General features: G+C 61.5%; 125 protein-coding genes and 1 other RNA gene (2 of these 126 cut by a window edge). 78 read left to right on the plus strand and 48 right to left on the minus strand.

Annotated elements, in window-relative coordinates:
- Positions 1 to 30, plus strand: the end of a protein-coding gene (locus GO499_RS04560; protein ID WP_161861080.1) for a M10 family metallopeptidase. Its footprint begins 1,491 nt before the window's first position; 30 of the gene's 1,521 nt are visible here — the last part of the coding sequence; its start codon lies beyond the left edge, outside the window; it ends in the stop codon at positions 28 to 30.
- A 21-nt stretch (positions 31 to 51) separates the two neighbouring features.
- Here GO499_RS04560 and GO499_RS04565 read toward each other — a convergent pair whose 3' ends face one another.
- A complete protein-coding gene (locus tag GO499_RS04565) occupies positions 52 to 498 on the minus strand; it encodes an iron-sulfur cluster assembly scaffold protein (protein ID WP_161861081.1) in 447 nt (148 codons plus the stop codon).
- A gap of 76 nt (positions 499 to 574) precedes the next feature.
- Here GO499_RS04565 and hisI point away from each other — a divergent pair, with 76 nt between their 5' ends.
- Positions 575 to 934: a phosphoribosyl-AMP cyclohydrolase gene (hisI, locus tag GO499_RS04570; RefSeq protein WP_161861082.1), complete on the plus strand. Its 360-nt coding sequence runs from the start codon at positions 575 to 577 to the stop codon at positions 932 to 934.
- On the opposite strand, the gene gluQRS is transcribed toward hisI, so the two are convergent.
- From gluQRS to ssb, 5 genes are all read right to left on the minus strand, one after another.
- Complete coding sequence (gluQRS, locus tag GO499_RS04575) at positions 929 to 1,828, minus strand: tRNA glutamyl-Q(34) synthetase GluQRS (RefSeq protein ID WP_161861083.1); 900 nt, start codon at positions 1,826 to 1,828, stop codon at positions 929 to 931. The genes hisI and gluQRS overlap by 6 nt on opposite strands.
- Positions 1,806 to 2,426: a class I SAM-dependent DNA methyltransferase gene (locus tag GO499_RS04580; RefSeq protein ID WP_348520799.1), complete on the minus strand. Its 621-nt coding sequence runs from the start codon at positions 2,424 to 2,426 to the stop codon at positions 1,806 to 1,808. The genes gluQRS and GO499_RS04580 overlap by 23 nt, the downstream gene beginning before the upstream one ends.
- A gap of 46 nt (positions 2,427 to 2,472) precedes the next feature.
- Complete coding sequence (trmFO, locus tag GO499_RS04585; protein ID WP_161861084.1) at positions 2,473 to 3,831, minus strand: methylenetetrahydrofolate--tRNA-(uracil(54)-C(5))-methyltransferase (FADH(2)-oxidizing) TrmFO; 1,359 nt, start codon at positions 3,829 to 3,831, stop codon at positions 2,473 to 2,475.
- Positions 3,832 to 3,947: 116 nt separating this feature from the next.
- On the minus strand, positions 3,948 to 6,671 hold the full coding sequence (gyrA, locus tag GO499_RS04590; protein WP_161861085.1) for a DNA gyrase subunit A: 2,724 nt from the start codon (positions 6,669 to 6,671) through the stop codon (positions 3,948 to 3,950).
- 152 nt (positions 6,672 to 6,823) lie between these two features.
- Complete coding sequence (ssb, locus tag GO499_RS04595) at positions 6,824 to 7,309, minus strand: single-stranded DNA-binding protein (protein WP_161861086.1); 486 nt, start codon at positions 7,307 to 7,309, stop codon at positions 6,824 to 6,826.
- 172 nt (positions 7,310 to 7,481) lie between these two features.
- Between ssb and GO499_RS04600 the strand changes: the two genes are divergently transcribed.
- Positions 7,482 to 8,087 (plus strand): lytic transglycosylase domain-containing protein, encoded by a 606-nt coding sequence (locus tag GO499_RS04600; protein ID WP_161861087.1) that lies wholly within the window; start codon positions 7,482 to 7,484, stop codon positions 8,085 to 8,087.
- Positions 8,088 to 8,535: 448 nt separating this feature from the next.
- Here the strand turns inward: GO499_RS04600 and GO499_RS04605 are convergent, their stop codons facing one another.
- Both GO499_RS04605 and GO499_RS04610 read right to left on the minus strand, forming a co-directional pair.
- Positions 8,536 to 9,477: a reverse transcriptase family protein gene (locus GO499_RS04605; protein WP_161861088.1), complete on the minus strand. Its 942-nt coding sequence runs from the start codon at positions 9,475 to 9,477 to the stop codon at positions 8,536 to 8,538.
- On the minus strand, positions 9,458 to 9,763 hold the full coding sequence (locus GO499_RS04610; RefSeq protein ID WP_161861089.1) for a helix-turn-helix transcriptional regulator: 306 nt from the start codon (positions 9,761 to 9,763) through the stop codon (positions 9,458 to 9,460). The genes GO499_RS04605 and GO499_RS04610 overlap by 20 nt, the downstream gene beginning before the upstream one ends.
- Positions 9,764 to 10,882: 1,119 nt before the next feature.
- On the opposite strand from GO499_RS04610, the gene uvrA reads away from it, so the two are divergent.
- Positions 10,883 to 13,735 (plus strand): excinuclease ABC subunit UvrA, encoded by a 2,853-nt coding sequence (gene uvrA / locus GO499_RS04615; protein WP_161861090.1) that lies wholly within the window; start codon positions 10,883 to 10,885, stop codon positions 13,733 to 13,735.
- Between the two features lie 266 nt (positions 13,736 to 14,001).
- A complete protein-coding gene (locus tag GO499_RS19635) occupies positions 14,002 to 14,127 on the plus strand; it encodes a hypothetical protein (protein ID WP_284154896.1) in 126 nt (41 codons plus the stop codon).
- A gap of 95 nt (positions 14,128 to 14,222) precedes the next feature.
- Here GO499_RS19635 and GO499_RS04620 read toward each other — a convergent pair whose 3' ends face one another.
- The 4 genes from GO499_RS04620 to GO499_RS04635 form a co-directional block, all read right to left on the minus strand.
- Entirely contained in the window at positions 14,223 to 14,570 is a 348-nt protein-coding gene (locus GO499_RS04620) for an excinuclease ABC subunit A (RefSeq protein ID WP_161861091.1), read from the minus strand.
- A gap of 87 nt (positions 14,571 to 14,657) precedes the next feature.
- Positions 14,658 to 15,521, minus strand: a complete 864-nt coding sequence (mmsB, locus tag GO499_RS04625; protein WP_161861092.1) for a 3-hydroxyisobutyrate dehydrogenase — start codon at positions 15,519 to 15,521, stop codon at positions 14,658 to 14,660.
- Between the two features lie 62 nt (positions 15,522 to 15,583).
- Complete coding sequence (locus GO499_RS04630; protein WP_161861093.1) at positions 15,584 to 16,612, minus strand: enoyl-CoA hydratase/isomerase family protein; 1,029 nt, start codon at positions 16,610 to 16,612, stop codon at positions 15,584 to 15,586.
- A complete protein-coding gene (locus GO499_RS04635) occupies positions 16,609 to 17,754 on the minus strand; it encodes an acyl-CoA dehydrogenase family protein (protein ID WP_161861094.1) in 1,146 nt (381 codons plus the stop codon). Before GO499_RS04635 ends, GO499_RS04630 begins: the two co-directional genes overlap by 4 nt.
- A 97-nt stretch (positions 17,755 to 17,851) precedes the next feature.
- Here GO499_RS04635 and GO499_RS04640 point away from each other — a divergent pair, with 97 nt between their 5' ends.
- A complete protein-coding gene (locus GO499_RS04640; protein ID WP_161861095.1) occupies positions 17,852 to 18,715 on the plus strand; it encodes a CE1 family esterase in 864 nt (287 codons plus the stop codon).
- Between the two features lie 56 nt (positions 18,716 to 18,771).
- Here the strand turns inward: GO499_RS04640 and GO499_RS04645 are convergent, their stop codons facing one another.
- Positions 18,772 to 19,281, minus strand: a complete 510-nt coding sequence (locus tag GO499_RS04645) for a hypothetical protein (protein ID WP_161861096.1) — start codon at positions 19,279 to 19,281, stop codon at positions 18,772 to 18,774.
- Positions 19,282 to 19,392: 111 nt separating this feature from the next.
- On the minus strand, positions 19,393 to 20,892 hold the full coding sequence (locus tag GO499_RS04650; RefSeq protein ID WP_161861097.1) for a CoA-acylating methylmalonate-semialdehyde dehydrogenase: 1,500 nt from the start codon (positions 20,890 to 20,892) through the stop codon (positions 19,393 to 19,395).
- Positions 20,893 to 20,991: 99 nt separating this feature from the next.
- Here GO499_RS04650 and GO499_RS04655 point away from each other — a divergent pair, with 99 nt between their 5' ends.
- The 6 genes from GO499_RS04655 (at position 20,992) to GO499_RS04680 (ending at position 25,250) form a co-directional block, all read left to right on the plus strand.
- Positions 20,992 to 21,951, plus strand: a complete 960-nt coding sequence (locus GO499_RS04655) for a LysR family transcriptional regulator (protein WP_161861098.1) — start codon at positions 20,992 to 20,994, stop codon at positions 21,949 to 21,951.
- Between the two features lie 10 nt (positions 21,952 to 21,961).
- A complete protein-coding gene (locus GO499_RS04660; protein WP_161861099.1) occupies positions 21,962 to 22,399 on the plus strand; it encodes a CBS domain-containing protein in 438 nt (145 codons plus the stop codon).
- A 231-nt stretch (positions 22,400 to 22,630) separates the two neighbouring features.
- The gene (gene coaD, locus GO499_RS04665) at positions 22,631 to 23,125 is read left to right on the plus strand and encodes a pantetheine-phosphate adenylyltransferase (protein WP_161861100.1); all 495 of its coding nucleotides are present in this window, start codon (positions 22,631 to 22,633) and stop codon (positions 23,123 to 23,125) included.
- A gap of 54 nt (positions 23,126 to 23,179) precedes the next feature.
- Entirely contained in the window at positions 23,180 to 24,112 is a 933-nt protein-coding gene (locus tag GO499_RS04670; RefSeq protein ID WP_161861101.1) for a patatin-like phospholipase family protein, read from the plus strand.
- A 68-nt stretch (positions 24,113 to 24,180) separates the two neighbouring features.
- Positions 24,181 to 24,693: a peptidylprolyl isomerase gene (locus GO499_RS04675; RefSeq protein WP_161861102.1), complete on the plus strand. Its 513-nt coding sequence runs from the start codon at positions 24,181 to 24,183 to the stop codon at positions 24,691 to 24,693.
- Positions 24,690 to 25,250, plus strand: a complete 561-nt coding sequence (locus tag GO499_RS04680) for a peptidylprolyl isomerase (RefSeq protein WP_161861103.1) — start codon at positions 24,690 to 24,692, stop codon at positions 25,248 to 25,250. The genes GO499_RS04675 and GO499_RS04680 overlap by 4 nt, the downstream gene beginning before the upstream one ends.
- Positions 25,251 to 25,356: 106 nt before the next feature.
- Here GO499_RS04680 and GO499_RS04685 read toward each other — a convergent pair whose 3' ends face one another.
- Positions 25,357 to 25,764: a RidA family protein gene (locus GO499_RS04685; RefSeq protein ID WP_161861104.1), complete on the minus strand. Its 408-nt coding sequence runs from the start codon at positions 25,762 to 25,764 to the stop codon at positions 25,357 to 25,359.
- 73 nt (positions 25,765 to 25,837) lie between these two features.
- Here GO499_RS04685 and GO499_RS04690 point away from each other — a divergent pair, with 73 nt between their 5' ends.
- Positions 25,838 to 26,404 (plus strand): TetR/AcrR family transcriptional regulator, encoded by a 567-nt coding sequence (locus GO499_RS04690; protein WP_161861105.1) that lies wholly within the window; start codon positions 25,838 to 25,840, stop codon positions 26,402 to 26,404.
- A 9-nt stretch (positions 26,405 to 26,413) separates the two neighbouring features.
- Here the strand turns inward: GO499_RS04690 and GO499_RS04695 are convergent, their stop codons facing one another.
- From GO499_RS04695 to rpsF, 4 genes are all read right to left on the minus strand, one after another.
- Positions 26,414 to 27,679, minus strand: coding sequence for a TAXI family TRAP transporter solute-binding subunit (locus GO499_RS04695; RefSeq protein WP_161861106.1), 1,266 nt, complete (start codon positions 27,677 to 27,679; stop codon positions 26,414 to 26,416).
- A 169-nt stretch (positions 27,680 to 27,848) separates the two neighbouring features.
- Positions 27,849 to 28,481 carry a 50S ribosomal protein L9 gene (gene rplI, locus GO499_RS04700; RefSeq protein WP_161861107.1) on the minus strand — a complete coding sequence of 211 codons (633 nt, stop codon included), beginning with the start codon at positions 28,479 to 28,481 and terminating at the stop codon, positions 27,849 to 27,851.
- Positions 28,482 to 28,491: 10 nt separating this feature from the next.
- Positions 28,492 to 28,719: a 30S ribosomal protein S18 gene (gene rpsR, locus GO499_RS04705; RefSeq protein ID WP_161861108.1), complete on the minus strand. Its 228-nt coding sequence runs from the start codon at positions 28,717 to 28,719 to the stop codon at positions 28,492 to 28,494.
- A gap of 17 nt (positions 28,720 to 28,736) precedes the next feature.
- Entirely contained in the window at positions 28,737 to 29,117 is a 381-nt protein-coding gene (gene rpsF / locus GO499_RS04710; protein WP_161861109.1) for a 30S ribosomal protein S6, read from the minus strand.
- A gap of 371 nt (positions 29,118 to 29,488) precedes the next feature.
- Between rpsF and fabD the strand changes: the two genes are divergently transcribed.
- The 28 genes from fabD (at position 29,489) to GO499_RS04850 (ending at position 53,960) form a co-directional block, all read left to right on the plus strand.
- On the plus strand, positions 29,489 to 30,427 hold the full coding sequence (gene fabD / locus GO499_RS04715; protein WP_161861110.1) for an ACP S-malonyltransferase: 939 nt from the start codon (positions 29,489 to 29,491) through the stop codon (positions 30,425 to 30,427).
- Positions 30,424 to 31,158, plus strand: coding sequence for a 3-oxoacyl-[acyl-carrier-protein] reductase (gene fabG / locus GO499_RS04720; protein ID WP_161861111.1), 735 nt, complete (start codon positions 30,424 to 30,426; stop codon positions 31,156 to 31,158). The genes fabD and fabG overlap by 4 nt, the downstream gene beginning before the upstream one ends.
- Positions 31,159 to 31,428: 270 nt before the next feature.
- Positions 31,429 to 31,662: an acyl carrier protein gene (locus GO499_RS04725; RefSeq protein ID WP_161861112.1), complete on the plus strand. Its 234-nt coding sequence runs from the start codon at positions 31,429 to 31,431 to the stop codon at positions 31,660 to 31,662.
- Between the two features lie 93 nt (positions 31,663 to 31,755).
- Positions 31,756 to 32,532: a hypothetical protein gene (locus tag GO499_RS04730; RefSeq protein ID WP_161861113.1), complete on the plus strand. Its 777-nt coding sequence runs from the start codon at positions 31,756 to 31,758 to the stop codon at positions 32,530 to 32,532.
- A 15-nt stretch (positions 32,533 to 32,547) separates the two neighbouring features.
- Positions 32,548 to 33,405, plus strand: coding sequence for a hypothetical protein (locus GO499_RS04735; RefSeq protein ID WP_161861114.1), 858 nt, complete (start codon positions 32,548 to 32,550; stop codon positions 33,403 to 33,405).
- Positions 33,406 to 33,486: 81 nt separating this feature from the next.
- The gene (fabF, locus tag GO499_RS04740) at positions 33,487 to 34,755 is read left to right on the plus strand and encodes a beta-ketoacyl-ACP synthase II (protein WP_161861115.1); all 1,269 of its coding nucleotides are present in this window, start codon (positions 33,487 to 33,489) and stop codon (positions 34,753 to 34,755) included.
- Positions 34,752 to 35,888, plus strand: a complete 1,137-nt coding sequence (gene mltG / locus GO499_RS04745; RefSeq protein WP_161861116.1) for an endolytic transglycosylase MltG — start codon at positions 34,752 to 34,754, stop codon at positions 35,886 to 35,888. Before fabF ends, mltG begins: the two co-directional genes overlap by 4 nt.
- A gap of 103 nt (positions 35,889 to 35,991) precedes the next feature.
- Entirely contained in the window at positions 35,992 to 36,381 is a 390-nt protein-coding gene (locus GO499_RS04750) for a hypothetical protein (RefSeq protein ID WP_161861117.1), read from the plus strand.
- Entirely contained in the window at positions 36,320 to 37,678 is a 1,359-nt protein-coding gene (locus tag GO499_RS04755; RefSeq protein ID WP_161861118.1) for a DNA-packaging protein, read from the plus strand. The genes GO499_RS04750 and GO499_RS04755 overlap by 62 nt, the downstream gene beginning before the upstream one ends.
- A 171-nt stretch (positions 37,679 to 37,849) precedes the next feature.
- On the plus strand, positions 37,850 to 39,028 hold the full coding sequence (locus GO499_RS04760) for a phage portal protein (protein ID WP_161861119.1): 1,179 nt from the start codon (positions 37,850 to 37,852) through the stop codon (positions 39,026 to 39,028).
- The gene (locus tag GO499_RS04765) at positions 39,025 to 39,270 is read left to right on the plus strand and encodes a GTA head formation protein, RCAP_rcc01685 family (RefSeq protein ID WP_161861120.1); all 246 of its coding nucleotides are present in this window, start codon (positions 39,025 to 39,027) and stop codon (positions 39,268 to 39,270) included. The genes GO499_RS04760 and GO499_RS04765 overlap by 4 nt, the downstream gene beginning before the upstream one ends.
- A gap of 11 nt (positions 39,271 to 39,281) precedes the next feature.
- Positions 39,282 to 39,836 (plus strand): HK97 family phage prohead protease, encoded by a 555-nt coding sequence (locus GO499_RS04770; RefSeq protein WP_161861121.1) that lies wholly within the window; start codon positions 39,282 to 39,284, stop codon positions 39,834 to 39,836.
- 74 nt (positions 39,837 to 39,910) lie between these two features.
- A complete protein-coding gene (locus GO499_RS04775; protein WP_161861122.1) occupies positions 39,911 to 41,107 on the plus strand; it encodes a phage major capsid protein in 1,197 nt (398 codons plus the stop codon).
- Between the two features lie 80 nt (positions 41,108 to 41,187).
- Entirely contained in the window at positions 41,188 to 41,496 is a 309-nt protein-coding gene (locus tag GO499_RS04780; RefSeq protein WP_161861123.1) for a phage fiber-tail adaptor protein, read from the plus strand.
- Between the two features lie 10 nt (positions 41,497 to 41,506).
- Complete coding sequence (locus GO499_RS04785) at positions 41,507 to 42,094, plus strand: head-tail connector protein (protein ID WP_161861124.1); 588 nt, start codon at positions 41,507 to 41,509, stop codon at positions 42,092 to 42,094.
- Positions 42,091 to 42,429 (plus strand): head-tail adaptor protein, encoded by a 339-nt coding sequence (locus tag GO499_RS04790; RefSeq protein WP_161861125.1) that lies wholly within the window; start codon positions 42,091 to 42,093, stop codon positions 42,427 to 42,429. The genes GO499_RS04785 and GO499_RS04790 overlap by 4 nt, the downstream gene beginning before the upstream one ends.
- Positions 42,426 to 42,848, plus strand: a complete 423-nt coding sequence (locus GO499_RS04795) for a DUF3168 domain-containing protein (protein ID WP_161861126.1) — start codon at positions 42,426 to 42,428, stop codon at positions 42,846 to 42,848. The genes GO499_RS04790 and GO499_RS04795 overlap by 4 nt, the downstream gene beginning before the upstream one ends.
- A gap of 145 nt (positions 42,849 to 42,993) precedes the next feature.
- Entirely contained in the window at positions 42,994 to 43,410 is a 417-nt protein-coding gene (locus GO499_RS04800) for a phage major tail protein, TP901-1 family (protein WP_161861127.1), read from the plus strand.
- Positions 43,407 to 43,733 (plus strand): gene transfer agent family protein, encoded by a 327-nt coding sequence (locus tag GO499_RS04805; protein ID WP_348520800.1) that lies wholly within the window; start codon positions 43,407 to 43,409, stop codon positions 43,731 to 43,733. Before GO499_RS04800 ends, GO499_RS04805 begins: the two co-directional genes overlap by 4 nt.
- On the plus strand, positions 43,730 to 43,930 hold the full coding sequence (locus GO499_RS04810; protein WP_161861128.1) for a rcc01693 family protein: 201 nt from the start codon (positions 43,730 to 43,732) through the stop codon (positions 43,928 to 43,930). Before GO499_RS04805 ends, GO499_RS04810 begins: the two co-directional genes overlap by 4 nt.
- Positions 43,923 to 44,585 carry a phage tail tape measure protein gene (locus tag GO499_RS04815; protein ID WP_161861129.1) on the plus strand — a complete coding sequence of 221 codons (663 nt, stop codon included), beginning with the start codon at positions 43,923 to 43,925 and terminating at the stop codon, positions 44,583 to 44,585. The genes GO499_RS04810 and GO499_RS04815 overlap by 8 nt, the downstream gene beginning before the upstream one ends.
- Positions 44,586 to 44,609: 24 nt before the next feature.
- Positions 44,610 to 45,242 (plus strand): DUF2460 domain-containing protein, encoded by a 633-nt coding sequence (locus tag GO499_RS04820; protein ID WP_161861130.1) that lies wholly within the window; start codon positions 44,610 to 44,612, stop codon positions 45,240 to 45,242.
- Positions 45,242 to 46,147 carry a DUF2163 domain-containing protein gene (locus GO499_RS04825; protein WP_348520801.1) on the plus strand — a complete coding sequence of 302 codons (906 nt, stop codon included), beginning with the start codon at positions 45,242 to 45,244 and terminating at the stop codon, positions 46,145 to 46,147. The genes GO499_RS04820 and GO499_RS04825 overlap by 1 nt, the downstream gene beginning before the upstream one ends.
- Positions 46,137 to 46,580, plus strand: coding sequence for an NlpC/P60 family protein (locus tag GO499_RS04830; RefSeq protein ID WP_161861131.1), 444 nt, complete (start codon positions 46,137 to 46,139; stop codon positions 46,578 to 46,580). The genes GO499_RS04825 and GO499_RS04830 overlap by 11 nt, the downstream gene beginning before the upstream one ends.
- Positions 46,580 to 50,491 carry a baseplate multidomain protein megatron gene (locus tag GO499_RS04835; RefSeq protein ID WP_161861132.1) on the plus strand — a complete coding sequence of 1,304 codons (3,912 nt, stop codon included), beginning with the start codon at positions 46,580 to 46,582 and terminating at the stop codon, positions 50,489 to 50,491. The genes GO499_RS04830 and GO499_RS04835 overlap by 1 nt, the downstream gene beginning before the upstream one ends.
- Positions 50,484 to 51,197, plus strand: coding sequence for a DUF2793 domain-containing protein (locus GO499_RS04840; protein WP_161861133.1), 714 nt, complete (start codon positions 50,484 to 50,486; stop codon positions 51,195 to 51,197). The genes GO499_RS04835 and GO499_RS04840 overlap by 8 nt, the downstream gene beginning before the upstream one ends.
- 401 nt (positions 51,198 to 51,598) lie before the next feature.
- On the plus strand, positions 51,599 to 52,417 hold the full coding sequence (cysE, locus tag GO499_RS04845) for a serine O-acetyltransferase (protein ID WP_161861134.1): 819 nt from the start codon (positions 51,599 to 51,601) through the stop codon (positions 52,415 to 52,417).
- Positions 52,418 to 52,499: 82 nt separating this feature from the next.
- Positions 52,500 to 53,960 carry a DUF2125 domain-containing protein gene (locus GO499_RS04850; protein ID WP_161861135.1) on the plus strand — a complete coding sequence of 487 codons (1,461 nt, stop codon included), beginning with the start codon at positions 52,500 to 52,502 and terminating at the stop codon, positions 53,958 to 53,960.
- 40 nt (positions 53,961 to 54,000) lie between these two features.
- On the opposite strand, the gene GO499_RS04855 is transcribed toward GO499_RS04850, so the two are convergent.
- From GO499_RS04855 to tkt, 10 genes are all read right to left on the minus strand, one after another.
- Positions 54,001 to 54,909 (minus strand): cation diffusion facilitator family transporter, encoded by a 909-nt coding sequence (locus GO499_RS04855; protein ID WP_161861136.1) that lies wholly within the window; start codon positions 54,907 to 54,909, stop codon positions 54,001 to 54,003.
- Between the two features lie 110 nt (positions 54,910 to 55,019).
- Positions 55,020 to 56,333 (minus strand): pyruvate dehydrogenase complex dihydrolipoamide acetyltransferase, encoded by a 1,314-nt coding sequence (locus GO499_RS04860; protein ID WP_161861137.1) that lies wholly within the window; start codon positions 56,331 to 56,333, stop codon positions 55,020 to 55,022.
- Between the two features lie 12 nt (positions 56,334 to 56,345).
- On the minus strand, positions 56,346 to 57,716 hold the full coding sequence (locus tag GO499_RS04865; protein ID WP_161861138.1) for a pyruvate dehydrogenase complex E1 component subunit beta: 1,371 nt from the start codon (positions 57,714 to 57,716) through the stop codon (positions 56,346 to 56,348).
- Between the two features lie 12 nt (positions 57,717 to 57,728).
- Positions 57,729 to 58,745, minus strand: a complete 1,017-nt coding sequence (gene pdhA, locus GO499_RS04870; protein ID WP_161861139.1) for a pyruvate dehydrogenase (acetyl-transferring) E1 component subunit alpha — start codon at positions 58,743 to 58,745, stop codon at positions 57,729 to 57,731.
- 128 nt (positions 58,746 to 58,873) lie between these two features.
- Complete coding sequence (locus tag GO499_RS19835; RefSeq protein WP_431309884.1) at positions 58,874 to 59,200, minus strand: FtsB family cell division protein; 327 nt, start codon at positions 59,198 to 59,200, stop codon at positions 58,874 to 58,876.
- Positions 59,201 to 59,437: 237 nt separating this feature from the next.
- Complete coding sequence (locus GO499_RS04880) at positions 59,438 to 60,154, minus strand: GNAT family N-acetyltransferase (RefSeq protein WP_348520802.1); 717 nt, start codon at positions 60,152 to 60,154, stop codon at positions 59,438 to 59,440.
- 2 nt (positions 60,155 to 60,156) lie between these two features.
- Positions 60,157 to 61,086, minus strand: a complete 930-nt coding sequence (locus GO499_RS04885) for a class I fructose-bisphosphate aldolase (protein ID WP_161861140.1) — start codon at positions 61,084 to 61,086, stop codon at positions 60,157 to 60,159.
- A gap of 82 nt (positions 61,087 to 61,168) precedes the next feature.
- The gene (locus GO499_RS04890) at positions 61,169 to 62,359 is read right to left on the minus strand and encodes a phosphoglycerate kinase (protein WP_161861141.1); all 1,191 of its coding nucleotides are present in this window, start codon (positions 62,357 to 62,359) and stop codon (positions 61,169 to 61,171) included.
- 12 nt (positions 62,360 to 62,371) lie between these two features.
- On the minus strand, positions 62,372 to 62,515 hold the full coding sequence (locus GO499_RS04895) for a hypothetical protein (RefSeq protein ID WP_161861142.1): 144 nt from the start codon (positions 62,513 to 62,515) through the stop codon (positions 62,372 to 62,374).
- Positions 62,516 to 62,527: 12 nt separating this feature from the next.
- Positions 62,528 to 64,546 (minus strand): transketolase, encoded by a 2,019-nt coding sequence (tkt, locus tag GO499_RS04900; RefSeq protein WP_161861143.1) that lies wholly within the window; start codon positions 64,544 to 64,546, stop codon positions 62,528 to 62,530.
- Between the two features lie 227 nt (positions 64,547 to 64,773).
- On the opposite strand from tkt, the gene GO499_RS04905 reads away from it, so the two are divergent.
- From GO499_RS04905 to GO499_RS04915, 3 genes are all read left to right on the plus strand, one after another.
- Complete coding sequence (locus tag GO499_RS04905) at positions 64,774 to 65,031, plus strand: hypothetical protein (protein ID WP_161861144.1); 258 nt, start codon at positions 64,774 to 64,776, stop codon at positions 65,029 to 65,031.
- 3 nt (positions 65,032 to 65,034) lie between these two features.
- Positions 65,035 to 65,463 carry a cell division protein ZapA gene (gene zapA, locus GO499_RS04910; protein ID WP_161861145.1) on the plus strand — a complete coding sequence of 143 codons (429 nt, stop codon included), beginning with the start codon at positions 65,035 to 65,037 and terminating at the stop codon, positions 65,461 to 65,463.
- A gap of 107 nt (positions 65,464 to 65,570) precedes the next feature.
- The gene (locus tag GO499_RS04915) at positions 65,571 to 66,212 is read left to right on the plus strand and encodes a hypothetical protein (protein ID WP_161861146.1); all 642 of its coding nucleotides are present in this window, start codon (positions 65,571 to 65,573) and stop codon (positions 66,210 to 66,212) included.
- A gap of 113 nt (positions 66,213 to 66,325) precedes the next feature.
- Here GO499_RS04915 and grxD read toward each other — a convergent pair whose 3' ends face one another.
- The 5 genes from grxD to GO499_RS19645 all read right to left on the minus strand — a co-directional run bounded on the left by grxD (position 66,326) and on the right by GO499_RS19645 (position 69,647).
- A complete protein-coding gene (grxD, locus tag GO499_RS04920; RefSeq protein ID WP_161861147.1) occupies positions 66,326 to 66,697 on the minus strand; it encodes a Grx4 family monothiol glutaredoxin in 372 nt (123 codons plus the stop codon).
- Between the two features lie 67 nt (positions 66,698 to 66,764).
- Positions 66,765 to 66,947, minus strand: coding sequence for a hypothetical protein (locus tag GO499_RS04925; RefSeq protein WP_161861148.1), 183 nt, complete (start codon positions 66,945 to 66,947; stop codon positions 66,765 to 66,767).
- Positions 66,948 to 66,949: 2 nt separating this feature from the next.
- A complete protein-coding gene (locus GO499_RS04930) occupies positions 66,950 to 67,210 on the minus strand; it encodes a BolA family protein (protein ID WP_161861149.1) in 261 nt (86 codons plus the stop codon).
- A 62-nt stretch (positions 67,211 to 67,272) separates the two neighbouring features.
- Entirely contained in the window at positions 67,273 to 69,444 is a 2,172-nt protein-coding gene (gene purL / locus GO499_RS04935; RefSeq protein WP_161861150.1) for a phosphoribosylformylglycinamidine synthase subunit PurL, read from the minus strand.
- 74 nt (positions 69,445 to 69,518) lie between these two features.
- Entirely contained in the window at positions 69,519 to 69,647 is a 129-nt protein-coding gene (locus GO499_RS19645) for a hypothetical protein (protein ID WP_284154897.1), read from the minus strand.
- A gap of 96 nt (positions 69,648 to 69,743) precedes the next feature.
- On the opposite strand from GO499_RS19645, the gene GO499_RS04940 reads away from it, so the two are divergent.
- Complete coding sequence (locus tag GO499_RS04940) at positions 69,744 to 70,628, plus strand: LysR family transcriptional regulator (RefSeq protein ID WP_161861151.1); 885 nt, start codon at positions 69,744 to 69,746, stop codon at positions 70,626 to 70,628.
- A 285-nt stretch (positions 70,629 to 70,913) separates the two neighbouring features.
- Here GO499_RS04940 and GO499_RS04945 read toward each other — a convergent pair whose 3' ends face one another.
- Positions 70,914 to 71,846, minus strand: a complete 933-nt coding sequence (locus GO499_RS04945; protein ID WP_161861152.1) for a LysR family transcriptional regulator — start codon at positions 71,844 to 71,846, stop codon at positions 70,914 to 70,916.
- Between GO499_RS04945 and GO499_RS04950 the strand changes: the two genes are divergently transcribed.
- The gene (locus tag GO499_RS04950) at positions 71,769 to 75,446 is read left to right on the plus strand and encodes an indolepyruvate ferredoxin oxidoreductase family protein (protein ID WP_161861153.1); all 3,678 of its coding nucleotides are present in this window, start codon (positions 71,769 to 71,771) and stop codon (positions 75,444 to 75,446) included. The two genes, GO499_RS04945 and GO499_RS04950, sit on opposite strands and share 78 nt — an antisense overlap.
- Before the next feature lie 89 nt (positions 75,447 to 75,535).
- Positions 75,536 to 76,192 (plus strand): PAQR family membrane homeostasis protein TrhA, encoded by a 657-nt coding sequence (trhA, locus tag GO499_RS04955; RefSeq protein WP_161861154.1) that lies wholly within the window; start codon positions 75,536 to 75,538, stop codon positions 76,190 to 76,192.
- 111 nt (positions 76,193 to 76,303) lie between these two features.
- On the opposite strand, the gene GO499_RS04960 is transcribed toward trhA, so the two are convergent.
- Positions 76,304 to 76,534 carry a sulfurtransferase TusA family protein gene (locus GO499_RS04960; RefSeq protein WP_161861155.1) on the minus strand — a complete coding sequence of 77 codons (231 nt, stop codon included), beginning with the start codon at positions 76,532 to 76,534 and terminating at the stop codon, positions 76,304 to 76,306.
- A 164-nt stretch (positions 76,535 to 76,698) separates the two neighbouring features.
- On the opposite strand from GO499_RS04960, the gene GO499_RS04965 reads away from it, so the two are divergent.
- The 4 genes from GO499_RS04965 to GO499_RS04980 all read left to right on the plus strand — a co-directional run bounded on the left by GO499_RS04965 (position 76,699) and on the right by GO499_RS04980 (position 81,531).
- Positions 76,699 to 77,445, plus strand: a complete 747-nt coding sequence (locus GO499_RS04965) for a cytochrome c biogenesis CcdA family protein (RefSeq protein WP_161861156.1) — start codon at positions 76,699 to 76,701, stop codon at positions 77,443 to 77,445.
- An 84-nt stretch (positions 77,446 to 77,529) separates the two neighbouring features.
- Positions 77,530 to 78,885, plus strand: a complete 1,356-nt coding sequence (locus GO499_RS04970) for a cytochrome P450 (RefSeq protein WP_161861157.1) — start codon at positions 77,530 to 77,532, stop codon at positions 78,883 to 78,885.
- A gap of 1 nt (position 78,886) precedes the next feature.
- Complete coding sequence (locus GO499_RS04975) at positions 78,887 to 80,158, plus strand: hypothetical protein (protein WP_161861158.1); 1,272 nt, start codon at positions 78,887 to 78,889, stop codon at positions 80,156 to 80,158.
- Positions 80,155 to 81,531 (plus strand): cytochrome P450, encoded by a 1,377-nt coding sequence (locus GO499_RS04980; protein ID WP_161861159.1) that lies wholly within the window; start codon positions 80,155 to 80,157, stop codon positions 81,529 to 81,531. Before GO499_RS04975 ends, GO499_RS04980 begins: the two co-directional genes overlap by 4 nt.
- 56 nt (positions 81,532 to 81,587) lie before the next feature.
- On the opposite strand, the gene GO499_RS04985 is transcribed toward GO499_RS04980, so the two are convergent.
- The 11 genes from GO499_RS04985 to pseB form a co-directional block, all read right to left on the minus strand.
- Positions 81,588 to 81,839 (minus strand): ribbon-helix-helix domain-containing protein, encoded by a 252-nt coding sequence (locus GO499_RS04985; RefSeq protein WP_161861160.1) that lies wholly within the window; start codon positions 81,837 to 81,839, stop codon positions 81,588 to 81,590.
- A 43-nt stretch (positions 81,840 to 81,882) separates the two neighbouring features.
- Positions 81,883 to 82,065, minus strand: coding sequence for a DUF4169 domain-containing protein (locus GO499_RS04990; protein WP_161861161.1), 183 nt, complete (start codon positions 82,063 to 82,065; stop codon positions 81,883 to 81,885).
- A gap of 74 nt (positions 82,066 to 82,139) precedes the next feature.
- Positions 82,140 to 82,706: a Hint domain-containing protein gene (locus GO499_RS04995; protein ID WP_161861162.1), complete on the minus strand. Its 567-nt coding sequence runs from the start codon at positions 82,704 to 82,706 to the stop codon at positions 82,140 to 82,142.
- A 328-nt stretch (positions 82,707 to 83,034) separates the two neighbouring features.
- Positions 83,035 to 84,429: a class II fumarate hydratase gene (gene fumC, locus GO499_RS05000; RefSeq protein WP_161861163.1), complete on the minus strand. Its 1,395-nt coding sequence runs from the start codon at positions 84,427 to 84,429 to the stop codon at positions 83,035 to 83,037.
- Between the two features lie 65 nt (positions 84,430 to 84,494).
- Entirely contained in the window at positions 84,495 to 84,956 is a 462-nt protein-coding gene (locus GO499_RS05005) for an SspB family protein (protein WP_161861164.1), read from the minus strand.
- Between the two features lie 90 nt (positions 84,957 to 85,046).
- Positions 85,047 to 85,398, minus strand: a transfer-messenger RNA (tmRNA) gene (gene ssrA, locus GO499_RS05010).
- A 70-nt stretch (positions 85,399 to 85,468) separates the two neighbouring features.
- Positions 85,469 to 86,230, minus strand: a complete 762-nt coding sequence (locus GO499_RS05015; RefSeq protein WP_161861165.1) for an ABC transporter permease — start codon at positions 86,228 to 86,230, stop codon at positions 85,469 to 85,471.
- Positions 86,227 to 87,153, minus strand: a complete 927-nt coding sequence (locus GO499_RS05020; RefSeq protein ID WP_161861166.1) for an ABC transporter ATP-binding protein — start codon at positions 87,151 to 87,153, stop codon at positions 86,227 to 86,229. The genes GO499_RS05015 and GO499_RS05020 overlap by 4 nt, the downstream gene beginning before the upstream one ends.
- A gap of 67 nt (positions 87,154 to 87,220) precedes the next feature.
- Entirely contained in the window at positions 87,221 to 88,276 is a 1,056-nt protein-coding gene (pseI, locus tag GO499_RS05025) for a pseudaminic acid synthase (RefSeq protein ID WP_161861167.1), read from the minus strand.
- A 91-nt stretch (positions 88,277 to 88,367) separates the two neighbouring features.
- Positions 88,368 to 89,513: a UDP-4-amino-4,6-dideoxy-N-acetyl-beta-L-altrosamine transaminase gene (gene pseC, locus GO499_RS05030; protein ID WP_161861168.1), complete on the minus strand. Its 1,146-nt coding sequence runs from the start codon at positions 89,511 to 89,513 to the stop codon at positions 88,368 to 88,370.
- Positions 89,513 to 90,517, minus strand: a complete 1,005-nt coding sequence (gene pseB / locus GO499_RS05035) for a UDP-N-acetylglucosamine 4,6-dehydratase (inverting) (RefSeq protein WP_284154898.1) — start codon at positions 90,515 to 90,517, stop codon at positions 89,513 to 89,515. Before pseB ends, pseC begins: the two co-directional genes overlap by 1 nt.
- A 151-nt stretch (positions 90,518 to 90,668) precedes the next feature.
- On the opposite strand from pseB, the gene pseF reads away from it, so the two are divergent.
- Positions 90,669 to 91,364 (plus strand): pseudaminic acid cytidylyltransferase, encoded by a 696-nt coding sequence (gene pseF / locus GO499_RS05040; RefSeq protein WP_161861169.1) that lies wholly within the window; start codon positions 90,669 to 90,671, stop codon positions 91,362 to 91,364.
- Positions 91,365 to 91,367: 3 nt separating this feature from the next.
- Here the strand turns inward: pseF and GO499_RS05045 are convergent, their stop codons facing one another.
- A complete protein-coding gene (locus tag GO499_RS05045; RefSeq protein ID WP_161861170.1) occupies positions 91,368 to 92,591 on the minus strand; it encodes a hypothetical protein in 1,224 nt (407 codons plus the stop codon).
- Positions 92,592 to 93,255: 664 nt separating this feature from the next.
- Between GO499_RS05045 and GO499_RS05050 the strand changes: the two genes are divergently transcribed.
- The 26 genes from GO499_RS05050 to GO499_RS05175 form a co-directional block, all read left to right on the plus strand.
- The gene (locus GO499_RS05050) at positions 93,256 to 93,621 is read left to right on the plus strand and encodes an NADH-quinone oxidoreductase subunit A (protein WP_161861171.1); all 366 of its coding nucleotides are present in this window, start codon (positions 93,256 to 93,258) and stop codon (positions 93,619 to 93,621) included.
- Entirely contained in the window at positions 93,612 to 94,145 is a 534-nt protein-coding gene (locus GO499_RS05055; protein ID WP_161861172.1) for a NuoB/complex I 20 kDa subunit family protein, read from the plus strand. Before GO499_RS05050 ends, GO499_RS05055 begins: the two co-directional genes overlap by 10 nt.
- Positions 94,146 to 94,169: 24 nt before the next feature.
- The gene (locus GO499_RS05060) at positions 94,170 to 94,775 is read left to right on the plus strand and encodes an NADH-quinone oxidoreductase subunit C (RefSeq protein WP_161861173.1); all 606 of its coding nucleotides are present in this window, start codon (positions 94,170 to 94,172) and stop codon (positions 94,773 to 94,775) included.
- A gap of 5 nt (positions 94,776 to 94,780) precedes the next feature.
- Positions 94,781 to 95,797, plus strand: a complete 1,017-nt coding sequence (locus GO499_RS05065; protein ID WP_161861174.1) for a sulfotransferase — start codon at positions 94,781 to 94,783, stop codon at positions 95,795 to 95,797.
- Complete coding sequence (locus tag GO499_RS05070) at positions 95,797 to 97,017, plus strand: NADH-quinone oxidoreductase subunit D (RefSeq protein ID WP_161863841.1); 1,221 nt, start codon at positions 95,797 to 95,799, stop codon at positions 97,015 to 97,017. Before GO499_RS05065 ends, GO499_RS05070 begins: the two co-directional genes overlap by 1 nt.
- 232 nt (positions 97,018 to 97,249) lie before the next feature.
- Complete coding sequence (locus GO499_RS05075; protein WP_161861175.1) at positions 97,250 to 97,405, plus strand: hypothetical protein; 156 nt, start codon at positions 97,250 to 97,252, stop codon at positions 97,403 to 97,405.
- Complete coding sequence (locus GO499_RS05080; protein ID WP_161861176.1) at positions 97,405 to 97,758, plus strand: hypothetical protein; 354 nt, start codon at positions 97,405 to 97,407, stop codon at positions 97,756 to 97,758. The genes GO499_RS05075 and GO499_RS05080 overlap by 1 nt, the downstream gene beginning before the upstream one ends.
- Entirely contained in the window at positions 97,748 to 98,839 is a 1,092-nt protein-coding gene (locus GO499_RS05085; protein ID WP_161861177.1) for an NADH-quinone oxidoreductase subunit E, read from the plus strand. Before GO499_RS05080 ends, GO499_RS05085 begins: the two co-directional genes overlap by 11 nt.
- A 57-nt stretch (positions 98,840 to 98,896) precedes the next feature.
- Entirely contained in the window at positions 98,897 to 99,679 is a 783-nt protein-coding gene (locus GO499_RS19650) for a hypothetical protein (protein WP_284154899.1), read from the plus strand.
- 31 nt (positions 99,680 to 99,710) lie between these two features.
- Positions 99,711 to 99,929: a DUF5337 family protein gene (locus GO499_RS05095; RefSeq protein ID WP_161861178.1), complete on the plus strand. Its 219-nt coding sequence runs from the start codon at positions 99,711 to 99,713 to the stop codon at positions 99,927 to 99,929.
- Positions 99,926 to 100,228 (plus strand): hypothetical protein, encoded by a 303-nt coding sequence (locus GO499_RS05100; protein ID WP_161861179.1) that lies wholly within the window; start codon positions 99,926 to 99,928, stop codon positions 100,226 to 100,228. The genes GO499_RS05095 and GO499_RS05100 overlap by 4 nt, the downstream gene beginning before the upstream one ends.
- Positions 100,215 to 101,510 carry an NADH-quinone oxidoreductase subunit NuoF gene (gene nuoF / locus GO499_RS05105; protein WP_161861180.1) on the plus strand — a complete coding sequence of 432 codons (1,296 nt, stop codon included), beginning with the start codon at positions 100,215 to 100,217 and terminating at the stop codon, positions 101,508 to 101,510. The genes GO499_RS05100 and nuoF overlap by 14 nt, the downstream gene beginning before the upstream one ends.
- Positions 101,511 to 101,514: 4 nt before the next feature.
- Positions 101,515 to 101,829, plus strand: a complete 315-nt coding sequence (locus tag GO499_RS05110) for a hypothetical protein (RefSeq protein ID WP_161861181.1) — start codon at positions 101,515 to 101,517, stop codon at positions 101,827 to 101,829.
- The gene (locus GO499_RS05115) at positions 101,826 to 102,260 is read left to right on the plus strand and encodes a hypothetical protein (protein WP_161861182.1); all 435 of its coding nucleotides are present in this window, start codon (positions 101,826 to 101,828) and stop codon (positions 102,258 to 102,260) included. The genes GO499_RS05110 and GO499_RS05115 overlap by 4 nt, the downstream gene beginning before the upstream one ends.
- On the plus strand, positions 102,257 to 102,649 hold the full coding sequence (locus GO499_RS05120; protein WP_161861183.1) for a hypothetical protein: 393 nt from the start codon (positions 102,257 to 102,259) through the stop codon (positions 102,647 to 102,649). Before GO499_RS05115 ends, GO499_RS05120 begins: the two co-directional genes overlap by 4 nt.
- Positions 102,649 to 103,134: a DUF3291 domain-containing protein gene (locus GO499_RS05125; protein WP_161861184.1), complete on the plus strand. Its 486-nt coding sequence runs from the start codon at positions 102,649 to 102,651 to the stop codon at positions 103,132 to 103,134. Before GO499_RS05120 ends, GO499_RS05125 begins: the two co-directional genes overlap by 1 nt.
- A 3-nt stretch (positions 103,135 to 103,137) precedes the next feature.
- Positions 103,138 to 103,359 (plus strand): DUF805 domain-containing protein, encoded by a 222-nt coding sequence (locus GO499_RS05130; protein ID WP_161861185.1) that lies wholly within the window; start codon positions 103,138 to 103,140, stop codon positions 103,357 to 103,359.
- On the plus strand, positions 103,356 to 103,559 hold the full coding sequence (locus GO499_RS05135) for a DUF805 domain-containing protein (protein ID WP_161861186.1): 204 nt from the start codon (positions 103,356 to 103,358) through the stop codon (positions 103,557 to 103,559). Before GO499_RS05130 ends, GO499_RS05135 begins: the two co-directional genes overlap by 4 nt.
- On the plus strand, positions 103,556 to 105,571 hold the full coding sequence (gene nuoG / locus GO499_RS05140; protein WP_161861187.1) for an NADH-quinone oxidoreductase subunit NuoG: 2,016 nt from the start codon (positions 103,556 to 103,558) through the stop codon (positions 105,569 to 105,571). Before GO499_RS05135 ends, nuoG begins: the two co-directional genes overlap by 4 nt.
- Positions 105,572 to 105,587: 16 nt before the next feature.
- A complete protein-coding gene (locus tag GO499_RS05145; protein ID WP_161861188.1) occupies positions 105,588 to 105,992 on the plus strand; it encodes a hypothetical protein in 405 nt (134 codons plus the stop codon).
- An 8-nt stretch (positions 105,993 to 106,000) separates the two neighbouring features.
- The gene (gene nuoH, locus GO499_RS05150; RefSeq protein WP_161861189.1) at positions 106,001 to 107,050 is read left to right on the plus strand and encodes an NADH-quinone oxidoreductase subunit NuoH; all 1,050 of its coding nucleotides are present in this window, start codon (positions 106,001 to 106,003) and stop codon (positions 107,048 to 107,050) included.
- The gene (locus tag GO499_RS05155; protein WP_161861190.1) at positions 107,050 to 107,499 is read left to right on the plus strand and encodes a hypothetical protein; all 450 of its coding nucleotides are present in this window, start codon (positions 107,050 to 107,052) and stop codon (positions 107,497 to 107,499) included. Before nuoH ends, GO499_RS05155 begins: the two co-directional genes overlap by 1 nt.
- Positions 107,500 to 107,519: 20 nt before the next feature.
- Complete coding sequence (locus GO499_RS05160; protein ID WP_161861191.1) at positions 107,520 to 108,347, plus strand: hypothetical protein; 828 nt, start codon at positions 107,520 to 107,522, stop codon at positions 108,345 to 108,347.
- Positions 108,348 to 108,842, plus strand: coding sequence for an NADH-quinone oxidoreductase subunit NuoI (gene nuoI, locus GO499_RS05165; RefSeq protein WP_161861192.1), 495 nt, complete (start codon positions 108,348 to 108,350; stop codon positions 108,840 to 108,842).
- A 110-nt stretch (positions 108,843 to 108,952) separates the two neighbouring features.
- Positions 108,953 to 109,375 (plus strand): DUF4259 domain-containing protein, encoded by a 423-nt coding sequence (locus tag GO499_RS05170; RefSeq protein ID WP_161861193.1) that lies wholly within the window; start codon positions 108,953 to 108,955, stop codon positions 109,373 to 109,375.
- 27 nt (positions 109,376 to 109,402) lie between these two features.
- Positions 109,403 to 109,798: the 5' portion of an NADH-quinone oxidoreductase subunit J gene (locus GO499_RS05175; protein WP_161861194.1), read on the plus strand. Its footprint extends 219 nt past the window's final position; the window shows 396 of its 615 coding nt (coding positions 1-396); the start codon lies at positions 109,403 to 109,405; its stop codon lies off the right edge, out of view.

The following is a 109,798-nucleotide window of genomic DNA, read 5'->3' on the forward strand; positions in this document are numbered from 1 at the left end:
TTCGCAGCCGACGTCTTCATCTTCATTTGAAACCGATGCAGGCGTGCGCCGTCAGGCGCAGTTCGCCTTCACCTCTTCCATAGCGGCCAGCGTCGCTTCCAGCGTGAGCATTATGGAGGCGTGACGGTTCTTGTAATCCTTCGCCGGTTCAAGCACGTCGAAGCCATCGAATGGTGCGGACGGGACAGGGCCGCCTTCCTTGAGCATGGCGCGGAGTTCATCGCGGGCGCGGGTAACTTCTTCCTGCGTGCGGCCGATCATGTTGGCGCCTGAAACGGCAGCGGAAGCCTGACCGAGGGCACAGGCCTTGACGTCCTGCCCGTACTCAACGATCCGACCGTCCTTCACGGTAAGGTCCACGGTTACGGTCGAGCCGCAGAGTGGTGATCGCTTCATCGCTGTTGCCTGCGGAGCTGTCAGGCGACTTGTGTGTGGAATGTCAGCCGCCAGCGCCAGAATGCGCTTGGAGTAGAGCTTGATCATATCGCCGTCGGGCATCGGTATTCCTTGCGCTTTTCATCGCTGGGTTAACCCCATAGATAGGGGCAAAACCATTGTCTGGGAAGGGTATGCGATGGCCAAGTTCGATCCTGAAACATTGCGGTGGACGCAGGACGGGCTGGTTCCCGCCATTGCGCAGGATGCCGAGGGCGGGCAGGTGCTGATGATGGCGTGGATGAACCGGGAGAGCCTCGACGCGACGCTGGCTACCGGGAATGTCACCTATTGGAGCCGCAGCCGGCAGGAATTGTGGCGCAAGGGGGCGACCTCCGGGCATGTTCAGAAACTGGTGTCGCTGGCGATCGACTGTGATCGTGACTGCATCCTGATGCAGGTGACACAGGTCGGCGCGGCGTGCCACACGGGACGGCGGCATTGCTTCTACACTGAAATCCGAGACGGACAGGAAGTTGTGACGGAAGATCCGCTATAGCTTGGCATGTCCCGCGGAGGTTTCGAGGCCGATCATGCGACGGATATCTCCGGGGGTTGCACCTTCGGCGCGGTAGTGCGCGATGGCGCGGGCATCGTCGCGTTTGGCGAGACGTTTTCCGGCCTCGTCCCGGATCAGCCGGTGGTGATGAAAGACCGGTACTGGCAGGCCGAGCAGGTGCTGGAGCAGAACATGGATGTAGGTCGCCTCGAACAGATCCTGCCCGCGCGTGACGTGGGTAATCTGCTGATATGCATCATCCACAACGACGGCGAGATGATAGGAAGTGCCCAGATCGCGGCGGGCGAGGACGATATCACCGGCTGATGAGACGAGGTTGGTCGGCGCAAACGAGATGTCGCCGGTTACGCCCCTGGGGCTCTGTCCGGTTTCCGTAAAATCGAGTAGTCCGGTGGCGCTGGTGGCGGCGGCCATGTCGAGCCTGAGCGTGATATCGCCCTCAGGCAGTGGGCCGGTGCGGCTGTGGCGGTGTCGGCACGTGCCGGGATAGACAGGGCCGTCCGGGCCTGTGGTCCATACACCTTCCTGTGGTGCCGAAAGCGCTGCCTGAATGTCGCGGCGGCGGCAGGTGCAAGGGTAAATTATCCTTCGTTTCCAAAGGTTTTCCAGTGCTTCCTGATGGGCTGGGAGGCGCTCTGACTGGCGCAGGACCGGTTGCGGCCAGTCCAGTCCCAGCCATTTGAGATCTTCGAAGATCTGGCTTTCCCATTCCGGGCGGGCGCGGGACCTGTCGATATCCTCGATCCGCAGCAGAAAGGTGCCACCGTCCACCTGGGCGTTCTGCCAGCCAGTGAGGGCGGAGAACGCATGGCCTAGGTGCAGGGGGCCGGTGGGCGACGGGGCGAAACGCTCAGAATGCCTTGCGGAGGACATAGACGGTGGATTTCAGGCCGATCTTCGGCAGGTGGGGTCCGTGTTCCTTGAACTCGATGATCGCGTGGCCGCAATCTGTATTTTCCCGCAGGCGGCCAGCGTAGCTGCGATCCTGCAGCGCGTGATCGTTCAGCGAGAAGACGAGGCGTCCGGCTCTGGGCAGAAGTGCGAGGAGATCGTCCATAACGTCGGCTGGTGCATGACCGGGTGTCAGCACGCCTATGGCGGCGATGCTCGTGTAATCGCCGGCGGCAAAAGGCAGGGGATCCGTGAGGTCGGTTTGAACGAGGTTGCGATAAACCCCCTTGGCTCTGGCCTTCGCCAGCATCTCCGGGGAGAAATCGGTGCCGTCGATGGTGGTGAAGCCGGCGGCATGCATGGCCTCGCCGCTCATCCCCGTGCCGCAGCCGATGTCGAGCAAGGGCGCATTCAGATCGGGGGTAAGTGACCTGAGGGCGGCGGCTGCGCGGGCGGGCGTGGCATAGCCATTTTCACGCACTTCATCGTCGTAGCTCGCCGACCAGTCGTCGTAGAAGCTTCGGGTCTCGTCCTTTCCCTGAAGATCATAGACCGTTTCGAGGTATTTCTTGTTCATCATACCATCCCTCATGACAGTCTAGCGTCACTTGGGATGGTGTCCAGCTTCAGGCGGCGGCGTGCTGCCCTAGCCAAGCTGTGAAATCCTGCTTGGCACGGTCTGTGTAGGCCTTGTAGCGATCCTTGCGGCCGCGGCGGCCGCCCTTCAGGCCTTCGACGGCAGGGAAGAGGCCGAAATTGACATTCATGGGTTGAAAGGTCTTCGCTTCCGCACCGCCGGTGATGTGCGTGACAAGTGCGCCCATGGCGGTGGTGGGCGGCGGTGGCCGCAGCGCGTTGCCGAGCGCTTCTGCCGCAGCGAGACGCCCGGCGAGCAGGCCCATGGCGGCACTTTCGACATAGCCTTCGACGCCGGTGATCTGGCCGGCGAAGCGGAGATCGGGACGGGACTTCATGCGCAACTGCTCGTCCAGCAGGCGCGGCGAATTGATGAAGGTATTGCGGTGGATGCCGCCGAGACGGGCAAACTCCGCGTTCTCCAGCCCAGGGATCATGCGCAGCACTTGCGTTTGTGCAGCGTATTTCATCTTCGTCTGGAAACCGACGATGTTGAACAGCGTGCCGAGCGCATTGTCCCGCCGAAGCTGGACGATGGCATGGGCTTTTACGGTCGGGTTGTGCGGGTTGGTGAGACCGACGGGTTTCATCGGACCATAGCGCAGGGTTTCACGGCCGCGTTCGGCCATGACCTCCACCGGCAGGCAGCCCTCGAAGTAGGGGGTGTCCTGCTCCCAATCCTTGAATTCCGTTTTCTCGGCGGCGAGGAGCGCGTCGAGGAAGGCTTCATACTGTTGCCTGTCTATGGGACAGTTGAGATAGGCGGTACGATCCTCCTCCGTCTCGCCCTTGTCGTAGCGGGATTGGAACCATGCCTTTTCCATATCGACGCTGTCAGCGTAGACGATGGGCGCAATGGCGTCGAAGAAGGCGAGTGCATCTTCGCCGGTGGCGGCCAAGATTTCCTGCGCCAGGGCCTGCGACGTGAGAGGGCCGGTTGCGATGATGGTGCTGCCCCAGCTTTCGGGCGGCAGGCCGGTGATCTCGCCCCGTTCGATGGTAACATTGGGGTGGGCGTTGAGCCTTTCGGTGACTTCCTCAGAAAAGGCCTCCCGGTCGACGGCGAGAGCGCCGCCGGCAGGCAGGCTGTGGCGATCGGCTGTGTGCATGATGAGGCCACCGGCAGCACGCATTTCCCAATGTAGGAGGCCGACGGCATTCTGCTCACTGTCGTCGGAGCGGAAGGAGTTGGAACAGACGAGTTCGGCGAGGCCGTCGGTCTGATGGGCGAATGTGCCAGTGACAGGACGCATTTCATGAAGAACAACGGGCTGGCCGGCCTCGGCGATCTGCCAGGCGGCCTCGGACCCGGCCATGCCGCCGCCGACGATGTGGATTGGGGTGCTCATGGGCGGGATTTAGGCGCTAACAGCGGAAAAGGGAAGGGGCGGGTAGGGACTGCAAGCTTACGGCGCGAAGATATGCTCCGCGCCGGACGGCCCGCATTTCTGTCCGGTGCGTCCGTTCAGGACTCGTCGTCTGCCGGATCTTCAGAATTTTCCGCGATCCAAGCAACGGAGACGACTTCCTCACCCGGGCCGGTGTTGAACACACGCACGCCCCCTGCGCTGCGCGAGCGGTAGGAGATACCGTTGACGGGGCAGCGGATTGACTGCCCTGTCGAAGTGACGAGCATGATCTGATCGTCGAGATCGACGGGGAAGGAAGCGACAAGATTGCCGCCGCGCATTGCCTTGTCCATTGCCGCCACGCCCTGGCCCCCGCGCCCGCGCACCGGATAGCCGTGGCTGGAGGACAGTTTGCCCGACCCCTTGGCGGAAATGGTCAGGATCAGGTCTTCGGCGGCGGACATTTCAGCGTAGCGCTCCTGCGAGAGAGCGACATCCGCGACGGCGTCCTCTTCTTCCTCCGCACCGTCTTCATCTGTACCTGCCACGGCGCGGCGCATCTTAAGATAGGCCGCGCGTTCTTCGGAAGTGGCTTCGAAGTGTCGTATCACGGCCATGGACACAACGCGGTCACCCTCTGCCAGTCGGATACCACGGACGCCTGTACTATCGCGACCCTTGAACACGCGGACGGCTGTAGTTGGGAACCGGATAGCCTTGCCCAAAGCCGTGACGAGCATGACATCATCATCCTCGGACGCAATACGCGCGTTGATCAGCGATGTGCCCTCCGGCAATTTCATCGCTATCTTGCCATTGCGCATCACGTTGGTGAAATCGGATAGCGCGTTGCGGCGCACGTCGCCCTCCGAAGTGGCGAAAACGATCTGCAACTCGTCCCATTCCTCTTCCGCCCGGTCGACCGGCATGATCGCAGCGATCGACGTGCCTTGAGGTATCGGCAGAATGTTGACAATCGCCTTGCCGCGCGCGTTGCGCCCGCCCTGCGGAAGCCGCCATGTCTTCAACTTGTAGACCATGCCTTCTGTCGTGAAGAACAGCAGTGGCGTGTGGGTGTTGGCGACGAAGAGCGTGGTGACGAAATCCTCGTCCTTCGTGGCCATGCCCTGCGTGCCCTTGCCGCCACGTTTCTGTTCACGGTACTCGGTCAACGGCGTGCGTTTGATGTAACCGGAGTTCGAAACGGTGACGACCATTTCAGCCCGCTCGATCAGGTCTTCGTCCTCCATGTCGCCCGCATGTTCGAGGATCTCGGTACGGCGCGGCACGGCGAACTTCTCTTTCACTTCCGCGAGTTCGTCGGAAATGATCGCCATAATCCGTTCGCGGGAGCGCAGGATATCCAGGTAGTCGGCGATTTTAGCGGCCAGTTCCTCCAACTCGTCTGTGACTTCCTTGACCCCGATCTGGGTCAGGCGCTGAAGGCGAAGTTCGAGGATGGCGCGGGCCTGGGCTTCGGAGAGATTATAGGTGCCATCATCGTTCATTGTATGGCTGGGGTCGTCAATCAGTTGGATGTAAGCCGCGATTGCCTCCGCCGGCCAACGCCGGGTCATCAGTTTTTCCCGTGCCTCGCCGGCATCGGCGGAACTGCGGATGGTGGCAACCACCTCGTCCACGTTCTCGACGGCGACTGCGAGACCACAGAGAACGTGGCTCCGTTCGCGCGCCTTTTCCAATTCATAGGCGGTTCGGCGGGCAACCACTTCCTCACGGAAGGAAATGAAGTTGGTGAGGAAGCTGCGGAGGGTAAGTTGTTCCGGCCGGCCGCCGTTGAGCGCCAGCATGTTGCAGCCGAAGCTGGTTTGCAGGGGCGTGAAGCGGAAGAGCTGGTTAAGGACGACTTCCGCCGTCGCGTCGCGCCGCAGTTCCACAACGACGCGGACGCCGAAACGGTCAGACTCGTCCTGCACATGGGCGATGCCCTCGATCTTCTTGTCGCGGGCGAGTTCGGCTATTCGTTCGATCAGGGTGGACTTGTTGACTTGGTAGGGGATCTCGTGGGCGACGATGGCGAAACGGTCCTTGCGGATTTCCTCCACGGTGGTCTTTGCGCGGATAACGACGGACCCGCGGCCCTCTAGATAGGCCTTTCGAGCGCCCGAGCGGCCGAGAATTTGCCCGCCGGTAGGGAAATCGGGTGCGGGGACGTACTCCATCAGTGCTTCCGAGGACAGATCGGGGTCTTCGATCAGCGCCTGCGTCGCATCGATTACCTCGCCGAGGTTGTGCGGCGGGATATTGGTGGCCATGCCGACGGCGATACCACCGGCACCGTTGACGAGCATGTTGGGAAAGCGCGCCGGCAGGACCACAGGCTCCTTGTCCTTGCCGTCATAATTGTCCTGGAAATCCACCGTGTTCTTGTCGATGTCCGCCAGCAGGTAATTGGCCGGATTGTCCATCCGCACCTCGGTGTAGCGCATGGCTGCAGGGGCATCGCCATCCATGGAGCCGAAGTTTCCCTGACCGTCCAGCAGCGGCAGTGACATCGAGAAATCCTGCGCCATGCGCACCAGCGCGTCGTAAATGGCGCTGTCACCATGCGGGTGATACTTTCCCATGACATCACCCACAGGGCGGGCGGATTTGCGGTAGGGCTTGTCGGCGGTGTTGCCGGTTTCATCCATCGCGTAGAGGATGCGTCGGTGAACGGGTTTGAGGCCGTCGCGCAGGTCAGGGATGGCGCGGGAGATGATTACCGACATCGCGTAATCGAGGAAAGATGTCTCCATTTCCTCTTCGATGGTGATGGTCGGTCCGTCGTAGGCGGACTTTTTCGGTGCGTCGTCTTCCGGCGGTGTCTGCTCGTCGCTCACTGGGATTTTCCCTGCTATATCTTGTGAAGGTCAGTTTATACGACCGCGATATGGGGGAAAAGGTCTTTCTGGCAATCAAGTGGAATGATCGCCTGATCTGGGGCGCCCGGTAGTACCGGGCGGCCCGTTGAAGAAGTTCTAAGGATAATCCGTCAGAAAGGGATCTCGTCGTCCAGATCGCTGCCGCCCGACGGTCCGGATTGGCCGCCGCCGTAGCTGCCGCCGCCGCCACCCGAGTAGCCGCCGCCACCGCCATAACTGCCGCCACCGCCGCCGCCCGAGCCCTGCGGGCTGTCAAGGAAGGTCATTTCGCCGCCGAAGTTGCGGATGACAACCTCGGTTGAGTACCTGTCCTGTCCGGACTGATCCTGCCATTTGCGGGTCTCGAGCTTTCCTTCGAGGTAAACCTTGGAGCCCTTTTTGAGATACTGTTGGGCAAGATCGGCGAGGCGCTCGTTGAATATCGCTACCGTATGCCACTCCGTCCGCTCCCGGTTCTCGCCGCTGTTGCGGTCGCGCCAGCGTTCCGAGGTGGCGACGCGAAGGTTGCAGACCTTGCCGCCGTTCTGGAAGGAGCGGATTTCGGGGTCGGCGCCGAGGTTGCCGATCAGCATGACTTTGTTGAGGCTTCCCGCCATTTCATTTCCTTTTCCTTCGAATCCGTTGGCAGAGAGTAAACAGGTTCAAATGGCAACGCCAAGCGTCAAACGGTTAACGGTGGGATGACAGACAGGCGGGTTTGCGGTATGGGAGTTGCCGGAAGATCAGTGGTCGGGCAGAGACACTGGCGAAGGACGGCCTGGAGGTGTGATGCGGTATTTGGTTCTTGCGTTCGGGCTTGCGGCCCTTCCCGTGGAAGTGCTGGCGGGAGACGGCATTCTGTTCGGCAACTCCTCCAGCCTACCGGCATATGACCGGGACCTGATCCGCAAACCCGTCCCTGGAAAGCTGAAGAATGTACCGCCAGAGCCGCGGATTGCGCGGAGTGTGGACCGGCCGGGAGTGGGGCTGGATGTGTACAGTTCCGGCTTCTATGGCACTGCAAATGTTCCGAAAAACGAGTATACGAACATCGCGCGGGCGGCGGCGGTTCGGCACGGGGTGCCGGTGGAACTGTTCCTGAAACTGGTGACACAGGAAAGTGGTTGGAATCCTTCAGCAAAATCGCACAAGGGGGCGATCGGGCTGGCGCAATTGATGCCGCAAACGGCGCGGGGGTTGGGGGTTAATCCGCATGATCCGCAGCAGAACCTGGAAGGGGGCGCGCGCTACCTTTCGCGGCAGTACGCGAAGTTCCGGAGCTGGCGGCTGGCACTGGCGGCGTACAACGCCGGGCCGCAAGCCGTTGAAAAATATGGCGGAGTTCCGCCGTACAAGGAAACGCAGAACTACGTGCGGATCATCTACGGGCGCTGATGGCGCGCGGGCGGGACGCAGCACTCCCCGCAGCCTGCCAAAGCCGGGTTTGGTATGGGTTCGGTATGGTTTCGGTATTGCGACGGTTTCTGTGGGGTACGCCAAAGGTCATGGATTCGATTACCTTCGGCCCTGGCCGCCGCCACGGCCCGACCGGCGGGCTGTGCGGCTGCGATGGCAGGTAATAGATTCGATTACCCTCGGATATCGGGGCTTCGGGGTGAGGGAAGTGCGGGCACGGGCGCTTAGGGCCGGTTTGCCGCTACGGCCCGCGGGAGGCGCATTGGCGGCACGCTGGGGAGGCTGGAGAGCGTATGGGTTTGTGATCCGGTTATGGTAATGCGACTGGTATTGTTGGGTATTGTGGTGACGACGGCAAGTTCAAATGATGAATTCGGCTATTAGGAGACAGTCTGGGAGGTCGAAGGAAAGGTTAGCTTCGACGTAATCACGTTTTAGGGTTTTCCACTTGCTTGCGCTGAGACAATCGACCTGAAATTTGCTCGTCTAGGCGTCCTCGAAGCTTTGGGTTTGTTGTTCTGGCTCGCAATTGTTTCAGTTCAGCTATCATCTTTAGTTGGCGGTTGGGTAAGTGAGTACCGCCTTCTTTTACAATAACCCCTGTGATATCAGCAGGGGCGTTAATTAAGCTGACTTCTTTCGAATCCTTAAGGCGCAGTCCATTTCCAAATATTAATTTCTTGATGTCCCATATTAGAGCCTTGGGAACAACGTCGCCAGAAATTGTTATGTCGTCTGCGTAGAGGCTGAGTTTACAATCTCGGGCTTTCACCAGCTCTTCAACGGCAAGCCAAACATGGCTGTTGCTGTAGTAGGCGAGGATCGGACTACATGGAGAACCTTGGGGCAAGCATTCATTCAGAGTAACTAAATGAACTAGAACAGCGGTTACATCCCGAGAGCATTCGAGCACTCGATGGAAAAAGTGGGCGACGTTGTTGGCGGAACAACTTGGGAAGTAGTCCGCGACATCAAGCAGCCAGAACGCCTTCGACTCTTTATGGTGCGCAGCATTTTCGACGTAGGAACGCCCTTTAACTGGGCTAAAAAGGAACTCGGGGGCTTTTACTCGTCCCAAAAGATCACCAATACGCTTTTGCATCGCTTTGAGTTGCACGTCAGGAATGTCGATAGGTCGGTAGCTCTCGGCCTTTTCCGGAGGGGGAGGCTGTTTCAGCCATGCGCCTCTTTCATGATCCTTTAGCTTCTTATGCTTCCAGCGACGGACGTAGAGGTCACTGCGGTGGCTGATCTCGTCCAAGGTATTTGCGGATACCCTAAGAAGCTCGGCAAGTTGCTTCCGGCTTCTCAGGCGAAAAAATGGGCTATCCTTGAGATGGTAACCGCCGTCAGACTGCTTCTTCGGCATCTGCTTTTCTTTCAACGAAACGCAGAATGTCGATGACTTTGCCTGCAATTTTTGAACGAATCTTATCGCCAGATTTGGCGTTCGGAAGTTCCTCCGCGAAGAACAAGATCGAAGAAACCGGAATCCTGAATTCTGTCGCGTATCGCTGGATCAGATCAAGCGAGGGAGTTTTGTTACCCTTTTCGATCTCCGAGATATGGGACCTCGAGACGCCGATTTTTTTTGCCAGTTCGACCTGCTTCAAGTCATGGAACACCCGGATTAACCTTAGTGCTTCATTGATCATATTTTAATCCCGTTTGCCTTTCCCGCTTAGACATTAGGCGGGCGGCGATTAGCCGGGCGATCCGAAAATCGCCATCAACCACCGGACCAGCCGGTAGATGAAGATAGCCACCCTAAGGATGACCATCACGGTGCGAGGGTTTCGGAGTTTCCTCCAAAACCGACGTCGCCGCCGCCGTCGGTGTGTATCTTCAGAGAGAGCCATATAGCTCCTCCTTTCTGTTGGCCCCGGCGCAACACCCACAGTGGATGCTACTAACCAAGGGTCCTCACCCAACAGAAAACGGAAACCGACGACTGAACCCTTTGCCTAGACGCGATAGCTGTCCTTGCTATCGCGTCTGCTTCGCCCGCCGCCGTCCCCTCGTCCCCCTCCGGGGACTCCGGGCCGTGTGCGGTAGAAGTGGTAGAGGGGAGAACCCCTCCGCGCTTGAACAAGTCCAAGCTGGGTATGAGGAACTTCTTCCGTTATTACACAAAGTGAATGTGGGAAGGGTCTCGTCATCTTTCAAGGGAAAAAGTTCGCGTTGAGCGAATTTTTTCAACCAAAGTCTAAAATCTTACTTAAAACGAGGCATTTGAGCTGAGTGGCGCGAACTTTCCCTTGTCGTCCAAAATATGAATTCAGACCATCGTATATCAAGCCGGTCACCGTTCCAAAGCAGGTTTAGACCACTCACCCTGCCCGGCACAAAGGCGTCAGCCCGTGGGCGAGCGCCTGTTCGTGTCTTGCCTGAGGCACGCTTCCAGCGCGACCGGGCTGGTGCTTGGCTGGTGTTGCGCGGAATACACCGTGGATTAAGATTCACCAACTGGAATTTGCGCAACGGAGGGGCAGCGCCGGTCCGGGGGGGTGGCGCTGCTGATCTGGATGTCATGCGCTTTATGGTTGCCGCGTGTCTTTTACATCTGATGTTTGCGCTGACGGCAGCCGAGCGCCAGCCCGCGGGGACGGGCCGGCGCTGGCCCGGCGGGTTTCGCCCTTGATTCCGGGCCGGGGTGGGCTGGCGTTCATTCTTTCTTAACGGGCCTTGCGCGTATTCTCGTTTTGTTCCACTCTCCGCATCTGGGACTCACCGCAAATCCGACTATATAAGCGCGGGTGAGCGAGAGGGATGGCATGGGCGAGCTGAAGAATATCGAGATCCGGGGGGCGCGGGAGCATAACCTCAAGTCGATCGACGTGGACATTCCGCGGGACCGGCTCGTGGTGATCACGGGGCTGAGCGGGTCGGGCAAATCCTCGCTCGCCTTCGATACGATCTATGCGGAGGGGCAGCGGCGGTATGTCGAGTCCCTCAGCGCGTATGCCCGGCAGTTCCTCGACATGATGCAGAAGCCCGATGTGGACCATATCGCCGGGCTGAGCCCCGCGATCTCCATCGAGCAGAAGACGACCTCGAAGAACCCCCGCTCCACCGTGGGCACCGTGACCGAGATCTACGATTACATGCGGCTGCTCTTCGCGCGCGTCGGCACGCCGTATTCGCCGGCCACCGGGCTGCCGATCGAGGCGCAGCAGGTCTCGGACATGGTGGACCGGGTGATGGCGATGGAGGAGGGGACGCGGGCCTATCTGCTGGCACCCATCGTGCGGGACCGCAAGGGCGAGTATCGCAAGGAATTCGCGGAACTGGCGAAGCAGGGTTTCCAGCGGGTGAAGGTGAACGGCGAGTTCCACGAGCTGGACAGCCCGCCGGTGCTGGACAAGAAGTATCGCCACAACATCGACGTGGTGGTTGACCGGCTGGTGGTGAAGGAAGGGCTGGAGACGCGGCTGGCGGATTCGTTCCGGACGGCGCTGGACCTGGCGGACGGGATCGCCATTCTGGAAACGGCGGTGGACGAGCCGGAGCGATTCACGTTCTCGGAGAAGTTCGCCTGCCCGGTCTCGGGCTTCACGATCCCGGAAATCGAGCCGCGGCTGTTTTCGTTCAACGCGCCGTTCGGGGCCTGCCCGGATTGCGACGGGCTGGGGGCGGAGCTGTTCTTCGACGAGCGGCTGGTGGTGCCGGACCAGAACATCAGCCTGGCGGGCGGGGCGATCGCGCCCTGGGCGAAGAGCAATTCGCCGTATGTGCGGCAGACGGTGGACGCGCTGGCCAAGCATTACGGTTTCGACAAGAAGGCGAAATGGAAGGACCTGCCGGAAGAGGTGCAACAGCTGATGCTGCACGGGTCGTCCGGCGAGAAGATCAAGTTCCGGTATGACGAGGGCGGGCGGGTCTACGAGATCAGCCGGGCGTTCGAGGGGGTGATCCCCAACATCGAGCGGCTGTACCGGGAGACGGAGAGCGACCACCGGCGCGAGCAATTCGAGCGGTATCAGAACAACCGGCCCTGCGGCACCTGCGGGGGCTACCGGCTGCGGCCGGAGGCGCTGGCGGTGAAGATCGGGATGCGGCATGTGGGCGAGATCGTCGAGCTGTCGATCCAGGAGGCGCTGGACTGGGTGGAAGCGGTGCCGGAGGCGCTGAGCGCGCAGAAGAACGAGATCGCGCGGGCGATCCTGAAGGAGATCCGCGAGCGGCTGGGCTTCCTTGTGAATGTCGGGCTGAATTACCTAACGCTGAGCCGGGCGGCGGGGACGCTAAGTGGCGGCGAGAGCCAGCGGATCCGGCTGGCGAGCCAGATCGGCTCGGGGCTGACCGGGGTGCTGTACGTGCTGGACGAGCCGTCCATCGGACTGCACCAGCGCGACAATGACCGGTTGCTGCTGACGCTGAAGAACCTGCGCGACCAGGGCAATACGGTGATCGTGGTCGAGCATGACGAGGAGGCGATCCGCGAGGCGGATCACGTGATCGACATGGGGCCGGGTGCGGGGGTGCATGGCGGCAGTATCATTGCGCAGGGCACGCCTAAGGAAATCGAGGCGGCGGCGGACTCCATCACCGGTGCCTACCTGACGGGCAGCCGGGAAATCGCGGTGCCGGCGGTGAGGCGCAAGGGCAACAAGAAGAAGCTTCGGGTCGAAGGCGCCACCGGCAACAACCTGAAGGACGTGACGGCGGATTTCCCGCTGGGCCTGTTCTGCTGCATCACGGGTGTGTCGGGCGGCGGCAAGTCGACGCTGACGATCGAGACGCTGTTCAAGACTGCGTCCATGCGGCTGAACGGGGCGCGGCAGACGCCGGCGCCTTGCCGGACGATCAAGGGGTTGGAGCATCTCGACAAGGTGATCGACATCGACCAGCGGCCCATCGGGCGCACGCCGCGTTCGAATCCGGCGACCTACACGGGTGCTTTCACCCCGATCCGGGACTGGTTCGCCGGGCTGCCGGAGGCGAAGGCGCGGGGCTACAAGCCCGGGCGCTTCAGCTTCAACGTCAAGGGTGGGCGCTGCGAGGCGTGCCAGGGTGACGGGGTGATCAAGATCGAGATGCATTTCCTGCCGGATGTCTATGTCACCTGCGAGAGCTGCGGCGGCAAGCGCTACAACCGCGAGACGCTGGAAGTGCTGTTCAAGGGCAAGAGTATTGCCGACGTGCTGGACATGACCGTGGAGGACGCGGAACAGTTCTTCAGCGCTGTACCTTCGATCCGTGAAAAGATGACGGCGCTGATGCGGGTGGGCCTCGGTTACATCAAGGTCGGCCAGCAGGCCACGACACTGTCTGGCGGCGAGGCGCAGCGGGTGAAGCTGTCCAAGGAACTGTCCAAGCGGTCTACCGGGCGGACGCTCTACATTCTCGATGAGCCCACCACGGGGCTGCATTTCGAGGATGTGCGCAAGCTGCTGGAGGTGCTGCACGAACTGGTGGACCAGGGAAACTCGGTGCTGGTGATCGAGCACAATCTCGATGTCATCAAGACGGCTGATCATATCATCGACATCGGCCCGGAAGGCGGTGATGGCGGTGGCGAGATTGTCGCTGTTGGCACACCGGAAGCAGTGGCGGCAGAACCGCGCAGCCATACGGGGCGATACCTGAAGGATATTTTGAAGGCACGGCGGATCGCCGCGGAGTAACGCGGGAGCGGGCGGCAAGTGAGTGCGTCTCGCCCAGGCCGGGAATGTTTATTCAGTTATTTTGATGGGTTGCAAGAATTGGCGTAGTATTCACATAGTATAAACCGAATTGCGGCTTTTCGTTGCCGAAGTGCCTGATACGGCCACGCTTTGTCCATTTTCCGGCGACTACGGCTAGATAAGACCCTTGCCGCGCCCCATTTCCGCCTCAGGCACTGTCAATTCTTGAAGACAGGAGCGGGGCAAGATCGAAATGGAGATGTCAAATGGACAAAGTAGTTAGCCTCGGTTTTGTTTTGTGTGCAGCGATTGCGATCTTTATCAGTATGAACAAGACTGCCATTCAGGAAGAAGGTTTCAGCACCGTCGTCGCGTCCTATATCGAGGGATAAGCTGGCGGCCCCGATCGGGGCGACTGAGACCGAAACAGATGATCTGAAAAAAGGCTCCCGCGAGGGAGCCTTTTTGGTTTTACTGGCCGTCTCGATCAGTTGAGGATGGCAGAGACAGCACCGATGAGGTCCAGCACTTCGCGGGTTTCGCGGTTGACCCGAAAAACGTAGTCGCCGGAGCGTATATAGCTTTCGCCACGGCGCAGGCCGTAACGCTCCGGATCGCGGATGAAGATCACGTCATCGTCATAGCGGTCACCACGGTGGTAGCGCGTGTGTCGGCGATCATCGTCGTCGCGGTGCCACTTCTTCGCCTGCCCCGGAGGGACGCAGGCGGGCGATTTCTTGGCCAGGCCCGGCGGGCAATGACGATTGTTGTCGGCCATCGCAGGCGTTAGCGAGGTTGCTGCCAGCAGGCTGGCTATGGCGAGGGTACGGAACATGCGTTCACTCCTTTTAACTGGCCCGGAACATATTCCTGATCGGGCAAATTTGATAGGGAACGCTGCGACCGTGGGCGGTGTTCCGCTTCAAGTTTTCTTGCGGAGCATTTCAAGCACGGCAGAAAAATCGCGTCCCCTACCGCCCTGTTCAACAAAATTGGCGTAGAGTTCTGTCGCGCGGGCGCCGATAGGCGTGGTAGCACCGGTGCTTTCCGCCGCGTCTTGCGACAACAAAAGATCCTTCAGCATCAGTTCCGCAGCGAAGCCGGGGCGATAATCGTTGTCGGCGGGCGATTGCGGGCCGATGCCGGGTGCGGGGCAATAGGTGTTTACGGACCAGCAGGAGCCGGAGGAGGTCGAAACGACGTCGAACATCTTCTGCCAGTCGAGACCGAGTTTCTCGGCGAGGGCGAAGGCTTCGCAGGTGCCCAGCATGGAGATTCCGAGAATCATGTTGTTGCAGATCTTGGCGGCCTGGCCGGCGCCTGCTTCGCCGCAGTGTACGGATTTGGCGCCCATGATCTCAAAAAGTGGCTGGGCCTTGGCGAAGGCTTTTTCGCTGCCGCCAGCCATGAAGGTCAGAGTGCCGGCCTGTGCGCCGCCGATACCGCCGGAGACGGGGGCGTCGACGGGAAGCAGGCCTGCTTCCAAAGCTTGCTCCGCGACGGCACGGGCGCTTTCGACATCGACCGTCGAGCAGTCGATGAAGGCGGTGTCGGCGGCCATCGCCGGGATGATCTCCGCCGCGACCGTGCGGAGGATCGCGCCGTTGGGCAGCATTGTGACGACCGCGTCCCGCCCGGTGGCTGCCTCCGACGCGCTGGCGGCGATGGTGACACCCTCAGCCGTCGTGCCCGCAACATCGAAGCCGGTGACCTCATGGCCCGCGTTCGCGAGGTTCGACGCCATCGGCGCCCCCATGTTTCCAAGCCCGATAAATCCGATCTTCATAGCTCCCTCCGGTTCTTCTTCGTTCAAGTATCCAATCGCGGACGTGGGTGCGGGAGCCGACGTCAATCCAGATCGAGCGTGTCGTCGCCCAGCGGAATCAGCATTCGCACCATGTCCATTTGCGGTACGGCCTCCACGCTCTCGTGCTTCCACTTCGGCTGCCGGTCCTTGTCGATGATCATGGCACGGATGCCTTCAACGAAATCCCCCTCCTCGGCGCTGCGGTAGGTGAAGCGATACTCCATCTCCAGCGCGGGGCGGATGTGGTCGAAGGCGCGGACGCGACGCACGAGTTCGAGTGTACAGGCAACGGAAAGAGGTGAGCAGCGGCGAATGGCGGTTTCAGTTTTCGCGGCAAATGCGCCAGGGGCAAGACCGCGGAGGATATCGGGCACCGTTGCGCCGGCGAAGCCCAAGTCGATTTCTGCCCGATGGGTGGTCAACGCGCCGTTCGGCGGATTTTCGGCTGCCGCGTCCACCGCCGACCAGTCGCCGGTTTCTTCCAGCGTTGCAATCAGGGCGGGCCATTTCGCTTCGGGGATGAAGTAGTCGGCGAAGCCGGCGAGGAGGGCATCGGAGGCGTCCATCTGGTGTGCGGTGAGGCCGAGGTATTCACCGAGCCGGCCCGGCGCGCGGGCAAGGAGGAGCGAGCCACCGACATCCGGCACGAGGCCGATGCCGCACTCCGGCATGGAAATGCGGCTCGACTCACACACGATGCGATGGGAACCGTGCAATGAGATGCCGACGCCGCCGCCCATGGTGAACCCCTGACAAAAGGCAATGTAGGGTTTCGGGAAGTCGAAAATCTTGGCGTTGAGGCGGTATTCATCCTGCCAGAACCGGCGGCCATAAGCGAAATCGCCCCGGCTGGCGGTGTCGTACATCGCCGCGAGGTCGCCGCCGGCGCAGAACGCCTTCTCGCCCTCGGCATCAATGATGACACAGGCGATGGCGGCGTCATCGGCCCATGCGTCGAGCGCGGTCTCGATCTGCGTGGCCATTTCATAGGTGAGTGCGTTGAGCGCCTTCGGTCTTGTCAGGGTGACGCGGCCGGCGCGGCCGGAACGGCGGATGTCGATGTCGCTCATGCAGTCTCCGCCAGCAGGTCGCGGGCAACGATCAGGCGCATGATCTCATTGGTGCCTTCGAGGATCTGGTGAACGCGCAGGTCGCGGACGATCTTTTCAATGCCGTAGTCTTCCAGATAGCCATAGCCGCCGTGGATCTGGAGCGCCTCGTTGGCGACGCGGAAGGCGGCGTCGGTGACGAACCGCTTGGCCATGGCGCAGTGGCGGGTGGTGTCGGCGGCGCCGGTGTCCAATTTCCATGCGGCCTGGCGAAGAAAGACGCGGGCGGCCTGAAGCTCGGTTTCCATGTCGGCGAGCTTGAACTGGAGTGACTGGAACTGGTCGATGCTGCGGCCGAAAGCCTTGCGCTCTCCGGCATAGGCGATGGCGGCGGAAAGCGCGGTCTGCGCCGCGCCGAGGGCGCAGGCGGCGATGTTGAGGCGGCCGCCGTCCAGCCCGGCCATGGCGTAGGTGAAGCCACGGCCCTCCTCGCCGAGCAGGGCGTCAGCGGTGACCTTGCAATCGTCGAACTGGACCTGAGCGGTTGGCTGGGCACGCCATCCCATCTTGCGTTCGTTGGCCCCGAAGGTGAGGCCGGGGGCACCGTCGGGCACCAGCATCGCCGAGATGCCGCGCGGGCCATCCTCGCCGGTGCGGACCATCGTCAGGTAGACGTCGGAATAGCCGCCACCGGAAATGAAGGCCTTGGTGCCGTTCAGGGTGTAACCCTCATTGCTGCGCTCCGCCCTTGTGCGCAGGGCTGCCGCGTCGGAGCCGGAGCCGGGTTCGGTAAGGCAGTAGGAGGCGATGGTCTGCATGGACACGAGGCCGGGCAGCCACTGGCGTTGCTGCGCCTCCGTGCCGTATCTGGCGACCATGCTGGTACACATGTTGTGGATCGACAGGAACGCGGCGATCGTCGGGCAAGCCATCGACAGCGCCTCGAAGATCAGGGTGGCGTCGAGACGGGAGAGGCCGGAGCCGCCGTGCTCCTCGGGTGTGTAGATGGCGGCGAGGCCAAGGCTGGCCGCTTCCTGCAGGACATCGCGGGGCAGGGTGGCCTCCCTGTCCCATTGCAGGGCGAAGGGGGCGATCCTCTCCTGCCCGAAACCGTGGGCCATTTCCCGGATGGCGGACTGCTCCTCCGTCAGTGCGAAGTCCATGCACGTTCCTTCCCTGATGCTCTTGCTCCGGTTTCGACGGAACCGGTTGGCTTTGGCGTACCACGATCAAGGCGAGGCTGAAAAGGAGTCTGCCGCGATGGTGGCGAGATTAATCGCGTTGCTGGTCCTGCTTTTCTGCGCCGGGGGCGCAGTGGCCGAGACGCGGGTGACGCTGGCCGACGGGCGCAGCTATCTGATCGCAGTGCCGGAGGGTGTGAAGCAGCCGCCGCTCGTCGTCATGCTGCATGGCGGCGGCGGCAACGGCGCGCAATCTGCCCGATCTTCGGGGATGACCGCACCGGCGCTGCGGCGTGGCTTTGCCATTGCCTATCCGGATGGAAGCGGTCGCAGTCGCATGAAGACGTGGAACGCCGGGCATTGTTGTGCGCGTGCGGCGCTGACGCGGATGGATGACGTGGCATTCGTGCTGCGGGTGGCCGACGATGCCGCGCGGCGTTTCGGCACCGACCGCAGCAACCTGTTCGTCGCGGGCATGTCGAATGGCGGGATGCTGGCCGAGCGGATCGCGGCGGAGCGTCCGCGCGAAGTGCGGGCGGTAGCATCGGTAGCGGGGGTGCTGGACTTGGCCCGGATCAAGCCGCGCGGAGCTGTGCCAGTGCTGCATATGCACGGCACCGAAGATGAGATGGTTCCCTATGCCGGTGGCAGGGGTGCTCTCGGCCTGACCTATGCGGCGGCAGAGGATGTACTGACAGCGTTTTTGCAAGCGCAACGGCGCGGGCTGACCAAGACGCGCAAGGTGATCGATCAAGCGCGGGACGGGATGCAGACGGAGAAATTCACCTATGCCAGCAGCAGCGGCAGACCGGAGGTGGTATTCTATCGTATTGTCGGTGGCGGCCATGCCTGGCCAGGCGGCAGCAGGGGACGCAGCACAACCCGCGACATCAACGCCCCGCACGAAATATTTGCGTTTTTCAAGGCGCATCTGCGGAAGTGAGGCTTTGACCGCTTACGATCATACGCCTGCACGGTGAGCAAGCTACGGAAATCAGGTCAGTTGCCGAAATTGATCGTGACGGACACGCCGGGACGGTGCACCGGATAGTAGCGGCCGTCGGAACCGAGGACCAGAGACAGGCCCGGTGGGTAGCTCGGGTAGACGGGATGGTAGCCGGTGCTGGGGCAGGGGCGTGACAGTGTGGTTTCCTGTCTGCGGACCAGCAGGCCACCGCTGCCGCCCTCACCAGGACGCAGCGGCCGCTGCGCCTGGGGTTGATAGACGCGACCAGTGGTGCAGCGCGGGTCGTGATAGGTGCCTAGGCGCGGGAGTACGGCCACCGGTGCGCTTGAGCGGGATTCGGCAAGCTCTGCGGCTTCCGCTTCGCGAGCCTTGCGAGCGGCTTCGGCGATCCGCTCCGCTTCTCTGGTACGATCCTCTGCCTGCGTTTCAAAGAAGCTGCGGCGTGCCTCACTGTCGCCAAACACCTTGAACCGTTCCTGCGCCGTGCCAGCGGAGGCGGCCATGGTGACGAGAAGGGCGGCGATGGTGAGCGTGGCTTTCATGGCACTGAATATAGTCTGTTCAGCGGAAATTGCACGTGGTGCGGAGCCAAATCTGTCTTTCCGGCGACGGAAGCCGCCGGAAAGCAGGGGCAAGCGAGGCAGAATTGAGCCTCAGCCCATCGTCGGGATCGAGAACTCGGCGCCTTCCTTGGTGCCGGACGGCCAGCGGGCGGTGACCGTTTTCGTACGGGTGTAGAAGCGGAAGGCATCAGGGCCGTGCTGGTTGAGATCACCGAAGGCGGATTTTTTCCAGCCGCCGAACGTGTGGTAGGCGAGCGGCACCGGGATCGGAACGTTGACGCCGACCATACCGATGTTGATGCGGTTGGCGAAATCACGGGCGGTATCGCCGTCGCGGGTGAAGATGGCGGTGCCATTGCCGTACTCGTGGTCCATCGCCAGGCCAAGCGCTTCCTCATAGGTATTGGCGCGGACGGTGGAGAGGACGGGGCCGAAGATCTCCTGCTTGTAGATTTCCATGTCGCGAGTGACGTTGTCGAAAAGGCAGGCGCCGACGAAAAAGCCTTCCTCGTAGCCCTGCATGCTGAACCCTCGCCCATCGACCACCAGTTTTGCGCCTTCCTCTACCCCCTTGTCTACAAGGCCGAGAACACGACGCTTGGCGTCGGCGGTGACAAGCGGGCCGAAATCGACATCGTCGCCGGCGGTGAAGGGTCCGATCTTGAGAGCTTCGACGCGCGGTGTCAGTTTCTCGATCAGGCGATCGGCGGTTTCCTCGCCCACGGGTACGGCGACGGAAATGGCCATGCAGCGCTCACCCGCCGCGCCGAAACCGGCACCGATGAGGGCATCGGCGGCCTGATCCATGTCCGCGTCGGGCATGATGATCATGTGGTTCTTCGCGCCGCCGAAGCACTGGACGCGCTTGCCGTTGGAACAGCCGCGCCCGTAGATGTATTCGGCGATGGGTGTGGAGCCGACGAAACCGACCGCGGCAACGGTTTCGTTGTCGAGAATGGCGTCTACGACTTCCTTGTCACCGTTGACGACCTGAAGAACGCCGTCGGGCAGGCCGGCCTCCTGCATCAGTTCGGCAAGCATCAGCGGCACGGAAGGATCGCGTTCCGACGGTTTGAGAATGAAGGCATTGCCGCAAGCGATGGCCGGGCAGAACTTCCACATCGGAATCATGGCCGGGAAGTTGAACGGGGTGATGCCGGCAGCGACGCCGAGGGGCTGACGCATGGAGAACATGTCAATGCCGGGACCGGCGCCATCGGTGAACTCTCCCTTCAGGAGATGTGGGGCGCCGATGCAGAACTCCGCCACTTCGAGGCCGCGGATGACATCGCCCTTGGCGTCGGGCAAGGTCTTGCCGTGTTCCCTGGAAAGGGCCTCGGCCAGTTTGTCCATGTCGCGGTGAAGAAGATCGACGAACTTCATCAACACGCGGGCGCGGCGCTGCGGGTTGGTGGCAGCCCAGGCGGTCTGGGCGGCCGCAGCCGAGGCGACGGCGGCATCGAGTTCGGCTTTCGAGGCGAGGGGCACACGGGACTGAACCTCGCCGGTGGCGGGGTTATAGACATCGGCGAAGCGACCGGATGTGCCCTTGACGTGTTTGCCGTCGATGAAATGGGTAAGGTCTTGCATGGCTGTCTCCCTTTGTTTGAGGGCGTTATAGTCTTGCAGTTTTCCCGGTAAAAGAGGCAGATTGCCAAAAGTGTTTTGCAAAAATGCAAGGATGAGCCGATGGACTGGGACGATCTGCGAGTATTTCTGGCCGTGGCTCGGGCGGAAAGCCTGACAGGTGCCGGCAAGCGCCTGCGGCTCGACCCGGCGACAGTGGGGCGCCGGGTGCAGCGGCTGGAGACGGCGCTTGGCGCACGGTTGTTCACCAAGTCGCCGCAGGGCTATGGCCTCACGGAGACAGGCCAGCGGCTGCTGGGTGAAGCGGAAACGGTGGAAAGGGGCGTGCAGGGGGCGCTGGCCGAGGCGCAGGAGCCTGAGCGGGTGTTGTCCGGCACGATCCGACTTGGGGCGCCGGATGGGTGTGCGACCTATATCCTGCCACAGGTCGTGGCGCAGATCGTGGCCGAGAACCCGGAACTGGATGTGCAACTCGTGGCGCTGCCTCGGGTGTTCAACCTGTCGAAGAGGGAGGCGGACATGGCGATTGCCGTGTCGCCACCGACGGCGGGTCGGTTGACGGTGCAGAAACTGGCGGCCTATCGGCTGTGGTTGGGCGCGTCGGAGACCTACATCGCGCAGCACGGGGGGCCGTCACGCCTTTCGGACCTGCCGAAGCACAGGATCGTGGGCTATATCCCGGACATGATCCATGATCGGGCACTGGACTATCAGGGTGAGTTGGGCACCGAGCGGGTGGTGCTGGCCTCGAACTCCGTACCGGTGCAGCTGGCATGGATACGTACGGGGGCAGGTTTGGGAATCGTGCATGGATTCGCGTTGCCATTCGCGCCGGAGGTTCGGCGCATTCTGCCCGAAGCCTTCGAACTGACGCGCCAGTTTTTCCTGATCCGCCATGCCGATGACCGGCGGGTGGAGCGGTTGCGACTGTTTGCCGACAAGCTGGCTGTCGGGGTTCGGCGGGAAGTCGCGCGACTTGAGGCTTTGGTATCGGATGGCCCCGTCTCTCTTGACAGGACAGGTGACGAGGGGGACGCTGACGGGATAGATCGCTATCATTGAGGAGGCGCGAATGACTGTTCGCCATATTCTGAGCTCCAAGGCTGCGCATGACATTTTGACGATCAAGCCCGATGCGTCGGTTTCCGAGGCAGCGCGGGTGCTTTCCGAAAACCGCATCGGCGCGTTGATTGTCTCCAAGGACGGTGCTTCGCTGGATGGGATGCTGTCCGAGCGTGACATCGTGCGCGAACTGGGCAAGCGCGGAACCGAATGCCTCGACGATCCCGTATCGGCACTGATGACTGCCAAGGTTGTAACCGCGAAGCCGGATGACGTGACGGTTCAGGCGTTGTCCAAGATGACGGAAGGGCGTTTTCGGCACCTGCCGGTCATGGAAGACGGCAACCTTATCGGTGTGATCTCGATCGGCGATGTGGTGGCGTTCCGCATCAAGGAAATCGAGCACGAGAACCAGAACCTGACGGACATGATCGTCGGCCACGGCTGAAAAACAGCGGCCTCGCCGTAGATGGCTGGTGATTGCGACGAGAGGCGGTGCCCCGGTCCTCGTTATTGCTGATATTTTCGCTTGGTCTGCCGCTTGCTACCGCCTCCGTAGCGGAAGACGTGCGAAGGTGTTGCCACATTTCAGATGAACCGCGCGGTAGAACCGTGTTGGGCTTGACGGTGCTTCGGTAATATTGTTGCGTTGCAAAAAAGTTTTGCAGGGAGAAATGGCATGCGCATCGGGCTCTATCCCGGAACATTCGATCCGGTGACGCTTGGCCATACTGACATCGTGCGCCGGGCCTGCATGTTGGTTGACAGGCTGGTGATCGGGGTAGCGATCAATCGCGACAAGGGGCCCATGTTCACGCTGGAGGAGAGGGTGGCGATGATCGAGGCCGAGTGTGGCCCGATTGCCAAGGCCACGGGCACCGAGATCGTGGCGCATCCTTTCGAAAACCTGTTGATCGACTGCGCGGTGGATGTGGGAGCATCGATTATCGTGAGGGGACTGCGGGCCGTTTCCGATTTCGAGTACGAGTTTCAGATGGTCGGCATGAACCGCGCAATGCGCGATGACGTGGAAACGGTTTTCCTGATGGCAGACGCGCATCATCAGGCCATTGCCTCGCGACTGGTCAAGGAAATCGCGCGACTGGGTGGTGATATCACGCCTTTCGTGCCGAAGCCCGTTGCCGCGGCACTTGCGCAGAAACTCCGGGGTTGAAAACGCCAACGAGCGCTGCCTGTATGGCGGTGAGCAAGTGACGGAGCCTGAACCTTGGACCCCCAGCATGAACATCGACCGCCGCGGATAGGTGTGGTTCTCGGGGCTGGCGTCGCCCGCGGCTGGAGCCATATCGGCGTGTTGAAGGCGCTGGACAGGCTGGGAATCAAGATCCATGCCGTTAGCGGTGCGTCGAGCGGCGCATTGGTTGGTGCGTCCTACGCTACGGGGCGCCTTGGCGTGCTGGAGGACCTGGCGGCCGGCATGACACAGCGTGGGATGCTGCGCTTTCTCGATGTAAGTCTGTCGCGCGGCGGCATGATCGAGGGCAAGTGGATCCTCGATTTCATGCGCGACAAGATCGGCGATATCCGCATCGAGGAGGCGCGGTTGCGTTTCGGTGCGGTGGCTACAGCCTATGGTCAGGGTAACGAGGTGTGGTTCACCTCCGGCTCGATAGTCGATGCGGTTCGGGCCTCAATTGCGCTGCCGGGGCTGCTGACGCCAGTCTGGTTGCGGGGACGGTGGATGTTGGACGGAGCGGTGTCCAACCCGCTGCCGGTTGCGCTGTGCCGGGCCCTTGGGGCGGAAGTGATCATCGCGGTCAACACCTCCGGCGACGCGGCGCGTGAGGCCAGGGCCGTCGTCGAACTGGCGACGACCGAGGAAGATGCGCCGGACGTCGGCTCAAGCTGGCTGAACTGGCTGTCGGGTGGAAAGGGCAGGGAAGCCGCGCTTCCCAAGCGGCCCGGTTCCATCGACGTACTGGGCGATGCAATATTCAGCATGCAGGGTTTCGTGACGCGGGTTCGGCTGGCGGCGGACCCCCCGAGCATCGTGCTTACGCCATCGCTGTCCGAAATCGGCATCATGGATTTTCACAAGGGCAGCGCGGCCATTGCGGCGGGCGAGGCGGCGGTGAAGGCAGCGGAAAGCCGCCTGTTGGCGCTGACACATACACCGCCGGGGGCGCCTGCCACCGAATAATCGCGTCGATGGCTTTCCCTTCCTCCGCGGTGTCGATAAGTTCCGGGCAAACCAAAGAGGAGGGCCCTATGGCCGAGATCAAAGACCCCGAAAACTCCATCATCATCACTCTGAAGGACGGTGAAGTGGTGCTGGAGTTGCTGCCGGACGTGGCGCCGAAACACGTGGAGCGGATCAAGACGCTGGCGCGTGATGGCAAATACGACAACGTCGCCTTCCACCGGGTGATTCCGGGGTTCATGGCGCAGACTGGCGATGTCGAGAACGCCAACATGGAAAAGGACTACAATCCGGGACGGGCGGGAACCGGTGGCAGCGACCTGCCGGATCTGCCGGCCGAATTCAGCAAGCTGCCGTTCGACCGGGGCGTGTTGGGGATGGCGCGTTCCTCAAACCCCAATTCCGGTAACAGCCAGTTCTTCATCATGTTCGACGAAGGGCATTTCCTGAACGGCCAGTACACGGTTTTTGGCCGGGTTCTCAGCGGAATGGAATTCGTCGACAACATCGAGAAGGGCGAACCGCCGCGCAACCCGGACCGGATGGTTACGGTGCGCATCGCCGCGGATGTGGCGGCATGATCCGCCGCGTTTTTCTGGGTCTTGCGGCCTCTCTCTTCGCGGCTGCTGCATGGGCGCAGGATGCGGAGAACGTCATGCTGATCGATGTCGAGGGTGGTGCCAGCGGCACTATTGCCATCGAACTTCTGCCGGACCTTGCGCCGTTGCATGTGGAGCGGATCAAGACCCTGGTCCGCGAAGGTGCCTACGATGGCGTTGCCTTTCATCGCGTTATCGAAGGTTTCATGGCGCAAACCGGTGACGTTGAGTTCGGCACGCGCGATGCCTATGGCAATGGCCGTGCCGGCACCGGTGGTTCCGACTATCCGGACGTGCCGGCGGAGTTTACCGCCACGCCGTTCGACCGCGGTGTCGTTGGCATGGCGCGGTCCCAGAACCCGAACTCCGCCAATAGCCAGTTCTTCATCATGTTCGAGAACGGGCATTTTCTGAACGGTCAGTATACCGTGTTCGGACGGGTGATCGAAGGACAGGACGTGGTAGACGCCATAACCAGGGGCGAGCCGCCGCGGGAGCCGGATTACATGACCAATGTGCGGATCAAGGCTGACGGCTGATCCGACCTTCAGTATGAATGAAAAAAGCGCGCCATGTCCTTGGCGCGCTTTTGTTTTTTGCTGATGTCCTCAATTTCCGCCGACTGTCAGATAACAGGTGGAAGGGTCAATCAGGCATGTGGACAATCATTTCCATTTCCACTTGGTAGTCCGGCGCAGCGAGGGCTGACACGCCGATGCCTGTAAGGCTGGGTTGGACACCGTTGAAGGCGGCGAGGAAGGCAGGCATCGCCGCTTCCAGCCGATCAGGTGTGAGGTCGACGACATAAAGGCGGACCATGGCAATGTCGGCCACGGAGGCGCCGATGGCCGTGAGCGCTGTGTGGGCATTGGCGCCGACAATTTCCATCTGAGAAGCCAGATCACCCGGTACGGGGCCTCCGTCGGCCGGTATGGCGACCTGGCCCGAGATATAGGCCGTGCGGCCCGGAGCGGTGATCGAAATCTGGGAATAGCCAATTTGGGAAGCATCGGGGAGGCCGGCAGGGTTCAAACGGATGATAGGCTGTGGCATGAGGAACCTGTGATGTATTGGAATGGTGTATTTTTGAAGTGAGTAACTCTGCAAACGTAGAGGAAGGCTGTCAATGACGGAGTTGAACCGACGGGATGTGATACTTGACGGTGTCATTTCGGTGCTGGCGGAGCGTGGTTTGGCCGGGGTGACGCATCGGGCGGTCGATCAGGTGTCCGGTTTGCCGCAAGGCTCCTGCACCTACTATTTCCCCCGGAAAGCTGATCTGCTGGTGGCTGTCTCTGCGCGTCTGGTCGGTCTTCTGGAAAAGGACTGCGACGAGTTGCAGGTTGGCTTCGCGGATATCGTGGCCCGGGAGGGCATGGAGGCGGGCGTGTCCTTCGTGGCCGACGAGGTGGTTGCCTACGCCGAGGTCCACCGTCACCTGTTTCTGGCCCGCATCGAACTGACACTGGCAGCGTCGAGACTGCCGGAACTGGCTGGCGTCAGTGCCGAACTGACGGCGGCAGCACGGCGCCCGATCGCCTTCTTTCTGCAGTTGATCACCGACGGGCGCCATGATGTCCCGATTGCGACCTGTGCGGGGCTTATTGACGGAATCGGGCTGATGCATGCAACGGGACAGGGGCCAAAACCGACGGCCGAACAGGTGGCCGCCGTGTTTCGCTCGGTGCTGTGAGGGCGGTTGTCAGGTGATCATTCCAACCAGCTTGTCGCGGATACGCTTGCGGATCATGTCGATGTGCAGTCTGGCGGTGTAGGCATAATCGCGGAACGCGAGGGGCAGGTCGAGATTGGCCAGTTCCCAATCCAGCGCCTCCAGTTTTTCGTCCAGCGTTTCGAGATCCTTTCGGTCGGCGTCCTGCCGAGCCTGAGCGTCTATGCGCCGGATTTCCGAGTAGTGGCGCCAGACGCGCGAACGCATCCGCCAGCGGTAGAGGCCAGGCAGAATGCGAAAGAGCGGGATCAGCAAAAACAGGAGTGGCAGGAGCAGGATCAATACGCGATTGATCTGGGCGGTGACCCAGTAGGGAAGGTATTGCTGTAGGGTGCTGGTGCCGTTGTTGAGCAAATCACGGGCATAGATGTCCGCCGGAGCGGGCAGGCCCTCTGATGAAGGAAACTTGTTAAGTTCGGTCAGGGCGTCGCGCCCGTAATGGATGCGGCGGGCGGCCTCGACAAGGCGGTCGACCAGCGCGGGGTGGAGGGTATCGCGGGCGCTGAGGCGGGCGACCATGACGATGAGGTCGATGTCGCGAGGCGGCACCGTCGGCGACAGGCTGATGGAGCCGGCGTTCAGGGTGGCAACCCGGGATTGTGGCAGGCTGTGGGAAATTGCCGGCGTGTGGCGCAGGGCCAGCAGCCGGGTTTGCGGGGACGCGAACAGTGGCTCCAGATACGGCGCAGTGAGCGGGGCGACGAAGAGGGCGACGTCGATGTCGCCGCCGAGCAGGGCTGTGGCAGCGGCGCTGCCGCCGCGTGGATCGCGGAACACGTCCTCCGGCCCGAGATCGGCAGCGGCGAAGAAGGTCTCTGCGGCGGCGCGGGTGCCGGAACCTTCGCTGCCTATGGCGATGGAAAGGTTGCCCCATTCTCCCGGGTTGGCGGGGATGTCAGCGTCGGCTCGGACGAAAACAAAGAGCGGTTCGTAGAAGATCGCGGCAATCGCCTCCGATTCCGGAACGGTCGGGATGCCGCCTTGCAGCAAAGCAATGTCGGCGCGGCCGTCATCCAGCATCCTTGCATTCTCCACTGATCCTTCGCTGTCGAGGATGATGAGGTCGATGCCATCTTCGGCGAGGATTTCGCGGTATTGGCGCGCGATGCGGGCGTAGCCGCCTTCCGGCGGGCCGGCGGCGAAACGCGCGCTGCTCGGAGGCAGAAGGTCACGGGCGATGAACCAGATCAGCGCAACGGCAATCATGACGGAAAGAATACTGAAAAAGACCCGCATGACGCCCTTTCGTGGCTATATGGGTCTTATCCTAGGTGCGTATGATGCTTCGGCAAGCGTTGGGGCTGAGAAAGCCTGTTCGTGTTGCCCTTGAGGTAAGCGGGCTTTCAACGAAAACGGGCGGCAGTGACCTGCCGCCCGTTCGGGATGTATCCGGGATGAAGTAGCCTCAGGCTTCTTCTTCGCCCTCGTCTTCGTTGTCGGACTCGTTGGCCGGCGTAACCAGATCGTCGTCCTCGTCGAGTGCGGCGGCACCGACCTCGTCAAAGAGTTCGGCGATGTCGAATTCCGCTTCGGCGTCGGCCTCGGCCTGGAGTTCCTGAATGGTCTTGCCGGAGGCCTGAAGTTCGGCCTCTTCCTGCGAGCGGGCGACGTTGATCGTGATTTCGACCTCTACCTCGGGGTGGAGTGTAATCTCCACACCGTGCAGACCAAGTTCCTTGATCGGGTTCGGCAGGATGATCTGCTTCTTGTCGACGGAGAAACCTTCCGCGGTGGCCGCATCCGCGATGTCGCGGGGCGTGACCGAACCGTAGAGGGCACCGGCGTCGGAGGCGGAGCGAATCACGATGAACTGCTGGCCGCCGAGCTTGGTCGCCAGTGCGTCGGCTTCCTTCTTGGTTTCGAGGTTGCGCGCCTCGAGCTGAGCTTTCTCGGCTTCGAACCGGGCCATGTTGGCTTCGGTTGCGCGGAGTGCCTTGCCCTGCGGCAGGAGAAAGTTGCGGGCGTAGCCCTGTTTGACGTTCACCACTTCGCCCATCTGGCCGAGCTTGGCGACACGTTCGAGAAGTACGACTTCCATTGGTCTCTCCTTACTTCACGACATAGGGCAGAAGGGCGAGGAAGCGGGCGCGCTTGATCGCGCGGGCCAGTTCACGCTGCTTCTTTGCCGATACGGCGGTGATGCGGCTGGGGACGATCTTGCCACGCTCCGAAATGTAGCGCTGAAGGAGTTTGACATCCTTGTAGTCGATCGTCGGTGCATTGTCGCCCGAGAAGGGGCAGGACTTGCGACGGCGGAAAAACGGTTTGTTTGCCATGACTTGTGATCCCTTTCTCAGTTCCGCGGACGGTCGTCGCGACGGGGGCCGCGCGAGCCGCGCTCATCCTTGGCGTTCTTCGCCTGGACGACGGCGGACGGGCCTTCCTCGTGCTTTTCGACCTTGATGGTCATCACGCGCATGACGTCGTCATGGAGACGCATCAGGCGTTCCATTTCCTGCACGGCAGGCGCCGGGCTGTCGGATTTGACGAAGGCGTAATGGCCCTTGCGGTTCTTGTTGATCTTGTAGGCCATTGTCTTGAGGCCCCAGTACTCGGTATCGACGACCTTGCCGCCGTTGTCCGAGAGGACTGTGCCGAAGTGTTCGATCAGACCTTCGGCCTGCGCGTTGGAAAGGTCCTGACGCGCGATAAACACGTGCTCGTAGAGCGCCATGAGATCACCATTTTCAAGCGTGCTTCACCATGCCGGCTTGCTCTTTCCGCCCGGCATCCGAGGGGCATCGCGGGATTTGAAGAGATGCGGAAAGAGTGGGCTTTATACGGGTTTCGCGAAGGATGGCAAGAGCTGGGTTTGGTATGGTTTGCGTATGGTTTTGGTATGGGCGAATGCCGGACCTCATTGCGGGATTGGAACAACGTAAATCTGGCGAGGAAGAAGGAGTGCGGCAGGTGCCCGCAAGCCGATCGCGAGGTTGTGCTATAAGGGCCGCCCTGATGAGCGCTTGCGGTCGGCGGGTGGCTTCCGGCTGGACGCACCGGTGTGCAATCGTTAAACCCGGCGCAAACTGACAGGGAGAGATGCAGATGAGCCGAGCATTCGTGTTTCCGGGGCAGGGAGCCCAGACCATCGGGATGGGGCGTGACCTGGCGGAGGCCTATCCAGCCGCGCGGGCCGTGTTCGAGGAGGTTGACGAGGCTCTCGGCGAAAAGCTCTCAGCCCTGATCTGGGACGGCGACACGGAAACGCTGACGCTGACCGCCAATGCGCAGCCGGCGTTGATGGCGACCTCGATTGCCGCGATGGCAGCACTGGCAGCCGAGGGCGTGCATGTGGAGAGTGCCGCATTCGTGGCTGGCCATTCGCTGGGTGAATATTCGGCACTGTGTGCCGCCGGTGCGCTTTCGCTGGCGGATACTGCACGCCTGCTGCGAGCCCGGGGCCTGGCGATGCAGGCAGCGGTGCCGGTGGGCGAGGGCGCAATGGCCGCCGTGCTGGGGCTCGACCTTGCCGGGGTCCGCGAACTGGTGGCGGAGGCGGCGGGCGGGCAATGCCTGCAGGCCGCCAATGACAACGACCCCGGCCAAGTGGTGATTTCCGGGTCGAAGGCTGCGGTGGAGCGGGCGGTCGAACTGGCAAAGCCGAAGGGCGCCAAGCGGGCGATGCTGTTGCCGGTGAGCGCGCCGTTTCACTGCCGCCTGATGCAGCCGGCCGCCGATGTGATGGCCGAAGCGTTGTCCCATGTCGATATCGAAGATCCGAAGGTGCCGGTGGTGCAGAATGTCTGTGCCCATGCAGTCAGCGACGCGATGGTCATTCGCAATCTGCTGGTCGACCAGGTGACCGGTGCCGTCCGCTGGCGCGAGAGTGTTGCCTGGATGGCGGCCAAAGGGGTGACGGAGTTCGTCGAGGTCGGCGCCGGCAAGGCGCTGAGCGGGATGATCCGCCGGATCGAGAAGGAGGCCGTGACCCATGCGGTGGGCACGGCCGAGCAGGCGAGAGCGTTCGCAGGAGGAACGGCATGAGTTTGGAAGGCAAGGCGGCGCTGGTAACCGGCGCATCAGGTGGCATCGGCGGCGCGATTGCCAAGGCACTGCATGGTGCCGGAGCCAAGGTGGCGCTGTCGGGGACGCGCACTGGCCCGCTGGAAGATCTGGCTGCGGAACTGGGCGAGGGCGCGTTCGTGATGCCCTGCAACCTGTCCGACGCCGAGGCGGTTGCGGCGTTGCCCAAGGATGCGGCGGCGGCGATGGGCAGCTTGGACATTCTCGTCAACAACGCCGGGATGACGAAGGACAACCTGTTCATGCGCATGTCAGACGATGAATGGGCGGATGTGCTGGAGGTGAACCTGACGTCGACCATGCGGCTTTCGCGCGCGGTGATGCGCGGGATGATGAAGGCGCGCTGGGGGCGGATCATCAACATCTCGTCCATTGTCGGCGTCACCGGCAACCCGGGGCAGGCGAACTATGCGGCAGCCAAGGCGGGCGTGATCGGCATGACCAAGAGCATCGCCCAGGAAGTGGCGAGCCGGGGTGTTACGGTGAATTGCGTCGCACCCGGTTTCATTGCCACGGCGATGACCGATGCGTTGAACGACGACCAGAAAGAACGGATTATGGCCGCCATTCCCGCCGGTCGGATGGGCACATCGGAGGAGATCGCGGGGGCGGTTCTGTACCTGGCGTCCGAGAATGCCGGTTACGTCACCGGACAGACCCTGCATGTGAACGGTGGCATGGCGATGATCTGAAGGGCCTTGCGCAGGCGAAACTGCATCCCATTTCTACAGTTGCGATACAGTTTCGGATGAGTAATCCCGCAGTGTCGCAGTGTGATATGGATTGCAATCAGTTAGCGTTTGCCAATATCAGTGAGTATGATATAGCGCCCCGGTGATCGCCGGTGACCTGTTTAGAGGTAGTTGTGCGAACGAATTATCAAGACCCCGGCACCGGCATCATCGGTTGCGGGGAGAACCTAAAGAGCCCGGGACAAGTGGCTAAAGTGTGAGGACATCAATATGAGCGACGTCGCAGATCGTGTGAAAAAGATCGTGGTCGAGCACCTGAACGTGGAAGAAGCCAAAGTTGTCGAAAGTGCTTCCTTCATCGACGATCTGGGCGCTGACAGCCTCGACACCGTGGAACTGGTGATGGCATTCGAAGAGGAATTCGGCATCGAGATCCCGGATGACGCGGCCGAGACGATTCAGACGTTCGGCGATGCCGTGAAGTTCATCTCCGAAGCGGCCTGAAGTTCGCATCGGTTGCTTATCAAGGCGCTCCGTTCTTTCGGGGCGCCTTTTTCGTGACCGAACACCAAAGCTAGCATATCATCGGGAGGAACGATGTCTGATACCTATGAACATTCCGAGCCACTGGGCGTCGGCGCACTGATTTCGAGGACATTCTCTGTATTCTTCAGGCACGTGCTGCTGTTCATGGCCATCGCTTTCGTGCCGACACTTGTCGTCGGCCTGGTTTCGCTGGCGCTGATGCCGGACCTGATGGGCTTCGGCTCGACCGGTGCGATTGATCCGAATTTCACCTTCCCGACGACGGCTTTCGCGATCGTGACGATCCTGTCCCTTGTCGTCTACCTGCTGGTGATCGGCGTATCGACGCTGGCGGCCTATGATGTGAGCCTCGGGCGGCCGACGCAGTTCGGCGCCTATATTTCGCGTACGCTGGCGAGTGCGCTGCCAATCGTGGTGTTGGGACTGGTGTACTACATCCTGATCTCGCTGGGTCTGTTGCTGCTGATCCTGCCGGGTCTGTATATTCTGGCGATGTTCTATGTGCTGGTGCCGGCGATCCTTGTGGAGAGGGCCGGCTTCAGCGGGCTTTCGCGGGCGGCATCGCTTTCCAAGGGATACCGCTGGCCGGTGCTGGGCTCGATCATCGTCGTGTTCCTGCTGACGGTGATCGTTTCGATCATCGTCAACATGGTTGCCGGGGTGGTCGTGGCCATGACGGGAAGCCTGGTGGTTTCCGTTGTCATCCAATCCGTGGTCAACGCGCTGGCCTATGGCCTTACGGCGGTATTCGCGGCGGTGCTGTACGCGCGCCTGCGCGAACTCAAGGAAGGTGTCGGCATGTCGGATCTCGTGTCGGTCTTCGAATAACGAAACCTGCGTTTCGTGAAAGAACGTCTGAATGTGGGCGGAGTGGTGGGTGAAACCTTCGGGTTGTTTTTCCGCTCCGCCCATATCTTTTTGTTGCTTCTGATCCTGCCATACCTGCTGCTTGGTATCATCCAGGCGATTTTGTTTGCCGCAGAAATCGGCCCGTCCGGTGCCATGGGCCTGGTGACGTTCGCTTTGTCGCTTCTGATGGGCGTCTGGGTGTTGGCCTCGCTCAGTATGGCAGCGCTTCGCCGTCAGACCCGACAGAGAGTGCAGATATTCTACTGCCTTCGGCGCGGCCTGGTTTACCTGCCGATACTACTTGTCCTTTTTCTCGCCTTCGGCCTCATGATCGGGGTTGCGATCGTAGGGCTGTATTTCCTTTTCGCCGTGGTGGGCCTGACCATGGCCGATTCATCGCTGATCAACAGCCTGATCGTTTTGCCACTGGTGCTGCCTCTAGCGCTTCTGCCGATGGTGGCGATCCTGTATCTTGGCGCGCGGTTCGGACTGTTTGTCACCGTAGCAGTGGCGGAAGGGGCGGGTCTGGCCTCATTGAGCCGTGCCTCGCAACTGACAAATGGGTATCGCTGGCCTGTTTTGGCGGCACTGCTGCTGACGCTGTGCGGCATGCTGGCAATGCTGGCTGTCGTCAGCCTTGTCGTTGGCGTGAGCTACGCCATCCTCCCGGCGCCAAATCTCGGACTTGCGGCCTGGCCAGCGCTGTGGATCTTCATTACCGCCGTAACTACCATAGTTTTCCTTGGCGTTGTCATCGGGCTGCCGGCGGCATTCGGTGCCAGCCTGTACGCGCGGTTACGTCGCCTGCAGGAGGGAATTGACACGGAGGACGTCGCCGCTGTCTTCGAATAGGCAGTGACCGGCCGTGCCTGCTTGCCCACCCTCCGCGTTCTGCTGTAAAGGATTGCGGAAGAAAACAAACGGGGCAACGTGATGCGGCGAGTGGTAGTGACGGGCCTGGGGATGGTGAGCCCCCTGGCGTGCGGCGTGGAAGAAACCTGGAAGCGGTTGCTGGCGGGGCAATCCGGGGCCGGGACGATCACGCGGTTCGATGCCGAGCATCTGGCGACCAACTATGCCTGCGAAATCCCGATGGGTGACGGCAGCGACGGCACTTTCAATGCCGACGACTGGATGGACAGCAAGGAGCAGCGCAAGGTTGACCCGTTCATCCTCTACGCGGTGGCGGCTGCCGACCAGGCTGTGAAGGATGCCGGCTGGACGCCGACGGATACCCATTCGCAGGAGCGCACTGGCGTCATGATCGGTTCCGGAATAGGCGGGCTGACGACGATTGCGAACAATACGCTGATCCTCAAGGAGAAGGGGCCGCGGCGCATCTCTCCGTTCTTCATACCGGCGGCGCTGATCAACCTCTGCTCAGGGCAGGTTTCCATCCGTTATGGCTTCAAGGGGCCGAACCATGCGGTGGTGACGGCATGCTCGACCGGTGCCCATGCGATCGGCGATGCCGCGCGGCTTATCATGCTGGACGATGCCGATGTGATGGTGGCGGGCGGTGCCGAAGCGCCGATCACCGAACTGGGCATCGCCGGGTTCAATGCCTGCAAGGCGCTGTCGACGGCGCGGCGCGATGATCCGCAGGCTGCTTCCCGCCCCTATGACCGGGACCGGGATGGCTTCGTGATGGGCGAAGGGTCCGGCGTCGTGGTGCTGGAGGAATACGAGCATGCCAAGGCGCGGGGTGCGAAGATTTATGCGGAAGTGACGGGCTACGGGCTGTCGGGCGATGCTTACCACATTACGGCCCCGGCTTCTGACGGCGATGGCGGCTATCGCTCCATGCAGGCGGCCCTGAAGCGGGCTGGCATTGCACCGGGCGACATAGATTACGTGAATGCCCACGGTACTTCGACAATGGCGGATACGATCGAACTGGGCGCTGTCGAGCGCTTGCTCGGTGATGCGGCCGCCACCGTGACGATGAGTTCGACCAAATCCGCGACCGGGCACCTGCTGGGCGCCGCCGGGGCGATTGAGGCGATTTTCTCGATCCTCGCCATCCGTGACCAGGTGGCACCGCCGACCCTCAACCTGGACAATCCTGACGTGGAAACGCCCATCGACCTCGCGCCGAAGGCGGCGCGCAAGCGGGAGATCAACGTGGCGCTGTCCAATTCCTTCGGCTTCGGTGGCACGAATGCTTCCGTTGTCTTCGCGAAAGTCCGTGACGCCCAATGACCCGACATCTTGCCGCCAACGGAATGACCTTGCTGATCGCCGTGCTGATCTGCGTGCTCAGCTATCTGGGATGGGCAGCGAGCGAATATGCCAACCGGGCGCAGGTGACTGACGAAGTGATTTTCGAGGTCGAAAGCGGTTCGAACTGGCGGCGCACATCCGAGAAGCTGGAGCGTGAAGGCGTGATTTCATCCAGCTCGATTTTCCGCATCGGATTGCGGTACGACGGGCTGACGGATGAGTTGAAACGCGGAGTCTACGCGGTGCCGGGCGGAGCGACGATGAAAGACATCGCGGCCCTGTTCAGCGAGGGCGGAGCCGGTGGTGCGCGCTATCGCCTGACTTACCTGATCCGGGCCGATGGTGTGGAGGTGCGACTGTCGGATCAGATCGGCAGCGAAGATTTCGCCGGGATGGCGCCGGAAGCGCTGGCCGTGCGGGCAGCGGAACTGGTGGAAAGCAACGAATCCATTTCACTTCGGGTGGCGGTGCCGGAAGGACTTACGAGCTATCAGATCTCGGAGGGACTGAATGCTGTGCCGCTGCTGACCGGCGAGATCGCCGAAGTGCCGGCGGAGGGCAGCCTTGCGCCCAACACCTACGAGGTGCGCGACGGCAAGGCGCGGGAAGAGTTGCTGGCGGAAATGGCAGCGGCCCAGCGGCAGAGGGTGGCTGACGCCTGGGCCGGGCGGGACCTGACAGTGCCTGTGGAATCGCCGGAAGAGTTGCTTATCCTCGCGTCGATCATCGAGAAGGAGACCGGTGTGCCGGAGGAACGCGGCCGCGTCGCCAGCGTCTTCGCCAACCGCCTGGAGCGTGGGATGCGGTTGCAGACCGACCCGACAGTGATCTATGGCCTGACCGAGGGCAAGGGCGCGCTGGGCCGGGGGTTGCGACGGAGCGAACTCGACCGGGCGACGCCCTACAACACCTATATTATCGAGGGCCTGCCTCCGACGCCGATTGCCAACCCCGGTGAACTTGCCATCAAAGCGGCGGCCCAACCCGATACGACGGACTTCCTGTTCTTCGTGGCAGACGGAACGGGCGGCCATGCCTTTGCGCAGACACTTGTGGAACACGAGGAAAACGTGGCGCGCTGGCGCGAAATCGAGGCGAGCCGGGATAACTGAGGCCGGGCAGCGTACGGTGCTTTGCAACCTGAGCGAAAGTATTTGACTTAGCGAACGCCTCAAAGTATAAAACAAGCAAGCTGGAGGAACTGGGCGAGCGGGCATGGAAACATGCGCCGCTCTTTCTGTTTCTGTCTCCCTTTTCTCCATCAGCACAGCCGACAGAGGCGTATCCAATCACATGACCCATTCGGGAAACGAACGAGAGTCCGGCCTGCTCGCAGGCCGGGCGCGCGGTGTTTTGGCGGACATCATCAGGACACTTCAGGCGACGCTGGCCGATCTGCCAGGCGGCCATGAGACCGACCTGGCGGCGCGCCGGCGGGTTGAGCTGCTGAGCAGCTACCAACGACAATTGAAAGCAGTACTGGATCTCGAGGGTTCCCTTGACACAAGCAGCCAAAAAGAAGCCGGCGGGGCAATTGATCTCGATGCCGCCCGAAGTGAAATACGTGAGCGACTTGCTCGGCTCCGCGAGCGCGGCGGAAGTTGATGCCTTTCTCGAGGGGTTGAGTGACAATGCTATCGCGGCCCTGCCTTACCTTTTCGAGCACTGGGCGCATACCGGCCATCAATTGGCGCCGGAGGGCGACTGGGACACATGGGTGATCCTCGGCGGAAGGGGTGCGGGGAAGACACGGGCAGGCGCCGAGTGGGTGCGGATGCAGGTGGAAGGGCCCGGCCCGCTGGACGCCGGTCGCTGCCGGCGGGTTGCGCTGATCGGCGAGACCTATGATCAGGCGCGGGACGTGATGGTCATGGGCGACAGTGGTGTCCTTGCCTGCGTGCCGCCGGACAGGCGCCCCAAGTGGGAGGCTGCCCGCAGACGGCTCGTCTGGCCGAACGGAGCCGAGGCTGTCTGTTTTTCCGCTTCCGATCCGGAGGCGTTGCGCGGGCCGCAGTTCGATTGTGCATGGGCCGATGAACTCGGGAAATGGACCAAGGCGGAGGACGCCTGGGATATGTTGCAGTTTTGCCTGCGCCTGGGGGACGATCCCCGTCAGGTCATCACGACAACACCGCGGGACACACCGTTGCTGCGGCGTGTCCTGGAGGCGCCGCGAACGGTGAGGACCAGTGCGCCGACATCGGCCAATGAGGCGCATCTGGCGCGGGGCTTCGTCGAGAAGGTTACGGCCCGCTATGCCGGTACGCGGTTGGGGCGACAGGAGCTTGATGGCGAGATGCTGGAAGGGGCCGAAGGGGCGCTGTGGTCGCGGGTGGCACTTGATGATTTGCGATGCGAAGTTGCGCCGGTGCAGGACCGGCTGGTTGTCGCGGTCGATCCGCCGGTAACCACGGGCAAGTCCTCGGACGAATGCGGGATCATCGTCGTGTCGGTCAAGTGGGATGGGCCGCCGCAGGCGTGGAAGGCGACGGTGCTGGAGGATGGCAGCCTGCAAGGCGCGAGCCCACAGGAGTGGGCGGCGCAGGCAGTGCGTTTGCTCCACAAGTGGAAGGCTGACAGGCTGGTGGCCGAGGTCAATCAGGGCGGTGAACTGGTGGAAAGCCTGCTGCGCCAGATCGACCCGCTGGTGCCCTATCGGGCAGTGCGTGCAAGCCGCGGCAAGATCGCCCGCGCCGAGCCCGTTGCGGCACTTTACGAACAGGGGCGCGTCGCGCATATGCCGGGACTGGCGGCGCTGGAAGATCAGATGGTGCTGATGACATCCCGGGGCTACGAAGGCTCCGGTTCTCCTGACCGCGTGGATGCGCTGGTCTGGGCGTTGACCGACCTTGTGATCGAGCCCGCCGCAGCCTGGAACGCGCCACGGGTGCGGGGACTTTAATTTTTTCTGCCGCCGGCGGGACCCATCGCGGACAAGATTTTCCCGGTGCCTTCTGTCGCTGACTATTCCCGCCGTCGGCTGCGTTGCAGCGGCATTTTGCGGGCGGCACAGGCATATTTCGGACCGCCGCAACCCGGCGCGTCCTCATTTTCATGACAGGAGCGGGGCCGTATGGTTTTCAATCTCTTTCGCAGGGCCGATGAAAGCGTGGGCGAGACCAAGGCGTCGGCGGCTGCACCGGTGATCGCGTTCCATGGCAGCGGCCGCGTAGCGTGGACGCCGCGAGACAGCGGATCACTGACGCGCAACGGCTTTGCCGGCAACCCCGTTGGCTTTCGCTGTGTGAAGATGATCGCGGAAGCGGCGGCGGCACTACCACTCGTTGTACAGGACGATAAGGCGCGCTACACGGAGCATCCGCTGGCGCGGCTCATGGCCTCTCCCAATCCGGGGCAGGGCGGTGCGGCGCTGCTGGAGGCATTCTATGGCCAGTTGCTGCTGACTGGCGACGGCTACTTCGAGGCCGCGGGCGAGACGCCCGAAGAGACCCCGAGCGAAGTTTTCGTGCTGCGATCGGACCGGATGCGGGTGATCCCCGGAGCTGATGGCTGGCCGGTTGCCTACGAGTATGCGGTTGGCGCCCGAAAGCATCGCTTCGACATGCGCGGCGGCTTTGCGCCGGTGTTGCATGTGCGCAATTTCCATCCTCATGATGATCATTACGGCCTGTCGGCGATGCAGGCGGCCGCGGCGGCGCTGGACGTGCACAATGCCGCCTCCCGTTGGTCGAAGGCGCTGCTCGACAATGCAGCCCGGCCGTCAGGCGCAATCGTCTACAAGGGGGCGGACGGGCAGGGGCACATGGGCGCCGACCAGTATTCGCGGCTGGTCGATGAACTGGCCAGCCACCACACCGGCGCCGCGAACGCCGGCAGGCCGATGCTGCTTGAAGGCGGGCTGGACTGGAAGCCGATGGGGTTCAGCCCATCGGACATGGAGTTCCAGAAGACCAAGGAAAGCGCCGCGCGGGAAATCGCACTTGCCTTTGGCGTGCCACCGATGCTGCTGGGCCTTCCGGGAGACAACACTTATGCCAACTACCAGGAGGCAAACCGTGCGTTCTATCGTTTGACTGTGCTGCCGCTTGTAAACAAGACCGTCGCCGCGCTGTCGACCTGGCTGGAGCCACATTTCGGCAAGGATACACGGCTGATGCCGGATCTCGATCAGGTTCCGGCGTTGAGTGGCGAGCGCGAAGCGCAGTGGCGGCGCATTGGTGCCGCGGACTTTCTGACCGACGCGGAAAAGCGCAGCCTGCTTGGTCTGCCGCCGCTCGCTGATCAGCGGTGAGCGAGACGCGCACCCGGGGTGGCGGGTCGCGCTTCCTCTATGAACCTTTCGACCGGGCGAGCGCGCGGCTGGAAGCGCATGAGCGGGTGACTGACGAACGCTGGATCGCGTTGGAGCGGCGGCTGGAACAGATCGAGACAGGACTGGAGCGGCTTGAGCGCCGTCTTTGGTTTGCCGTTTTCGGTTGTGCCGCATTTCTGGCCGCCGATGTCGCCACCCAATTCCTAACATTCAAATCGTGACTGGATATTGCATGTTGAGCCAACTGAGCGCGCCTGCGCTGGAAACGAAATACACAACGCTCGGAACCGAGATCGCGCTGAAGGAAGGCGTGATCGAGGGCTATGCCAGCCTGTTCGGGGCGACGGACCAGGGCGGCGATACGGTGATGCCGGGCGCTTACAAGGCATCGCTGGCGGCAACGACGCGTCCTCGTGGGGCCGTGAAGATGCTGTGGCAGCACGACCCGCTGAAACCCATCGGTGTGTGGGACGACATTCATGAAGACGGGCGCGGCCTGTACGTGAAAGGCCGCATCCTGAAGGACGTGCAGGCCGGACGCGAGGCACTGTCACTGCTCGAGGCTGGAGCGATCGATGGGCTTTCCATTGGCTACCGCACCCGCCGTGCGGACAAGAGCGAAACCGGAGGGCGGCGCCTTCTGGAAGTGGATCTTTGGGAGGTATCGGTGGTGACGTTCCCGATGCTTCCCGAGGCGCGGGTACAGGCTACGGCGGATGCCGAGGCGCTGGATCTGGCAGGGGAACTGGCAGAGGTATTCGCCGAAGCCCGGGCCCTGATGGCATGAGGACGTGCCATCCCGAGGCGACGGTCAATTTCCGGCCGTTGCGCAATTGGACTGACATCACAGAGGATTACCGGATGCAAAAGTCTGAGACGAAATCCCGGGCGGGCCTGTCCGCAGAGGGATCACCCGTGGCGGAAATGAAGGCCGCGATGGGCGGGTTCTTGAGTGAATTCAATGCATTTCAGGAAGACATCAAGACCAGGTTCAAGGAACAGGAAAGCCGTTTGACCATGCTCGACCGTAAATCATCTGCCGCGACGCGGCCCGCCCTTTCCCGTTCCGCAGAGGCTGATGTACCACATCGCAAGGCTTTCGGCGCCTATCTGCGCTCCGGTGACGACGATGCGCTGCGCGGGATGGAGATGGAGGAGAAGGCGCTGTCGACCGCTGTGGCCGCCGATGGCGGCTATCTGGTCGATCCGCAGACGGCCGAAAGGATCACCTCGGTGCTGCGCGGTGCCTCGTCGATCCGCAGCGTTGCCAATGTCGTATCCGTCGAGGCAACATCCTATGACGTTCTTGTGGACCATACCGATATGGGTTCCGGTTGGGCTTCCGAAACTGCCAACCTGACGGAGACGACGACGCCACAGATCGACCGTGTCGTCATCCCGTTGCATGAGCTTTCGGCTCTGCCGAAGGCATCGCAAAGGCTTCTGGACGACAGTGCGTTCGATGTCGAGGGCTGGCTGGCCGGGCGCATCGCCGACAAGTTTGCCCGATCTGAGGGTGCGGCCTTCATTTCCGGTGACGGTGTCGACAAGCCGACCGGTTTTCTGGACTACACGCCGGTTGCCAATGACAGCTGGTCCTGGGGCAGTCTCGGATACGTTGCGACGGGAGCAGCAGGAGATTTCGCAACCTCCGACCCGGCGGACGCGATTGTCGATCTGGTCTATGCGCTGGGCGCCCAATACCGCGCCAACGCAACTTTCGTGATGAACTCCAAGACTGCGGGTGCGGTGCGCAAGATGAAGGATGCCGACGGCCGGTTCCTCTGGTCCGACGGTATTGCCGCCGGGGAGCCGGCGCGGCTGATGGGTTACCCGGTGTTGATCGCCGAGGACATGCCGGACATTGCCGCGGATGCAACTGCGATCGCGTTCGGCGATTTCAGGGCCGGTTATACAGTGGCAGAACGCCCTGACCTGCGTATTCTGCGCGACCCCTTCAGTGCCAAGCCACATGTGCTGTTCTATGCCACCAAGCGGATCGGCGGAGATGTTAGCGACTTTGCCGCCATCAAGCTCCTGCGTTTCGCGACCAGCTGAGGCATCGGCCGCGCGCCCTTGTTGGCTGCGCGGCCCCATTCACACGGACGGCGGAGCAGGACGAACGGGATGATGGTGTCATGAGCGGATATGTTCTTAAGACGGCTGAGCTGCCGGTGGAATTGCCGGTCGATTGGCGGGCGCACGGGTTGGAACCTGATGAGCATGTCTGCGACGACCTTGGCTGGACGGTGATGCCGGTGACGTGCGAGCTGGATTTGGCGGTGGCAGAGCAGTTCGTTGCCGAAGACAGATCCTTTGCGCTGCTGGAGGGTGGGGTGCCGGGCACGACCTACATGGTTTCGGCACGGGTGCGAACCACCTCCCGTCGTACGCTCACCCGATCTTACGTCATTCGTATCGCCGAGCCCGTCAGCCGCGCGGCCTGAGGAAAGTATCATGAACCTGACAGAAATTACGTCGCCGCCGGCGGCGGCCTACCCGGTGCGTGCGCTCGCCGATCATCTGCGGCTGGGTACCGGTTTTGCCGATGATGGCAGCCAGGATGCGCTGCTGGAGGCTTACCTTGTGGCGGCAATAGCGGCGGTGGAGGCACGGACGGGCAAGGTGATCCTGGAACGGGATTACCTCTGGGAAATCGCCCGCTGGCATTCCGGCGACCGGCAGGGCCTGCCTGTGGCCCCGGTGCAGGCAGTGAATGCGGTGTCGCTGATCGATTTCGAAGGCGGTGAGACGTTGATTGACGCTGGCCGCTACAGATTACGGCCGGATGGTCTGCGACCGGAGCTTGTGGCTGGTGTGTTGCCGGCCATACCCCACAACGGCATGGTGCGGATCGCCTTCACGGCCGGGTATGGCCCGGTGTGGGAGGACGCACCGGCGGACATCCGGCAGGCTGTGCTGTTGCTGGCGGCGCACTATTACGAGTACCGCAGCATTGACGGGGCCGAGCGGGAAATGCCGTTCGGTGTGTCGCAATTGTTGGCACGTTTCCAGACCCTGCGGCTGACAGGAGACCGGTTGTGACGGTTCCGAATCTCAACAGGGCACTGGTTCTGGAAACCCGCCAGAACCTGGCAGACGGCGCCGGCGGGGTAGATCCCGCGTGGATGGCGCTGGGCACGCTCTGGGCGGATGTGTCGGCGCGGACGGGTACCGAGAGCGTGATCGGCGGGCGGCAAACGCCACGCCAGCGCTTCCGGATCGTGGTGCGGGCTGCCCCTTTCGGCGCCCCCTCCCGTCCGCGCCCGGATCAGCGGTTCCGGGATGGCGACCGTATCTTCAATATCAATGCCGTGACGGAATTCGATCCGCCCGGTCACTACTTGATCTGCGACTGCGAGGAAGGGGGCGTCTCATGAGTTATCGCTATTCGGCGGCATTGCAGACGGCTGTCTACGCGGCGCTCACCGGCGATGCCGGCGTGATCGCCGTGCTGGGCGATGCGATATACGACGCGCCACTGCCCGGCCCGGCGACCGAAATTCCCGAAACCTACGCACTGATTGGTGAGGAACGGGTGCGGGACGGTTCAACCAAGACGAACGATGGGGCGGTGCATGAACTGACCGTGTCGGTGTTCACGGCGGCTGAAGGTTTTCGCACGGCCAAGGAGGCGGCGGGGGCGATCTGTGCCGCGCTGGACGATGGAGACCTGACGCTCGACGTCGGGCATCTGGTAGCGCTGCGGTTCCTGTCTGCCCGGGCCGACAGAAAATCCGCGCGCACACCACGCCGGATCGTGCTGCGCTTTCAGGCTGTCATCGAGGCTGCCGATTAACGTCTCTGCCGGATGCGGGCTACGGGCGCGATCGCGTGACCTACGATCTTTCCTCGCTCAGCGACACAGTCTCTGGCGTAGGCAATAACCCTTTGCCGTTCGGGCCTTTTCCGGCGGCCGGATTCACTCACAAAGGATGGCGCACATGGCGGCCCAAAAAGGCAAGGATCTTCTGCTCAAGATCGACATGACCGGTTCCGGCGGATTCGAGACCGTGGCCGGGTTGCGGGCGACGCGGATCAGCTTCAACGCGGAGACGGTCGACATAACCAACATGCAGAGCACAGGGGGCTGGCGCGAATTGCTGGCCGGGTCCGGTGTCCGATCTGCCAGCATCTCGGGTTCTGGCGTCTTCCGTGATGAGGACACTGACGAGAAGGCGCGGCAGATTTTCTTTGACGGCACCATTCCGGTTTTCCAGGTGATCATTCCGGACTTCGGCACCGTTGAAGGACCGTTTCAGATCACGGCCATCGAATACTCCGGTGCCCATGACGGCGAGGCCGTTTATGAACTGGCACTGGCTTCCGCCGGCGAACTAGCCTTCGTGCCTGCCGAATGAGTGGCCCGGTGGTGAACGCCTATCGTGGCGAGGTCGCAATCGACGTCAATGGCGAGACACAGGTGATGCGTTTGACACTGGGTGCGCTGGCATCGCTGGAGGCGCGGCTGGAGAGCGGTTCACTGGTTGCGCTCGTCTCACGGTTCGAGGAGGGCAGCTTCCGTGCCGCGGACCTTGCGGTGCTGATTTCGGCAGGTCTGGGGATGGAAGAGGACGAAGTGTTGCGGGCCGAGTTCGGTGGCGGTCCGATGGCGGCGGCGAGGGCAGCGGCACAACTGCTGAAGGTGACATTCGCGTTGCCGGAGGCGGAGGAAAGCCAGTGAGCCGCGTTGCCTGGCCAAACCTGATGGATCTCGGCATGCGGCAACTGGGCCTGCAACCTGATCTGTTCTGGGACCTGACGCCGGCGGAGTTGATGTTTCTGGCCGGCGCCGATGCGACGGGCGGGGCCTGTCTGACCCGCACCGGGCTGGACGCGTTGATGGCCAAATATCCTGACAGGGGAGAGGGCGATGCCTGATTTCAATGACAGTCTCGACAATCTGGAGACGCGTCTGGTCGAGCTTGAAGACACGATAACCGGGACCGAAGCGATGACGGCGGCATTCCGCGCTGAAATGGAGGATGTGGGCACGACCATGCGTGACGCCAGCGTCAGTGCCTCCGGGCTGTCCCGAAGCTTCGGGACATCGTTGAAGAATGCCTTTACCGGACTGATCTTCGACGGCGACAAACTTTCCAATGTGATGACGCAGGTGGGGCGGAGTTTCTCCAACACGGTACTGAATGCGGCGCTGAAGCCGGTGACCGGTGCCATCGGCGGGCTGCTTTCCAGCGGCTTCGGCAATCTCTTCGGCGGCGGGTTCGCCAAGGGCGGCGTCATGACCTCGGGCCGGGTTCAGGCATTTGCCAAGGGCGGGGTCGTTGACGGACCGATGAACTTCGGACTGCGCGGCGGGCGGATCGGCTTGATGGGCGAGGCCGGGCCTGAGGCTATCATGCCCCTGACGCGCGGAGCCGACGGGTCGCTGGGCGTGCGGGCGGCTGGCGGTAGTCGTGGCGTGCATGTGACCATGAACGTCACTACGCCCGATGTTGCCGGTTTCAGCCGCAGCCAGAGCCAGATCGCCGCGCAGATGAGCCGGGCGATGCGCCGTTCCGGCCGCAACCTTTGATCCTCTTGCCAAGGAACCAAATCAATGAACTTCCACGACGTGCGTTTTCCGGCGCGGCTTTCGTTTGGCTCCGTCGGCGGGCCGGAGCGGCGGACCGAGATCGTCTCACTTTCCAATGGTTTCGAAGAGCGAAACGCGCCTTGGGCACATTCGCGCAGGCGATATGATGCTGGAATTGGTGTGCAGTCTCTGGACGACCTGGAAAAACTTGTCGCGTTCTTCGAGGCCCGCAAGGGGCAACTCATAGGGTTTCGGTGGAAGGATTGGACAGACTACAAGTCCTGTCGTCCTTCGGGCGTACTGAGCGATCTGGATCAGGTTATCGGGACAGGCGACGGCCAGACCAGGGATTTTCAACTGGCCAAGAGCTACCGTTCCGGCAGCCATGTCTATGTGCGCCCGATAGCCAAGCCCGTGGAAGACACGACGATCGTGGCGCTGGCAGGTGACCGCAAGATCGAGGGAAGCGACTACGAACTGGCATTGGGCTCCGGGACGATCATCTTCGATACGCCGCCACCTGTCGGCGCAGAAATCACTGCCGGGTTCGAATTCGACGTGCCGGTGCGCTTCGATGCCGACCGGATCGAGACCAGCGTCGCCAATTTCTCCGCGGGCGAAATGCCGTCAATTCCGGTCGTTGAGGTGCGGGTCTGATGGTGGTGGTCAGCGACCGGTTGAATGCACATCTGGCCAGCGGCGCCACGACGCTTGCGCGGTGTTGGAAGATCACGCGGGTGGACGGAAAGGTGTTTGGCTTCACGGATCATGACAACGATCTGAGGTTCGATGGTCTGACTTACCTGGCGAGCACCGGGATGGATGCGCAGGCCTTGGAAATGTCCACCGGGCTGAGCGTGGATAACAGCCAGGCGGTCGGGGCGCTGTCGGCGATCGGGCTGACGGAAAGCGATATCATGGCCGGACGCTATGACGCCGCCGAGATCTGCCTGTGGTGGGCCAATTGGCAGAACGTCGAAGAGCGGATGCAATTGTTCCGGGGTACGCTGGGTGAGGTCCGCCAACGCGGGCAAGTGTTCGAGGTCGAGTTGCGCGGTCTGGCGGAGACACTGAACCGACCGATAGGCCGGGCCTATCTGAAGACCTGTGACCTTTCTCTGGGGTCAGCTAAGTGCGGTGTCGACCTCAGCGATCCGCTCTTCGCGGTCAGCCTCTCGGCGTTGGAGGCGATGGACGGCACCCTCATGAGGGTGGGGACGCTGGCAAGCTTTCAGGAGGGCTGGTTCGGACACGGCAGGATCCTGTGGCTGACGGGGGCAAACGCCGGCATCGAGGGGCTGATCAAGCAGGACTTGGGCAGTGGTACCGCGCGGCGGATCGAGGTGTGGCAGGAGCCGCCGTTCGAAGTTAAGCCGGGTGACGGGTTCACGTTGATCGCCGGCTGTGACAAGCGGGCGCAGACCTGCCGAAAAAAATTCAATAATTTTCTGAACTTCAGAGGCTTTCCGCACATGCCGGGCGATGACTGGGTGACGGCATATCCTCGGCAGGACGAGGTGCATGACGGGTCCGTTCGCAGGTGGACTGACAATGACCTTTGATCAGCAGATCGTGGCGGCGGCACGGACATGGATCGGCACTCCCTACGTGCATCAGGCCAGTTGCCGCGGGGCGGGGGCGGATTGCCTTGGCCTTTTGCGTGGCGTCTGGCGGGAAGTTCTGGGCGCCGAGCCGGAAGCTGTTCCGGCCTACACGGCTGACTGGTCAGAAACCGACGGGGTGGAACGCTTGTTACCGGCGGCAGGCCGACATCTTCACGCGGTGGCCTGGGATGACCGGGCGCCGGGCGATGTGCTGATCTTCCGAATGCGGCGGACTGGCGTAGCCAAGCATGTGGGATTGCTTTCATCGCTGAGGCCGGTGCCCGAATTCATTCACGCCTACAGTGGGCGGGGCGTCGTCGCCTCGCCCTTATCCACCGCCTGGGCGCATCGCGTGGCCGGGGTATTTCGATTTCCTGACAGGAGCGACTGATGGCAACTCTGGTTCTGGCAGCCGCCGGTTCGGCGGCCGGCACGGCCCTTGGCGGGACGATTGCCGGCATTACGACAGCGGCCATAGGGCAGGCGGTAGGGGCGACCCTCGGTTCGCTGCTCGATGCCCGGCTGCTGGGAGGTGGTGCCGCGCCGGTTGAGATCGGTCGCGTTGATACGTTTCGGCTGCAGGCGTCGCGGGAAGGGGCGCCGATACCACGTCTGTTCGGGCAGATGCGGATTGCCGGGCAAATTATCTGGTCTTCCAGCTTCCTGGAGAATGTTGCCTCTTCTGGCGGCGGGAAGGGACCGCCGAAACCGAAGACGCGAACCTACAGCTACTCGATCAGCCTGGCGATCGCACTCTGCGAGGGTGAAGTTTCACGAATTGGCCGGGTATGGGTCGATGGCAAGCTTCTGTCGCTGGCGGATATCAATTGGCGGCTCTATCGCGGGGATGAGAACCAGCTGCCTGACCCGACAATCGCGGCCAGCCTGCCGGACGGCGAAGCTCCGGCCTATCGCGGCACCGCATACGTGGTGATCGAGGATCTCGATCTGACGGCGTTTGGCAACCGCATCCCGCAATTTGCTTTCGAGGTGACGCGTAAGGCGGGGGCAGGCAATGATGTGGACGTTGCCGACCCTGCGCAACTGATCGAGGGTGTGGCGCTGGTGCCGGGAACGGGCGAGTATTCCTATGCCACGGAGCCGGTGGAGTTCGACAACGGCAAGGGTGACAACCGTATTGTTAACATCAATAACGGTGAAGGGCGGCCTGACATTGAAGTCGCCATGGAGCAGCTTGACGGAGATTTGCCAGCTTGCCAGTCCGTATCGCTGGTCATCAGCTGGTTCGGGGACGATTTGCGGGCCGGACACTGCACCCTCCGACCCAAGGTGGAACAAACGGTGCAGGACGGTGTCGATATGCCGTGGCGTGTTGCCGGTGTGACGCGGAGTTCTGCCGAACAAGTTTCCTATGTCGACGGACGGCCCGGTTTTGGTGGAACGCCGGCTGACGCATCCGTGGTGCAGAGCATCGACCTGCTGCGGAGCAGTGGCAAGTCCGTCATGTTTTATCCGTTCATCCTGATGGATATCCGTGCCGGTAACGGCCTGCCCGACCCCTGGAGCGATGGCGAGCAGGCGCAGGTGCCGTGGCGAGGACGGATCACGACGGCAAAGGCTCCGGGCCGGAGTGGTACGACCGATCAGACTGCAGCGGCGACTGACGAGGTGGCAGCGTTCTTTGGCGCGGCGTCGGTTACAGATTTCAGCGTTGTAGATGGTGAAGTCATCTACTCCGGTCCGGCAGAGTGGAGTTACAGACGGTTCATTCTGCATTACGCACATCTGTGTTTGGCGGCAGGTGGCGTCGATGCTTTCTGCATCGGTTCTGAAATGAGAGCGCTGACCGCTATCCGATCAGCAAGGACGGATTTTCCAGCCGTCGAAGCGTTGCGTGTGCTGGCGGCAGACGTGCGGGCCGTTCTGGGATCAGAATGCAGGATCGGCTATGCCGCCGACTGGTCCGAGTATTTTGGATACCACCCGGCGGATGGTTCCGAGGACGTGCTGTATCATCTCGACCCGCTCTGGGCTGATGATGAAATCGATTTTGTTGGCATCGACAACTACATGCCGCTGTCGGACTGGCGTGACGGCAGTCACCATCTCGATGCTTCGGCCGGATCCATTTACGACCTCGAATACCTGCGCGGGAACATCGAGGGCGGAGAGGGATACGACTGGTACTACGCACATCCGCTGGCGCGGACTGAGCAGACGCGGCAGCCGATCAGCGATGGCGCATATGACATGCCGTGGGTGTATCGCTACAAGGACATTCGCAACTGGTGGGGGCGGCCCCACTGGAACCGCATCAGCGGGGTGCGGGAGACGGAGCCGACCGGCTGGCGACCCGAGGGAAAACCAATCTGGTTTACGGAACTGGGCTGTCCGGCTGTGGACAAAGGTACGAACCAGCCGAACGTGTTCACTGACCCGCAAAGTTCGGAAAACGCACTGCCGTATCACTCCAACGGCGGGCAGGACGACTTCATTCAGGTCCGCTATCTGCAGGCGATGCTGGGATACTGGGGTGCAGCCGAAAACAATCCGGAGAGCCGCATCTACGATGGGCGGATGATCGACATGAGCCGGGCGCATGTGTGGGCCTGGGATGCGAGGCCTTGGCCGGACTTTCCTTCGCGCCTAGACGTGTGGAACGATGGGCGGAATTACGGACGCGGGCACTGGATTTCCGGGCGGACAAACCTCGTGGCGCTGGCCGATGTCGTAAGGGAAATCACGGGACGTTCGGGTTTGGAGGAAATCGACGTCAGCCGTCTGCATGGGGCGCTACGGGGACTCGTGATTTCGGACACGGAAACGGCGCGTCAGAGCCTTCAACCGCTTATGCTGGCCTACGCCTTCGATGCCTATGATGGAGGCGGGGCACTGGTATTCCGGACCCGGAACGCCCTCGGTGTGACGCAGCTAGATCCAGATTTCATGGTCGTTGGGGAACAGGATGACACCGCGCTGCTGCTGACACGCGCCCCAGCGTCGGAAACCGCGGATCAGGTGCGGGCGAGCTTTGTTTCACATAATCAGGACTATCAGACAGTCTCCGTCGAGGCGCGAAGGCCCGGGGGCGACAATCTGACGGTGGCCCGGACGGATCTGCCGGTCGCGATGTCACAGGATGAAGCACAGGGCATTGCCGAACGGTGGTTGGCGGAAACGCATATAGGCCGAGATGCTATCAGCTTTGGCCTCCCACGCTCTCTCCAGCGGGTCGGGCTGGGCGATGTGGTGGAAATTCCCGGAAAGGGCAGGGACCGACTCTACCGTATTGATAGGGTTGAGGAAGGTTTCGGTCGGCTTATCGAAGCACAACGGGTCGAGCGTGATCTCTATGTGCCGCGAGTGCGAAGGCCCGAGATTGTTTCTGCCCCCGTGCTGCGACGCGCGGCACGTGTCTATGCAGAGTTTCTGGATTTGCCCTTGCTGCGGGGCACAGAAGTGCCGCACGCACCGCATATCGCGGTGAGCGCAAGGCCTTGGCCGGGAGCCGCGGCAATTTTCTCAGCCGCCGAGGATTTCGGATACACCGTCGTCGGAGAAGTGGCGAAGCCAAGTGTGTTCGGAACTTTGATAACCGAATTGCCGAGCGCGGAACCGGGACGGTTTTCTGCCCAAGACGTGGTGGTCGATGTGAACGGCGGTACGCTGGAGAGCCGGAACAGACCGGACGTGCTGAACGGCGCCAACGTCGCGGCGCTGCGGTTCGGTGGTACCGGTGACTGGGAGGTCTTTCAATTCCAGCGCGCTGACCTCGTAGCTACGCGGCAATACCGGCTTGGCGGGTTGTTGCGCGGGCAGGCAGGGACGGAACCGCTGATACCGGAAAGCTGGCCGGTCGGTACGGATTTCGTTCTGCTGGATGGTAGTGCGACCCAGCCGGATCTGCCGCTTTCTGCGCGAGATCTTCCGCGACACTATCGTATCGGTCCGGCACACCTGCCGTATGACAACGGCGCATATCTGCATGGGGTTTACACATTTGAAGGTGTCGGATTGCGTCCATATTCACCGGTTCATCTAAAGGCTGACCGGGATGGTGACGGCGCCATCAACATGACCTGGGTGCGGCGCACACGGATAGATGGCGATGGCTGGCGGGCGGCGGACGTGCCGCTGGGCGAAGCGTATGAGCGGTATCACGTAAGAGTTCTGAACGGATCTGAGGTTCTGAGAGAGTTTGAGCCGTCTACGACCGCTGCCGTCTACAGTGCGGCACAGCAGGCGGTTGATTCAGCACCAACAATTATCGGCATAGAAGTGGCTCAGATATCAGATAGGTTCGGGCCCGGGCTTTATACAAGGATCGATTTCGATGGCTGAAACCTATCAGTTCGCACTGCCGCTTGTGGCAGCGTCGCAAGCGCAGAAACATGTTACTGTGAACGAGGCATTGGCGAGGCTCGATGCGGTGGCACAACTGCGTGTCGTATCTTCCACAATCAGCGCGCCGCCGCCGATGCCGCAAGACGGGGCGGCGTATCTGGTACCTGCCGGTGCAACCGCAGACTGGGCCGGGCAGACGGGTGGCTTGGCGCTTGCCGCCAATGGGGGGTGGGAATTCATCAGTCCGCGTGCGGGCTGGAAGCTCTGGGATGAAAGCACCGGCGAATGGCAGATGTTCGATGGCCAGCAGTGGGTTGCGGGAGCTGAAGTGATTGGGGCCACCGGGGCGGCCAGTGTCTCGCGCATTGTCGAAATCAGCCATACCCTGGCTGGCGGAGCAAGTTCGACGGTAGCGGCAGCAATTCCGGCATTAACCTCCGTTACTGGGGTCACGGCACGGGTCACATCTGTGCTTGAAGGAACTGCCGCGACGTGGCGGCTTGGCGTTCCCGGTTCTGACGACAGGTATGGAAACAGCCTTGGCAAAGCGCTCAACAGCTACTGCATTGGTTTGAGCGGGGCGCCGGTGGCTTATTATGCCGATACTGATATCGTGATCAGTGGCGAGGGTGGAAACCTGTCTGGCGGCGCCGTGACCATCGCTGTACATCTGAAGGGAATTCAGCCGCCAAGGGCGATATGATAGGCCGCTGGCGCACGCTAAACAGAGCTTCTTCGCAGGCTCGAATTCATCATGACAGGTTATGCGGGTAGCAAAGGTTCGTTGTCCTCACGCTACTGTGCTGCCAGAGGGTGCAGCCGCTGCATGCGTCGGCAGGCGTGGGTGGCTTCGGCGACAGTCTGGCTCTGGAGCACATTGATGCCACTGAGATGCCAACTCGATGTTGATCAAGGTTTACGGCCGCGTTGGTGTCGTCAGATTTTCACAATGCGTATCAAGTATTTACAGGTTTGCTTGCACCAAAAGTCTGTGTCTATTCACCTCGGATTGATCCATCCATTCTCCTCAGCAGGCTTGATTTCCTTCCGGATTGGTACGATGTCAGAAACGACACGGTAAAGTTCCGATATGGAGGCATCCACATGGTGCTCAGCAAACCAAGCCTGAAGTCCGTGGATCCGCTCTGGTCCACGATACGCGCTGAAGCAGAAGAAGTGACCCGGAACGAGCCCTTGATGGCCGCTATGGTCCATTCGGGTATCCTCTATCACAAGTCTCTGGAAAGCGTGCTGAGCTTCCGTCTGGCACAAAAGCTTTCCTCCGAAGACATGCCGGAACTTATCCTGCGTGAAATACTCGATGCCGCCTATGCGAAGCAGCCGGACCTCGTGGAAGCCGCACGCGCCGACATGCTGGCAGTGTTCGAACGTGACCCGGCGTGCCACCGCTTGATCCAGCCCTTGCTGTTCTTCAAGGGCTACCAGGCTGTGCAGGCCTTCCGTCTGTCGCATTTTCTCTGGAAGGAAGGTCGCAAGGATCTGGCATACTTCGTGCAGATGCGAACCTCTGAGATTTTCGGTGTGGACATCCATCCCGGCGCCCGCATCGGTTACGGCGTAATGATTGACCACGCCCATTCAATTGTTATCGGCGAGACGGCTGTGGTCGGCAACAACGTGTCGATGCTGCATTCGGTGACACTGGGTGGAACTGGCAAGGAAGATGACGACCGGCATCCCAAGATCGGCGATGGTGTTCTGATCGGTGCGGGAGCGGCTGTCCTTGGCAATATCAAGGTCGGTAACTGCTCGCGTATCGCGTCCGGCTCCGTCGTGCTACAAGAGGTGCCGCCCTGCAAGACGGTAGCCGGTGTGCCTGCACGCATTGTCGGTGAGGCCGGATGTTCGGAACCCGCGAAATCGATGGACCAACTGCTCAAGGGTCACGTCGAGACAATCTGAAAATGCGCATGATTGAGGGTTGATCCCGACGCTCGCGTCGGAAACGATGTATGCATCTTTTTAAATTCTGGACAGGTGCATCATGAAGTCCCTTCTCATTGGCGCGAGCAGCGCAGTCTTTCTTACTGCAGCGCCGGCGCTGGCCCTTACGCCGGCTGAATTCGTGGAAGAGCTCAAGGCACTCTACGAAGCTCAGGGCATGAATTTTGAGCTTGGCGAGCAGGAAACTGACGGTGAGGCGGAGGTACTGCGCGATTTCGGGTCCACGATTGAAGACAAGAACGGTCTAACCACCAGTTTCAGCGTCGGCGAGATGCGGGTCGCTCCGACAAGTGATGAGGGCTACGAAGTTGTTGTAACATTCCCGCCTGAGGTCCAGATCGTCTCAACTTCATCCGTTGACGACGAGACAGTTGAAATGGCCTTCACCATCGCATCCGACGGCCGTTACCTTGTGCGCCGAGCCGGTGATTTTCTGGAAGGTCTGTCCGAGTTCACGTCACTTACCGTTACACTCGACAGTCTGGAAGGTGGTGACGATGTGCCGTCGATGGATCTTTCGGTGGATGTTACGGATCTGGTTGGTACTGCCAGCTACTCCTTGGAGGAAGACATCCAGAAGTTCGACTACACTATCGGTGCGATGGGGTACTCCGTAAAAATCGACGATCCGGAGGCCGAAATGGACATGTCCGGCACCTACGCAGACATGACAGCAAAGGGCGAGTTTGGAATTTCCAATTCGAGCGACCCGGAAGCCTTCCTCAGGACCGACGAAATGCGAACCATGGAACTGGTTGCGGCCAGCTCCGATTTTTCGGTCGACAGCAACACACCTCAGGGGCCGTTCTCCATCAGCGGCAAAACCGGCGAGACTGCACTCAGCTTTTCTTTCGGAAAGGGACAGATCGCATACTCGACCTATGGCGATGATGTCGCGCTGCAGGTTGACGGAGGTGCAATTCCGTTTCCGGTGAAGGCGACTATGGCGCGGTTGGAATCCAGCATGGCGATGCCCTTGGTGCCAACGGGCGAGCCGGGTGAGATGGCAGTGTCTCTGGCAATGGCTGATGTCGAGGTGGATGAGTCGCTCTGGGGTATGTTTGACCCGGGCCAGTCTTTGCCGCGGGAGCCTGCAACTATCGAACTGGATGTTACCAGCAAGGCCAGCGCGCTTCACTCTCTGATGGATGAAGATGCAATGACGGCAGGGCAGATGCCGTGGGAGTTCGAGGATGTCCAGTTGCGCAATCTGCGCGTCAGCATTGCCGGTGCCGAAATCACCGGACAAGGTTCGGCGGTGATGAACAACGCTGGCCCGGTACCCATGCCAGTGGGCGGCATCGACCTGTCGATCAGGGGGGTCAACGGACTTGTCGGCTCGCTGACCGAAATGGGCCTGCTGGCACCGGAACAGGCCATGCCGGTGCAGATGATGCTGGGCATGTTCGCCAAGCCCGGATCGGAGCCCGACACCTTCACCTCTCGCGTCGAGATGACGGAAGAGGGTGGCATTCTCGCCAACGGCATTCCGCTCCAATAGGTCACTACTCCGCAAGCCACCACCGGCTTGCGAATTTGTCTCAGCTGTGCCCGATCAACTGTGCATCATCGCAGGCGTCGGGCGCGCACTCCAGTTCCAGCGTTGTGTGGGATATGCCGAACGCGTCAGCCAGCCGCGTCTTGATGTCAGCCTTGATCGTGGAAGAGGCCTCCCATTTTTCCGGTGTGATCACAATATGCGCCTCGACGGCGGCAGTATGCTCCTGCATCTGCCAGACGTGCACATGGTGTACGCTGTCCACTCCATCCACAGCCGTCATTGCCGAAACGATTTCGCGCACATCCACTTCCGGCGGAGAGGCAAGCATGAGAATGCGGATGACGCCGCCAATTTCCGACAATGCCTGCCAAAGGATGTAGCCGGAGATCATCAGTGTCACCAGCGGATCGACGATATTCCAGCCGAATAGCAGTACAAGTGTTCCCGCAAGGATCACGGCAATGGAGCCGAGAGCGTCGGCGACATTGTGCAGGAAGGCAGCTCGGATGTTGGCGCTGTCTTTTGACATGGCGAAGGTCAACGCAGCGGTCACGGCATCAACGATCAACGCTATTCCGGCGATAATGACAATCAGCCAGCCTTCCACGGGCTGTGGGTCCGTGAAACGCATGACAGCCTCAAAGGCGAGGTATAGGCCAATGACGATCAGCGTCGTGTAATTGATCAGCGCCGCAACAATTTCCGCCCGGCCGTATCCGAAGGTCATCTCTTCGTTTGCCGGTCGGCGGGCGATTTTGCGTGCGGCAAAGGCGATAATCAGCGAAATTGCATCTGAGAAATTGTGCAGAGCATCGGCGATTAGCGCGAGGGAACCTGCCAGCACTCCACCGATAACTTGCGCGGCGGTCAGCCCGAGGTTGACCAGCACAGCGATGGCAACGCGGCGATCTCCGGCGTCTGGGTCTACATGGTGGTGGCCGTGGCCCATCAAGGTTCTCTTGGCTGCTCGCGGCTAAGGGTAGGGCCCGCAAACCGAAGATCAAAGCAAAAGGGCCGCGCCGGGGTTTCCGGCGCGGCCCTTTTTTTTATGCCCGCCAATCAGGCTAGCATGTTCATCGGATCTTCGAGGTAACCCTTGATTGCCGCAAGGAACTCCGCTCCTAAAGCTCCGTCGATCACTCGGTGATCGACGGAGAGCGTGACGGACATCACTGTCGCCACTTTCAATTCTCCATCCACACCGACAACAGGTTTTTTCACCCCGGCACCTACCGCGAGGATGGAGGCGTGGGGCGGGTTGATGACCGCGTCGAAGTTTTCCACGCCCATCATTCCGAGATTGGAAATGGCAAACGTGCCGCCCTGATATTCGTGCGGAGCAAGCTTGCGGTCGCGCGCCCGCCCTGCCAGGTCCTTCATTTCCTTCGAGAGAGACGAAAGCGTCTTTGTATCCGCATCCCGCAGGACGGGCGTGAACAATCCGCCCTCGATGGCTACGGCAACCGCGACGTCCGAAGGTTTCAGTTTCAGCACCCGGTCACCGGCCCAGACGGCATTGCAATCCGGCACGTCCTGCAGGGCCAGGGCACAGGCTTTGATAATGAAATCGTTGACCGAGAGTTTCACTCCGCGACTTTCCAGCGATTTGTTGAGCTGGCCACGGAACGCCATCAACTCGTCGAGAATGATGTCGCGACGCAGGTAGAAATGGGGAATCGTCTGCTTGGCCTCGGAGAGCCGCGCCGCAATTGTTTTGCGCATTCCGTCCAGCGGCACCTCCTCGAAGTCCCGATCGGCGTACATCTTCGCCACCGCATCGGCACTCATCCCGGCGGGGGCAACGGCAGCCTTCGGTGCATCGGCCTTGGCCGGGGCGCTGTCGGCGGGCTTGGCTTCGGCCTTTTCAACATCGGCCTTCACGATGCGACCCTTCGGGCCCGAGCCCTTGACCGACGCCAGATCGAGGCCCTTGTCCTTCGCAATTCGCCGCGCCAGCGGAGAGGCGAAGATGCGCGAGCCGTCGCTCGCCTCCGGTGCAGCTTGCGCAGGAGATGTAGCGGGGGTCTTGTCGGAGACCGGCACGTTTTCGGGCTCGGATTTGTCCTCTTTCGCCGCAGGCGCAGGATCGTCACCGCCAGTCGACGCGCCCTCGGCGGCAGAAGCATCCTCACCTTCCTCGAGCAACACAGCGATCAGGTCGTTCACTTTCACGCCTTCGGTGCCCTCTGCGACGACGATCTTGCCCATTCGGCCTTCGTCCACCGCCTCGAACTCCATCGTCGCCTTGTCGGTTTCGATTTCGGCAATAACGTCGCCGGAGGCGATTTCGTCGCCTTCCTTGACGAGCCACTTGGCCAGCGTGCCTTCCTCCATTGTCGGGGATAGGGCGGGCATCAACAGATTGATGGTCATCTCTTCTTCCCCTTACTTGTAGGTCACGGCCTTGATGGCGTCGATGACTTCATCATTCGTCACCAGCGCCAGTTTTTCGAGGTTGGCGGCATATGGCATCGGTACATCCTTGCCTGCCAGCGTAATCACCGGCGCATCGAGATAGTCGAACGCCTGCTGCATCAATATTGACGAGATGTAAGACCCGATGGAGCAGACTGGGAAACCTTCCTCTACCGTCACGCAACGATTGGTCTTCTTGACGGATTCGATGACAGTCTCGGTATCCAATGGACGGATCGAGCGAAGGTCGATCACCTCCGCCGAAATACCCATCTCGGCCACGGCGTCGGCGGCGGCCAGCGCGTACTGCATGCCGATTCCGAAACTTACGATCGTCACATCCGTGCCTTCGCGCCAGATCTTGGCCTTGCCGATGGGCACGGTGTAATCCTCGATCTCCGGCACATCGAAAGACCGGCCATAGAGGATCTCGTTTTCCAGAAACACCACCGGGTTCGGGTCACGGATCGCCGATTTCAACAATCCTTTGGCATCTGCAGCCGAATAGGGCTGCACCACCTTTAATCCGGGAATGGAGCCGTACCACGCCGCGTAGTCCTGGCTATGCTGTGCGCCGACCCGTGCCGCTGCACCGTTGGCCCCGCGAAAGACGATGGGGCAGCCCATCTGACCGCCGGACATGTACAGGGTCTTGGCGGCGGAGTTGATGATCTGGTCGATCGCCTGCATCGCAAAGTTGAAAGTCATGAATTCGACAATAGGATTGAGGCCGGCGAAGGCCGCGCCGACAGCCAGCCCGGTAAAGCCGTGCTCGGTAATCGGTGTGTCGATCACGCGCTTTGCGCCGAACTCGTCCAGCAATCCCTGGCTGATCTTGTAGGCGCCCTGATACTCCGCCACTTCCTCACCCATGAGGAACACGTTTTCGTTCCGGCGCATCTCCTCGGCCATCGCATCGCGCAAGGCCTCGCGCACCGTCTGCGTCTTGAAAGTCGTGCCTTCCGGCAGATCGGCTTCTTTGGGTACCTTCACCTCGACAGGCTGCGCCGCCGGCGCCTTGGTCTCCTCTTTCGGGGTTTCGTCGTCGGCCGCCGGGGCAGGGGCGGCATCGGCATTTTCTGCCGCACTCGCGTCTTCACCCTCTTCCAGCAGTACGGCAATCGGCTCATTCACCTTGACGCCTTCTGTGCCCTCGGCGATCAGGATCTTGCCCATCACACCTTCGTCGACCGCCTCGAACTCCATCGTTGCCTTGTCGGTCTCGATTTCGGCGAGGATCATCCCGCTCTCGATCGTGTCACCTTCCTTCACCAGCCACTTGGCCAGCGTGCCCTCTTCCATCGTCGGCGAAAGCGCCGGCATCAGTACTTGCGTTGCCATGGTCTTTCCCCCTTACGCCAGAATGTCCGTGTAGAGCTCGGACAGGTCCGGCTCCGGGCTTTCCTGCGCGAAATTCGCGGCTTCGTTGATGATCGCCTTGATCTCCTTGTCGATCTCTTTCAGATCGTCCTCGGATGCGTGGCTACCCGTCAGCAGGATATCGCGGACCATGTTGATCGGGTCCTTCTCGTCGCGCATCTTCTGCACTTCTTCCCGCGTGCGGTATTTCGCCGGATCGGACATGGAGTGGCCGCGGTAGCGGTAGGTGTCCATTTCCAGTACGTAAGGCCCCTTGCCGGAACGACAGTGCGCCACCGCTTTTTCCGCCGCGGCTTTCACCGCCAGCACATCCATACCGTCCACCTTTTCGCCGGGTATGCCAAACGCCTCGGCCCGAACGTAGAGGTCGGGCGTGGTGGTGGACCGTTTGGTGCTGGTGCCCATGGCGTATTTGTTGTTCTCGATCACGAAGATCACCGGCAGTTTCCAGAGCGTCGCCATGTTGTACGTCTCATAGACCTGCCCCTGGTTGGCGGAACCATCACCGTAATAGGCGAAGCTGACGTTGTCGTTGCCGCGATACCAGTTGGCAAAGGCCAGCCCGGCGCCGATAGGCACCTGTGCGCCAACGATGCCGTGGCCACCGTAGAAATCCTTCTCCTTGGAGAACATGTGCATGGAGCCGCCCTTGCCGCGGCTGTAGCCACCCTCGCGGCCCGTCAGTTCGGCCATCACGCCCTTGGGGTCCATGCCGCAGGCCAGCATGTGGCCGTGGTCGCGATATGAGGTAACTCTCTGATCGCCTTCCTTGGCGGCGGCTTCCAAGCCGACAACCACCGCTTCCTGCCCGATGTAGAGGTGGCAGAACCCCCCGATGAGCCCCATCCCGTAAAGCTGGCCCGCCTTTTCCTCGAACCGGCGGATCATCAGCATTTCACGATAGTAGTGAAGTAACTCGTCCTTCGATGCGTTTGGCTTTGCGGCGGGTTTCGATTTCGCAGGCGTCTTGCGCCGCGTGGATGTGGCCATGGTGGTGCCTCCCAAGGGTAGTTTAACGTTAAACCACTATTATTATAACGGACGATGAGGTAAAAACCATCCCCCCTTTTTCTTCGCGGTTGCGAAGAAAGGTCGGTCTCACGGTGCAGAAAGGGGGATCAGCGGATTATGATCTCGTCGCCACGTGCCAGGCCCAGAACCTTGCGCGCCTGCTCGTCCAACAGGTCAAGGTCCAGATACTCTATGGAAAGTCGCCGGGTCTTGTTGGCAATCAGTGCCTTCTCCGCCTGCAGGCCAGCCAACTCGCGCAACAGCAGTTCTTCCTGAGCTTCCACCTGCATCTGGCGGAACATCCCGAAATTCCCCTGAATCGCCGCGTAGGTGAAGTAGCACACCATCGCCACCACGAAAGCGGAGAAACCGATCATCAGGATTCCGGAACTGTTGCTCTGAGCCTGCATCTTGCCTGTTTTGAAGTCGCGCACTCTTGGCGGTGCAGAACCAAACTAACGAAGGCGATTCGCCGTGTGAATCGGGAAAGGCTTCATTTCACTCCACACCCCGGAATTGTGACCGGAAAGACTCATCCCCGTTCTGCCGTCTTGTGGCTTGGTAGAGGAAGCACACAACATGCAGGTTGGCTGAAATGGCCACGATCCACGCTGCCGGCAAATCTGCATTCAATGATTCGGATAGGAGGAAGATCTCGCTCGTCGCCGCGACTATGCGGAGATGACGCCCTTTTCCTCCCGGAAATGGGAGAGAGGGCGTTTCTGGCGCCCCTCGGCGTCGAAATTGTTGTCGTCCAGCCAACTGGCAAAAGCGGCTTTCAGCGCTGGCCACTCGCAGTCGAGGATAGAATACCACGCGGTATCGCGGTTTCGGCCCTTCACTACCAGCGCCTGCCGATGCGTACCCTCATAGGTAAATCCAAGCCGCTCCGCAGCCCGGCAGGAGGGAGCGTTCAGCGCGTTGCATTTCCACTCGTACCGACGGTAACCAAGGTCATCGAAAGCATGGGCCATCATCAGCACCATTGCCTCCGTCGCCCCGCGCGTTCGCTGCAGGGCTCTCCCGTACTGGATGTTGCCCACCTCGATTGAGCCGGCTTCCGGATTGATCCGCAGATAGCTCGCTTGGCCAAGGGCCTGGTCGGTCCGCGCATCGCGGATACAGTAGAACAGATCGGGCCCCACAGAAAAATCGGTGATCTGCCGCGACAGGGCCGCAACGTTCTCATAAGGCCCATATGGCAGGTAGGTTGCGTCCGCCCCGTCTTTGTCCGCGCCGTAGGCCTCGAAGAGGTCTGGCGCGTCATGCTGGGTCAGCGGGCGCAACACCACATGTGCGCCCGCCAGTTCCGTGCCCTCTGGCGCCGCTGCGCCTTCCCAGCCGGGAACTTCAGTTCCGATCGGCTGGCCAAGGGCATTGGTTTCCAAGATCAGGCCTTCCCTCTATAGATCTCGACCAGCTTCGCCAGCATCTCCAGCGCTTCACCGCGCTCACGCTGGAACGTGTTTCGCCCGATGATGGAGCCGTTGCCGCCGCCGTCCCGGATCGCGCGGGCGTCGTCGAAAACCCCGTCGATGCCCTTCTTCGAACCGCCGGAAAACACAACGATCCGCCGGCCGTTGAAGCTCGACTTCATCACGTCGGCCACCCGTGCCGCCTGTGTGGAGATGTCAATCTTCTCGTCCTCATAGACCTTCTTGGCCTCTTTCAGCGAAAGGTGGTCGGTAGACAGCTTAACCTTGATGATATGCGCACCCAACAGCGCCGCGATCTGCGCCGCATATGCGCCGATATCCGCCGCCGTCTCGCCGTCCTTGTCCAGCGCTTCGCCGCGCGGGTAGGACCAGATGACAGTGGCGATACCCTTGCGGGCCGCTTCCTCGCGCATGGCGGAAATGTCCGAGAACATGTCCAGCGCCATGGAAGAGCCGGGATAAACGGTGAAGCCAATGGCCGAACAACCCAGCCGCAGCGCATCGTCCACGGAGCCGGTGATCGCCTGTGTCTTCGGGCTCTCGGACGGGATCAGAGAATTGGCAGAATTGACCTTCAGGATTGTCGGGATCTGGCCGGCGAACGTGTCCGCCCCGGCCTCGATCATGCCCAGCGGCGCCGCATAAGCGTTCAGACCGGCGTCGATCGCCAGCTGGTAGTGATAATGCGGATCATAGGCCGCCGGGTTGGGCGCAAAGCTGCGAGCAGGGCCATGCTCGAAACCTTGGTCCACCGGCAGGATGATCATCTTGCCCGTTCCGCCGAGCTTTCCTGTCATCAGGATGCGGTTCAGGTTGGCTTTGACGCCCGGCGTCTCACCTTCATAGTTTTTCAGAATGTTCTGAACGATACGCGTTGCCTTCATGGTTCTCCCCAATTTGCAAGTATACGCTGGATAGACTGTGCCTCACTGGCCGGTCAACATGGCAAAAGTAGGGGAGGGGGTGTCAGCCCTCCAGCGCCGCCACCCCCGGCAGGGTCTTGCCCTCGAGCCATTCGAGAAACGCGCCGCCGGCCGTCGAGACGTACGAAAAATCATCCGCGGCACCGCTGGCATTCAGCGCCGCCACCGTGTCGCCGCCCCCGGCGACGGACAGCAGCTCGCCCGCTTTCGTCAGATCCGCTGCCTTCAGCGCAGCCGCGTCAGTGGCCTTGTTGAAGGGCGGAATCTCGAACGCGCCCAGCGGTCCGTTCCAGACGAGCGTCTTCGCCGCGGCGAACACCTCCGCCACCTTCTCTACGCTTTTGGGACCGGCATCCAGGATCATCGCATCCGGCGGGCAGGCATCTGCCGCCACCGTCTCGTTTTCCGCGCCGGCGGCGAATTCCTTCGCCACCACCACGTCAACCGGCAGCACCAGAGTGCAGCCCTTGGCTTCGGCTTCGGTCATGATCTTGCGTGCGGTCTCGGCCAGATCGTGCTCGCACAGCGATTTGCCGACGTCGACTCCCTGCGCCGCAAGGAACGTGTTGGCCATACCGCCGCCGATGACGATACTGTCCACCTTCGGGATCAGATTGCCCAGAAGGTCCAGCTTCGTCGATACTTTAGCGCCGCCGACGACAGCCACCACAGGATGATCCGGATTCGCCAGGGCCTTCTCCAGCGCACTCAGTTCCGCCTCCATCAACCGTCCGGCACAGGCAGGCAACAGCCTTGCCAGTGCCTCGGTCGAGGCATGGGCGCGGTGCGCGGCGCTGAAGGCATCGTTGCAGTAGACATCGCCCAGCTTCGCCAGCGCCTTGGCGAATGCCGGATCGTTGGCTTCCTCACCGGCATGAAAACGGGTGTTTTCCAGCAGCAACACCTGCCCTGGCTCCATCGCCTCCACCGCAGCCTCGGCCACATCTCCCACGCAATCGTCGGCGAACGTCACCTCCGCATGCAAGACATGCGCCAGGGTCTCCCGTGTGATTTCAAGGCTCATCTCCGGAACGAACCTGCCCTTGGGTCGGCCGAAATGCGCCAGCAGCACCGGCTTGCCCCCGGCCGCGAGGATGGAGCGGATGGTCGGTGCGATCCGCTCGATCCGCGTCGCATCCGTCACCTCGCCGTTCTCGACCGGCACGTTGATGTCCACGCGGGTGAGCACCACCTTGCCGTCTAGGTCCATGTCATCGAGCGTTTTCCAGGCCATATCGTTCCCCCCTTATCGCCAGAAGGCGAGCCAATCGGTCATGCGCAACAGTTGCTTGCCTGTCCAGGCCAGTGCATCGAGATGAAAATAGTATTCGTCGGCCGCAAAGAAGCCGACGACAAGGGCGACCACCAGAACGGCCTGCCAGATTTTCACTAGGCGGCGCTCCTACAGCAGTGCCTCGACCTTGGCCGCGACGTTCTCCGCCGTGATGCCGAAATGCGCATAAACGTCGTCGATGGGACCGGAGGCACCAAACCCGTCCATGCCAACGAACGCAGCCTTTTCGGCCCGGCCCCGCTCACCAATCAGCCAGCGCTCCCAGCCAAAGTTCACAGCGGCCTCGATACCCACACGCACCGCACCGCGTGGCAGCACCTTGCGGCGGTAATTCTCGTCCTGCGCTGCGAACAGCTCCCAGCAGGGCAGGGAGACGACGCGCGTGCCGATACCCTTCTCCTGCAACGCCGCGCGGGCGTCCATCGCAATGGCGATCTCGGAGCCGCTGGCGATCAGCACTGCCTTGCGGTCGCCCTCGGCCTCGGCCAGGATGTAGCCGCCACGCTCTACCAGGTTCTGGTTGGAGTTCGTCGTCCGCACCGCTGGCAATCCCTGCCGCGAAAGGGCGATCACTGATGGCGTCGTCGGACTTTTCGCCGCGATTTCCCACGCTTCCATTGTTTCGATCGTGTCCGCCGGGCGGAAAACATTGAGGTTTGGGATCGCCCGCAGTGCCGCCAGGTGCTCCACCGGCTGGTGCGTCGGTCCGTCCTCGCCCAGACCGATGGAATCATGCGTCATCACGTAGACGACCCTCGTGCCCATCAATGCCGAAAGCCGAATGGCTCCGCGCGCGTAGTCGGTGAACACGAGGAACGTTCCGCCGTAGGGCAGCACGCCGCCGTGCAGGGCCATGCCATTCATCGCCGCCGACATACCATGCTCGCGAATGCCATAGTAAACGTATCGGCCGCGTCGGTTCTTCGCATCGAACGTGCCCAGATCCGCCGTCAGCGTGTTGTTGGAGCCGGTAAGGTCCGCCGAGCCGCCGATGGTTTCCGGCAGCACGCTGTTCAACACTTCCAGCGCCATTTCAGAGGATTTGCGAGTCGCGACCTTCGGCAGCTTCTCCACCATCTCGCGCTTGAATTTTCGCACCGCACTCGACAGCTTCGACGGCAACTCACCCTTGATTACCCGGTCGAACAGGTCCGCCCGGCGTGGTGACAGTGCCGCCTTCGCCGCTTCCCAATCGGCCCGTGTCGCGGTGCCGCGCTTGCCGATCTCTTCCCAAGCGCTCTTTATATCTGCCGGAATTTCGAATGGCGGATGGCTCCAGCCGTAGGCTTCGCGCACCTTGGCGATTTCCTCATCACCGAGGGGCGAGCCGTGCGCCTTGTTCGTGTCCTGCTTGCTCGGCGCGCCATAGCCGATATGTGTCTTGCAGGCGATAAGGCTGGGAGAGTTGGTCTTCTTCGCTGCCGTGATCGCCTCGTCGATGGCCTGAGGATCATGGCCGTCACAGGCAAAGACGGACCACCCCGAAGCGCGGAAACGTTTCAATTGATCCGTGATGTCCGACAACGAAACCTCGCCGTCAATCGAGATGCCGTTGTCATCCCACATCACGATCAGCTTGCCCAATTTCTGCTTTCCGGCCAGTCCGATGGCTTCTTGGCTGATGCCTTCCATCAAGCAGCCGTCTCCGGCAATCACGTAGGTGTGGTGATCGACCACCTTGCGGCCGAACCGTGCCGCCATGCTCTGCTCCGCCATGGCGAAACCCACGGCCGTGGCCAGCCCTTGGCCCAACGGGCCGGTCGTCGTTTCAATTCCCGGCGCATGGCCGTATTCCGGATGTCCGGCCGTCTTGGAGCCCAGCTGACGGAAGTTCCGTATCTCGTCGATCGTCATCTCCGGGTAGCCGGTCAGATACAGAAGCCCGTAGAGCAGCATGGACCCATGCCCGGCGGAAAGGATGAAGCGGTCCCTGTCTGCCCAGTCCGGTGCCGAGGCATCGAACTTCAGATGCTTTTCGAACAGTACCGTCGCCACATCCGCCATCCCCATGGGCATGCCGGGGTGGCCGGAATTGGCGGCCTGAACGGCATCCATCGCCAATACGCGAAGCGCAGCGGCTTTCTGCCAGTGGTCGGGATGGGCGGTTCTGAGATCGGAGATGTTCACGGCATTTCTTTCGTTTTGCAGACGCGAGAGACGTTTTTTCAGCGATTTTCGCGCATTTTCCCTTTGCATGGCACTGATACGCAACCCCCGGTCGGGGTCAAGCGATCTCCGCCAAAAAAAGTGGTCGGCACGCCCGCATCTCTCGTCTAAACTCGGCAGACTTGCGTACCAAGTTCCCTTGGGGAAGAGTCGACTCCCCCAAAGCGCGTTGATAAGAAGGCTCAGAGATGAATGATTTGAACAGTTTGCAGACCCGTCTTGAAGCAGCGCTGAATCGCGTATCCGCGGCCTGCGAAGCCTTGGCGGATCGGGCGGCGCAACCTGCCGGTGAGGATGGGCAATCCGCCGCCGATACGGCACCACTCGAAGCCGAGATCACCCGCCTGCGCACAGAGCTTTCGAGCCAGGCCGACCTGCGCAAGAAGGATCTGGCCGAACTCGACTCACTCATCGAGCAGCTCAAGCCACTGGTAGAGGAGGTCTGAGCCATGCCCGAGGTCACACTGGAAATAGGCGGTCGCAATTTCCCGGTCGTCTGCCAACCCGGCGAGGAAGAGCAGTTGCAGAAGGCTGCGGCCCTGTTGGCTGCGGAGGCGGAAACCCTGCAGGCCCACAACGGTCGTGTGCCCGAGGCGCGCATGCTGCTGTTGGCCGGATTGATGCTCGCCGACAAATTGCTGGAGGCGGATACCGCGGTGTCTGGCGCCGAAGAACGAATTCGCCAATTGCAGGCGCAGGTCCGCTCCGTCGAGGAAAAGGCCGCCAGGATGGCCACCAGCGCCCTGCATTCCTCCGAAGACAAGGACGACGAGGCGCTGACCGTGGCGCAGCGGGAATCGGAGGCGGCAAAGGACATGCTCGAGCAGGTCGCCACTCACCTCGAAAGCCTCGCTGACGCGCTTGAAGGGCAGGGCTGAGACAAGCCTCGCGGCTCTTGCCCAGCCATCGTCCAATCTTCAGCAAATCTTAAGGCTGCCGCCAGACACTGGCAGGCATGATTTCGTTCCATGCCGAGGGCCCGTGAATGCCGCGCCTCACCTCTGTCCATGGCCAGGCCTGTGGACTGCTCCTTTTCTCATGCCTCGCGGCCTTCGGGCAGGAGCATGACACCTGGCTGGAAGCTGGGATTTCAACCTATGGCCCCACCATCGCGCCTGCGGCATCGCTATCCGAGCGTTTCGCCGTCCGCGCGCCGATCTCCGTCGCCGGCTACGGCACTCACTATACGGACCGCGATGGCAACACTTACGAGGTTGACCTCAGCGCCTTCCAGGCCGCCCTGATGGCAGATTTTCATCCATTTGAGAATGGCTTCCGCCTGTCCAGCGGCTTTGCCTTCGGCGGCTATCGTGCTACGGGCCGCGTCGATGATCCCGTCTATCAGGGCGTCACCATTCCCGGTGAGGTTTCACTTAGGATGGCTCAAAAGGTGCCCGCCGCCCCGCAGGTTGCCGTCGGCTACACCAGCGGTGCGCGGCGCAACCTCGGCCTCTTCGCCGAAATCGGCGTCCGCTACGCTCCCTACCGCATTTCCTACAGTTCGGATCAGGTGCTCACCCCCGGTCAGCGTGCCGGTCTGGAGGCGACGGTCGCCGACATGAACGATGACCTCAACAGTTTCGGCTTCACGCCATTTGCCGCCTTCGGGGTTACGTTGAATTTCTAGAATTCCCGGTCGGGTCAGCCCCCCAACCGTCCATGGCCGGGACAAGGAGGCCCGCAACTCACCGAGTTGCGGGCCGTTTCTCAAACCTCAATAACACTGCCTTCCCCGCGTGATCATGCAGGCTGGTTGGCTTCCCGGATCTTGCTGGCGGCATCGGCGTCGAAGGCCACACCGGACTTCGTCAGCATCTCGTCCAGTTCGCCCGACAGCGTCATTTCCACGATGATGTCGCAACCACCCACGAACTCGCCCTTGACGTAAAGCTGCGGAATGGTCGGCCAGTCGGAATAGGTCTTGATGCCGTCGCGGATGGCATCATCCGCCAGAACGTTCACATCCTTATAGGCCACGCCCATGTAGTTCAGAACACCGGCCACCTTGGCGGAAAATCCGCACTGCGGCATCTGGCTCGTGCCTTTCATGAACAAGACCACATCATTGGCTTCGACATCGGCCTTGATGGCCTCATGCGCTGTAGTTGTCATTGGCTTATCCTGTTCCTGTAGCTGTCCCGTCCGCGGGGCCATTGCTCCATCGTAACGGTTTTGTATTTCACGACCCTTCGGAATCGCGTTTCTTGCTGTCCACCTGCTCCAGCCGGCCATCTTCCGTCAAAACCAGTTCCGGCGCGTCGATGTCCGCCCGCTCTCGTCGCCGGATGCGCTTAATCAGCATCAGCACGACGATGACGGCAATGACGCAAAAGCTGAACGCCTTGACCCAGACAGGCAACATGCTCAACCCTCCGTCTGCGGCGCCGCCGGCGCACGCGTTGTCAGTGCCAGCGCGTGCAACTCGCCCGCCGGACCGTCCATCTTTCCCTTCAGCGCCGCATAGACCATCTGGTGTTGCTTGACGCGGGAGATACCGGTGAACTCGCTGGCCACCACCGTGGCGGCGTAATGGTTGCCGTCGCCCGCCAGATCCTTGATCTCGACATCGGCATTCGGGAAGGCATCCCGGATCATGCGCTCAATTTCAACGGCTTCCATGGCCATGGGGCAGGGTCTCCTGTCTCGTCACGGTAAATCTATGTGTGCCCGGGTTCCTTCGCAAGAGATCATGCCACCAATGTGGCAAGGGCATCCGAATGTGCCTGTCGCAGCATCACCAATGGCAGGCTGTCTGCGGATCCCAGCGTGATGTCAGAACCAACGAATTCGCCGATCCGCCGCGCGGCGATGTTACCTTCGCCTGCCGCCGACAGAATGGCTGCTGCACCGGTTTCCGTCGCCGCTACCAGATAGCGGCCCTGATCCTCGCCGAACAGCTCGTCCATGCCGTCCGCCGCCAGCGTCACGCCCACGTTCCCGGCCAGCGCCATTTCCGCTGCGGCCACGGCCAGTCCGCCATCGGCGACATCGTGGGCGGCGCCCACGTGGCCTGCCGCCATCATCTGCCGCAGGAACTCGCCGGTCCGTCTCTCCGCCGCAAGGTCTACGTCCGGCGCATTGCCCGCCGAAAGCCCGCAGCACTCCGCTAGATATGCCGACTGCCCCAGCCGCGTGCCTGTGCCGCCGATTTCAAGCAGCACCGCGCCATCTTCCGGTATCATCCGGACGACATCGTCCACATCGCGCAACAGCCCGACCGCCCCGATTGTCGGCGTCGGCAGGATCGCCATGCCATCGGTCTCATTATAAAGGCTGACGTTGCCGGAGACGACGGGCATCGACAGTGCGACGCAGGCCTCGCCAATCCCCTTCACGCAGCCGACGAACTGGCCCATGATCTCGGGTTTTTCCGGGTTGCCGAAGTTCAGGTTGTCGGTCACTGCCAGCGGCTCCGCGCCGGTGGCGATCAGGTTGCGATAGGCCTCGGCCACCGCCTGCTTGCCACCTTCGAACGGGTTGGCCTTGCAGTAGCGCGGCGTTACGTCTGCCGTAAATGCGAGGGCCTTGCGCGTGCCATGCACCCGCACCACTCCGGCATCGGCACCCGGTATCACCACCGTGTCGGCACCGACCGTATGGTCATACTGCTCCCACACCCAGGCCCGCGACGAATAGTTGACGCTGCCCATGATTTTCATCAGCGCCACATCCGCAGCCATCACCGGCACATCGCCCGCCGGCCCCGGCTCCGGCGGGTTCACCCATGGCCGGTCATATTCCGGCGCCGTGCCCGACAGGGCCTTCAGCGGGAGGTCGGCCTTTACCTCGCCATTATGCACGATCAGAAAGCGGTCCTCGGCGATCGTCTCGCCGACGATGGCGAAGTCGAGATCCCATTTGTCGAAAACCGCCTTCGCCGCCGCCTCCTTTGCGGGATCCAGCACCATCAGCATCCGTTCCTGGCTCTCGCTCAGCATCATCTCATACGCCGTCATCGCCTCTTCGCGCACCGGCACCTTCTCCAGATCGAGGCGAATGCCGAGATTGCCCTTGTCGCCCATCTCGACGGCGGAACAGGTCAGGCCGGCAGCCCCCATGTCCTGAATGGAAACCACAGCGCCTGTCGCCATCAGCTCCAGTGTCGCTTCCATGAGTCTCTTTTCCGTAAACGGATCGCCGACCTGCACCGTGGGCCGCTTTTCCTCGATCGTCTCGTCGAACTCGGCCGAGGCCATCGTCGCACCGCCCACGCCATCCCGTCCCGTCTTGGCACCGAGGTAGACCACCGGTCGGCCGACGCCGCTTGCGGCTGAATAGAAGATCGCATCCGCGTCGGCGATTCCGGCTGCGAAGGCGTTGACGAGGCAGTTGCCGTTGTAAGCCGGGTCGAACCGTAACTCGCCGCCGACGTTCGGCACACCAAAACAATTGCCATAACCCCCGATCCCTTCGACGACGCCGGAAAGCAGTCGTGCCGTCTTCGGATGTTCCGGGCTGCCGAAGGAAAGCGCATTCATCGCCGCCATCGGCCGTGCGCCCATGGTGAAGACATCGCGAAGTATTCCCCCGACGCCCGTCGCCGCACCCTGGTAGGGCTCGATATAGGAGGGGTGGTTGTGGCTCTCCATCTTGAAAACCACCGCCTGCCCGTCGCCGATATCGACGACACCGGCATTCTCGCCCGGCCCGCAGATGACCTGAGGCCCTTCGGTCGGCAGCGTTCGCAGCCATTTCTTGGAGGATTTGTAGGAACAATGCTCGTTCCACATCGCCGAGAAGATTCCCAACTCGGTGAAACTCGGCTCCCGGTTCAACAGCCGCAGGATTTCGGCATACTCATCGGGCGAAAGCCCGTGGGCGGCGATCAGGTCATCGGTGATAGACGGCTCTTTGGTCATGCATGTGCTCCGGCTCTCGGCGCACCCCTTTTAGGGCGGCGGCAAGCCGGAACACAAGCGCATTGGGCCAATGTTCAGCCCCTGTTCCACCACCAGCGCGGCGCACGCCATGTCCTGCGCTTGCGGTAGGGGCGCAATCGCGCCTCGTGCGGGTTCTCGGTTCGTGTGGCGACTTTCAGGGTTTCGGCCATCAGGTAAAACATCTGCTAACTCCTTCTCCGTTATGGATAGCCATTTTTCCCTTTTTTTTGTCAAAAACGAAGTTGATAAAACTTCCAAACTGTAAGACTATCTTACATATGAACGCATCTGCTCTTCCGTCTCTTTCTGCGCTACGCGCCTTCGAGGCCACCGCCCGACTCGGTTCCCTCTCCGCCGCCGGGCGGGAGTTGAACGTGACCCACGCTGCCGTCAGCCAGCAAGTGCGCGCGCTGGAGCAACGGCTGGAGGAAAAGCTGGTGGAGCGTCAGGGCAGGGGCGTCGCCCTGACGGAAACCGGCGCGCAATTGGCGGCGGCGCTCTCTCGCGGTTTCGACACCATCCGCGATGGCTGGCAGGAGGTCGCTGGGCGCAGTGCTGATCGTCCCGTCTCAGTCACCATGACGCCGGCCTTCGCCACTCACTGGTTCATGCCGCGCTATCCGGATTTCCTCCGCCGCGAACCCGACGCCAACCTGATCATCCGCCCCTCCGCCGAGGTGCTGGACCCGGACCGTGAGCGGTTCGATGTGGCAATCCGTTTCGGCAAGGGCGGCTGGCCGGGGTTGGAGGCGACCATGTTTCTGCCCACCCGTTTTGTCGTCGTCGGTGCGCCGGGGCTGGTGCCGCCAGATGCGGCGTCGGCCCCTGATACCCTCAGCCACCTGAAATGGTTCCAGGAAACCGGGACGGACGAAATCCGCAACTGGATGGATGCTCAGGGATTTTCGCCAGCGCTACGCGCCAATATCAGCGATCTGCCGGGCTTCCTGATGCTCTCCGCCTTGCGCGAGGGTTACGGCGTCGCCGCCACCGCCCGGCTGTTCGTTGAGGAGGACATCGCCGCTGGCCGGTTGGAGGTGGTCTGGGAAGCGCCGGAGACAGAGAGCGGCTATCACATCGTCCACAGGCCGGGTGTTCTCCGCCCACAGGTCCGCCGCTTCGTCACCTGGCTGAAGCGTCAGGCCCCACCGGATCAGGCCTGACGCGATGATCAGTCCTCAGGCCAAAAAAAAGGCCGAGCAGAGCTCGGCCCAAGTCCAACAGGGAGGTGAAGATGCCAAGCACCTTCGAGAGCACAAATAGGAAGCCACTTTCGTCCGATCAAGATATTTCGAGGCATAGCTGCTATCTAAAAAACGCATAGCTGCACAATTGTCACAACTCTAGGGCGATCTGCATGCAGAGTTACGACTTAAGTTGCATACCACATCTAGCCTGGACATGGCGCAGAGATAGTAAAATTTGAAGATTTGAGTGTTGCGCCGGCTTTAGTCCGCCGTCGCCGAATCCTCCATCTGGTATCTTTTCTTGAAGTCGGTAATTTCCCGGATGATGAAATCGCGGAATGCCGCGACTCGGCGTGATTGACGCAATTCTTCCGGATAGGCGAGGTAGACGGGAATCACCTTGCTCTGCTCCTCGGGCAATACTCGGACAAGATGCGGCGCGTCGAGACTGACATAGTTCGGCAGTGATCCGATTCCCAGATTGTTTTCCACCGCCCGCAGGATTCCGAAATAGTTGTTCACCGTCAACCGGCTTGAGTGCTCGGCGGACAGGAATGGCACGATCCAGTTCAGCCCCTCGCTCACCTGTCGCGTAGCGGCCGCCAGCGTGATCAGCCGGTGGCTGGTCAACTCCTCTTCCGTTGTCGGCAGCCCCATCTTCTCGGCATAGGTGCGCGTGGCGAAGAACTGCATGTTCACATCCATAAGCCGCCGCCGCACCAGGTCTGCCTGGCTTGGCTCTTTCATCCGAATCGCCACGTCGGCCTCCCGCATCGGCAGGTCCAGAACCCGCTCTTCCAGCAGCAGGTCGATCTTCAGGTTGGGATATTCCTCGTACAGCCGCGACAGTCGCGGCACCAGCCACAGGGTACCGAAGCCGGTGGTCGTCGTCACCCGCAGCTCACCGAAAATGCCTTCGGCGCTGTCGCGAATGCGCGCCTCGGCCGCCTCCAGCCGCCGTCGCATCGAAACCGTCGCCTCGAAAAGCAACTCGCCTTGTTCGGTCAGGATCAGCCCACGCGCATGGCGATGGAACAGCGTTACGCCCAGGCTGTCCTCCAGTCCGCGGATCTGGCGTGAAACTGCGGATTGGCTCAGGTGCAGCGCCTCCCCCGCATGGGTCAGAGAGCCGGCATCGGCGACAGCGTGAAAGATTCGCAGCTTGTCCCAGTCGGTCCCAGTGGCCATAGGCATTTCCCCTTTTTTCAGTTCCCTTACCAGATCGCCCCGGTTTTCCGACCGGAAATTGCGCTCACGGCCAATTTTCTTGCTGGAATCCGCAAACTGCGCGAGGCTCGGCCTGTCACTTCGAAAAACGCTTTATTGGTCAACAAGGCTGACCTAGAATGCAGAAAAACAGTGACGGGAGCGCTGAAGATGACCCTGCAGAAGGTGTCCCTGAAAGACCGCTACGATCTTTCGCAAAAAACAGTCCTGCTCAGCGGCACGCAGGCCCTTGTCCGCCTGCCGATGATGCAGAAGGTGCGGGATCGCGCCGCGGGCCATTCTACCGCGGGCTACGTTACCGGCTACCGCGGCTCGCCGCTCGGCGCCGTCGATTTGCAGATGGCTCGCGCCAAGGCTGAACTCGCCGCGCACGAGATCGTCTTCAACCCCGGCCTCAACGAGGATCTCGCCGCCACCGCCCTGTGGGGCACCCAGCAGGCCGAACTTCGGGGCGAGGGCACGCATGATGGTGTGTTCGGCCTCTGGTACGCCAAGGGGCCCGGCGTCGACCGCACGGGCGATGTGTTCCGCCACGCCAACATGGCCGGCACCTCGCCGCTCGGCGGGGTGATCGCGGCAATGGGCGACGATCACACCGGCGAAAGCTCCACCGTTCTGCACCAGTCCGAATTCGCGCTGGTCGATGCGCTCATGCCCATCCTCAGCCCGGCCGGCGTGCAGGAAGTGCTGGATTACGGCCTCCTCGGCTGGGCGCTCTCGCGCTATTCCGGCTGCTGGGTCGGCCTCAAATGCGTCAAGGACACGGTCGAGGTCACGCAGGTCGTCAACGCCGATCCACATCGCCTGACCATCACCACACCCACCGACTTCCCGATGCCGCCCGATGGCGTGAACATCCGCCTCGGCGACACGCCCGCAGCGCAGGAAGCACGCCTGCACGATCACAAGAGGTTCGCCGCCGAAGCCTTTGGTCGCGCAAATAAAATCGACAAACGCATGGGCGGGCAGGCGGGTGCGCGCATCGGCATCGTCTCCGCCGGCAAGAGCTGGCTCGATACCGTTCACGCGCTCGACCTTCTCGGCATCAAGGCCGACGACATGCCAGCGCTCGGCATCACCACCTACAAGGTCGGCATGGTCTGGCCGCTCGATATGCGCAGCTTCCGCGAATGGGCCGAGGATCTCGAACTCATCATCGTGGTCGAGGAAAAGCGCAAGCTCATCGAGGTGCAGATCAAGGAAGCGATCTTCGACGAACGCCACGGCCGCCGCGTCATCGGCTGGAAGGGCGAACAGGGTGAAACCGTGTTCTCCGTCAAGGGCGCGCTCGATCCCGTCACCATCGCCCGCAAGCTCGGCACCCTGCTGGCCGCCGAAGGGCTGGAAGCCCCCATCGCCGCCGCCCGCGCCCGGCTGGAAGATGCCGCCCGCGCCGACAATGCCGAGGAAATTGCCACCCGTAACCCGTGGTTCTGCTCCGGCTGCCCGCACAACTCCTCCACCAAGCTGCCCGAAGGCGCGCGCGCCTATGCCGGCATCGGCTGCCACTACATGGTCCAGTGGATGGACCGTGAAACCACCGGCTTTACCCACATGGGCGGCGAGGGGGCGAACTGGATCGGCGAGGCGCCCTTCTCCAGACGCGGCCACGTCTTCCAGAACCTCGGCGACGGCACCTACAACCATTCCGGCGTGCAGGCGATCCGCGCCGCACTCGCCGCCGGCACCACCATCACCTACAAGATCCTCTACAACGACGCTGTGGCGATGACCGGCGGCCAGCACAACGACGGCGACCTCACCGCCCCCCAGATCGCCCGCGAACTCGTGGCGATGGGTGTGAAGGAGGTCGTGGGCGTCTACGACGAGAAGGAAGAGATCGACCGCACGGCTTTCCCGTCCTCCGTCAAGCTCCACCCTCGTGCCGAACTGATGGACGTGCAAAAGCGGCTGGAGAAAATACCCGGCGTCACCGCGATCGTCTACATCCAGACCTGCGCCGCCGAAAAGCGCCGCCGCCGCAAACGCGGTGAATTCCCCGATCCCGACCGCCGCGTTTTCATCAACCCGGCGGTCTGCGAAGGCTGCGGCGATTGCGGCGTGCAATCGAACTGCGTCTCGATCCTGCCGCTGGAAACGCCTCTCGGCCGCAAGCGCCAGATCGATCAATCCTCGTGCAACAAGGATTTCTCCTGCCTGCAGGGTTTCTGCCCCAGCTTCGTCACCCTCGAAGGCGCCAAGCCGAAGAAGGGCAAGGCCGCCGACCTCGACTTGCCCGACCTTCCGGCACCAACGCTGCCCGCGATCAACGGCACGCACAACATCGTCATCACCGGCGTCGGCGGCACAGGCGTCGTCACCGTCGGAGCGCTGCTTGGCATGGCGGCACATCTCGAAGGCAAGGGCTCGGGCGTGATGGAAATGGCGGGCCTCGCACAGAAGGGCGGGGCGGTACACATCCACTGCCGCATCGCCGAAAAGCCCGGCGACATCACCGCCATCCGCGTCGCGACCGGCGAGGCCGATGCCGTGATCGGCGGCGACATGGTGGTCGCGGCAGGCTCGAAAACCCTCGGCCTGATGACCCGCGGGCGCACCCGCGCCGTGCTCAACACCCACGAGATCATCACCGGTGCCTTCACCCGCGACACCGCCTTCCGCCTGCCGACGGACAAGCTCACTCTCTCGCTGCGCGCCCGCGTGGGGGAAGACGCATTGGCACCCCTCAACGCCACGCAGTTGGCGGAAAAACTATTGGGAGACGCCATTTACGCCAATGTCCTCATGTTGGGCGCGGCCTTTCAGGCCGGGCTCGTGCCATTGTCGGAGGAAGCACTCCTGAAAGCCATCGAACTGAACGGCGCTGGCGTGGAAGGCAATCAGCGCGCCTTCGCCATCGGTCGCTGGGCCATAGCCTTCCCGGCTGATGCGGCCCGGACAATAACGCCCGAGCAGCCGGCCGAGGAAACGTTGGCCGATGTCACCGATTACCGCGCCGCCCACCTCACCGCTTATCAGAACGCTTCCCTTGCTGCCCGCTATCGCGCCGCCGTCGCAGCAGCAGAAAAACTGGATCCGGAGTTTGCCCTCGCCGTCGCCAGAGGCTATCACAAGCTGCTCGCCTACAAGGACGAATATGAGGTGGCGCGCCTCCATTCCGAAACCATCGAGGCGCAGGTCGCAGAAGCCTTCGACGGCACCCGCCGAATGCGCTTCCACCTCGCCCCACCTATCCTCGGCGGCAAGGATGCCAACGGCCATCCCCGCAAACGCGCCTTCGGCCCGTGGATACTCTCTGCCTTCCGCCTCCTCGCACGCTTCAAGATCATGCGCGGCACGCCCTTCGATCCCTTCGGTCGCACCGCGGAGAGGCGCATGGAACGCGCCCTGATCTCGGAATACGAAGGCGATCTCGCCAACGTCTCGGCCGGGTTCACCCCGGAAACCCGCGACCTCGCCATCGCCTGGGCCGACCTGCCGCTCCAGATTCGCGGTTTCGGGCACGTGAAGGCGGCCCATGCAGCCGCCGCCGCCAAGCGCCGCGAGGAACTTCTGGCCGCCATCCGGTCCGGCGGCGCCCCGGGCACGGCCCGTGCCGCCGAATGATGCCGAATTCGCAGGCAAGCAACAAACTGTCATAAAAACTGTGACGGATGCGACTTGCTTCGTCGCGATCCCGGCGTACCTTTGATGCCATGACCGAACAGGACATCAAGGAGAGAACCTATTCCCCGGCGGAGCGGCGCTCCGATGCCTGCATCCATTTTGCAGGCATTGTACTCGCGCTCATGGCCGTACCCGTGCTCATCACGTTGGCCGCCGTCTGGCGCGGCGACGTCGCCGCCGTCACCGGCGCCGTCATCTACGGTCTCAGTCTGATCCTGATGATCCACTGCTCGGCACTTTACCACATGGTTCGCGTGCCCCAGTGGCGTCCGGTTTTCCGGCGGATGGACCACACCGCGATCTTCATCAAGATCGCCGGCACCTATACGCCTTTTGCACTGCTTGCCGGCTCGTCGGCGATGCTGCTCACCTTCCTCTGGATCGCCGCCGCCGCAGGCGCCCTCCTGAAGATCCTCGCCCCCGGACGTTTCGAATGGGTGGCATTGTCGCTCTATCTCGGCATGGGCTGGGCAGGGGCCGTGGCGGGCGGAGAGATGATCAGCGCCTTGTCGTGGACGGGCTTTATTCTCATTCTCGTCGGCGGCTTCATCTACACGGTCGGCGTGATCTTTTATCTCTGGGAATTGCTGCCCCACCATAACGCCATCTGGCACGCTTTCGTGCTGGTTGCATCCTGCGTGTTCTATGCGGCCGTCATCGTCGAATTGATCCCCAAGGCCGCTTGACGGCGTCGGGCCTTACAGCCGGAACTTCCAGGTGATGCAGTCCGGCCCGAATGGTGGGCAATCGGCTCCCTGTCCCGCCAGCCATCGAAGCGTCCGCCACCACCGGGCGGCTCACCCCTTGCGGATCATCCAACGCTGGTGCGGAAACACCACTTCGTCGCTGGAGACGATCTCGTGCCCCTGTTCGGCGCAGAAATGCGGCACGTCGATCAGTGCCGCCGGATCATCGGTCTCCACTTCCAGCAGGCTTCCCACCGCCGCAGCCTTCAGCCGCTTGCGGATCTTCAGGACGGGCAGGGGGCACAACAGCCCGCGGGCATCGAGGTGGTCGGAGTCACTCATGCCGCCAGTGCTACCCTGCCGGCTGGCTGGAGGGAATACCCCCCGGCGTTTCCGAGGGCGCGCCTTCACCGATGTTACAACCTTCCACGCCATTGTTATGAACCATCGGATGACGCCCACGGCATTTGCGTCTAAACGGGTTGGAGAACCAGAAGGTCAATCGCATGTTCGGCATAGATATCATGGATGCTTCCCTCCTGCCCGCGCTCCTCGTGGCGCTGGTCGCAGGCGTGATCAGCTTTCTCTCGCCGTGCGTTTTGCCGATCGTACCGTCCTATCTCGCCTATATGGCCGGAACCTCTGTCGATACCGGCAGCCGCCGTCCGCAGGGTCGGGTGATCGTCGCTGCGATCTTCTTTGTCCTCGGCCTGTCCACCATATTCGTGCTTCTGGGCCTCGCCGCCTCCGCCATCGGGTCCGTCTTCCTGCAATACCAGCGCGAGATGGCAATGGCCGCCGGTCTCGTCATCGTTGTGTTCGGTCTGCACTTTCTTGGCATCATCCGCATTCCTCTGCTCTACCGCGAGGCACGGCTGGACGCGGGTGACAGGGGCGGCTCCGCGCTTGGTGCCTATGTTCTCGGGCTGGCCTTCGCCTTCGGCTGGACGCCGTGCATCGGTCCCATTCTCGGCACCATCCTCAGTCTCGCTGCGCAGGAAGGCACGCTGGAACGTGGCATGATCCTCATGGCCACCTACGCCGCCGGGCTCGGCCTGCCGTTCCTCTTCGCCGCCGTCTTCCTCAACAGTTTCGCAGGGATGATGTCCGGTTTCCGCCGCCACATGGGGGCCATCGAAAAGGTCATGGGGGCGCTGCTGGTCCTCGTCGGCGTGATGATGGCCACCGGCCTGTTTTCCAGCTTTTCCTTCTGGCTTCTCGAAACCTTCCCCGGCCTCGCGGCAATCGGCTGAGCCGGCACCGGCGAAAATCTTGGTCTGGCCCCGCCGCACAAATCCGCGTATTCGAAGGACAAACTCCGGCAGGCCAGAGGCGGTATGAGCGACGAACCCGAAGACAGCAAGGCAGACAGTGAGATTTCGCTAAATGGCGAAGGCTTGCTGGGCCGTCTCGGTGTCGCACCCGTCAGCCTCACGTCCGAGTTGCCACGCAAGTTCTACGAGGCCGCGATCGTGCCGATACGCAGCCTGCGCCGCCAGCGTATCCTGATCAACCGGCCCCGGCGCATCGAGGAGATGCTGGCAAGCCGCGCGGCCGAGTTTGCCCGTCCCAAGGAACTGCCCAAGGACATGTTCGAGCTGTTCGGCCGCAACATCTTCGAGGCCGGACCGGAACAATACGCCCGCATCCGCCCGCTGGTGGAAATCGCCTATGGGCCAGACCGGATGAAGCGCTACCTGCCACGGGTCCTCGAGGCCGGGTCTGAAGCCGTCAGCCGCCTCACGGCAACGTCCGGTCCGCAGGACATCTGGCCGGAAATCTACCGCCTCTCAGCCGATATCAACCTGCGCATGATCCTGTCGCTGACCGTCGACCAGCCCGAGGGCAAGTACTTCGCCGAGAAGATCCCAGAAGTCGCTGCCCGGTTCGCCAGAACCGGCATGGCTTCCGAATTCGGAGGCAAGGGCCCGAAGGCCAAGGGCTCGGATGGCACAGTGCTGGCTGCTGCACTCGACCGTCATCTTCAGGCCCGCGTGCCCGGCATCGCCGAGTTCAAGGGGCCGCAGGATGTCGCGACCGACCTGATGCTCGTCCAGCATCCCGATACATGGGAACGGCTGGATGCCAATTTTGTTCGCCACCAGATCGCCGCACTTCTGGTCCATGGCACCGAAGCCATCGCTTCGGCGCTGGCATGGGCGCTCTGGTTCACCGCTGCCACAGATGGGCTGGGCGAGCGGGCACAAGCAGAGGCCGCCGCTGCCTGCTCCGGTCCGCAGGGACTCGACTTCATGGCGTTGGCCCGGCTGCGCCTCCTGCCGGCCATCCTCTCCGAGACCCTGCGCCTCGCGCCCCCCGTTCCGATCTTCGCCCGCCGGCCACGACAGGTCGAACAGGTGCGCGACATCGCTGTCCGCGAGAGTGGCTTCCTGTTCATCTCGCCATGGCACCTCGGCCGGCATCAGGAGTTCTGGGACGAGCCGGAGCGCTTTGATCCGGAACGCTGGCTGCAAGGCGGCAAGGGTACGGAGCCGGGGTTCCACAACATCCCGTTTTCGGCCGGCAAACGCCGCTGCCCGGCTGCCGGCATGGTCCGACTCGACGTGCTGGCGCTGCTCACCCTGATCCTCGGCCACTGTCGCATCTCTCCGGCGCCTGACGCCGCACCGGAGCCGCAGCCCGGCGTGGCCCTGGGCGGTCGTGGTCTGTCCCTGACAGTCGGGAAACCCTGAAATGGCCCACGCGCAAGCGAACGCCCTGCCGCCGGAAGCGGCCACCGAAGCGTCTCAGCCACAGGAAGTCCGTCGCCGTCACGTGTTCTACGTGCCCGGCTTCGACCCCATGGGCGCCCGCCGCTATCGCGAACTCTACCGCACGCACTCCGCCCGTCAGGCCGAAATTTCGGGCTATGAAATCGCCGTCAGTGCGGCCCCGAAACAGGCCGGCAACTATGCGTGGAGTGTCTCCTCCGAGATCGAGGGCCAGAAGACAGAAACCATCGTCGAGTTTCTGGAGTGGTCCGACCTCGTCCGCCAGACGATGAACCGCAACACCCTGCACGCCCTCTGGACATGGGCCTGGACCGGCACGTGGTTCCTGTGGTCCGGCGCGGTCCGCGCCTGGGCCAGCCTGCACCGCAAGATCCTGATCCCCGGCCTTTACCCCTACCTGACCATTCTCGCGCAACTGTTGGCCGGCCTTCTGGTCGGTCTGGCCGCCGGCGGTCTCGCCGCCGCATTCGGCCTGGCCACACCCGCCGTCCGCGCCGTTGCGCTCGTCGCCGGGGTGGCCGCCACCGCCGCCATCCTGCGCTACTTCCGCAAACGCGATCAGAAACACTACATCTACTACCTGCTGTTCATGCTCGCATACGCCGCCGTCCGTGCACAGAAGCGCCCGAAAATGATGCTCGACCGCGAGGACGCGTTCGCCAGACGCATCGCCGAGGTCCTCCGCACGGGCGAGGCCGACGAAGTGCTCGTCGTCGGCCATTCCGCCGGCGGGTACGTCGCCGTACCGATCGTGGCAAAGCTAGTGCGCATGCCCGGTCTGCCTCTTGAACGACTGGGCCTGCTGACGCTCGCCCATGTCATCCCGCTCACCTCTTTCCTCAAGGGGGCAGGGGACATGCGCGCCGATCTCAACATCCTGTCGAAGACCCCGGAAATCACATGGCTCGATGTTTCCGCTCCGGGCGACGGAGGCTGTTTCCCACTCTCCGATCCCGTCGCCACCTGCGGTGCCGCCGACGATGACCAGATCTGGCCGAAAGTCATCTCCGCTGCCTTCTCGATGACCCTTTCGGAGGAGAAGCAGGACCCGAAGACCTTCACCTTCTTTGAGCGCCACTTTCAGTACATCTACGCCTTCGACTACCCGCGCGAATACGATTACTTCCGCATCACCGCCGGGCCGATGACGCTGCGGACCCGCTTCGCGCACCGCGACAGCACCACGTCCCGCATCACCCGCGTCTGCACCCCCTACACGGACCGCGAGCAATGACAGACTACATCCCGCCCATGCCCGATACACGCCCGGAGAATGCCTCCTGGCGCCAGCGCCTCAGGCTCGCCCACCAGGACATGTTCGCCTCGCTGCCCCAGCGCCTCTATTCGGCATGGATGGCGCAGACGCGCTTCCCGCTGTTCCACACCTTTCTCGTCAACGACCCGGACGTGACGAAAACCGTGCTGGAAGAACGTCCCGACGACTTCCCGAAATCCGACATCATCCGCGACACGCTTAAGCTGCTGCTCGGCAACTCCGTCTTCGTCACCAACGGCGAGGTCTGGAAGCGCCAGCGCCGCATTATCGACCCGTCCTTCGAGGGCGGCCGTCTGCGCGACGTGTTCCCCGCGATGGTCGAGGCCGGGCAGAACTGCACCGCGCGGCTTGCAGAGCAGGCCAATGGCGAGCCGGTGGAAATCGAGTTCGAAACCGCCCACGCCGCCGCCGATGTCATCTTCCGCACGCTCTTCTCACGCCCCATCGAGGACGAAAAGGCCCGCGCCGTCTTCTACGCCTTCCGCAACTACCAGCGCTCGGCCCCGCTAATGACCTATTCGGCACTTCTGAAAATGCCCGACTGGGTGCCGCGCTTCCGCTCGAAGAAATCCCGCGTCAATGCGCAGGAAATCCGCGACCTGATCACCGAGATGACGGAAATCCGCGAAGCCGAGATTGCGGCGGGCACGGCTCCCGACGACCTCGCCACCAAGATCATGACCACCGCCGACCCGCTGACGGGCGAGAAATTCGACACCGAGGAAATGGTCGATCAGGTCGCCATCTTCTTCCTTGCCGGGCACGAAACCTCCGCCTCCGCTCTGTCGTGGACGCTCTATTGCCTCGCCGCCTGCCCGCATTTTCAGGAGCGGGCCGCCGCCGAGGCGCAGGCGGCATGGCAGGATGCACCCGACTTCGCCAACATGCGCAACCTGCCCTTCATCCGCGACGTCTTCCGCGAGGCGCTGCGCCTCTATCCGCCCGTGCCCATGATGGTCCGCGAACCCGTGAAGAATGAGCGTTTCCGCAAGCGCGATGTCGGCAAGGGCTCGCTGCTGTTCCTCTCGCCGTGGCATATGCAAAGGCACGAGAAGATGTGGGAACGCCCCCATGTCTTCGACCCGGACCGCTGGCAGGAAGCCGCGACCAAGGAGGCCAGCCGCAAGGCCTATCTGCCCTTTTCCTCCGGCCCCCGCGTCTGCACGGGCGCGGGCTTCGCGATGATCGAGGGCGTGATCCTGCTGGCGCTGATCCTGCGCGACCTCAAATTCGAGCTCGTGGAGGGCCGCGTGCCCAAACCCGTGCATCACCTGACGGTACGGTCGGAGGACGGCATCTACCTGTCGATCACCAGGCGCCGCCCCGCTTAGGTTGGGCAACCTGCCGACGATGGCAACGCCCGGAAGTCGGCAAGCCTACCGACTCATCACCGACGCCCCGCCGCTTGCCCTCGCGCCATCCGCTGGAACACGAACAACCGGATCGCCGAGGCCAGCCCGCATTCCACGCCCCGCGCCGCGTCGATCTCAGCCGCCAGCGCGTTGATCGCCTTGCCGTCTGCCGCCGCGATCTTCACGAACTCCCGCCAGTAGGGATCTTCGAGGCTGACCGATGTCCGATGGCCGCGCAGTGTCAGCGAGCGCTTCCTCGGCCGTGCTGCCGAAAAATCTACGTCCATCGCTGTAGGGAGGCTGGGCGGCGGTTGGAAACTCCGTCACCGCTCATGCGTCTTCGTCCTCGATCTCATGTCCGCCGGTTCGCAGCCGTTCCGCCTTCGCGGCTTCAACTCCTGCCTTGTCCGATGCCGACAGCCGCGCGGCGTCCGTGCGGGTCTCAGCTTCGCGGCGCGCGGCATCCCGTGCCTGCGTCTTGCGAAAACGTCGGAGGTTCACAACCTTGGTCATTGGCTCAGGCTAATCGGGCCCGAACCGAATTTGAACTGAAAAAGTGGGCGTTCGGACGGGTGGGCCCGGTGATGTCAGATCAGCGCCCGCGTTTCCGCTGCCGACAGGGTTGGCAGCATGTGGCACTCAATGCCGCGCCGCACGGCCCGCATCCCCGCGCATTCGCACCAGCAGCCCTCGGCCTGCACCATTTCCTGAGCATCGAAGTTAAGATGGTAATAGGTGATCACAGCGACGGAGACTTCCGAGATCGTCCTTCCGTTCACCAGGTCACGCGCCGAGACCAGCACCTCACCGGCACCGAACAACGCCTGCGCATGCCAATCCTGCACCCGCAGCCATTGTGCCGGAGAAACGTAGAGATCTCGTGAATTGCCAAGGGCAGAGCCGGAGCGCAGCAATACCGGGTTTTCTTCCCGCCCTGGCACGAAGCGCGAACAGGTCAACCGCCGCAGCGGTTTCAGCCCTCTGAATGTCACGATCCTCTCGCCAACCTTCAGGTCTTCCACGGCCACCGGACCGCGTTCCGTGGCAATTTCGGTGCCCCGTGCCAGCCCGGCCTTCAGCGCCGTTTCCGTCCGAGCGTTCGGGTTGCGTGTGTCCGTGACGTCGATACCCTCGTCCAACACGATCTGATCCATGTTCTCCACCGTGCCCCTCCAGTGAAATGGTTGATCTATGAAGGGTAGCATTTCCATATGACAATAATAGTGCTGCACCTGCTAAAAGATCGTACCGCGTCGCACAAAAATCGTTTTGCGCAAAATTTGATCATTTGGTGGGGTTTGATGGAAGAGTGGGCGATTGCAGGCCAGGTAATCAAACCTGATACCTGAGAGGTAATGAAATCCACTACCTCTCTCCAGAGACGTCAATCAGGCGGCGGATATGGGCGAAACGGCGCAATCAGCCATACCGAACCCATACCAAAACCATACCAAATCCATATTCGCCCCGCAGGGCGATAGGTCAGTCCTTCGGCCCGATCATGTCCTTCGGCTGCACCACCCGGTCAAAGGTTTCGGCGTCGACAAACCCAAGTTTTATTGCCTCTTCCTTGAGCGTCGTCCGGTTCTTGTGCGCGGTCTTCGCCACCTTCGTGGCATTGTCATAGCCAATTTCCGGCGCCAGCGCCGTCACCAGCATCAGGCTTTCCCACATCAATTTCGAGATCCGATCCTCGTCCGCCTCTATGCCGACAACGCAATTGTCGGTGAAGGCCACACTCGCATCGCCCAGAAGTTGCATGGATTGCAGAACGTTATACGCCATCATCGGCTTGTACACGTTCAGTTCGAAATGCCCCTGCGAGCCGGCAAAGCCCACGGCGGCGTCGTTGCCCATCACATGAGCGCATACCTGCGTCAGCGCTTCGCACTGCGTGGGGTTCACCTTGCCCGGCATGATTGAGGAGCCCGGTTCATTTTCCGGCAACATCAACTCCCCAAGGCCGCAGCGCGGGCCGGAACCAAGCAGGCGGATATCGTTAGCGATTTTGAAAAGACTTGCTGCTACAGTCTTCAATGCACCTGACATCTCAACCAGTGCGTCATGTGCAGCCAGTGCCTCGAACTTGTTCGGTGCAGTAACGAATGGGTAACCTGTGATCCGCGCCATGTTGGCAGCGACTTTCTCGCCCCAACCTGCCTTGGTGTTCAGCCCGGTGCCCACGGCGGTTCCACCCTGCGCCAGCGGGTAGATGTTTTCCAGCGCCGCCTTGACCCGCTTGATTCCCTGTTCCACCTGGAAGGCATAGCCCCCGAACTCCTGGCCCAGCGTCAGCGGCGTCGCATCCTGCGTGTGCGTCCTGCCAATCTTGATTATATCTTTGAAAGCATTGGCTTTTTCACTCAACGCCCCATGCAGCTTTTGCAGGCCGGGCAGCACAACGTCGTGTGCCGTCGTCGCCACCGCGATATGCATCGCCGTCGGGAACGTGTCATTGGAAGACTGGCCCATGTTGCAGTGATCATTGGGATGAACCGGCGATTTGGAGCCGATCTCACCACCCAGCATCTCAATAGCCCGGTTCGCAATCACCTCGTTGGCGTTCATGTTCGATTGCGTACCTGATCCGGTCTGCCAGACCACCAGAGGGAAGTTGTCGTCGAGCTTGCCCGCCACCACTTCCGCCGCAGCCGCCTGGATCGCCTCACCGAGCTTCGGATCGAGCGTGCCCAGTTCCACGTTGGCTTCGGCACAGGCCTGCTTGATCACCCCCAGCGCCCGAACGATCGCAACCGGCTGTTTCTCCCAGCCGATCGGAAAATTCATAATGCTTCTCTGGGTTTGCGCACCCCAGTACTTGTCTGCCGGTACTTCCAGCGGGCCAAAACTGTCGGATTCGGTGCGGGTATCGGCCATGACAGGCTCCTCTGCAATTGGGTCGTGCAGAGCTATAGCGCGGCCGACGGGTGTTGCCAATTGCCTCAGTGCTTGCGGAAATGGTCGAGGCTCACGACGTCGCCGGAACCATCTGTTTCCTCTGCGTCCTCCGCCTCGTCGACATCGTTCTCTTCGTCCTCGTCATCATCATTTTCATGCGCGTCGAAACGCAATCCGAATTCGGCCGACGGGTCCACGAAGGTCTTGATCGCATCGAAGGGCACCACCAGAACTTCAGGCATGTCGGCGAAATTCAGAGTGATGGAGAACCGGTCTTGAAGCACCGTCAGGTCGGCAAACCAGTGCTGAATGACGATCGTCATCTCTTCTGGATAACGTTCCTTGAGATACGGCGCGATGTCCACACCCGGATGATGCGTATCGAAGGTGATGAAGAAGTGATGCTCGCCCGGCAGGCCGTTTTCGGCCACCGATTGCAAGACCTCCGACATGACGCCCTGCAGCGCCTTGTGCATCAACTGACCGTAGTGGAATCGGTCGCTCATTCGTATCCCCCAAGTAAGCTAGGCCCACCATAACCAAAAAATCCCGTGGCGAAAGGCCGGGATGGCACATCGTTTTCCTGATTGGGGATAAGTGCAGGCTTCTGTTGCCAGGTGCCTGCGAACCCCGCCCAAAGCTGCAAAGCCTTAGGACTTAGATTTCGACTTTTCGCACAGCTTACGCTGCGAGAGCCATCGGAGCTTTGTTGTCATTTGCAACTAGCTTAGGTGAACCGATAACGGTGGCATCCCGCCGAGTGAAAGCTAACATCTTTAGACGTCCGTCGATCCTGTTTCGGCCCCATGCACCCCCAAATGAAGGGTTTTTGGTGGAGCCGCCGGGTACCGCCCCCGGGTCCGATCCGTTTATTACATGCGCGTTTATCACCATAGTCCCTTGCGGGACATTCCATAGATAGGGGCTGCCGGGCGGTTTGAAAAGGGGAACTGTGCAAGAGCGTTGACATCTGCCCGCCCGCTTACTGTTAGTTAAACTTTTGGCTGTATTGTTCGTCTCAGCTTCGCAGTTGGTAGCCCGTTTTGAATATCCACCAGATGACGGCAAGGCAGGCCAGCAGGAACACGGTAATAAAGCCGAGACTGAATGCCAGATTGACGTCTGCCACCCCGTAGAAACTCCAGCGAAATCCGCTGATGAGGTACAGGACGGGATTGAAGTAGGTGACGGTCTGCCAGAACGGTGGCAGCATCGAGACCGAGTAGAAACTGCCGCCAAGAAACACCATTGGCGTGATCACGAGCAGGGGCACCAGTTGCAGCTGTTCGAAGTTCTTGGCCCAAATACCAATGATGAACCCGAGCAGGCTGAAGGAGATACAAGTCAGCACCAGGAAAAAGATCATGATCAGTGGATGTTCGATTCGTAGGTCCACAAACAGCGTGGCCGTGAGCAGAATGATCAGTCCAATCGCCATAGCCTTGGTTGCTGCGGCCCCGACATAGCCGATGACCACTTCGAAGAAAGAAACAGGCGCTGACAGTAACTCATAGATCGTCCCGATGAATTTCGGAAAATAGATACCGAAGGACGCATTGGAGATTGCCTGCGTCAGCAGTGACAGCATGATCAACCCCGGAACGATAAACGCGCCGTAGGAAACTCCATCAACTTCATCGATCCGGCTGCCGATTGCCGATCCGAAAACGACGAAATACAAGGATGTTGAAAGCACCGGAGAAATGACGCTCTGCGCCAACGTCCGGAAAGTCCGCGACATCTCGAACTTGTAAATCGCAGCGACCGCCTGCCAGTTCATCGGTTTTCCTTCACGAGATTGACGAAGATTTCCTCGAGCGAGCTTTGCCGGGTCTCGATATCCTTCAACCGCAGACCGGCGTTTGCCAGATCAGCCAGCAGCGCGGTAATACCTGTACGCTCACCTGTCGTCTCATAGCTGTAATGCAATTGTGTCTTCGGCTCGCCAACCGTCAGGCGGTAACCGGATAGCGACTCCGGCAGCTTCTCTACCGGCTCCTGCAATTCGATCTGCAGCTGTTTCTGCCCCAGTTTCTGCATCAGAGCCTGCTTGTCCTCGACCAGCAGGATTTCTCCGTGATTGATGACGCCGACCCGATCCGCCATCTCTTCGGCTTCCTCAATGTAATGCGTCGTCAGGATAATCGTGACGCCTTCGGCCCTCAACTGCCGCACAACTTCCCACATATCCTTGCGGAGTTCGACATCTACACCTGCAGTCGGTTCGTCGAGAAACAGAATGCGCGGTTCATGGCTCAACGCCTTGGCGATCAGCACTCTTCGCTTCATGCCGCCGGACAGCGTGCGGATCTGGTTGTCCTTTTTGTCCCAGAGGGAGAGGGACCTCAGGACCTTCTCGATCACCGCATTGTTCCGGTTCTTGCCAAACAGTCCGCGCGAAAAAGAAACGGTGTTGAATACGGTCTCGAAAGGCTCGATCGTTATTTCCTGCGGTACGAGCCCGATCAGCGCCCTTGCATTGCGAAAATCGTCCTGGCTGTCGAAACCGCCGACGGAAATTGTACCGCTGGTAGGCAGGGTGATGCCGCAAATCGTTGAAATTAGAGTGGTTTTTCCTGCTCCGTTTGGGCCGAGCAAGGCGAGAATTTCACCTTCCTTGATTTCCAGAGAGACATTCTTGAGGGCCTGAAAACCGCCCTCGTAGACCTTGGAGAGGTCTGAGACGCTAATTATTGATGCCATGGGAAACTGCCGATTTGAGTGTCGGATACATGTAGGCAGCCTCAAAAAGGTTACAAGAAGTTAAGGTTCAATCTTCCTGAATGAGGTTTCTGGCAAGCGGTGTGCCGCGGGCAATGTCTTGCCTCGCCCGACGCCCCATCACTTCCGGCAGGGCTGCCGGGGAAAGGCCAAAACCCGGACGTATGGAACGGACATTGGTACTGGTCAGCAACTCTCCGGCCTTTATATCCACAACTGCGTACAGGGACCGCCGGAAAACCACCGATCCTTTTTCTGCCGGGGCACGTTCATAGGTGACTGCACCAATGGCCGCATGTGCGTTCTTGCAGTCTTCGACCAGCGCCTTGAATTCATCTGGTTCCATCGAGAAGGCGGCGTCAGGGCCACCGTCGCTTCGCGCCAGTGTGAAATGCTTCTCCACCACGGATCCCCCGAGCGCAATGGACGTGACGGCGGCGGCACTTCCCATTGTATGGTCGGACAGGCCGGAAACGCAGCCGAAGGCGTCACCAAGATGGCGGATTGTCGCCAGGTTAGCCTGTTCGATCGGTGCTGGGTAGGAACTGATACAATGCAGCAGGATCAGTTCGGAGCATCCATTTGTGCGGGCCGTACTCACCGCCGCTTCGATCTCTGCCAGGTTGCCCATCCCGGTCGAGATGATCATCGGTCTACCCTGTTGGGCGACCTTGGCAATCAACGCAAGATCGACGATTTCGAAAGAGGCGATCTTGTAGGCAGGCGCATCGAGTCCCGCCAGCAGGTCTACGGCCGTATCGTCGAAGGGCGTAGAAAACAGGGTGACGCCAAGGTCCCGTGCCCTTAAAAACAGAGGCTCATGCCACTCGAATGGGGTCTGGGCCTCGCCGTAGAGCTCATATAGCCGTCGACCGTCCCAAAGCCCGCCTTCTATGGTGAAGCCAGGGCCATCGTGATCAATGGTGATTGTGTCGGGTGTGTAGGATTGCATCTTGATCGCGTCGGCACCGGTGGCGGCAGCCGCCTCCAGCAAACGCAGCGCCCGATCCAACTGACCGTTATGGTTGCCTGAGATTTCACAGATGATGTAAGGCGGATGGCTCGGACCAATCTTGCGCCCGTTGATTTCGACATCTCTCTTCATCCTGCGTCCCTAGTCTCTTGTGCCGCTTGTCGCACCCGTCTCCGAACGCGACTCTGCATATCCTCGATAACCCACGCAAGGGTGCAAACCTTCAGGCCCCCAGCGCGCGCCCAAGCTCTGCTACTACGCGATCCTGCAGTTCAAATGTCAGCGCCGGAAACATCGGCAGAGAGATGGCGCGGCGGTAGTATGCTTCGGCATTGGGAAAATCGCCCTCGGCGAACCCACGCGCGCGATAGAAAGGCTGAAGATGTACGGGAATGTAGTGCAGATTTACCAGTATATCGGCCGCACGCATTGCTGCGAAAACCTGGCTGTGCTGCGTTTCCGGGACGAGTACGGGATAGAGATGAAGTGCTGAACGGCTGTTGCTCTCCGGTGCTGGCTGCCGAACGGGCAGGGAGGTCAGCATCTCGTCGTATCGTCGGGCAAGCACATGGCGTCGTGCGATTATGTCCTGCAACCGGGTCATCTGACTGGCGCCGAGTGCCGCCTGCATGTCGGTCATACGGTAGTTGTAGCCGAGCATTATCTGTTGGTAATACCAGCCACCATGGCTTGGCTCCGTCATCTCCTCCGGATCACGGGTAATCCCGTGGCTTCGCAGGAGATCGAGCCTGCGGGCGAGTGCGGGGTCGTTCGTGGTAGCGGCACCGCCTTCCGCAGTAGTGATGATCTTTACAGGATGAAAACTGAAAACCGTGATATCGGCGTATCGGCCATCGCCCACGATGCTGTCTCGGTAGCTGGCACCGATAGCATGGCTGCTGTCCGACAGAATAGCGAACCCGTGCTTGTCTGCCAGAGCCCGAAGTGGCGCCATATCGCAGGGGCGCCCGCACAGATCCACCGGGATAAGCACCTTTGGTTTGCGTTTGGTCGTTTCCAGCTTCGCTTCCAGCGCCTCAACGGACATCGTCCACGTGTCTACGTTTATGTCGACGAAATCGACATCCGCGCCGCAATATAATGCGGCGTTGGCGGAAGCTACGAATGTGTTCGGAACCGTCCAGACCATGTCCCCTGGTCCGACCCCTAGCGCAAGACAGGCGATGTGCAACGCTCCGGTTGCGGAGCTGGTCGCCACCGCGTGTTCGGCACCTGTCGCGGCGCAGATGGCGGCTTCAAAGCGCGGCACGGCGGGACCTTGCGTCAGGTAATCGGAGACGAGTACCTCGCGGACGGCGGCAATGTCCTCTTCGGTAACTGTCTGCCGACCGTAGGGAATGACAGTCATTAATTTTCCGCCTGATACGCCGCCACAAGGTCGCGAAGCTCTTCAACCGTCAGGAAATCCGGGTTCGTGCCGCTGTTGTAAGCATAGCCGGGTTCGACCGCCTTGCCGCCCATCTTTGCCGAATAGTCATCCAGTGAGACGTCTCCGGCGCTTGGAAGGATCGCAAAGTACTTGCCCAGATCAACGGTGTTGTAGCTGTCGGAGGCGGTGATCATTTCCTCGTGAATCTTCTCGCCGGGCCGAATTCCGACAATGGGTTTTTCGCAGTCGGGTCCAATGGCTTCGGCCACGTCGGTTATCCGATAGGACGGAATCTTCGGAACGAAAATCTCGCCGCCCTCAGCATTTTTCAATGCCCACAGGACCATATCCACGCCTTCACGCAGGCTGATGTTGAAGCGAGTCATCGCCGTGTCGGTTATCGGCAGTCGGCCGGATGCTTTCTGGGCAAGAAAGAACGGGATCACGGAACCTCTACTGCCCATGACGTTGCCATACCGGACGACCGATATCTTCAGATCGCGGGCGCCGCGGATGTTCATCGCCGCGGTAAACAGTTTGTCGGAACAAAGTTTCGTGGCGCCGTAGAGGTTGATCGGTGCCGCCGCCTTGTCCGTCGAGAGGGCGACGATGCGTGAAACTCTGGCGTTGAACGCTGCTTCGATTACGTTGTTGGCACCGAGAACGTTGGTCTTGATGCATTCAAACGGATTGTGTTCGGCTGCCGGTACCTGCTTCAGTGCGGCTGCGTGGATTACCACATCGACGCCTTCGAACGCACGGGCGAGACGCTCCGGGTCGCGGACATCGCCGATGAAATAACGCAGGCAACGGTGTTCGGTCGGGTTGAAGACCTGCTGCATTTCGAACTGTTTGAGTTCATCGCGGGAAAATATGATCAGCCTGCGGATATCTGGCTGCGTTTCGAGTATGCGAGCCACGAAGGCGCGACCGAAGGATCCGGTGCCACCCGTGATCAAAAGGCTCTTTCCGCTCAAATCCACTGCTCGGTCTCCACGCTTCCTTGTTTCGTTCCGGAGACTTATTGAATTCACCGGCCCGCGTCCAGCGTGTCACTGTTGCATCCTGAAATTCGAATTGCGTAGTGTCCTCTCAGTTCCGACATCTAGCGTCGGGTTCAGAAACGAGGTTGCGATGAATTGGGCCGTTATCCCGGCACGTGGAGGCAGCAAGCGCGTGCCCCGCAAAAACATCAGGTCATTCTGCGGAAAACCGATGATCGCTTGGGTGATCGAAGCCCTGCACAAAGCCGGATGTTTCGCTGACATCGCCGTCTCGACCGACAGCGAGGAGATTGCCGACGTTGCCCGAAGTTATGGCGTAACGGTTCCGTTCATGCGCCCGGATGATCTTTCCGACGACATGACAGGTACAACGGACGTCATCGCCCATGCGGTTGCCTGGGCACGGGGGCAGGGCCGGGAATACGACAGTGTAACCTGTGCATATGCGACGGCGCCATTCCTTCGGCCTGAGGATGTTCTCAAAGCGCTGTCGAAATTATCGGAGGAAGGGCGGGACTTCGTCTTTCCGGTCACGGCTTTCCCCGCGCCAATTGAGCGTGCGATCCGGCTGAATGACCGTGGTGATGTATCGATGGATCGCCCCGACCATTTTGCGACACGCTCTCAGGATCTGGCTCCTGTCTACCATGATGCAGGGCAATTTTATGTTGGAAAGCCTGAGGCATGGCTCCAGAAACGAAAGCTGTTTTCTGAGGCGTCCGGAGCGCTGGTTCTTCCAGGGTGGCGGGTCCAGGACATCGACACTGAAGACGACTGGCATCGCGCGGAGCTGATGTTCAGAGCGCTCGGCTACGACGAGAACTGAGCGTCAGCGGCCCGAACGCAGGATCGGAACTTCGCGTTTTGGCAGGTCCGGGATGGTGACTTCCAACTCGTGGCTGACAGTAGATTTCGCACCGACATCAACGTCGGTATCGGCTCTCGCGCTGCCACCACCAGAAAGCGTCAGGGCTGATCCGGCCACCACGGCGTCCCCGAGAGCCGCTGAGGCTGCGGCAGCGAGGCTGTGCATGCTGGTGTCTTCGTCTGTGGCTGCGTTTGCCGCGTCGTCTGCCGGTGTTTCTGACAAGTCCAGATTGAGCGTTCCGACTGCGGTCGGGAGTTGCGGCTGCGCCGGCCGGCCCTGAGGTGCGGCGAGCGCCGGTGCCAGCTTGGCGACCGCAGTCTCGTCCGTAGGCAGGGGCAGACGTTCGGCATTCTGCTGCTTGCGATACTCATTACCGAGAATGCTGTCCGCCAGATTCGGAGCATGCGCAACGCTGCTGGGCTGCCTGCGACGAGCCGGCAAATGATCGGTCTTCGATGAGATTGTAACGGGGCCGAGAACTGTGCCGTCTCCGAGTTGTTCCGCTGCGGCCGTCACGACGGTTTCAGCCGGGCAATCCGGCTCATCAGAAGGCGTTTCCTCGTCGAGGATGCGAATACGGCCGTTGTCGAGCAGAGCATCTACCTTGGTAGCATCGATGTTTCCGACCAGAGCGGCGTTCAGATCATCCTGAGTATCGATGCCTTCGTCCGCCGGGGTAACAGATTTCGCCTCGAAACCGTTCCGGCACCGCGGATCGTCTGCAGCCACATCCGCTTCCGGAGCTTCTGCAGATGGTGTGACGACAGTTTCGGCAGTGGCAATGCGGGCGATCTGACGGCGTCGCAGATCTTCCTCCCGGGGGATACGGGCCGCCGAGAGCGGTCTTACTGTCCGTTCAGCCGGTTCGGCGGAGGTTCCGCCTGTGGAAGATGTAACACCGACCGATTTGCTACCGGGTGTTGGTCCCGAACGACGAGTGGTGAAGCCGCCCCTCTGGTCACGGTTCGTGCCGCCCAGACGAAGGCTCTGGCCCCGGTCCGATGTAGTGAGGTCTTCAACTCCGATATCATAGCCGACGCCTCTGTTGAGGCCGGAATAACCGCTTGCCGCCGTCTCGACAGGACCCTCGCCGTTCCCTTCGGAATCGCCCAATGTGCCGCCGTCACGTCCATCACTGCCTATTGCATAGGCGTCTTGTACATCCTTGCTGCCCGGATTTTCCATAGCAGCGACGACTGGTTCGCTTCGCTTTTGCGATCCAGAATTGATTAGAGCGATGACTGGAATTGAGAACAGACCTACGATCGCAGCGGCGACTACCCATTCACCAACTGCGGACCCCCTCTCATCCGCAAGAGTGAGCCGAAGCGAAACTCTGCCTTTGGATGATAACTCGAACATACTCGATACCTTTGGACCCATTCGCGCATACGTTGCGAAGACAAATTTAACTCTGATACCCACGACGATCATAGGATAGAGTGAACAAAAAGTTAATTCTGAAAGCTGGCAAAAATCACATTCCCGACAAGTTAATAAGTCTAATTATTTCAATTCGTTACGCCTAGTGACACATTGCTGCCATAAAGTCGGCAACTCACGTCTCATATTGCCCGCCGGAATCCCCGGTTACCCAAGGTAAGATGTAACTTGTGAACATGCAAATCAACCCTGGATTGTCTTGCTCCGTCAATTTGCGTGAGCCTAACTGCGTCGCTTGAATAGGGTGGCACAAATTGGTTGAGATCGTATTAAATTCGACGGACTGATCTGGAGGTGCGTCGGTTGGTCTGTTGACCTCGGCGCCGAGGCGTCCTACTCCCAATCTAGCAGAATGCTGCAGTGGCTGTCAGCCGGATCACGGTGATGCGCGGGACAGGAGAATGCCTTGGAAGAGTTGTTGAGAGAATATTTGCCGATTCTGGTTTTTCTCGGGTTGGCAATTGCGCTCGGTCTTGTGCTGATGCTGTCCGCGGTGATCGTCGCCGTCCGAAACCCGGATCCGGAAAAGGTCAGCGCATACGAATGCGGTTTCAACGCTTTCGACGACGCCCGGATGAAGTTCGATGTCCGGTTTTACCTGGTGTCGATCCTGTTCATCATTTTCGACCTTGAAGTTGCTTTCCTGTTCCCGTGGGCGGTCAGCTTCGGGGCTGTCGGCGTGTTTGGGTTCTGGTCCATGGTGGTCTTTCTCGGCGTACTGACGGTGGGGTTCATCTACGAATGGCGGAAAGGGGCCCTTGAATGGGAGTAGCAAGCTCTGTGAACACGGCGGGAGCCGACAAGGAATCCGCAACGCTGCAACTCAACAAGGAGTTGCAGGACAAGGGTTTTCTGCTGACCTCGACCGAAGATATCATCAACTGGGCGCGCACGGGCTCGCTTCACTGGATGACATTTGGACTGGCATGTTGTGCGGTGGAGATGATGCACACCTCCATGCCGCGTTACGATCTCGAACGGTTCGGAACCGCGCCGCGGGCATCGCCACGGCAATCCGACCTGATGATCGTCGCCGGAACATTGACCAATAAGATGGCACCAGCGCTGCGGAAGGTATACGATCAGATGCCCGAGCCGCGCTACGTGATCTCGATGGGGTCGTGTGCCAACGGTGGCGGCTATTACCACTACAGTTACTCTGTCGTGCGTGGCTGTGACCGCATCGTGCCCGTGGACATTTATGTTCCGGGTTGCCCGCCAACGGCGGAGGCGTTGCTCTATGGAATTCTGCAACTTCAGCGAAAGATGCGCCGTACCGGCACGATAGCCCGCTAAGTCGCCAGCTTCGAAGGAAAAATCATGACCGACTCCCTGATCGAGCTGAGCCAGTCGATCACCATCGCACAGGAAGAGGCCGTCATCGATGTCAGTGTGCTGAGGGATGAACTGACGGTCACCGTCTCCCCCTCCGCTATCGGCGAGTTTGTTACGTTCCTGAAAAACGATGCCAACTGCCAATTTACGACGCTGATTGACATCACCGCTGTGGATTTCCCTGAACGGGAGCGTCGGTTCGAGGTTGTCTACCATTTCCTGTCGATGACGCAGAACCAGCGGATCCGGCTGAAGCTGCCGGTTCGCGAGGGGGAAATCGTGCCGTCGATCTCGGAAGTGCACCCCTCTGCCAATTGGTTCGAGCGTGAAGTCTTCGATATGTACGGCATCATGTTCTCGGGCCATCCGGACCTGCGCCGTCTGCTGACGGACTACGGCTTCCGTGGTCATCCGTTGCGCAAGGATTTCCCGACGACAGGCTACGTCGAAGTCCGCTACGATGAGGCGGAAAAGCGTGTGATCTACGAACCTGTTGAACTCGTTCAGGAATATCGTCAGTTCGACTTCATGAGCCCCTGGGAAGGTGCTGAGTACATCCTGCCGGGTGACGAGCAGGCGGCGAAGGGCTGAGGCTTATGCGGGACGACGCAGATCTCGATGCGATGGACGATGCGGAGGGCCGTGAGCCTCTGGTACAGCCGGACCACCCGGACAGACATCTCTGGCGCCGTCTGATCGGTACGCCGGGACCGCACCCGGCGGCCGAAGACGCGACATATGTGTTCGGACTCGGTGCGCAGAAATCCGGTTCTACCTGGCTGTTCGACTACCTTGCCGGCCATCCGGATTGCTACGTGCCTGTGCGCAAGGAATTGCATTACTTTTCAAACCCATATCATGTCGATCTCGGCAAGCTCGAATCTCGATACCTCAACAGACTGGCGCGACGCGGCAAGGCGTTTCTGGAAGCAAAGCCGAAGGCTAAGGCGGCGCGGGGGCAGCAGATGCTGGACGATGTGCTCTGGCGGGCAATGTTCCCTGTGGGCCACGATGGTCACGCTTCCTACCTCCGCTATCTGTCGAGCGGTTATGAGGGCCAGCGATGCATCTGCGATATCACGCCGGCCTATGCCGTTGTCGAGCGGGACATGATGGCAGAAATGCACAGAATCGTTCCTCGTTCCCGGTTCGTATTTTTTATGCGTGATCCCGTAGGGAGACTTTGGTCACAGGCGCGGATGAACGGGTTCCGCCGCAAGGGTGTCAGCGAGGACAAGAAGGCTAAGGCGAGTGCCAGGTTCTTCAGGCAAGCACTTGAAGCTTTTGATATCAATAAGGAATCGCGGGACAACTACATTCGCACGCTCGGCAGTCTCGAAGCAGTGGTGCCGAAGGAAAACCGGTTCGTCTGTTTCTTCGAGAGCTTTTTTGCGCAGAAGGATGAGAGTGCCCTCGCGGCTTTTCTGGGCATCACGCCGCAACCGGCGGCCTTCGAAAAGCAGGTCAACTCCGGACGCGGCAGTGCGCCGATCCCGGAGGAGCTGGCCGTGGAGGGAGCAAGGGTGCTTGCGCCTGTCTATGAAGGAATATTCGAGCGATTTGGCGACGCTGTGCCTGACAAATGGCGCAAGACATACGAGGCTGGAAAATGATGGACGACGGTAATCTCGGCGGACTTCCGGGCGCTCCGGCGGAGCAGAAGATCCGCAATTTCAACATCAACTTCGGTCCTCAGCATCCAGCGGCGCATGGGGTGTTGCGGCTGGTTCTGGAACTGGACGGCGAAATCGTGGACCGGTGCGATCCCCATATCGGGCTGCTGCATCGCGGCACCGAAAAGTTGATGGAGAGCAGGACCTATCTGCAGAACCTGCCTTACTTCGATCGCCTGGATTACGTGGCGCCGATGAACCAGGAGCATGCCTGGTGCCTGGCTATCGAGCGTTTGACGGGCACGGAAGTGCCGCGACGGGCGCAGTTGATCCGGGTGCTGTTCTGCGAAATTGGCCGTATTCTCAACCACTTGCTGAACGTAACTACACAGGCAATGGACGTCGGTGCGTTGACGCCGCCGCTATGGGGCTTCGAGGAGCGCGAGAAGCTCATGGTGTTCTATGAGCGAGCATGTGGGGCGCGGTTGCATGCGGCATATTTCCGGCCGGGTGGGGTGCATCAGGACCTGCCGCAGGATCTGGTGGAGGATATCTTCAAGTGGACGGAGGCGTTTCCGTCTGCCCTGCAGGATATTGAGGACCTGTTGACGGAAAACCGGATATTCAAGCAGCGCAACGTCGATATCGGGGTCGTAAGCCAGGAGGAAGCGCTGGATTACGGCTTCTCCGGAGTGATGGTACGTGGGTCCGGCATGGCATGGGATCTGCGTCGGGCGCAGCCATATGAATGCTACGACGAGATGGAGTTCCGCATCCCAGTGGGCAAGAACGGAGACTGCTACGACCGTTACCTCTGCCGCGTTCAGGAGATGAAGGAAAGCCTGAAGATAATGCGGCAATGCATTGAAAAACTTGGTCAATGCAAGGGGCAGGATGTGCTGACGCGGGGCAAGATCACGCCACCGACGCGGACTAACATGAAGACGTCGATGGAGGCACTGATCCATCACTTCAAGCTGTATACGGAAGGCTTCCACGTACCGGAGGGCGAGGTCTACGCGGCTGTGGAAGCGCCCAAGGGCGAGTTCGGCGTCTATCTCGTCGCCGATGGCACCAACAAGCCTTACAAGGCCAAGTTGCGGGCGCCGGGATTTGCGCATCTGGCGGCGATGGATCACCTGTGTCGCGGACATCAGCTTGCGGATGTGTCGGCCATTCTCGGCTCGCTCGACATCGTTTTCGGCGAGGTGGATCGGTGAGGGCAGGCGCGAAAATGACGTATGGGTTTGGTATTGGTTTGGTATGGTTTCGGTATGGCAAAAGATCTGTTTTTGCCGCGAAATCCGGTTTCTCGGCCCTGATCCCTGAAGCTGCCAATTTTTTTGACCATATGGTCAGTTTTTGCGGCGCGCCGTTTCATCATGCCGACGCGAGACCAATTCCCGTGAGCATCGTTGCGCGACCGGACCTTCAGCCGCGCGGAGGCTTCAGGTGACAGTAACATTCGATTTCTGGATGCCGCTGGTGGGTGCCCTCGCGGGCGCGGCGGCGATTCTGGGGGCGCGGGGCCGGAGCAAGGTGCTGTCCGGCGCGTTGATCGGGGCCGCGGTGGCGTTTCTGGCCGGACTGGCGCGGGGGTGGCTGTGATGGTGGGAAGAGTAATCGACTCAGCCTCTGTCGCGCTGGCTGTCGCTGCCTGTTCCGAGGACGGCACGTCGACGGTTGTTGCGAAGGCGGCCTGGATGGCTGCTTTTGAGGATCTCGGCTGTGTACTGCCTGAAACGACGGCGGCAGAGCAGATCGCGGGAGGCGGCTTTTCGACGGCAAACCTTCAGCCGTATGCGAAGCAGAGCGGCGCGGCGCCGGATCGTTATCGCTGGCTTGTCGCCAAGAACTACCTGAACGACTCGCTGAAATCCGGACTCGTGGTTCGGGAGGAACGCGCGGGCGGGACGATGAATGTAAGATTGAAATCGGAGAGGTGCGAGAATGCTGCGTAGGCTTCACCCCGAACAGCCCGAAAGCTTCGCCTTTACACCCGGCAACCTCGAATGGGCGAAAGGGCAGATCGCCAAGTATCCAGAAGGCCGGCAGGCCTCTGCGGTGATCCCGCTGCTGTGGCGTGCGCAGGAGCAGGAGGGCTGGGTCAGCCGGCCGGCGATCGAGGCGATCGCGGAGATGCTGGGTATGGCCTATATCCGCGTGCTCGAAGTCGCCTCCTTTTACTTCATGTTCCAGCTTCAGCCCGTGGGCAGTGTCGCGCATATCCAGATCTGCGGCACAACTTCCTGCATGATCTGCGGGGCGGAAGACCTGATTGCCGTCTGCAAGGCGAAGATCGCGCCCAATGCACATGAATTGTCCGCCGACGGCAAGTTCAGCTGGGAAGAGGTGGAGTGCCTCGGTGCTTGTGCGAACGCGCCGATGGCACAGATCGGCAAGGATTACTACGAGGATCTGACAGAAGACAGCTTCGGCGAACTGCTGGATGCCTTCGCCGCGGGTGAAACGCCGTTGCCGGGCAGCCGCAAGGGCCGGTTCGCTTCCGAACCGCTGGGCGGGCTGACCTCGCTGACCGAATACACCGGCGGTCACGCGGCCAACGGATCGGTGGAGCGTGCGGAAGTTTACGGTGACACGATCATGCGCATCAGTGAACAGCCGAAGCCGGTGGGCAAGGTGCGCCAGCCCGAAACCCCGCCCGATACGCCCAAACCGACGCCAGACGCGCGGGACGAGCCGGTTCCGAACGAGGAACTGGAGGAAAAGGAAAGCAAGGGCCGCCCGGAGGTGGACAAGGAAGAGGACGCCAAGGACGCGGAAATCGTCGCTGTCGGCGCGAAGCCGGAGGGCCTGAGCGCCGCGCGCGAAGGCGGGCCGGACGACCTGAAGAAGATCAAAGGCGTCGGGCCGAAGCTGGAAGGGCTGCTGCATTCGCTGGGCTTTTATCATTTCGATCAGGTTGCGGCCTGGTCGGCGGACGAGGTGGCGTGGGTCGATGAACATCTTGAAGGCTTCAAGGGCAGGGTCACTCGTGATAACTGGGTAGAGCAGGCCAAGGCTCTTGCGGCCGAGGACTGACGGGAGGCCCTGTGCAGAAGGCACATGGCGCGGATCGGAACGATCGGAGAAAGCCTCATGACCAAGACGACGGATAAGGACTGGAGTTGCCCGGCGACATGCGCGGCCATCGGCTTCGTGGTGGGACTCGTTTTCATAATGCTGCTGCGGCAATTCGGGATGGGCGTTGTCGGGGGATGGTTCCTCGGCATCGTCATCGGGGTGGCCACCGGGGTGATCCTGTGGAAGTACCGCTGCGCCGATGCGCAAATCGGTGCGGCGGCGGCCCCGGAGACGGGCATCGCCCAGGGTACGACCGGCGGCAACGGCGTTGCCGTTGGCGGTGGTGCGGCGCTGGCTGCGGATGCGGCTGTGACCAAGGCACCGGGCGGAGACGCGGCACCGGCGAGTGAGCCGAAGGTGGCTTCGGAACCTGCTCCTGCGCCTGCGCCGGAAGCGCCGTCGGAACCGGAGACCGTGCAGGAAGCCGTGGCCGAGGTGATCACCAAAGAGCCGGCAGCGGTGGCGGACGAGGATTTCGACAAGGATGGCATCGTTGAGGGCACCGGCGAGGGCGCGAAGCCCGCAACGCTGGACGGCCCGCGCGAGGGGGGTGCCGACAATCTGAAGGAAATCAAGGGTGTTGGTCCGAAAATGGAAGCGATGCTGAACGGCATGGGTTTCTATCACTTCGACCAGATCGCGGCGTGGAGCCCTGACGAGGTGGCGTGGGTGAATGCCAACCTCGAAGGGTTCAAGGGCAGGGTGACGCGCGACGACTGGGTGGCACAGGCGAAGATACTGGCCTCGGGCGGCGACACGGAGTTTTCCAAGCGCGTTGAGGACGGCGGCGTTTACTGACCATTGAGGCAAGGCTGAGACAAGGAAGAGCATGAGCGGCAAGACAGAACGGACCGGCAAGGATGCACGGTTGCCCGCGGCGGTGATCGCGGTGGCGGCCTGTGTATGGCTGGCGGGCATGGCGCTCGGCCCGCGGCTGGGGTTGTCGCCGCGCTATGCGTTCCTGCTGGACCTGTCGTGCATGGCCGCGTTCGTCTGGGCGCTTGTCGCGGTACTGCGCATACGGCAGGCCGGGAGGTCGGGCGAGTGACGCGGCGGGTAGGATTCCAGGACAAAGCGACGGAGAGCAAACAGGACCCGGAGGCGCGGCGGCTGAAGGCGTTCCTGACCTTTGCGATGCTGGAGACGCCGCTGGTGATGGGTTTTGTCGGCGTGATGATCTGGTTGTTCACGGACACGCTGGACGGGCTGTTGCCGCCTTCGCCGTCAGAAGGGGCGCGGACGATGTGGCTGGTGGGTACGATTGCTGTTTTCGGGCTGTGCGTGGGCTTGCTCTACGCCAAGGTGCTGTGGCCCGTTTTGAAAGAGGCGCGAGATGCTGCAAGATAAAGACCGGATTTTCACCAACCTCTACGGGATGCATGACCGGAGCCTGAAGGGCGCGCAGGCGCGTGGCCATTGGGACAATACCGCCGGGATCATCGCCGAGGGTCGTGAGGTGATCGTCGAGAAGATGAAGGCGAGCGGTTTGCGCGGACGCGGTGGCGCGGGTTTCCCGACGGGGCTGAAGTGGAGCTTCATGCCGAAGGAAAGCGACGGGCGGCCGCATTACCTGGTGGTCAATGCCGACGAGTCCGAGCCCGGCACCTGCAAGGACCGCGAGATCATGCGCCATGATCCGCACACGCTGATCGAGGGTTGCCTGATCGCGAGTTTCGCGATGGGGGCGAATGCCTGCTACATCTATATCCGCGGCGAGTACATCCGCGAGCGCGAGGCTTTGCAGGCGGCGATCGACGAGTGTTATGACGCGGGGCTTCTGGGGGCAAATGCCGCGAAATCGGGCTGGGATTTCGACCTGTATGTCGTACATGGCGCGGGCGCGTATATTTGCGGCGAGGAGACGGCGCTGCTGGAGAGCCTGGAAGGGCGCAAGGGGATGCCACGGCTGAAGCCGCCGTTCCCGGCGAACACGGGGCTCTACGGGTGCCCGACGACGGTGAACAACGTGGAGAGCATCGCGGTGGTGCCGACGATCCTGCGGCGGGGGGCGGACTGGTTTTCCAGCTTCGGGCGACCGAACAACGTGGGCACGAAGATTTTCGCTATCTCGGGCCATGTGAACCATCCGTGTGTCGTCGAGGAAGAAATGTCGATCCCGCTGAAGGAATTGCTGGAGCGGCATTGCGGCGGCGTGCGCGGCGGTTGGGATAACCTGAAGGCGGTGATTCCCGGCGGATCGTCGGTACCGTGCCTGCCAAAGGACCTGTGCGACGACGCGATCATGGATTTTGACTGGCTGCGCGAGCAGCGCTCCGGCCTGGGTACGGCAGCGGTGATCGTGATGGACCAGAGCACGGACATCATCAAGGCGATCTGGCGACTGAGCGCGTTCTACAAGCACGAAAGCTGCGGTCAGTGCACGCCCTGCCGCGAGGGTACCGGCTGGATGATGCGGGTTATGGACCGGCTGGTGCGGGGCGAAGCGGAGGTCGAGGAAATCGACATGCTTCTGGACGTGACAAAGCAGGTGGAGGGCCACACGATCTGCGCGCTGGGCGATGCCGCGGCGTGGCCGATCCAGGGGCTGATCCGGCATTTCCGCGACGAAATCGAGGACCGCATCAAGGCGAAGCGCACCGGCCGCGTGAGCGCGGTGGCGGCGGAGTAGGCGTGTGGATTGGTACGAACTCGGCAACATCATCGGGACGCTGGCGATCAGCCTGCCGAGCCTGCTGATGGCCTGGGGAATGCATCGCATCTTCAAGCGGACCGGCCATGGCGCGTTCTGGCGGGTGCTTGCCTATGTACCGGCGACAGTTTTTTTCTGTTCGGCGCTGTTCTTCATCTCGACGACGGACGTGGGTGACGGGGAATTGGCGCTGGGCTTCGGGCTGGTCTTTTCGCTGATCCTGCAGACGGTGCTGGTGCTGGTGCTGAGTTTCAAGGGTTGGCCCACAGAGCGCATTGCGGTGGAGGTGTTCGAGTGATGCGTCTTCTTGCGGCAATAGCGCTGACCGTATCGGCCGGCTGCGCGGAAACGCTGCCGCCCTCCAAGGCGGTGGCGCCAGCCTATCTGACCGAGGCGGTAACGCATATTGGTATCGCCGATGCCTCGTCCAGACATTGCGAGGGTGTCGGGTTCGACGCGGCAGCCGAGGAAACGGCCAAGCGGCGGATCGCGCAGCGACTGGTGAGCGACGGCTACAAACCGCAGGATGTTCGCAGGTTCGCAGAAGCGATGGGCCCGGACGGGATCACCGAAACGGTCGCGCGGTATTATGCGGAGCGGGGCGTGGACGTGAGCCTCGATGCGCAGGGTGAGGCGCAGGCGGCGGAATTGCTGGCCATCTGCCGGATCGCGCGGCAGGAGGCGGCGAGCGGTGCCGGTGCGGGGCAATACCTGACGGTGAGCGGATGAGCGACGAGCGGCACTCCGTCTGGCAATGGCGTCCCGGCTCGCCCCACGGCGTGGCGGAGGAGCGGCCCGAGGTGAAGGCGCGTGCCAAGGCTTCGCCCTCCATGCGCAAGGACATCAAGCTGATCGCCGTGCTGCTGGTGGTGATGCTGGTGAGCTACGGTGTGGCGCAGTTTGCCAGCGGCGATGGCATGAGCGAGACCTACCGTCCCGTGGCATGGGGCGCCGGCGTGCTGTCGGCGATGAGCTTCGGGGCTTTGCTGCTGAAGGTGGCCGAGAAGCTGGTGGACCCGTCGATCCGCATCGGTCATGTGTTGCTGGTGAGTGCGGTGGCGCTTGGACTTTTGACTTTCGCTTACCTGAAGTGGGTCGGCGCATCGGGAGGCGTGTGATGCATCTGGCTGAATTGAATATCGGCAGGCTGGTGGCACCGACGGATGACCCGAGAGTTGCGGATTTCATGAACAACCTCGACCGGATCAACGGGCTCGGCAAGCGGATGCCGGGATTCGTGTGGATGATGGAAGGGTCGGGAGAGCCGGGGACGGGAAACACGGACGCCAAGATCGACGGCGACTCGCAATTCGTGTCCAACCTGACGGTGTGGGAGAGCGTCGAGCACCTGGAAACCTTTGTCTGGGGCACGGTCCACAAGCAGTTCTATGATCGGCGCGCCGAATGGTTCGAGCTGATGGGAGACATGCATTTCGTGATGTGGTGGGTGCCAGAGGGGCACCAGCCGACGCTGGAAGAGGGGCTTGCGAAGCTGGCCCATCTCAAGGCACACGGAGACAGCGAGGAAGCCTTCGGCTGGGCGTACCTGAAAGAGGCGCGGCTGTGGAAGGCAAAGCAGTGCGACGCGAGGGCGGCGGAGTAGATGATGAACAACATCGGACTTCCGGGATTACTGGTGGCGGCAGTCATGCTGGCCGTTCTGCTGCTGCCGTATTGGAAGCTGTGGGCGCGCGCCGGCCATTCGGGCTGGTGGTGCGTGCTGATGGCGGTCCCCGTGGTCAATATCGTCTCGCTCTGGGTGCTGGCTTTCAAGCGCTGGCCGGCGGAAGACGCCCGGTTCGGCGGTGCGGGAAGGGTCGTGCGATGACGTCGGTTCTCGGCTTTCTGGTGACGCTGCTGCTGCTGGTGCCGCCCTTCTGGAAACTCTGGTCGCGGACGGGCCACAGCGGGCTGTGGAGCCTGCTGATGCTGATCCCCCTCGTGAATATCATCATGCCGTTCTGGCTGGCCTTCAAGCGTTGGCCGTCAGAGGAAAGCGGTGTAGGAATTGTGGAGCGGTTCGAATGACAGACTTGCGCAAAATCATCATCGACGGAGCCGAGATCGAGGTTGATCCGCGGCTGACGCTTCTGCAGGCCTGCGAGCAGGCAGGCGTGGAAGTGCCACGGTTCTGCTATCACGAGCGTCTGTCGATCGCGGGCAACTGCCGGATGTGCCTTGTAGAGGTTGTTGGCGGGCCGCCGAAGCCTGCCGCCTCCTGCGCGATGCAGGTGAAGGACCTGCGGCCCGGGCCGGAAGGAGCGCCGCCGGAGATCAAGACCACGAGCCCGATGGTAAAAAAGGCGCGTGAAGGGGTGATGGAGTTCCTGCTGATCAACCACCCGCTGGATTGCCCGATCTGCGATCAGGGCGGCGAGTGCGACCTGCAGGATCAGGCGATGGCCTATGGCGTCGATTTCAGTCGCTACCGGGAGCCGAAGCGCGCGGCGATCGACCCGGATCTCGGACCGCTGGTCGGCACGTGCATGACACGCTGCATTTCCTGCACGCGCTGCGTGCGCTTCATCTCCGAGGTCGCCGGGGTGCCGGAGATGGGCCAGACGGGGCGGGGCGAGGACAGCGAGATCACTTCCTACCTCGGGCAAATGCTGACGAGCGAATTGCAGGGTAACGTGATCGATTTGTGCCCGGTGGGCGCGCTGACGTCGAAACCCTATGCCTTCACGGCGCGGCCATGGGAACTGACGAAGACCGAGAGCATCGACGTGATGGATGCGCTCGGCAGCAACATCCGGGTGGATACCAAGGGCCGCGAGGTGATGCGAATTCTGCCGCGCAACCACGACGGCATCAACGAGGAATGGCTGAGCGACAAGAGCCGGTTCATCTGGGACGGGTTGAAGCGCCAGCGGCTCGATCGACCCTACGTGCGCCGCAACGGCAAGCTGGCCGAGGCGAGCTGGGGCGAGGCTTTCGCTGCCGTGGCCGAGGCCGTGAAGGGCAAGAAGGTGGCGGCGCTTGCCGGAGACCTGGCGCCGGTGGAGGCAATGTTTGCGCTGAAGGAATTGGTGACGGGCATGGGCGGTACGGTGGAGTGCCGCACCGATGGTGCGAAGCTGCCGGCGGGCAACCGCGCCGCCTATGCCGGAACGGCGACGATCGAGGATATCGACCGCGCGGAGTACATCCAGCTTGTTGGCTGTAACCCACGGGCGGAAGCGCCGGTGCTGAACGCACGGCTGCGCAAGGCATGGCTGCGGGGAGCGAATATCGGGCTGGTGGGCGAGGCCGTGGACCTGACCTACGATTACGCGCACGTCGGCACGACCGGCGAGGATCTGGCAAAGCTGCTGGAGCACAAGTTCACCAAGGTGCTGGAGGTGCCATCGCTGGTGATCGTCGGGCAGGGCGCATTGATGGGCGCGGATGGCGCGGATGTGCTGGCCACGGCAATGAAGCTGGCGGAGGAGACAAAGGGCGGCTTGTTGATCCTTCACACGGCGGCCAGCCGGGTGGGGGCGCTGGATATCGGCTTCGCCACCGAGGGCGGTATGGACGCGGCGCTGGAGGGTGCGGAGGTCGTCTACAACCTTGGTGCCGACGAGGTGGACATCGCCGCCGGGCCGTTCGTGATCTATCAGGGCAGTCATGGCGACCGGGGCGCGCACCGTGCGGACGTGATCCTGCCGGGCGCTGCGTGGACCGAGGAATCAGGGATTTTCGTCAATACCGAAGGCCGGCCGCAGATGGCCGCGCGTGCCGGCTTCCCGCCGGGTGCGGCCAAGGAGAACTGGGCGATCCTGCGGGCGCTGAGCGCGGAACTGGGTGCGACATTGCCCTACAACTCTTTGCCGGAGTTGCGGCGGGCGCTGTTCGAGGCGGTGCCGCACATGGGCCGCCTGGAAGAAGTGCCGCAAAACGAATGGCAGGCCGAGAAAGCGGGCAAGCCGGGTAGCAAAGCATTTGTTAACCCTGTATCGGATCATTATCAGACGAACCCGATTGCCCGCGCCTCCACCGTGATGGCGGAAATGAGCAAGCTCGGCGCGATGCGTCACAGCGCCGTGGCAGCAGAATAGACCGGGAGGCCGACGCATGCGGACAGGACAGGCCATTGCAGCCCTCGCCCTGACGGGCATCGTGATCACGGGACCGGCCGTCGCGGCGCCGGGGCCGCTGGACTCGGCCCGGGCCGCGCTTCGGGCAGTGCTCGCGGCCGAGGGCGTCTTTGCGGTAACAGGTGGCGGGATCGGCGAGGCTTCGTGGTGCGTCGCGGGGCGGTTCGCCAAACGCAAGCTGGGCCTCGACAGCGACGCGGCCATTCGCCGGCTGTCGCGGATCAGCCCCAAGGGGCTGGGCATCCGCAGCCCGGAAGGGCGGAAAGTGATACCGGGGCCCGGGGCTCTCTATTCTTACGCGGATGCCGGGGCACTCGAGAACTACCAGGGCAGGAATGCCGAAACACGGACAGTCTCGGCGGCTGTCGCAGCATGTGGATGAGGCCATAGATGAGTGAGTTCCTGCAAACGCCCTTCGGCATCTTCGTCATCGTGCTGGCACAGTGCCTGCTGGTGACGGTGTGCATCCTCGTGGCGCTGGCGTTCCTGATGTATGCCGACCGCAAGGTCTGGGCCGCGGTGCAGATGCGCAAGGGGCCGAACGTGGTGGGGGCCTTCGGGCTGCTGCAATCGTTTGCGGATTTCATCAAGTACATCGTCAAGGAAGTCGTGGTGCCCGCCGGGGCCGACAAGGTGGTGTTCTTCCTCGCGCCGATGATCACCTTCGTGCTGGCGGTGATCAGCTGGGCGGTGATCCCGTTCAATGACGGCTGGGTCGTGGCGAGCCTGAATGTCGGTATCCTGTATATCTTCGCGATCTCGTCGCTCGAGGTCTATGGCGTGATCATGGGCGGCTGGGCCTCGAACTCGAAATATCCGTTCCTCGGCAGCCTGCGCTCGGCGGCACAAATGATCTCCTACGAGGTCTCGATCGGGTTCATCATCATCGGTGTGATCCTTTCCACCGGATCGCTGAACCTTTCGGAAATCGTCTATGCGCAGGAAGGCCGCTACGGCTTCTTCTCGTGGTACTGGCTGCCGCATTTCCCGATGGTGATCCTGTTTTTCGTGAGCGCGCTGGCGGAAACCAACCGCCCGCCCTTCGACCTGCCGGAAGCGGAGGCCGAACTGGTGGCGGGTTATCAGGTGGAATATTCCTCGACCCCGTTCCTGCTGTTCATGATCGGCGAGCTGATGGCGGTGGTGCTGATGTGCGCGCTGATCACGATCCTGTTCTTCGGCGGCTGGCTGAGCCCGATTCCGGGCGTGTCCGAATGGCCGTTGCTTGGCGACGGGCTGCACTGGATGATCCTGAAGATGGGCTTCTTCTTCTTCATGTTCGCGATGGTCAAGGCGATCGTACCGCGCTACCGCTATGACCAGCTGATGCGCCTGGGCTGGAAGGTGTTCCTGCCGATGAGCCTGGCCTGGGTGGTGATTGTTGCCGGGCTGGCACTCTATGACGTGCCGGGTTACGCCCGGTTCGCGACGGGGGGCTGATGCGCTGGTACCCGGCATATTTTCTCTGCCTGCTGGCGGCGCCTGCCGTGGCGCAGGACGAGATGAACTTCGCCGACAGAGGCGAACGGGTGCTGGACATGGCCGTGCTGGAGCGCTGCGCGGGCGCCGAGAAGATCGGCGTGGATGGTTGCGACGCGGCGGACCTGGCGGAGAACCTGGGCCTGATCTCGGGATCGGAAATCCGACCCTTCGGCAAGTTCGGCATGGAAAGCTTCGCGATGCTGACGAGCCTGCGTTATGCCGCATCTTCTCTGTTCTTTCTGGCCGAGGGCGAGCCCTGCTATGCCGAGGAGGAGCGCGGCGCGGCAGTGGAAATCTGGTCGCTCTGGGTGGAGCTGCCGCCGGATATTCCGCAGGTCATGGCCGAGAAGTATGCCGTCTTCGACGGCGTGATGGACAAGATCGTAACACTGGAGTTGGGGTGTTGAGGCCGCGACTCTCGATATGTGTGGCCGGTGTTCTGGGGCTATTACTGGCGGGGCCTGTCTCCGCCGCATGTGACAAAGAACTTTCGGAATACAAGTCCGCAAGGTCGACACACGTCGCAAACGCCAAAGACATCTACAACGTGGTGGTTGACGCGCCGCGCGCGGATCACCGCGTGCTGAATGATGCTCGGTATCGGCCGCCTTCGGACGAAAGTTTGCTTGGCGTCTATCGTGTTGCGCGCACTTCGCTACAGCTTCACAGCGAGTTGGTGCACGTCGTCCGGCAATTGAAAGTGAATGTTAACCCTATCTTCTTGAAGCGTCGTGATGCGCCGGAAGTGCTGGTGCGCGGTGCGGCATTGTCTCGCTGTCTGGCTCGACTTCAGAATGTTGAACTGAAAAAACTCAAAACTCTGCATGAGAAAGCAAGACCGGAGAGGGCGCCTCTGGAAGCAAGCCTGCATCGGTCCAGAGAACGTTACATGGCTGGGCCGAATGCAAAAAAAATCGCTGACGGAATCGGCAGGCAGTTGGCTGAGATCGACACTCAGATTGAACAAGCGACTGACGGTGTTGAATTGGAGCGCCTTGAGAAGCGCAAGCTAGAAATGGCCGGGTTCGGCGCGCTGACAGTTGAGCTTGGGGCACAGGCGGCGGTACTTGAAGTGAAAAAGGACGACATTGCCCGTGAGCTTGGCGAGATGGTTGAGGTTTTGGTACGTTTCCTTTCCGTTGGCTCCATTCTGGGAGCCAATATTGACTACAGGGGAGCTTTGGAGCGGTTTGTTGCAGAACAATTGCGCCATGAACTCGACTTTGGCCTTTCGATTGAGACGGGAGAGAAATAGATGACCGCTATCGACTGGACGCGCGCAACCCGCTACTTCCTGCTGGCCGATTTCATCGGCGGCTTCAGGCTGGGGCTGAAGTATTTCTTCAAGCCCAAGGCGACGCTGAACTACCCGCACGAGAAGGGGCCGCTGAGCCCGCGTTTCCGGGGCGAGCATGCGCTGCGGCGCTACCCCAATGGCGAGGAGCGGTGCATCGCCTGCAAGCTGTGCGAGGCGATCTGCCCGGCGCAGGCGATCACCATCGACGCGGAGCCGCGCGAGGACGGCTCGCGCCGGACGACACGCTATGACATCGACATGACCAAGTGCATCTATTGCGGCTTCTGCCAGGAAGCCTGCCCGGTGGATGCCATCGTCGAGGGGCCGAATTTCGAGTTCGCGACCGAGAGCCGTGAGGAGCTGTTCTACAACAAGGCCAAGCTTCTGGAAAACGGCGACCGCTGGGAAGCGGAGATTGCGCGCAACCTGGAGATGGATGCGCCCTATCGGTAATGGGGGCACAAAAGCGGCGGCCGGGCCTTTCGGCAGCCGGCAAAGATGGTAGAGGACAGCACCCGGAACGGCGGAGGCCGGGCCGGACAGGATAGACAGGGACGGGGCACATGGGCGCATGGGGCACAGGTGTTTTTGAGAATGACGACGCGGCGGACTGGCTGGACGAATTCGCCAGCGACGGCGCAGACAAGGTGAGCGAGGCATTTGACGCCGTGATCGAGGCTGCAAGGACAGGTTCCATCGACAGCATGGACGCCAGTTTCGCAATGGCGGCGGCCGAGGCCGTGGCCTATGCCGTGGGCACGCCGGACCCGGACCTCGACGACGAGGTGGTGGAGGCCTTCGATGCCCGCAAGGATGAGGTTGCCGCGCTGGAGGGGATCGCCGACCGGGCGATTGCCGCGCTGGATTTGATTGTTTCCGACCCCGAACGCTCCGAGTTGCTGGAGCTGTGGGAAGATGCTGATGAAGACGATGCCGAGGCCTTCCGCGAGACGGTGGCGGATCTGAGACGGAGGGTGGACGGCTGAGGCCGCTGCCCGGAGAGAGAGGTTGATATGGGCTTTGCAGCCTTCGCGTTCTACATGTTCTCGCTGGTCGCCTGTGTGGCGGGGGTGCTGGTCGTCGTTTCCAAGAACCCGGTGCATTCGGTGCTGTGGCTGATCCTTGCCTTCTTCTCCTCCGCCGGGCTGTTTGTGCTGTTGGGCGCGGAGTTCGTGGCGATGTTGCTGGTGATCGTCTACGTCGGCGCGGTGGCGGTGCTGTTCCTGTTCGTGGTGATGATGCTGGACGTTGATTTCGCGGAATTGCGTGGCGAGCTGAGCAGGTATACCCCCATCGGGCTGCTGATCGGGGTGGTCATCGTGATGCAGTTGATGTTCGCCTTCGGCTCGTGGGAATTGGACGACGCATCGCAGGCTGCGCGTGGCGCGGTGGCGCCGGCGCCGGAAGAG

It is taken from the genome of Algicella marina (assembly GCF_009931615.1).
In the GTDB taxonomy this organism is placed as follows: domain Bacteria; phylum Pseudomonadota; class Alphaproteobacteria; order Rhodobacterales; family Rhodobacteraceae; genus Algicella; species Algicella marina.

Excerpts from the sequence above, each read along its gene's own strand:
- GO499_RS04565 (WP_161861081.1), bottom strand. The coding sequence starts at position 498 with ATGCCCGACGGCGATATGATCAAGCTCTACTCCAAGCGCATTCTGGCG.
- hisI (WP_161861082.1), top strand. The coding sequence starts at position 575 with ATGGCCAAGTTCGATCCTGAAACATTGCGGTGGACGCAGGACGGGCTG.
- gluQRS (WP_161861083.1), bottom strand. The coding sequence starts at position 1,828 with ATGTCCTCCGCAAGGCATTCTGAGCGTTTCGCCCCGTCGCCCACCGGC.
- GO499_RS04580 (WP_348520799.1), bottom strand. The coding sequence starts at position 2,426 with ATGATGAACAAGAAATACCTCGAAACGGTCTATGATCTTCAGGGAAAG.
- trmFO (WP_161861084.1), bottom strand. The coding sequence starts at position 3,831 with ATGAGCACCCCAATCCACATCGTCGGCGGCGGCATGGCCGGGTCCGAG.
- ssb (WP_161861086.1), bottom strand. The coding sequence starts at position 7,309 with ATGGCGGGAAGCCTCAACAAAGTCATGCTGATCGGCAACCTCGGCGCC.
- GO499_RS04600 (WP_161861087.1), top strand. The coding sequence starts at position 7,482 with ATGCGGTATTTGGTTCTTGCGTTCGGGCTTGCGGCCCTTCCCGTGGAA.
- GO499_RS04605 (WP_161861088.1), bottom strand. The coding sequence starts at position 9,477 with ATGCCGAAGAAGCAGTCTGACGGCGGTTACCATCTCAAGGATAGCCCA.
- GO499_RS04610 (WP_161861089.1), bottom strand. The coding sequence starts at position 9,763 with ATGATCAATGAAGCACTAAGGTTAATCCGGGTGTTCCATGACTTGAAG.
- uvrA (WP_161861090.1), top strand. The coding sequence starts at position 10,883 with ATGGGCGAGCTGAAGAATATCGAGATCCGGGGGGCGCGGGAGCATAAC.
- GO499_RS19635 (WP_284154896.1), top strand. The coding sequence starts at position 14,002 with ATGGACAAAGTAGTTAGCCTCGGTTTTGTTTTGTGTGCAGCGATTGCG.
- GO499_RS04620 (WP_161861091.1), bottom strand. The coding sequence starts at position 14,570 with ATGTTCCGTACCCTCGCCATAGCCAGCCTGCTGGCAGCAACCTCGCTA.
- mmsB (WP_161861092.1), bottom strand. The coding sequence starts at position 15,521 with ATGAAGATCGGATTTATCGGGCTTGGAAACATGGGGGCGCCGATGGCG.
- GO499_RS04630 (WP_161861093.1), bottom strand. The coding sequence starts at position 16,612 with ATGAGCGACATCGACATCCGCCGTTCCGGCCGCGCCGGCCGCGTCACC.
- GO499_RS04635 (WP_161861094.1), bottom strand. The coding sequence starts at position 17,754 with ATGGACTTCGCACTGACGGAGGAGCAGTCCGCCATCCGGGAAATGGCC.
- GO499_RS04640 (WP_161861095.1), top strand. The coding sequence starts at position 17,852 with ATGGTGGCGAGATTAATCGCGTTGCTGGTCCTGCTTTTCTGCGCCGGG.
- GO499_RS04645 (WP_161861096.1), bottom strand. The coding sequence starts at position 19,281 with ATGAAAGCCACGCTCACCATCGCCGCCCTTCTCGTCACCATGGCCGCC.
- GO499_RS04650 (WP_161861097.1), bottom strand. The coding sequence starts at position 20,892 with ATGCAAGACCTTACCCATTTCATCGACGGCAAACACGTCAAGGGCACA.
- GO499_RS04655 (WP_161861098.1), top strand. The coding sequence starts at position 20,992 with ATGGACTGGGACGATCTGCGAGTATTTCTGGCCGTGGCTCGGGCGGAA.
- GO499_RS04660 (WP_161861099.1), top strand. The coding sequence starts at position 21,962 with ATGACTGTTCGCCATATTCTGAGCTCCAAGGCTGCGCATGACATTTTG.
- coaD (WP_161861100.1), top strand. The coding sequence starts at position 22,631 with ATGCGCATCGGGCTCTATCCCGGAACATTCGATCCGGTGACGCTTGGC.
- GO499_RS04675 (WP_161861102.1), top strand. The coding sequence starts at position 24,181 with ATGGCCGAGATCAAAGACCCCGAAAACTCCATCATCATCACTCTGAAG.
- GO499_RS04680 (WP_161861103.1), top strand. The coding sequence starts at position 24,690 with ATGATCCGCCGCGTTTTTCTGGGTCTTGCGGCCTCTCTCTTCGCGGCT.
- GO499_RS04685 (WP_161861104.1), bottom strand. The coding sequence starts at position 25,764 with ATGCCACAGCCTATCATCCGTTTGAACCCTGCCGGCCTCCCCGATGCT.
- GO499_RS04690 (WP_161861105.1), top strand. The coding sequence starts at position 25,838 with ATGACGGAGTTGAACCGACGGGATGTGATACTTGACGGTGTCATTTCG.
- GO499_RS04695 (WP_161861106.1), bottom strand. The coding sequence starts at position 27,679 with ATGCGGGTCTTTTTCAGTATTCTTTCCGTCATGATTGCCGTTGCGCTG.
- rplI (WP_161861107.1), bottom strand. The coding sequence starts at position 28,481 with ATGGAAGTCGTACTTCTCGAACGTGTCGCCAAGCTCGGCCAGATGGGC.
- rpsR (WP_161861108.1), bottom strand. The coding sequence starts at position 28,719 with ATGGCAAACAAACCGTTTTTCCGCCGTCGCAAGTCCTGCCCCTTCTCG.
- rpsF (WP_161861109.1), bottom strand. The coding sequence starts at position 29,117 with ATGGCGCTCTACGAGCACGTGTTTATCGCGCGTCAGGACCTTTCCAAC.
- fabD (WP_161861110.1), top strand. The coding sequence starts at position 29,489 with ATGAGCCGAGCATTCGTGTTTCCGGGGCAGGGAGCCCAGACCATCGGG.
- fabG (WP_161861111.1), top strand. The coding sequence starts at position 30,424 with ATGAGTTTGGAAGGCAAGGCGGCGCTGGTAACCGGCGCATCAGGTGGC.
- GO499_RS04725 (WP_161861112.1), top strand. The coding sequence starts at position 31,429 with ATGAGCGACGTCGCAGATCGTGTGAAAAAGATCGTGGTCGAGCACCTG.
- GO499_RS04730 (WP_161861113.1), top strand. The coding sequence starts at position 31,756 with ATGTCTGATACCTATGAACATTCCGAGCCACTGGGCGTCGGCGCACTG.
- fabF (WP_161861115.1), top strand. The coding sequence starts at position 33,487 with ATGCGGCGAGTGGTAGTGACGGGCCTGGGGATGGTGAGCCCCCTGGCG.
- mltG (WP_161861116.1), top strand. The coding sequence starts at position 34,752 with ATGACCCGACATCTTGCCGCCAACGGAATGACCTTGCTGATCGCCGTG.
- GO499_RS04750 (WP_161861117.1), top strand. The coding sequence starts at position 35,992 with ATGGAAACATGCGCCGCTCTTTCTGTTTCTGTCTCCCTTTTCTCCATC.
- GO499_RS04755 (WP_161861118.1), top strand. The coding sequence starts at position 36,320 with ATGCCGCCCGAAGTGAAATACGTGAGCGACTTGCTCGGCTCCGCGAGC.
- GO499_RS04760 (WP_161861119.1), top strand. The coding sequence starts at position 37,850 with ATGGTTTTCAATCTCTTTCGCAGGGCCGATGAAAGCGTGGGCGAGACC.
- GO499_RS04770 (WP_161861121.1), top strand. The coding sequence starts at position 39,282 with ATGTTGAGCCAACTGAGCGCGCCTGCGCTGGAAACGAAATACACAACG.
- GO499_RS04775 (WP_161861122.1), top strand. The coding sequence starts at position 39,911 with ATGCAAAAGTCTGAGACGAAATCCCGGGCGGGCCTGTCCGCAGAGGGA.
- GO499_RS04780 (WP_161861123.1), top strand. The coding sequence starts at position 41,188 with ATGAGCGGATATGTTCTTAAGACGGCTGAGCTGCCGGTGGAATTGCCG.
- GO499_RS04785 (WP_161861124.1), top strand. The coding sequence starts at position 41,507 with ATGAACCTGACAGAAATTACGTCGCCGCCGGCGGCGGCCTACCCGGTG.
- GO499_RS04795 (WP_161861126.1), top strand. The coding sequence starts at position 42,426 with ATGAGTTATCGCTATTCGGCGGCATTGCAGACGGCTGTCTACGCGGCG.
- GO499_RS04800 (WP_161861127.1), top strand. The coding sequence starts at position 42,994 with ATGGCGGCCCAAAAAGGCAAGGATCTTCTGCTCAAGATCGACATGACC.
- GO499_RS04805 (WP_348520800.1), top strand. The coding sequence starts at position 43,407 with ATGAGTGGCCCGGTGGTGAACGCCTATCGTGGCGAGGTCGCAATCGAC.
- GO499_RS04815 (WP_161861129.1), top strand. The coding sequence starts at position 43,923 with ATGCCTGATTTCAATGACAGTCTCGACAATCTGGAGACGCGTCTGGTC.
- GO499_RS04820 (WP_161861130.1), top strand. The coding sequence starts at position 44,610 with ATGAACTTCCACGACGTGCGTTTTCCGGCGCGGCTTTCGTTTGGCTCC.
- GO499_RS04825 (WP_348520801.1), top strand. The coding sequence starts at position 45,242 with ATGGTGGTGGTCAGCGACCGGTTGAATGCACATCTGGCCAGCGGCGCC.
- GO499_RS04830 (WP_161861131.1), top strand. The coding sequence starts at position 46,137 with ATGACCTTTGATCAGCAGATCGTGGCGGCGGCACGGACATGGATCGGC.
- GO499_RS04835 (WP_161861132.1), top strand. The coding sequence starts at position 46,580 with ATGGCAACTCTGGTTCTGGCAGCCGCCGGTTCGGCGGCCGGCACGGCC.
- GO499_RS04840 (WP_161861133.1), top strand. The coding sequence starts at position 50,484 with ATGGCTGAAACCTATCAGTTCGCACTGCCGCTTGTGGCAGCGTCGCAA.
- cysE (WP_161861134.1), top strand. The coding sequence starts at position 51,599 with ATGGTGCTCAGCAAACCAAGCCTGAAGTCCGTGGATCCGCTCTGGTCC.
- GO499_RS04850 (WP_161861135.1), top strand. The coding sequence starts at position 52,500 with ATGAAGTCCCTTCTCATTGGCGCGAGCAGCGCAGTCTTTCTTACTGCA.
- GO499_RS04855 (WP_161861136.1), bottom strand. The coding sequence starts at position 54,909 with ATGGGCCACGGCCACCACCATGTAGACCCAGACGCCGGAGATCGCCGC.
- GO499_RS04860 (WP_161861137.1), bottom strand. The coding sequence starts at position 56,333 with ATGACCATCAATCTGTTGATGCCCGCCCTATCCCCGACAATGGAGGAA.
- GO499_RS04865 (WP_161861138.1), bottom strand. The coding sequence starts at position 57,716 with ATGGCAACGCAAGTACTGATGCCGGCGCTTTCGCCGACGATGGAAGAG.
- pdhA (WP_161861139.1), bottom strand. The coding sequence starts at position 58,745 with ATGGCCACATCCACGCGGCGCAAGACGCCTGCGAAATCGAAACCCGCC.
- GO499_RS04885 (WP_161861140.1), bottom strand. The coding sequence starts at position 61,086 with ATGAAGGCAACGCGTATCGTTCAGAACATTCTGAAAAACTATGAAGGT.
- GO499_RS04890 (WP_161861141.1), bottom strand. The coding sequence starts at position 62,359 with ATGGCCTGGAAAACGCTCGATGACATGGACCTAGACGGCAAGGTGGTG.
- GO499_RS04905 (WP_161861144.1), top strand. The coding sequence starts at position 64,774 with ATGAATGATTTGAACAGTTTGCAGACCCGTCTTGAAGCAGCGCTGAAT.
- zapA (WP_161861145.1), top strand. The coding sequence starts at position 65,035 with ATGCCCGAGGTCACACTGGAAATAGGCGGTCGCAATTTCCCGGTCGTC.
- GO499_RS04915 (WP_161861146.1), top strand. The coding sequence starts at position 65,571 with ATGCCGCGCCTCACCTCTGTCCATGGCCAGGCCTGTGGACTGCTCCTT.
- grxD (WP_161861147.1), bottom strand. The coding sequence starts at position 66,697 with ATGACAACTACAGCGCATGAGGCCATCAAGGCCGATGTCGAAGCCAAT.
- GO499_RS04925 (WP_161861148.1), bottom strand. The coding sequence starts at position 66,947 with ATGTTGCCTGTCTGGGTCAAGGCGTTCAGCTTTTGCGTCATTGCCGTC.
- GO499_RS04930 (WP_161861149.1), bottom strand. The coding sequence starts at position 67,210 with ATGGCCATGGAAGCCGTTGAAATTGAGCGCATGATCCGGGATGCCTTC.
- purL (WP_161861150.1), bottom strand. The coding sequence starts at position 69,444 with ATGACCAAAGAGCCGTCTATCACCGATGACCTGATCGCCGCCCACGGG.
- GO499_RS19645 (WP_284154897.1), bottom strand. The coding sequence starts at position 69,647 with ATGTTTTACCTGATGGCCGAAACCCTGAAAGTCGCCACACGAACCGAG.
- GO499_RS04940 (WP_161861151.1), top strand. The coding sequence starts at position 69,744 with ATGAACGCATCTGCTCTTCCGTCTCTTTCTGCGCTACGCGCCTTCGAG.
- GO499_RS04950 (WP_161861153.1), top strand. The coding sequence starts at position 71,769 with ATGGGTCAGAGAGCCGGCATCGGCGACAGCGTGAAAGATTCGCAGCTT.
- GO499_RS04945 (WP_161861152.1), bottom strand. The coding sequence starts at position 71,846 with ATGCCTATGGCCACTGGGACCGACTGGGACAAGCTGCGAATCTTTCAC.
- trhA (WP_161861154.1), top strand. The coding sequence starts at position 75,536 with ATGACCGAACAGGACATCAAGGAGAGAACCTATTCCCCGGCGGAGCGG.
- GO499_RS04960 (WP_161861155.1), bottom strand. The coding sequence starts at position 76,534 with ATGAGTGACTCCGACCACCTCGATGCCCGCGGGCTGTTGTGCCCCCTG.
- GO499_RS04965 (WP_161861156.1), top strand. The coding sequence starts at position 76,699 with ATGTTCGGCATAGATATCATGGATGCTTCCCTCCTGCCCGCGCTCCTC.
- GO499_RS04970 (WP_161861157.1), top strand. The coding sequence starts at position 77,530 with ATGAGCGACGAACCCGAAGACAGCAAGGCAGACAGTGAGATTTCGCTA.
- GO499_RS04975 (WP_161861158.1), top strand. The coding sequence starts at position 78,887 with ATGGCCCACGCGCAAGCGAACGCCCTGCCGCCGGAAGCGGCCACCGAA.
- GO499_RS04980 (WP_161861159.1), top strand. The coding sequence starts at position 80,155 with ATGACAGACTACATCCCGCCCATGCCCGATACACGCCCGGAGAATGCC.
- GO499_RS04985 (WP_161861160.1), bottom strand. The coding sequence starts at position 81,839 with ATGGACGTAGATTTTTCGGCAGCACGGCCGAGGAAGCGCTCGCTGACA.
- GO499_RS04990 (WP_161861161.1), bottom strand. The coding sequence starts at position 82,065 with ATGACCAAGGTTGTGAACCTCCGACGTTTTCGCAAGACGCAGGCACGG.
- GO499_RS04995 (WP_161861162.1), bottom strand. The coding sequence starts at position 82,706 with ATGGATCAGATCGTGTTGGACGAGGGTATCGACGTCACGGACACACGC.
- fumC (WP_161861163.1), bottom strand. The coding sequence starts at position 84,429 with ATGGCCGATACCCGCACCGAATCCGACAGTTTTGGCCCGCTGGAAGTA.
- GO499_RS05005 (WP_161861164.1), bottom strand. The coding sequence starts at position 84,956 with ATGAGCGACCGATTCCACTACGGTCAGTTGATGCACAAGGCGCTGCAG.
- GO499_RS05015 (WP_161861165.1), bottom strand. The coding sequence starts at position 86,230 with ATGAACTGGCAGGCGGTCGCTGCGATTTACAAGTTCGAGATGTCGCGG.
- GO499_RS05020 (WP_161861166.1), bottom strand. The coding sequence starts at position 87,153 with ATGGCATCAATAATTAGCGTCTCAGACCTCTCCAAGGTCTACGAGGGC.
- pseI (WP_161861167.1), bottom strand. The coding sequence starts at position 88,276 with ATGAAGAGAGATGTCGAAATCAACGGGCGCAAGATTGGTCCGAGCCAT.
- pseC (WP_161861168.1), bottom strand. The coding sequence starts at position 89,513 with ATGACTGTCATTCCCTACGGTCGGCAGACAGTTACCGAAGAGGACATT.
- pseF (WP_161861169.1), top strand. The coding sequence starts at position 90,669 with ATGAATTGGGCCGTTATCCCGGCACGTGGAGGCAGCAAGCGCGTGCCC.
- GO499_RS05045 (WP_161861170.1), bottom strand. The coding sequence starts at position 92,591 with ATGGAAAATCCGGGCAGCAAGGATGTACAAGACGCCTATGCAATAGGC.
- GO499_RS05055 (WP_161861172.1), top strand. The coding sequence starts at position 93,612 with ATGGGAGTAGCAAGCTCTGTGAACACGGCGGGAGCCGACAAGGAATCC.
- GO499_RS05060 (WP_161861173.1), top strand. The coding sequence starts at position 94,170 with ATGACCGACTCCCTGATCGAGCTGAGCCAGTCGATCACCATCGCACAG.
- GO499_RS05065 (WP_161861174.1), top strand. The coding sequence starts at position 94,781 with ATGCGGGACGACGCAGATCTCGATGCGATGGACGATGCGGAGGGCCGT.
- GO499_RS05070 (WP_161863841.1), top strand. The coding sequence starts at position 95,797 with ATGGACGACGGTAATCTCGGCGGACTTCCGGGCGCTCCGGCGGAGCAG.
- GO499_RS05080 (WP_161861176.1), top strand. The coding sequence starts at position 97,405 with ATGGTGGGAAGAGTAATCGACTCAGCCTCTGTCGCGCTGGCTGTCGCT.
- GO499_RS05085 (WP_161861177.1), top strand. The coding sequence starts at position 97,748 with ATGCTGCGTAGGCTTCACCCCGAACAGCCCGAAAGCTTCGCCTTTACA.
- GO499_RS19650 (WP_284154899.1), top strand. The coding sequence starts at position 98,897 with ATGACCAAGACGACGGATAAGGACTGGAGTTGCCCGGCGACATGCGCG.
- GO499_RS05095 (WP_161861178.1), top strand. The coding sequence starts at position 99,711 with ATGAGCGGCAAGACAGAACGGACCGGCAAGGATGCACGGTTGCCCGCG.
- nuoF (WP_161861180.1), top strand. The coding sequence starts at position 100,215 with ATGCTGCAAGATAAAGACCGGATTTTCACCAACCTCTACGGGATGCAT.
- GO499_RS05120 (WP_161861183.1), top strand. The coding sequence starts at position 102,257 with ATGAGCGACGAGCGGCACTCCGTCTGGCAATGGCGTCCCGGCTCGCCC.
- GO499_RS05125 (WP_161861184.1), top strand. The coding sequence starts at position 102,649 with ATGCATCTGGCTGAATTGAATATCGGCAGGCTGGTGGCACCGACGGAT.
- GO499_RS05130 (WP_161861185.1), top strand. The coding sequence starts at position 103,138 with ATGAACAACATCGGACTTCCGGGATTACTGGTGGCGGCAGTCATGCTG.
- GO499_RS05135 (WP_161861186.1), top strand. The coding sequence starts at position 103,356 with ATGACGTCGGTTCTCGGCTTTCTGGTGACGCTGCTGCTGCTGGTGCCG.
- nuoG (WP_161861187.1), top strand. The coding sequence starts at position 103,556 with ATGACAGACTTGCGCAAAATCATCATCGACGGAGCCGAGATCGAGGTT.
- GO499_RS05145 (WP_161861188.1), top strand. The coding sequence starts at position 105,588 with ATGCGGACAGGACAGGCCATTGCAGCCCTCGCCCTGACGGGCATCGTG.
- nuoH (WP_161861189.1), top strand. The coding sequence starts at position 106,001 with ATGAGTGAGTTCCTGCAAACGCCCTTCGGCATCTTCGTCATCGTGCTG.
- GO499_RS05155 (WP_161861190.1), top strand. The coding sequence starts at position 107,050 with ATGCGCTGGTACCCGGCATATTTTCTCTGCCTGCTGGCGGCGCCTGCC.
- nuoI (WP_161861192.1), top strand. The coding sequence starts at position 108,348 with ATGACCGCTATCGACTGGACGCGCGCAACCCGCTACTTCCTGCTGGCC.
- GO499_RS05170 (WP_161861193.1), top strand. The coding sequence starts at position 108,953 with ATGGGCGCATGGGGCACAGGTGTTTTTGAGAATGACGACGCGGCGGAC.